At 52.1% G+C, this 115343-nt stretch carries 102 protein-coding genes, 1 pseudogene and 1 riboswitch (1 of these 104 running past the window's edge); of the genes and pseudogenes, 52 read left to right on the top strand and 51 right to left on the bottom strand.

The genetic code is table 11. The features are described from left to right. Positions 1-1565, bottom strand: partial view of an ATP-dependent helicase HrpB gene (hrpB, locus tag K0778_RS05210; protein ID WP_001619115.1) — the 5' portion only. The gene continues 865 nt to the left of window position 1, outside the view; the window shows 1565 of its 2430 coding nt (coding positions 1-1565); its start codon is at positions 1563-1565; the stop codon falls past the left edge of the window. Between the two features lie 73 nt (positions 1566-1638). Between hrpB and thpR the strand changes: the two genes are divergently transcribed. The 15 genes from thpR (at position 1639) to panC (ending at position 15733) form a co-directional block, all read left to right on the top strand. Then, positions 1639-2169: an RNA 2',3'-cyclic phosphodiesterase gene (thpR, locus tag K0778_RS05205; RefSeq protein WP_001294674.1), complete on the top strand. Its 531-nt coding sequence runs from the start codon at positions 1639-1641 to the stop codon at positions 2167-2169. Positions 2170-2183: 14 nt separating this feature from the next. Further along, positions 2184-2888, top strand: coding sequence for a DNA/RNA nuclease SfsA (gene sfsA, locus K0778_RS05200; protein ID WP_000396036.1), 705 nt, complete (start codon positions 2184-2186; stop codon positions 2886-2888). A 177-nt stretch (positions 2889-3065) separates the two neighbouring features. Further along, positions 3066-3521 (top strand): RNA polymerase-binding protein DksA, encoded by a 456-nt coding sequence (gene dksA / locus K0778_RS05195; protein WP_001155227.1) that lies wholly within the window; start codon positions 3066-3068, stop codon positions 3519-3521. Positions 3522-3587: 66 nt separating this feature from the next. Next, entirely contained in the window at positions 3588-4484 is an 897-nt protein-coding gene (gene gluQRS / locus K0778_RS05190) for a tRNA glutamyl-Q(34) synthetase GluQRS (RefSeq protein ID WP_000132715.1), read from the top strand. 59 nt (positions 4485-4543) lie between these two features. After that, the gene (gene pcnB, locus K0778_RS05185) at positions 4544-5941 is read left to right on the top strand and encodes a polynucleotide adenylyltransferase PcnB (protein WP_203226324.1); all 1398 of its coding nucleotides are present in this window, start codon (positions 4544-4546) and stop codon (positions 5939-5941) included. Beyond that, complete coding sequence (folK, locus tag K0778_RS05180) at positions 5938-6417, top strand: 2-amino-4-hydroxy-6-hydroxymethyldihydropteridine diphosphokinase (protein ID WP_000215124.1); 480 nt, start codon at positions 5938-5940, stop codon at positions 6415-6417. Before pcnB ends, folK begins: the two co-directional genes overlap by 4 nt. Before the next feature lie 369 nt (positions 6418-6786). Beyond that, on the top strand, positions 6787-7371 hold the full coding sequence (locus K0778_RS05175) for a fimbrial protein (protein WP_000038438.1): 585 nt from the start codon (positions 6787-6789) through the stop codon (positions 7369-7371). Positions 7372-7475: 104 nt separating this feature from the next. Continuing rightward, entirely contained in the window at positions 7476-8216 is a 741-nt protein-coding gene (locus K0778_RS05170) for a fimbrial chaperone (protein ID WP_000465928.1), read from the top strand. Between the two features lie 34 nt (positions 8217-8250). After that, complete coding sequence (gene htrE / locus K0778_RS05165; protein ID WP_001619112.1) at positions 8251-10848, top strand: Yad fimbria usher protein HtrE; 2598 nt, start codon at positions 8251-8253, stop codon at positions 10846-10848. Between the two features lie 16 nt (positions 10849-10864). Further along, a complete protein-coding gene (locus tag K0778_RS05160) occupies positions 10865-11434 on the top strand; it encodes a fimbrial protein (RefSeq protein WP_072651206.1) in 570 nt (189 codons plus the stop codon). A gap of 11 nt (positions 11435-11445) precedes the next feature. Further along, complete coding sequence (gene yadL / locus K0778_RS05155; RefSeq protein WP_001310526.1) at positions 11446-12051, top strand: fimbrial-like protein YadL; 606 nt, start codon at positions 11446-11448, stop codon at positions 12049-12051. Positions 12052-12077: 26 nt separating this feature from the next. Continuing rightward, positions 12078-12674, top strand: a complete 597-nt coding sequence (locus K0778_RS05150) for a fimbrial-like protein (protein WP_000553749.1) — start codon at positions 12078-12080, stop codon at positions 12672-12674. 37 nt (positions 12675-12711) lie between these two features. Then, positions 12712-13962, top strand: coding sequence for a fimbrial tip-adhesin YadC (yadC, locus tag K0778_RS05145; protein WP_284737680.1), 1251 nt, complete (start codon positions 12712-12714; stop codon positions 13960-13962). Positions 13963-14075: 113 nt separating this feature from the next. Continuing rightward, positions 14076-14870 carry a 3-methyl-2-oxobutanoate hydroxymethyltransferase gene (gene panB / locus K0778_RS05140; protein ID WP_000805497.1) on the top strand — a complete coding sequence of 265 codons (795 nt, stop codon included), beginning with the start codon at positions 14076-14078 and terminating at the stop codon, positions 14868-14870. Positions 14871-14881: 11 nt separating this feature from the next. Continuing rightward, a complete protein-coding gene (gene panC / locus K0778_RS05135; RefSeq protein ID WP_000905383.1) occupies positions 14882-15733 on the top strand; it encodes a pantoate--beta-alanine ligase in 852 nt (283 codons plus the stop codon). Between the two features lie 73 nt (positions 15734-15806). On the opposite strand, the gene rpnC is transcribed toward panC, so the two are convergent. Beyond that, positions 15807-16709 (bottom strand): recombination-promoting nuclease RpnC, encoded by a 903-nt coding sequence (gene rpnC, locus K0778_RS05130; RefSeq protein WP_000339944.1) that lies wholly within the window; start codon positions 16707-16709, stop codon positions 15807-15809. A 273-nt stretch (positions 16710-16982) separates the two neighbouring features. On the opposite strand from rpnC, the gene panD reads away from it, so the two are divergent. Continuing rightward, the gene (gene panD / locus K0778_RS05125) at positions 16983-17363 is read left to right on the top strand and encodes an aspartate 1-decarboxylase (protein ID WP_000621515.1); all 381 of its coding nucleotides are present in this window, start codon (positions 16983-16985) and stop codon (positions 17361-17363) included. Between the two features lie 3 nt (positions 17364-17366). On the opposite strand, the gene K0778_RS05120 is transcribed toward panD, so the two are convergent. From K0778_RS05120 to K0778_RS05105, 4 genes are all read right to left on the bottom strand, one after another. After that, positions 17367-18596, bottom strand: coding sequence for a polysaccharide deacetylase family protein (locus K0778_RS05120; RefSeq protein WP_063084621.1), 1230 nt, complete (start codon positions 18594-18596; stop codon positions 17367-17369). Positions 18597-18659: 63 nt separating this feature from the next. After that, positions 18660-19100 carry a PTS sugar transporter subunit IIA gene (locus K0778_RS05115; RefSeq protein ID WP_000901989.1) on the bottom strand — a complete coding sequence of 147 codons (441 nt, stop codon included), beginning with the start codon at positions 19098-19100 and terminating at the stop codon, positions 18660-18662. Positions 19101-19204: 104 nt separating this feature from the next. Next, entirely contained in the window at positions 19205-19975 is a 771-nt protein-coding gene (locus K0778_RS05110) for an ABC transporter permease (RefSeq protein WP_000972203.1), read from the bottom strand. Further along, on the bottom strand, positions 19972-20898 hold the full coding sequence (locus K0778_RS05105) for an ABC transporter ATP-binding protein (protein ID WP_000150637.1): 927 nt from the start codon (positions 20896-20898) through the stop codon (positions 19972-19974). The genes K0778_RS05110 and K0778_RS05105 overlap by 4 nt, the downstream gene beginning before the upstream one ends. Positions 20899-21006: 108 nt before the next feature. On the opposite strand from K0778_RS05105, the gene can reads away from it, so the two are divergent. Beyond that, positions 21007-21669, top strand: coding sequence for a carbonate dehydratase (gene can, locus K0778_RS05100; RefSeq protein ID WP_000651599.1), 663 nt, complete (start codon positions 21007-21009; stop codon positions 21667-21669). Between the two features lie 40 nt (positions 21670-21709). Here the strand turns inward: can and hpt are convergent, their stop codons facing one another. Beyond that, positions 21710-22246 carry a hypoxanthine phosphoribosyltransferase gene (hpt, locus tag K0778_RS05095; RefSeq protein ID WP_000683335.1) on the bottom strand — a complete coding sequence of 179 codons (537 nt, stop codon included), beginning with the start codon at positions 22244-22246 and terminating at the stop codon, positions 21710-21712. A gap of 205 nt (positions 22247-22451) precedes the next feature. Between hpt and gcd the strand changes: the two genes are divergently transcribed. Beyond that, a complete protein-coding gene (gene gcd / locus K0778_RS05090; protein WP_001306211.1) occupies positions 22452-24842 on the top strand; it encodes a quinoprotein glucose dehydrogenase in 2391 nt (796 codons plus the stop codon). Positions 24843-25043: 201 nt separating this feature from the next. Here gcd and cueO read toward each other — a convergent pair whose 3' ends face one another. Next, complete coding sequence (gene cueO / locus K0778_RS05085; RefSeq protein WP_001189601.1) at positions 25044-26594, bottom strand: multicopper oxidase CueO; 1551 nt, start codon at positions 26592-26594, stop codon at positions 25044-25046. Positions 26595-26759: 165 nt separating this feature from the next. On the opposite strand from cueO, the gene K0778_RS05080 reads away from it, so the two are divergent. From K0778_RS05080 to speD, 3 genes are all read left to right on the top strand, one after another. Further along, positions 26760-27107, top strand: a complete 348-nt coding sequence (locus K0778_RS05080) for a YacC family pilotin-like protein (protein ID WP_001295568.1) — start codon at positions 26760-26762, stop codon at positions 27105-27107. A 105-nt stretch (positions 27108-27212) separates the two neighbouring features. Further along, entirely contained in the window at positions 27213-28079 is an 867-nt protein-coding gene (gene speE, locus K0778_RS05075; RefSeq protein ID WP_000818415.1) for a polyamine aminopropyltransferase, read from the top strand. 15 nt (positions 28080-28094) lie between these two features. Next, the gene (gene speD, locus K0778_RS05070; protein WP_000734287.1) at positions 28095-28889 is read left to right on the top strand and encodes an adenosylmethionine decarboxylase; all 795 of its coding nucleotides are present in this window, start codon (positions 28095-28097) and stop codon (positions 28887-28889) included. Between the two features lie 37 nt (positions 28890-28926). Here the strand turns inward: speD and yacL are convergent, their stop codons facing one another. Further along, on the bottom strand, positions 28927-29289 hold the full coding sequence (gene yacL / locus K0778_RS05065) for a protein YacL (RefSeq protein WP_000384306.1): 363 nt from the start codon (positions 29287-29289) through the stop codon (positions 28927-28929). Positions 29290-29463: 174 nt separating this feature from the next. Beyond that, entirely contained in the window at positions 29464-32061 is a 2598-nt protein-coding gene (acnB, locus tag K0778_RS05060; RefSeq protein WP_064186354.1) for a bifunctional aconitate hydratase 2/2-methylisocitrate dehydratase, read from the bottom strand. Between the two features lie 354 nt (positions 32062-32415). Between acnB and K0778_RS05055 the strand changes: the two genes are divergently transcribed. Then, positions 32416-34269: a DUF3300 domain-containing protein gene (locus K0778_RS05055; protein ID WP_021559211.1), complete on the top strand. Its 1854-nt coding sequence runs from the start codon at positions 32416-32418 to the stop codon at positions 34267-34269. Positions 34270-34339: 70 nt separating this feature from the next. Here the strand turns inward: K0778_RS05055 and lpdA are convergent, their stop codons facing one another. From lpdA to pdhR, 4 genes are all read right to left on the bottom strand, one after another. Further along, positions 34340-35764, bottom strand: a complete 1425-nt coding sequence (gene lpdA / locus K0778_RS05050) for a dihydrolipoyl dehydrogenase (RefSeq protein ID WP_000102485.1) — start codon at positions 35762-35764, stop codon at positions 34340-34342. 324 nt (positions 35765-36088) lie between these two features. Next, positions 36089-37981 (bottom strand): pyruvate dehydrogenase complex dihydrolipoyllysine-residue acetyltransferase, encoded by a 1893-nt coding sequence (aceF, locus tag K0778_RS05045; RefSeq protein ID WP_000963518.1) that lies wholly within the window; start codon positions 37979-37981, stop codon positions 36089-36091. Positions 37982-37995: 14 nt separating this feature from the next. Beyond that, a complete protein-coding gene (gene aceE / locus K0778_RS05040; RefSeq protein ID WP_000003820.1) occupies positions 37996-40659 on the bottom strand; it encodes a pyruvate dehydrogenase (acetyl-transferring), homodimeric type in 2664 nt (887 codons plus the stop codon). 160 nt (positions 40660-40819) lie between these two features. Next, the gene (gene pdhR, locus K0778_RS05035) at positions 40820-41584 is read right to left on the bottom strand and encodes a pyruvate dehydrogenase complex transcriptional repressor PdhR (RefSeq protein ID WP_000331776.1); all 765 of its coding nucleotides are present in this window, start codon (positions 41582-41584) and stop codon (positions 40820-40822) included. A 540-nt stretch (positions 41585-42124) separates the two neighbouring features. On the opposite strand from pdhR, the gene aroP reads away from it, so the two are divergent. Continuing rightward, positions 42125-43498 (top strand): aromatic amino acid transporter AroP, encoded by a 1374-nt coding sequence (gene aroP, locus K0778_RS05030; protein WP_000969912.1) that lies wholly within the window; start codon positions 42125-42127, stop codon positions 43496-43498. Between the two features lie 42 nt (positions 43499-43540). On the opposite strand, the gene ampE is transcribed toward aroP, so the two are convergent. Beyond that, the gene (ampE, locus tag K0778_RS05025) at positions 43541-44395 is read right to left on the bottom strand and encodes a beta-lactamase regulator AmpE (RefSeq protein ID WP_000172014.1); all 855 of its coding nucleotides are present in this window, start codon (positions 44393-44395) and stop codon (positions 43541-43543) included. Then, a complete protein-coding gene (gene ampD, locus K0778_RS05020) occupies positions 44392-44943 on the bottom strand; it encodes a 1,6-anhydro-N-acetylmuramyl-L-alanine amidase AmpD (protein WP_000923722.1) in 552 nt (183 codons plus the stop codon). The genes ampE and ampD overlap by 4 nt, the downstream gene beginning before the upstream one ends. An 87-nt stretch (positions 44944-45030) precedes the next feature. Here ampD and nadC point away from each other — a divergent pair, with 87 nt between their 5' ends. The 4 genes and pseudogenes from nadC to hofC all read left to right on the top strand — a co-directional run bounded on the left by nadC (position 45031) and on the right by hofC (position 49153). Further along, entirely contained in the window at positions 45031-45924 is an 894-nt protein-coding gene (gene nadC, locus K0778_RS05015; protein ID WP_001135176.1) for a carboxylating nicotinate-nucleotide diphosphorylase, read from the top strand. A 202-nt stretch (positions 45925-46126) separates the two neighbouring features. Beyond that, positions 46127-46567, top strand: a complete 441-nt coding sequence (ppdD, locus tag K0778_RS05010) for a prepilin peptidase-dependent pilin (RefSeq protein WP_000360904.1) — start codon at positions 46127-46129, stop codon at positions 46565-46567. Between the two features lie 9 nt (positions 46568-46576). Beyond that, entirely contained in the window at positions 46577-47962 is a 1386-nt protein-coding gene (gene gspE, locus K0778_RS05005) for a type II secretion system protein GspE (RefSeq protein WP_001025145.1), read from the top strand. After that, positions 47952-49153: pseudogene (hofC, locus tag K0778_RS05000) on the top strand (protein transport protein HofC). The gene gspE and the pseudogene hofC overlap by 11 nt, the downstream one beginning before the upstream one ends. A 34-nt stretch (positions 49154-49187) precedes the next feature. Here the strand turns inward: hofC and guaC are convergent. Both guaC and K0778_RS04990 read right to left on the bottom strand, forming a co-directional pair. After that, complete coding sequence (gene guaC, locus K0778_RS04995; protein ID WP_001217337.1) at positions 49188-50231, bottom strand: GMP reductase; 1044 nt, start codon at positions 50229-50231, stop codon at positions 49188-49190. Positions 50232-50386: 155 nt separating this feature from the next. After that, entirely contained in the window at positions 50387-50431 is a 45-nt protein-coding gene (locus tag K0778_RS04990) for a protein YacM (RefSeq protein ID WP_120795372.1), read from the bottom strand. Between the two features lie 24 nt (positions 50432-50455). Between K0778_RS04990 and coaE the strand changes: the two genes are divergently transcribed. Genes coaE through yacG form a run of 3 tightly spaced genes read left to right on the top strand, consistent with a single transcriptional unit; the run spans position 50456 to position 52026 of the window. Then, entirely contained in the window at positions 50456-51076 is a 621-nt protein-coding gene (gene coaE / locus K0778_RS04985) for a dephospho-CoA kinase (protein WP_001269520.1), read from the top strand. After that, a complete protein-coding gene (gene zapD / locus K0778_RS04980; RefSeq protein WP_001194722.1) occupies positions 51076-51819 on the top strand; it encodes a cell division protein ZapD in 744 nt (247 codons plus the stop codon). Before coaE ends, zapD begins: the two co-directional genes overlap by 1 nt. A 9-nt stretch (positions 51820-51828) precedes the next feature. Beyond that, positions 51829-52026, top strand: a complete 198-nt coding sequence (gene yacG / locus K0778_RS04975) for a DNA gyrase inhibitor YacG (protein ID WP_000005042.1) — start codon at positions 51829-51831, stop codon at positions 52024-52026. 215 nt (positions 52027-52241) lie between these two features. Here yacG and mutT read toward each other — a convergent pair whose 3' ends face one another. From mutT to ilvI, 23 genes are all read right to left on the bottom strand, one after another. Beyond that, positions 52242-52631 carry an 8-oxo-dGTP diphosphatase MutT gene (gene mutT / locus K0778_RS04970; RefSeq protein WP_000736009.1) on the bottom strand — a complete coding sequence of 130 codons (390 nt, stop codon included), beginning with the start codon at positions 52629-52631 and terminating at the stop codon, positions 52242-52244. 59 nt (positions 52632-52690) lie between these two features. Beyond that, positions 52691-55396, bottom strand: a complete 2706-nt coding sequence (gene secA, locus K0778_RS04965) for a preprotein translocase subunit SecA (RefSeq protein WP_153449061.1) — start codon at positions 55394-55396, stop codon at positions 52691-52693. A 61-nt stretch (positions 55397-55457) separates the two neighbouring features. Further along, on the bottom strand, positions 55458-55970 hold the full coding sequence (gene secM / locus K0778_RS04960; RefSeq protein WP_000014320.1) for a secA translation cis-regulator SecM: 513 nt from the start codon (positions 55968-55970) through the stop codon (positions 55458-55460). 230 nt (positions 55971-56200) lie between these two features. Beyond that, a complete protein-coding gene (gene lpxC / locus K0778_RS04955; RefSeq protein WP_000595482.1) occupies positions 56201-57118 on the bottom strand; it encodes a UDP-3-O-acyl-N-acetylglucosamine deacetylase in 918 nt (305 codons plus the stop codon). Positions 57119-57218: 100 nt separating this feature from the next. Then, positions 57219-58370: a cell division protein FtsZ gene (ftsZ, locus tag K0778_RS04950; RefSeq protein ID WP_000462775.1), complete on the bottom strand. Its 1152-nt coding sequence runs from the start codon at positions 58368-58370 to the stop codon at positions 57219-57221. 60 nt (positions 58371-58430) lie between these two features. Further along, entirely contained in the window at positions 58431-59693 is a 1263-nt protein-coding gene (gene ftsA / locus K0778_RS04945) for a cell division protein FtsA (RefSeq protein WP_000588474.1), read from the bottom strand. After that, positions 59690-60520, bottom strand: a complete 831-nt coding sequence (gene ftsQ / locus K0778_RS04940; protein ID WP_000075748.1) for a cell division protein FtsQ — start codon at positions 60518-60520, stop codon at positions 59690-59692. Before ftsQ ends, ftsA begins: the two co-directional genes overlap by 4 nt. Position 60521: 1 nt before the next feature. Then, entirely contained in the window at positions 60522-61442 is a 921-nt protein-coding gene (gene ddlB, locus K0778_RS04935; RefSeq protein ID WP_000130056.1) for a D-alanine--D-alanine ligase, read from the bottom strand. Continuing rightward, positions 61435-62910, bottom strand: coding sequence for a UDP-N-acetylmuramate--L-alanine ligase (gene murC, locus K0778_RS04930; protein WP_001096049.1), 1476 nt, complete (start codon positions 62908-62910; stop codon positions 61435-61437). The genes ddlB and murC overlap by 8 nt, the downstream gene beginning before the upstream one ends. A gap of 53 nt (positions 62911-62963) precedes the next feature. Then, positions 62964-64031, bottom strand: a complete 1068-nt coding sequence (gene murG / locus K0778_RS04925) for an undecaprenyldiphospho-muramoylpentapeptide beta-N-acetylglucosaminyltransferase (RefSeq protein WP_000016560.1) — start codon at positions 64029-64031, stop codon at positions 62964-62966. Then, a complete protein-coding gene (ftsW, locus tag K0778_RS04920; protein WP_001295532.1) occupies positions 64028-65272 on the bottom strand; it encodes a cell division protein FtsW in 1245 nt (414 codons plus the stop codon). The genes murG and ftsW overlap by 4 nt, the downstream gene beginning before the upstream one ends. Further along, entirely contained in the window at positions 65272-66588 is a 1317-nt protein-coding gene (gene murD / locus K0778_RS04915) for a UDP-N-acetylmuramoyl-L-alanine--D-glutamate ligase (RefSeq protein WP_000796481.1), read from the bottom strand. The genes ftsW and murD overlap by 1 nt, the downstream gene beginning before the upstream one ends. 2 nt (positions 66589-66590) lie before the next feature. Next, a complete protein-coding gene (gene mraY / locus K0778_RS04910) occupies positions 66591-67673 on the bottom strand; it encodes a phospho-N-acetylmuramoyl-pentapeptide-transferase (protein WP_000964131.1) in 1083 nt (360 codons plus the stop codon). After that, positions 67667-69025, bottom strand: coding sequence for a UDP-N-acetylmuramoyl-tripeptide--D-alanyl-D-alanine ligase (gene murF, locus K0778_RS04905; RefSeq protein ID WP_000626699.1), 1359 nt, complete (start codon positions 69023-69025; stop codon positions 67667-67669). Before murF ends, mraY begins: the two co-directional genes overlap by 7 nt. Beyond that, positions 69022-70509: a UDP-N-acetylmuramoyl-L-alanyl-D-glutamate--2,6-diaminopimelate ligase gene (gene murE, locus K0778_RS04900; protein WP_000785124.1), complete on the bottom strand. Its 1488-nt coding sequence runs from the start codon at positions 70507-70509 to the stop codon at positions 69022-69024. Before murE ends, murF begins: the two co-directional genes overlap by 4 nt. Then, on the bottom strand, positions 70496-72262 hold the full coding sequence (gene ftsI, locus K0778_RS04895; RefSeq protein ID WP_063084625.1) for a peptidoglycan glycosyltransferase FtsI: 1767 nt from the start codon (positions 72260-72262) through the stop codon (positions 70496-70498). Before ftsI ends, murE begins: the two co-directional genes overlap by 14 nt. A gap of 15 nt (positions 72263-72277) precedes the next feature. Next, entirely contained in the window at positions 72278-72643 is a 366-nt protein-coding gene (ftsL, locus tag K0778_RS04890) for a cell division protein FtsL (protein ID WP_000625658.1), read from the bottom strand. Continuing rightward, positions 72640-73581 (bottom strand): 16S rRNA (cytosine(1402)-N(4))-methyltransferase RsmH, encoded by a 942-nt coding sequence (gene rsmH / locus K0778_RS04885; RefSeq protein WP_000970479.1) that lies wholly within the window; start codon positions 73579-73581, stop codon positions 72640-72642. Before rsmH ends, ftsL begins: the two co-directional genes overlap by 4 nt. Position 73582: 1 nt before the next feature. Then, positions 73583-74041, bottom strand: coding sequence for a division/cell wall cluster transcriptional repressor MraZ (gene mraZ / locus K0778_RS04880; RefSeq protein ID WP_001295770.1), 459 nt, complete (start codon positions 74039-74041; stop codon positions 73583-73585). Between the two features lie 601 nt (positions 74042-74642). Further along, on the bottom strand, positions 74643-75647 hold the full coding sequence (gene cra / locus K0778_RS04875) for a catabolite repressor/activator (RefSeq protein ID WP_000762401.1): 1005 nt from the start codon (positions 75645-75647) through the stop codon (positions 74643-74645). Between the two features lie 81 nt (positions 75648-75728). Next, on the bottom strand, positions 75729-75815 hold the full coding sequence (locus tag K0778_RS04870) for a fruR/shl operon leader peptide (protein ID WP_001303787.1): 87 nt from the start codon (positions 75813-75815) through the stop codon (positions 75729-75731). 11 nt (positions 75816-75826) lie between these two features. Continuing rightward, on the bottom strand, positions 75827-76318 hold the full coding sequence (gene ilvN / locus K0778_RS04865; protein ID WP_001300383.1) for an acetolactate synthase small subunit: 492 nt from the start codon (positions 76316-76318) through the stop codon (positions 75827-75829). A 2-nt stretch (positions 76319-76320) separates the two neighbouring features. After that, positions 76321-78045, bottom strand: a complete 1725-nt coding sequence (gene ilvI / locus K0778_RS04860; protein WP_153449060.1) for an acetolactate synthase 3 large subunit — start codon at positions 78043-78045, stop codon at positions 76321-76323. A gap of 118 nt (positions 78046-78163) precedes the next feature. Between ilvI and K0778_RS28500 the strand changes: the two genes are divergently transcribed. After that, positions 78164-78208, top strand: a complete 45-nt coding sequence (locus K0778_RS28500) for a protein YabR (protein WP_120795371.1) — start codon at positions 78164-78166, stop codon at positions 78206-78208. Positions 78209-78362: 154 nt separating this feature from the next. Here the strand turns inward: K0778_RS28500 and leuO are convergent, their stop codons facing one another. Next, positions 78363-79307 carry a transcriptional regulator LeuO gene (leuO, locus tag K0778_RS04850; protein WP_063084623.1) on the bottom strand — a complete coding sequence of 315 codons (945 nt, stop codon included), beginning with the start codon at positions 79305-79307 and terminating at the stop codon, positions 78363-78365. A 659-nt stretch (positions 79308-79966) separates the two neighbouring features. On the opposite strand from leuO, the gene leuL reads away from it, so the two are divergent. The 5 genes from leuL (at position 79967) to leuD (ending at position 84827) form a co-directional block, all read left to right on the top strand. Beyond that, a complete protein-coding gene (gene leuL, locus K0778_RS04845) occupies positions 79967-80053 on the top strand; it encodes a leu operon leader peptide (RefSeq protein WP_001300467.1) in 87 nt (28 codons plus the stop codon). 92 nt (positions 80054-80145) lie between these two features. Continuing rightward, positions 80146-81717 (top strand): 2-isopropylmalate synthase, encoded by a 1572-nt coding sequence (leuA, locus tag K0778_RS04840; protein WP_000082846.1) that lies wholly within the window; start codon positions 80146-80148, stop codon positions 81715-81717. Then, on the top strand, positions 81717-82808 hold the full coding sequence (gene leuB, locus K0778_RS04835; protein WP_000042353.1) for a 3-isopropylmalate dehydrogenase: 1092 nt from the start codon (positions 81717-81719) through the stop codon (positions 82806-82808). Before leuA ends, leuB begins: the two co-directional genes overlap by 1 nt. Positions 82809-82810: 2 nt before the next feature. Beyond that, complete coding sequence (gene leuC / locus K0778_RS04830) at positions 82811-84211, top strand: 3-isopropylmalate dehydratase large subunit (protein ID WP_001140652.1); 1401 nt, start codon at positions 82811-82813, stop codon at positions 84209-84211. A gap of 10 nt (positions 84212-84221) precedes the next feature. Next, on the top strand, positions 84222-84827 hold the full coding sequence (gene leuD / locus K0778_RS04825; RefSeq protein ID WP_000818228.1) for a 3-isopropylmalate dehydratase small subunit: 606 nt from the start codon (positions 84222-84224) through the stop codon (positions 84825-84827). A 48-nt stretch (positions 84828-84875) separates the two neighbouring features. On the opposite strand, the gene setA is transcribed toward leuD, so the two are convergent. Both setA and sgrT read right to left on the bottom strand, forming a co-directional pair. After that, positions 84876-86054 (bottom strand): sugar efflux transporter SetA, encoded by a 1179-nt coding sequence (gene setA, locus K0778_RS04820; RefSeq protein ID WP_000637862.1) that lies wholly within the window; start codon positions 86052-86054, stop codon positions 84876-84878. A 101-nt stretch (positions 86055-86155) separates the two neighbouring features. After that, on the bottom strand, positions 86156-86287 hold the full coding sequence (gene sgrT, locus K0778_RS04815; protein ID WP_001248770.1) for a glucose uptake inhibitor SgrT: 132 nt from the start codon (positions 86285-86287) through the stop codon (positions 86156-86158). 88 nt (positions 86288-86375) lie between these two features. Here sgrT and sgrR point away from each other — a divergent pair, with 88 nt between their 5' ends. The 4 genes from sgrR (at position 86376) to thiQ (ending at position 91446) form a co-directional block, all read left to right on the top strand. After that, positions 86376-88031, top strand: coding sequence for a DNA-binding transcriptional regulator SgrR (sgrR, locus tag K0778_RS04810; protein ID WP_001299833.1), 1656 nt, complete (start codon positions 86376-86378; stop codon positions 88029-88031). A gap of 33 nt (positions 88032-88064) precedes the next feature. Then, positions 88065-88164, top strand: a riboswitch (TPP riboswitch). Between the two features lie 30 nt (positions 88165-88194). Further along, on the top strand, positions 88195-89178 hold the full coding sequence (thiB, locus tag K0778_RS04805) for a thiamine ABC transporter substrate binding subunit (RefSeq protein ID WP_001565456.1): 984 nt from the start codon (positions 88195-88197) through the stop codon (positions 89176-89178). Further along, positions 89154-90764 (top strand): thiamine/thiamine pyrophosphate ABC transporter permease ThiP, encoded by a 1611-nt coding sequence (thiP, locus tag K0778_RS04800; protein WP_000235717.1) that lies wholly within the window; start codon positions 89154-89156, stop codon positions 90762-90764. Before thiB ends, thiP begins: the two co-directional genes overlap by 25 nt. Next, positions 90748-91446 carry a thiamine ABC transporter ATP-binding protein ThiQ gene (gene thiQ / locus K0778_RS04795; protein WP_000916325.1) on the top strand — a complete coding sequence of 233 codons (699 nt, stop codon included), beginning with the start codon at positions 90748-90750 and terminating at the stop codon, positions 91444-91446. The genes thiP and thiQ overlap by 17 nt, the downstream gene beginning before the upstream one ends. A 113-nt stretch (positions 91447-91559) precedes the next feature. On the opposite strand, the gene K0778_RS04790 is transcribed toward thiQ, so the two are convergent. Continuing rightward, positions 91560-92324, bottom strand: a complete 765-nt coding sequence (locus K0778_RS04790; protein WP_001148403.1) for a DedA family protein — start codon at positions 92322-92324, stop codon at positions 91560-91562. 85 nt (positions 92325-92409) lie between these two features. Next, on the bottom strand, positions 92410-93288 hold the full coding sequence (gene araC, locus K0778_RS04785) for an arabinose operon transcriptional regulator AraC (RefSeq protein ID WP_001300811.1): 879 nt from the start codon (positions 93286-93288) through the stop codon (positions 92410-92412). A gap of 338 nt (positions 93289-93626) precedes the next feature. Here araC and araB point away from each other — a divergent pair, with 338 nt between their 5' ends. The 6 genes from araB (at position 93627) to rluA (ending at position 103988) form a co-directional block, all read left to right on the top strand. Beyond that, positions 93627-95327 carry a ribulokinase gene (gene araB / locus K0778_RS04780; protein ID WP_000951777.1) on the top strand — a complete coding sequence of 567 codons (1701 nt, stop codon included), beginning with the start codon at positions 93627-93629 and terminating at the stop codon, positions 95325-95327. Between the two features lie 10 nt (positions 95328-95337). Continuing rightward, positions 95338-96840 carry an L-arabinose isomerase gene (gene araA / locus K0778_RS04775; protein ID WP_000151734.1) on the top strand — a complete coding sequence of 501 codons (1503 nt, stop codon included), beginning with the start codon at positions 95338-95340 and terminating at the stop codon, positions 96838-96840. 284 nt (positions 96841-97124) lie between these two features. Continuing rightward, the gene (araD, locus tag K0778_RS04770) at positions 97125-97820 is read left to right on the top strand and encodes an L-ribulose-5-phosphate 4-epimerase (protein ID WP_000888666.1); all 696 of its coding nucleotides are present in this window, start codon (positions 97125-97127) and stop codon (positions 97818-97820) included. 74 nt (positions 97821-97894) lie between these two features. After that, a complete protein-coding gene (gene polB, locus K0778_RS04765) occupies positions 97895-100246 on the top strand; it encodes a DNA polymerase II (RefSeq protein ID WP_000035670.1) in 2352 nt (783 codons plus the stop codon). A gap of 164 nt (positions 100247-100410) precedes the next feature. Further along, positions 100411-103317, top strand: coding sequence for an RNA polymerase-associated protein RapA (gene rapA / locus K0778_RS04760; protein ID WP_001117011.1), 2907 nt, complete (start codon positions 100411-100413; stop codon positions 103315-103317). Positions 103318-103328: 11 nt separating this feature from the next. Next, positions 103329-103988, top strand: coding sequence for a bifunctional tRNA pseudouridine(32) synthase/23S rRNA pseudouridine(746) synthase RluA (gene rluA / locus K0778_RS04755; protein WP_000525176.1), 660 nt, complete (start codon positions 103329-103331; stop codon positions 103986-103988). 116 nt (positions 103989-104104) lie between these two features. On the opposite strand, the gene djlA is transcribed toward rluA, so the two are convergent. Then, positions 104105-104920 (bottom strand): co-chaperone DjlA, encoded by an 816-nt coding sequence (gene djlA / locus K0778_RS04750; protein WP_001200579.1) that lies wholly within the window; start codon positions 104918-104920, stop codon positions 104105-104107. Between the two features lie 254 nt (positions 104921-105174). Between djlA and lptD the strand changes: the two genes are divergently transcribed. From lptD to apaH, 6 genes are read left to right on the top strand one after another with little or no spacing between them, the layout of a single operon-like run. Next, entirely contained in the window at positions 105175-107529 is a 2355-nt protein-coding gene (gene lptD / locus K0778_RS04745) for an LPS assembly protein LptD (RefSeq protein WP_000746151.1), read from the top strand. A 52-nt stretch (positions 107530-107581) separates the two neighbouring features. Next, complete coding sequence (gene surA, locus K0778_RS04740; RefSeq protein ID WP_000800457.1) at positions 107582-108868, top strand: peptidylprolyl isomerase SurA; 1287 nt, start codon at positions 107582-107584, stop codon at positions 108866-108868. Beyond that, a complete protein-coding gene (pdxA, locus tag K0778_RS04735; RefSeq protein ID WP_001619102.1) occupies positions 108868-109857 on the top strand; it encodes a 4-hydroxythreonine-4-phosphate dehydrogenase PdxA in 990 nt (329 codons plus the stop codon). The genes surA and pdxA overlap by 1 nt, the downstream gene beginning before the upstream one ends. Next, positions 109854-110675 (top strand): 16S rRNA (adenine(1518)-N(6)/adenine(1519)-N(6))-dimethyltransferase RsmA, encoded by an 822-nt coding sequence (gene rsmA, locus K0778_RS04730; RefSeq protein WP_001065381.1) that lies wholly within the window; start codon positions 109854-109856, stop codon positions 110673-110675. The genes pdxA and rsmA overlap by 4 nt, the downstream gene beginning before the upstream one ends. Positions 110676-110677: 2 nt before the next feature. Further along, on the top strand, positions 110678-111055 hold the full coding sequence (gene apaG / locus K0778_RS04725) for a Co2+/Mg2+ efflux protein ApaG (protein ID WP_000610901.1): 378 nt from the start codon (positions 110678-110680) through the stop codon (positions 111053-111055). A gap of 6 nt (positions 111056-111061) precedes the next feature. Further along, on the top strand, positions 111062-111904 hold the full coding sequence (apaH, locus tag K0778_RS04720) for a bis(5'-nucleosyl)-tetraphosphatase (symmetrical) ApaH (protein ID WP_000257194.1): 843 nt from the start codon (positions 111062-111064) through the stop codon (positions 111902-111904). A gap of 77 nt (positions 111905-111981) precedes the next feature. Here the strand turns inward: apaH and folA are convergent, their stop codons facing one another. From folA to K0778_RS04700, 4 genes are all read right to left on the bottom strand, one after another. Beyond that, entirely contained in the window at positions 111982-112461 is a 480-nt protein-coding gene (gene folA / locus K0778_RS04715) for a type 3 dihydrofolate reductase (RefSeq protein ID WP_000624375.1), read from the bottom strand. Between the two features lie 191 nt (positions 112462-112652). Next, the gene (kefC, locus tag K0778_RS04710) at positions 112653-114515 is read right to left on the bottom strand and encodes a glutathione-regulated potassium-efflux system protein KefC (RefSeq protein ID WP_001619101.1); all 1863 of its coding nucleotides are present in this window, start codon (positions 114513-114515) and stop codon (positions 112653-112655) included. Then, on the bottom strand, positions 114508-115038 hold the full coding sequence (gene kefF, locus K0778_RS04705) for a glutathione-regulated potassium-efflux system oxidoreductase KefF (RefSeq protein WP_000600725.1): 531 nt from the start codon (positions 115036-115038) through the stop codon (positions 114508-114510). The genes kefC and kefF overlap by 8 nt, the downstream gene beginning before the upstream one ends. Positions 115039-115118: 80 nt before the next feature. Continuing rightward, on the bottom strand, positions 115119-115343 hold a 225-nt coding region (locus K0778_RS04700), incomplete at its 5' end, for an IS1 family transposase (protein WP_024169623.1).

The following is a 115343-nucleotide window of genomic DNA, read 5'->3' as shown; positions in this document are numbered from 1 at the left end:
GCATCGAGCATCGCTCCCATGCCGTTTGCCAGTTGATAGCGTCCATCTTGCCCACGGCGACGAGCAATGCGATCGGCAAACGCCCCGGCAAGTAGCGGCGCGATAAGCGAACTGTCTGCCTCACCGCCACGTACGTTTAAGCGTTTTAACAGTTGCTGACTACGTTGCTGCCAGGCTGGTTGATTGCGCGAAAACGCCACGCCCAGGTCACTATTGCCCATCCGTGGCGGCTCTTCGAGAATGGCGGCAATTTTTGCCGCGGTAGCAGCTTCGTCGTCGTTCTTCGCGCTAACCAGCATTGCCGCTAAACGCGGATCGTTACCCAGCGCTGCCATTTTTTGCCCCTGCGCACTAAGCCGTTCACCCTCCAGCGCCCCCAGCATTTGTAACAGGCGTTTCGCGGCCAGTAGATTCACCGTTGGCGGTTGATCCAGCCAGCTCATCTGCGCCGGATCGCTGCATCCCCATTGCAGTAATTCCATCAGCAAACCGGAAAGATCGCTTTGTAAGATTTCCGGTTCACTTTGCGCGGCAGCGCGTTCTGCTTGTTCCTTGGCGATTAAATGCAGGCAGATACCCGGCTCCAGACGCCCGGCGCGCCCGGCACGCTGCGTCATGGATGCCTGGCTAACGCGTTGAGTAATCAGTCGCGTAAGCCCCGTGCGCGGATCAAAACGCGCCACACGCTCCTGGGCACAATCCACCACCAGACGAATACCTTCAATGGTTAAACTGGTTTCAGCAATATTGGTCGCCAGCACCACTTTGCGCATCCCTTGCGGTGCCGGGAGGATCGCTTTTCGCTGATCGTTCAGCGACAACGCGCCATACAGCGGGCAGAGCAATACATCACTGCCGATGCGCGAAGCCAGTTGTTCCTGCACACGCTGAATTTCTCCGACGCCAGGTAAAAATAACAGTAATGATCCGCTTTCCTGACGCACCATTTCAGCGGTGGCTACCGCAACGGCATCGTCAAAACGCTGATGCGCGGGCAGCGGTAAATAACGGCGTTCAACCGGAAACGAGCGCCCTTCTGAGATGACGACGGGCGCTTCTGGCAGCATTTGCTGCAAGCGGTCGTTGTCCAGCGTAGCCGACATAATTAGCAGTTTAAGGTCATCACGCAGACCTTGTTGCACATCGAGTAACAGCGCCAACGCCAAATCCGCCTGCAAGCTACGCTCATGAAATTCATCAAGGATCACCAATCCAACACCGCTCAACTCCGGGTCACGCTGGATCATCCGCGTCAGCACGCCTTCGGTAACTACTTCCAGGCGGGTATTCGGCCCGACGCAGTTTTGCGCACGCATCCGGTAGCCAACGGTATCGCCTGGCTTTTCGTTAAGCAGCTCCGCCAGCCGTTGCGCGACGTTACGCGCCGCCAGACGACGCGGCTCCAGCAGGATAATTTTCCCGTTAATGCCGGGATGCGCCAGCAGTTGCAGCGGCAGCCAGGTTGATTTCCCGGCTCCGGTCGGCGCACTTAATAATATCTGCGGCGCACAATCGAGAGCGGTAAGTAATTCAGGTAAGACGGCAGCAACGGGCAACGACGACACAAAACGCTCCAGAGGGTTAACATTCTTCGCGGCACATTGTAGCATCGCGGTAATTCATAACCGAGTGCCTCACATGTCTGAACCGCAACGTCTGTTCTTTGCTATCGACTTACCTGCAGAAATCCGCGAACAGATTATCCACTGGCGCGCCAAACACTTCCCACCTGAGGCGGGACGTCCGGTCGCCGCCGATAATTTGCATCTGACTCTGGCATTTTTAGGCGAAGTGAGCGCCGAGAAAGAGAAGGCGCTTTCTCTTTTAGCCGGACGGATTCGTCAACCTGGTTTCACACTCACGCTTGATGACGCCGGACAATGGCTGCGTTCGCGTGTGGTGTGGTTAGGGATGCGTCAGCCTCCACGCGGCTTAATCCAGCTGGCGAATATGCTCCGTTCACAGGCTGCCCGCAGCGGTTGTTTTCAAAGCAATCGTCCGTTTCATCCACATATTACCTTATTGCGCGACGCCAGCGAGGCGGTGACAATCCCGCCGCCGGGTTTTAACTGGTCTTATGCGGTGACGGAGTTCACCCTTTACGCCTCCTCGTTTGCCCGTGGACGCACACGCTACACGCCGCTAAAACGCTGGGCGCTAACGCAATAACAAGGATTGTCGCAATGGAATTTTCTCCCCCTCTACAGCGCGCGACGCTAATTCAGCGTTACAAACGTTTTTTAGCCGATGTGATCACACCCGATGGTCGCGAATTAACGCTACACTGCCCGAATACGGGTGCGATGACCGGTTGTGCAACGCCTGGCGATACCGTCTGGTATTCGACTTCAGACAACACCAAACGGAAATACCCACACACCTGGGAATTAACTCAAAGCCAGAGCGGCGCATTTATTTGCGTCAACACGCTTTGGGCTAACAGGTTGACGAAAGAGGCTATCCTTAATGAATCAATTTCAGAACTGTCAGGCTATAGCTCGCTGAAAAGCGAAGTAAAATACGGCGCAGAACGCAGCCGTATTGACTTTATGTTGCAGGCGGATTCGCGTCCAGACTGCTATATTGAAGTGAAATCGGTTACGTTAGCGGAGAACGAACAGGGATATTTTCCCGATGCGGTCACTGAACGAGGTCAGAAACACCTTCGGGAGTTGATGAGCGTAGCGGCTGAAGGCCAGCGTGCGGTTATCTTTTTCGCCGTGCTGCATTCAGCCATTACACGGTTTTCACCCGCGCGCCACATCGATGAGAAATACGCGCAACTATTGTCAGAAGCTCAACAGAGGGGGGTAGAAATTCTGGCTTACAAAGCGGAAATTTCTGCTGAAGGCATGGCTCTTAAAAAATCACTGCCGGTTACATTGTAGTAAAGTAAGTAACTGGTTAATTTACATTCTGGTCGCGTGCGCAAATACGCTTTTCCTCACACAGTTGTCAAGTGTTACGTTTAGATAATTGCTATCCGGAAAAGCATCTGCTATTTATAGCGGCCTCATTTTTCCCCCGAACATGGGGATCGATAGTGCGTGTTAAGGAGAAGCAACATGCAAGAAGGGCAAAACCGTAAAACATCGTCCCTGAGTATTCTCGCCATCGCTGGGGTGGAACCATATCAGGAGAAGCCGGGCGAAGAGTATATGAATGAAGCCCAGCTGGCGCACTTCCGTCGTATTCTGGAAGCATGGCGTAATCAACTCAGGGATGAAGTCGATCGCACCGTTACACATATGCAGGATGAAGCAGCCAACTTCCCGGACCCGGTAGACCGTGCAGCCCAGGAAGAAGAGTTCAGCCTCGAACTGCGTAACCGCGATCGCGAGCGTAAGCTGATCAAAAAGATCGAGAAGACGCTGAAAAAAGTGGAAGACGAAGATTTCGGCTACTGCGAATCCTGCGGTGTTGAAATTGGTATTCGCCGTCTGGAAGCGCGCCCGACAGCCGATCTGTGCATCGACTGCAAAACGCTGGCTGAAATTCGCGAAAAACAGATGGCTGGCTAATTACAGCCGTTCCATCACGTTTACCACAGGCGGGAAATGCTCCCGCCTTATTTTTTGTTCAAAGAGATGACAGACACACAGTATATTGGCCGCTTCGCCCCCTCTCCTTCCGGCGAGCTTCATTTTGGCTCTCTGATCGCCGCGCTCGGCAGCTATTTGCAGGCTCGCGCCCGGCAAGGTCGCTGGCTGGTACGCATAGAAGATATCGACCCGCCTCGTGAAGTTCCCGGTGCCGCAGAAACTATCCTGCGCCAGCTGGAACATTACGGTCTGCACTGGGACGGCGATGTTCTCTGGCAATCGCAACGTCACGACGCCTATCGTGAAGCACTCGCCTGGTTACATGAACAAGGACTAAGTTATTACTGCACCTGTACGCGTGCGCGTATTCAAAGCATTGGCGGTATTTACGACGGTCATTGCCGGGTGTTGCATCATGGACCAGACAACGCCGCAGTGCGTATCCGCCAGCAGCATCCGGTCACGCAATTTACTGACCAGCTGCGCGGCATTATTCACGCCGACGAAAAACTGGCACGGGAAGATTTTATCATTCATCGCCGTGATGGGTTGTTCGCCTACAACCTGGCTGTTGTGGTTGATGATCATTTCCAGGGCGTTACAGAAATAGTGCGTGGGGCTGATCTGATTGAACCAACAGTAAGGCAAATCTCGCTGTACCAGCTTTTTGGCTGGAAAGTGCCAGATTACATTCATCTGCCGCTGGCGCTTAATCCACAAGGCGCTAAACTTTCCAAGCAGAATCATGCGCCTGCGTTGCCGAAAGGCGATCCACGCCCGGTACTAATCGCGGCACTTCAATTTCTGGGGCAGCAGGCAGAAGCACACTGGCAGGATTTCAGCGTCGAGCAAATCCTTCAGTCAGCCGTCAAAAACTGGCGGCTTACCGCCGTGCCCGAGTCGGCAATTGTAAATTCAACATTCTCAAATGCGTCATGCTGAGCTATGATTAGCCGCTATTTTTTTGTCCTGAATGATGTTTGACACTACCGAGGTGTACTATTTTTACCCGAGTCGCTAATTTTTGCCGCAAGGTGCTAAGCCGCGAGGAAAGCGAGGCTGAACAGGCAGTCGCCCGTCCACAGGTGACGGTGATCCCGCGTGAGCAGCATGCTATTTCCCGCAAAGATATCAGTGAAAATGCCCTGAAGGTAATGTACAGGCTCAATAAAGCGGGATACGAAGCCTGGCTGGTTGGCGGCGGCGTGCGCGACCTGTTACTTGGCAAAAAGCCGAAAGATTTTGACGTAACCACTAACGCCACGCCTGAGCAGGTGCGCAAACTGTTCCGTAACTGCCGCCTGGTGGGTCGCCGTTTCCGTCTGGCTCATGTAATGTTTGGCCCGGAGATTATCGAAGTTGCGACCTTCCGTGGACACCACGAAGGTAACGTCAGCGACCGCACGACCTCCCAACGCGGGCAAAACGGCATGTTGCTGCGCGACAACATTTTCGGCTCCATCGAAGAAGACGCCCAGCGCCGCGATTTCACTATCAACAGCCTCTATTACAGCGTAGCGGATTTTACCGTCCGTGATTACGTTGGCGGTATGAAGGATCTGAAGGACGGCGTTATCCGTCTGATTGGTAACCCGGAAACGCGCTACCGTGAAGATCCGGTACGTATGCTGCGCGCGGTACGTTTTGCCGCCAAATTGGGTATGCGCATCAGCCCGGAAACCGCAGAACCGATCCCTCGCCTCGCTACCCTGTTGAACGATATCCCACCGGCACGCCTGTTTGAAGAATCGCTTAAACTGCTACAAGCGGGCTACGGTTACGATACCTATAAGCTGTTGTGTGAATATCATCTGTTCCAGCCGCTGTTCCCGACCATTACCCGCTACTTCACGGAAAATGGCGACAGCCCGATGGAGCGGATCATTGAACAGGTGCTGAAGAATACCGATACGCGTATCCATAACGATATGCGCGTGAACCCGGCGTTCCTGTTTGCCGCCATGTTCTGGTACCCACTGCTGGAGACGGCACAGAAGATTGCCCAGGAAAGCGGCCTGACCTATCACGACGCTTTCGCGCTGGCGATGAACGACGTGCTGGACGAAGCCTGCCGTTCACTGGCAATCCCGAAACGTCTGACGACGTTAACCCGCGATATCTGGCAGTTGCAGTTGCGTATGTCCCGTCGTCAGGGTAAACGCGCATGGAAACTGCTGGAGCATCCTAAGTTCCGTGCGGCTTATGACCTGTTGGCCTTGCGAGCTGAAGTTGAACGTAACGCTGAACTGCAGCGTCTGGTGAAATGGTGGGGTGAGTTCCAGGTTTCCGCGCCACCAGATCAAAAAGGGATGCTTAACGAGTTGGATGAAGAGCCGTCACCGCGTCGCCGTACTCGTCGTCCACGCAAACGCGCACCGCGTCGTGAGGGTACCGCATGACAGTGGCGTATATTGCCATAGGCAGCAATCTGGCCTCTCCGCTGGAGCAGGTCAATGCTGCCCTGAAAGCATTAGGCGATATCCCTGAAAGCCACATTCTTGCCGTTTCTTCGTTTTACCGCACCCCACCGCTGGGGCCGCAAGATCAACCCGATTACCTCAACGCCGCCGTGGCGCTTGAAACTTCGCTCGCCCCGGAAGAGTTACTCAACCATACACAGCGCATAGAACTGCAACAGGGTCGTGTTCGTAAAGCTGAACGCTGGGGACCACGCACGCTGGATCTCGATATCATGCTGTTTGGTAATGAAGTGATAAATACCGAACGCCTGACCGTTCCGCACTACGATATGAAGAATCGTGGATTTATGCTGTGGCCGCTGTTTGAGATTGCACCGGAGCTGGCGTTTCCTGATGGGGAGACGTTGCGTGAAGTCTTACATACAAGAGCATTTGACAAATTAAGCAAATGGTAATTTATTTATATTACGAATATAAATATTTTCTGAAAATCATACATCCTCTCTTTCCTTAATAAAAATTTTAGTTTAAACATTTTTGCAGAAACATAATATAATTTCCCGCAGATAAATGTCAATCCCATCGCCATACCCTAACCAATTGCACTTGTGAATTTATTTTTGCTTAATTTTGAATTAAGAAAATTTAATTTGTTCAAAAGCCCTTAAAGTGCACAATAGGCGTCCTAATGAACAATGGTTGTAAATTTTGGTAACAAATATCATTGCTCATTAATATCTAGCATCTGCTTATAACATTTGTGTCATGAATAGTCATTCTTCAAACCAGTAGTCTGACTAATGGAATTTTATTCAAGGATTTTTATGTCTAAAAAATTAGGTTTTGCCCTGTCTGGTCTTATGCTGGCAATGGTTGCAGGTACTGCTTCTGCTGATATGGATGGTGGTCAGTTAAATATCAGTGGTCTGGTTGTTGATAACACCTGTGAAACCCGCGTTGACGGCGGTAATAAAGATGGTCTGATCCTGCTGCAAACTGCCACTGTTGGTGAAATCGATGCTGGCGTACTGAATGACACCGTTGGCGCTAAAGCTAAACCTTTCAGCATCACCGTTGACTGCAGCAAAGCAAATCCGAATCCAGGTAGCACGGCTAAAATGACCTTCGGTTCTGTTTTCTTTGGTAACAGCAAAGGGACTTTGAACAACGACATGTCTATTAACAACCCATCTGACGGCGTTAATATCGCTCTGCACAATATTGATGGTTCCACTATCAAACAGGTTCAAATTAACAACCCTGGCGATGTGTATACTAAAGCCCTGGATGCAACGACAAAATCTGCTGTTTATGATTTTAAAGCGTCTTACGTTCGTGCCGTCGCAGACCAAACAGCAACTGCTGGTTATGTAAAAACTAACACTGCATACACCATTACTTATCAGTAAGTATTCACCAATTAAATTGATTGAATGAATATACAGGGAATAGTATTAATAATTTCTATTTTTATATTATTCCCTGTTTTAATTAACTCTGTCAGGGATGGTTTATGTTTTTTAACACCAAACATACAACAGCTTTATGCTTCGTAACCTGTATGGCTTTTAGTTCATCGTCTATTGCGGACATTGTCATTTCGGGTACTCGCGTAATATATAAAAGCGATCAAAAAAGTGTCAACGTACGTCTGGAAAATAAAGGGAATAACCCGTTGCTTGTCCAGAGTTGGTTAGATACTGGCGATGACAACGCTGAGCCTGGCAGTATTACAGTCCCTTTTACTGCCACGCCGCCAGTATCGCGTATTGATGCCAAACGTGGGCAAACAATCAAATTAATGTACACAGCCAGCACCTCACTGCCTAAAGACAGAGAGAGCGTGTTCTGGTTTAACGTACTGGAAGTTCCACCAAAACCAGATGCAGAAAAGGTCGCGAATCAAAGCCTGCTGCAACTGGCATTTCGCACACGTATAAAACTTTTCTATCGCCCGGATGGATTGAAGGGAAATCCCTCTGAAGCCCCGTTAGCCCTGAAGTGGTTCTGGTCAGGTTCAGAAGGTAAGGCGTCATTACGAGTGACCAATCCAACCCCTTACTACGTCTCTTTTAGCAGTGGTGATTTAGAAGCCAGCGGTAAACGCTATCCGATTGATGTGAAAATGATTGCACCATTTAGTGATGAGGTCATGAAAGTCAATGGCCTTAATGGCAAAGCGAATTCTGCAAAAGTGCATTTTTACGCCATTAATGACTTTGGTGGCGCAATTGAAGGTAATGCCAGGCTGTAATCAGGCAAGGATATAATTCCGCAGGAAGCATAGCGTGACTATAGAATATACTAAAAATTATCATCATCTGACCCGTATCGCCACGTTTTGCGCGCTGCTGTATTGCAATAGTGCTTTCAGTGCTGAACTCGTTGAATATGACCATACCTTCCTGATGGGGCAGAATGCATCTAATATTGATCTCAGCCGGTACAGTGAAGGTAACCCCGCTATACCGGGTGTTTACGACGTCAGTGTTTATGTCAACGACCAACCAATCATTAACCAAAGTATTACATTTGTCGCAGTTGAAGGAAAAAAGAACGCCCAGGCTTGTATCACATTAAAGAATTTATTGCAGTTTCATATTAATTCTCCCGATATAAATAACGAAAAAGCCGTTCTGCTTGCCCGGGATGAAACGCTCGGCAATTGCCTCAATTTGACGGAAATTATCCCTCAGGCTTCCGTTCGTTATGACGTCAACGATCAACGTCTGGATATAGACGTTCCTCAAGCCTGGGTAATGAAAAATTACCAAAACTATGTTGATCCCTCGTTATGGGAAAATGGCATTAATGCGGCCATGTTGTCATACAACCTCAATGGATATCATAGTGAAACCCCTGGTCGAAGAAATGACAGCATTTATGCTGCTTTTAACGGTGGGATGAATTTAGGTGCATGGCGACTGCGTGCTTCAGGCAACTACAACTGGATGACCGATTCTGGCAGTAATTATGATTTTAAGAATCGGTATGTTCAGCGTGATATCGCCTCGCTGCGTTCTCAACTCATTCTTGGTGAGTCTTATACGACGGGCGAAACCTTTGATTCCGTCAGTATCCGAGGCATTCGCTTATACAGTGACAGCCGCATGTTGCCTCCGACATTAGCCAGTTTTGCGCCTATCATTCATGGCGTTGCTAATACCAACGCTAAAGTCACTATTACGCAAGGTGGCTATAAGATTTATGAAACGACGGTGCCACCAGGCGCTTTCGTCATTGATGATCTGAGTCCGTCAGGGTACGGCAGCGATCTTATTGTTACTGTCGAAGAATCCGATGGCTCAAAGCGGACATTCTCGCAACCTTTTTCATCGGTCGTTCAAATGTTACGCCCAGGCGTTGGACGTTGGGATATTAGCGGTGGTCAGATTTTAAAAGATGATATTCAGGATGAGCCTAATTTATTTCAGGCCAGCTACTACTATGGTTTGAATAACTACCTGACGGGTTATACCGGTATTCAGCTTACTGATAATAATTATACTGCCGGGTTGTTAGGTCTTGGTCTGAATACTTCAGTCGGTGCATTTTCTTTCGATGTGACTCACTCAAATGTTCGTATACCGGATGATAAAACATATCAGGGACAAAGTTATCGTGTTTCCTGGAACAAGTTATTCGAAGAAACAAGTACTTCACTGAATATCGCAGCCTATCGCTATTCGACACAGAATTACCTTGGTCTTAATGATGCACTAACTCTAATTGATGAAGTGAAACATCCCGAACAAGATCTTGAACCGAAATCCATGCGTAATTACTCGCGCATGAAAAACCAGGTTACGGTCAGTATTAACCAACCGTTGAAATTTGAGAAAAAAGATTACGGTTCATTTTATCTTTCCGGAAGTTGGTCCGATTACTGGGCTTCCGGACAAAATCGTAGCAATTACTCTATTGGCTACAGTAACAGTGCATCCTGGGGCAGCTACAGTGTCAGTGCACAGCGTTCATGGAATGAAGACGGCGACACTGACGATAGCGTTTATCTCAGTTTCACCATTCCTATTGAAAAATTACTTGGCACTGAACAACGTAATTCAGGTTTCCAGAGTATTGACACGCAACTAAGCAGTGACTTTAAGGGTAATAACCAACTCAACGTCAGTAGCAGTGGCTATAGCGATAACGCTCGCGTCAGTTATAGCGTGAATACTGGCTATACGATGAATAAAGCCAGCAAAGATTTGAGTTATGTTGGGGGTTATGCCAGCTATGAGTCACCGTGGGGAACGCTGGCAGGTTCAATTTCTGCAAATAGCGATAACAGCCGTCAAGTTTCTCTCAGCACCGACGGTGGTTTTGTATTGCATAGCGGCGGCCTGACCTTCAGCAATGACAGTTTTAGCGACTCCGATACACTGGCGATAGTTCAGGCACCAGGTGCTCAAGGGGCGCGAATAAATTACGGCAACAGTACTATCGATCGATGGGGTTATGGTGTCACCAGTGCTCTTTCTCCTTATCATGAAAACCGTATCGCGCTGGATATCAACGATCTTGAGAACGATGTTGAATTAAAAAGTACCAGTGCTGTTGCTGTGCCGCGTCAGGGTTCAGTCGTCTTTGCTGATTTTGAAACCGTGCAAGGGCAATCAGCCATTATGAACATCACACGAAGTGATGGTAAAAATATTCCATTTGCTGCAGATATTTATGATGAGCAAGGCAATGTCATTGGTAATGTTGGACAGGGTGGACAAGCATTTGTTCGTGGTATTGAGCAGCAGGGAAATATCAGCATTAAATGGCTCGAAGAAAGTAAACCAGTAAGTTGTCTTGCGCATTATCAACAAAGCCCAGAAGCAGAAAAAATAGCACAATCTATTATTCTGAATGGAATTCGGTGTCAGATTCAGTAACTACAAGGGACGTCAAATGATAAAAACAACGCCACATAAAATAGTGATACTGATGGGAATATTATTATCACCCTCAGTATTTGCAACGGATATTAATGTAGAGTTTACAGCCACTGTCAAAGCGACAACCTGTAACATCACACTTACTGGTAATAACGTCACGAATGATGGCAATAATAACTACACATTGAGAATCCCTAAGATGGGTCTGGATAAGATCGCGAATAAAACGACAGAATCTCAGGCTGATTTTAAACTGGTTGCCAGTGGGTGCAGCAGTGGCATCAGTTGGATTGATACCACTCTGACCGAAAATGCATCATCAAGCTCACCTAAGCTTATTATACCGCAGTCTGGTGATTCATCTTCGACGACAAGTAATATCGGTATGGGTTTCAAAAAACGGACTACTGATGATGCCACTTTCCTTAAACCTAACAGTGCGGAAAAGATACGCTGGAGCACAGACGAGATGCAGCCCGATAAGGGTCTTGAAATGACCGTTGCGCTACGTGAAACAGATGCAGGGCAAGGCGTACCGGGGAATTTTCGTGCACTGGCGACGTTTAATTTCATCTATCAATAAGAAGGATAATTATGATGACATTTAAAAATTTACGTTATGGATTATCCAGCAGTGTCGTTTTGGCTGCCTCATTGTTCAGCGTACTCTCTTATGCGGCAACAGACAGTATTGGACTGACCGTTATTACTACTGTAGAAATGGGTACTTGTACCGCTACATTAGTAAATGACTCTGATCAGGACATTTCTGTTGTTGATTTTGGTGATGTATATATTTCTGAAATCAATGCCAAGACCAAAGTAAAAACATTCAAACTCAAATTCAAAGACTGTGCGGGTATCCCCAATAAAAAAGCGCAAATAAAATTAACCAAGCGAGCCACATGCGAGGGAACTGCTAATGACGGTGCGGGGTTTGCAAATGGTTCCACAGCCGCAGATAAAGCAAGTGCTGTCGCCGTTGAAGTCTGGAGCACTGTAACTCCGGCAACAGGGAGTGCAACACAATTTAGTTGTGTAACACCAGCATCACAAGAGGTAACAATCTCCACTGCAGCCAATGCGGTCGTTTATTATCCGATGAGTGCACGCCTGGTCGTGGAAAAAAATAAAACCGTAAACAATGTCACTGCGGGTAAGTTTTCTGCACCAGCCACATTTACAGTAACCTATAACTAACAGACTTACAGATTCAGGAACTATATATGCATCCCACTCAACGTAAGCTGATGAAGAGAATAATTCTGTTTCTGTCATTACTGTTTTGCATCGCCTGTCCAGCCATCGCTGGACAGGATATTGACCTTGTTGCCAATGTAAAAAACAGCACCTGCAAAAGCGGAATCAGTAACCAGGGTAATATTGATCTTGGCGTCGTTGGGGTGGGATATTTTTCAGGTAATGTTACTCCTGAAAGTTATCAACCAGGTGGAAAAGAGTTCACTATCACTGTATCCGACTGTGCATTACAGGGAACTGGCGATGTGCTAAATCAGTTACATATTGATTTTAGAGCCCTTAGCGGTGTCATGGCTGCTGGCTCCAGGCAAATATTTGCTAATGAAATTTCGTCAGGAGCAAGTAATGTAGGAGTAGTTATATTTTCTACTCAGGATTCGGCGAATACATTCAATGTTCTTAATGCTTCAGGCGGATCTCGTTCCGTTTATCCAGTAATGTCGGATGACATGAATGGTTCATCCTGGAAATTTAGCACCCGAATGCAAAAAATCGATCCTGCATTGAGTGTTACATCTGGTCAACTTATGAGCCATGTGTTAGTGGATATTTACTACGAATAACAAACAAAAACAGCGCAAACCATAACAATAAAGAAACATTGGAGTAAAAATGAAGACTATCTTCAGGTACATTCTTTTTTTAGCACTGTATTCTTGTTGTAATACAGTCAGTGCATATACAAGTTTTATTGTGGGAAATAATGCAGGAGTTGATAACTATCGAGGCCCCTCCACTGCCGCACAGATGACCTTTAATTACACATCAACAGCAAGCAACTTGGTTTTTTATAAACCCACGCAGCTCGGCCCGACTGGGGTAAAAATGTACTGGTCATACCTGGATACAGGTACCGGTGGTGGTATTCTTTACTGCAATACATCTGGCAGAGCGAATCCTGGTCCAATAACTATTGAAAATGCCATGGTCTATTCAGGTAAAGATTATGGCGGACATAAACTATTTAATACATCTGTTCCTGGTCTGTATTACACCATGTTAATATCAAGGGTCTGGTCTGCATACGATACAATAACTGACATTCAATCGCCAGGAATCTATATCGGAGATCCTTCCAACCAAGAATTTTTCTTTTCCGTCACAGACAGCGATCTACAAACTAAGGGTTGCAACAAAGCAGACGACTACGATAAGTTTTGGGCTATTGGTGGTATAGTACACAACATAACTGTTGAATTTTATACAGATACTAATTTCGATCCTACACTTAATCAGCAAGTCCAGTTATCCAGTTCATCAAATTACCTTTATTCGTTTAAGGCCTACAGTCCTGGTACAAAAGTTGTAGATCACAGCAACCACATTTATGTCAATTTCACACTGAATAATGTCAAATTAACCTTACCAACATGTTTTACCTCCATACTTACCGGGCCATCAGTCAGTGGTTCAACGGTTAGAATGGGAGAATATAGCTCTGGGACAATTAAAAATGGCGCTTCACCTGTTCCCTTTGATATCTCGCTTCAGAATTGTATTCGTGTGCGTAATATTGAAACAAAACTCGTCACTGGAAAAGTAGGTACTCAAAACACACAACTGCTTGGTAATACGCTTACTGGAAGCACTGCCGCCAAAGGCGTTGGCGTACTCATTGAAGGTTTAGCAACCAGTAAAAATCCGCTAATGACATTAAAACCTAATGATACGAATTCTGTTTATATAGATTATGAAACCGAAGATGACACCTCCGATGGGGTTTACCCTAATCAAGGTAACGGCACATCACAGCCTCTTCATTTCCAGGCAACATTAAAGCAAGACGGGAATATTGCTATCGAACCCGGCGAATTTAAAGCCACCAGTACTTTCCAGGTAACCTATCCCTGATAACGTAGCAGCACTGTCACCTTCTGGCAGTGCTGCTACGGATAAATCATTGCCCCCACCAATGTGACTGATAAAATGCCAGACAGCACAACATCAATTTATCAGGATACGTTATGAAACCGACCACCATCTCCTTACTGCAGAAGTACAAACAGGAAAAAAAACGTTTCGCAACCATCACCGCTTACGACTACAGCTTCGCGAAACTGTTTGCTGATGAAGGACTTAACGTCATGCTGGTAGGCGATTCGCTGGGCATGACGGTTCAGGGGCACGACTCCACCCTGCCAGTTACCGTTGCCGATATCGCCTACCACACTGCCGCCGTACGTCGCGGCGCACCAAACTGCCTGCTGTTGGCTGACCTGCCGTTTATGGCGTATGCCACACCGGAACAAGCCTTTGAAAACGCCGCAACGGTCATGCGTGCCGGTGCCAACATGGTCAAAATTGAAGGCGGTGAATGGCTGGTAGAAACCGTACAAATGCTGACCGAACGTGCCGTTCCTGTATGTGGTCACTTAGGTTTAACCCCACAGTCAGTGAATATTTTCGGTGGCTACAAAGTTCAGGGGCGCGGCGATGAAGCGGGCGATCAACTGCTCAGCGATGCATTAGCCTTAGAAGCCGCTGGGGCACAGCTGCTGGTGCTGGAATGCGTGCCGGTTGAACTGGCAAAACGTATTACCGAAGCACTGGCGATCCCGGTTATTGGCATTGGCGCAGGCAACGTCACTGACGGGCAGATCCTCGTGATGCACGACGCCTTTGGTATTACCGGCGGTCACATTCCTAAATTCGCTAAAAATTTCCTCGCCGAAACGGGCGACATCCGCGCGGCTGTGCGGCAGTATATGGCTGAAGTGGAGTCCGGCGTTTATCCGGGCGAAGAACACAGTTTCCATTAAGGAGTCACGTTGTGTTAATTATCGAAACCCTGCCGCTGCTGCGTCAGCAAATTCGCCGCCTGCGTATGGAAGGCAAGCGCGTGGCGCTGGTGCCTACCATGGGTAACCTGCACGATGGCCATATGAAGCTGGTCGACGAAGCCAAAGCCCGCGCCGATGTGGTCGTCGTCAGTATTTTCGTTAACCCGATGCAGTTCGACCGCCCGGAAGATCTGGCTCGTTATCCACGGACCTTGCAGGAGGACTGCGAGAAGCTAAACAAACGTAAAGTCGATTTGGTTTTCGCCCCTTCGGTAAAAGAGATCTACCCGAACGGTACTGAAACCCACACTTACGTTGACGTTCCTGGCCTTTCGACCATGCTGGAAGGTGCCAGCCGTCCGGGACATTTTCGCGGCGTTTCGACTATTGTCAGCAAGCTGTTCAACCTGGTCCAGCCGGACATCGCCTGCTTCGGTGAAAAGGACTTTCAGCAACTGGCGCTAATCCGCAAAATGGTTGCCGATATGGGCTTCGATATTGAAATTGTCGGCGTCCCGATTATGCGCGCCAAAGATGGCCTTGCGCTCAGTTCCCGTAATGGTTATCTGACGGCGGAACAACGCAAAATTGCGCCCGGTCTGTACAAAGTTTTAAGTTCAATTGCCGACAAATTGCAGGCTGGGGAACGGGATCTCGATGAAATTATTACCATTGCGGGGCAAGAACTGAATGAAAAAGGCTTCCGCGCCGATGATATTCAGATTCGCGATGCCGACACATTGCTGGAAGTTTCTGAAACCAGCAAACGGGCAGTAATTCTGGTAGCCGCCTGGCTTGGCGATGCTCGCCTGATCGACAACAAAATGGTCGAGCTGGCGTAATACTTAACTGGCGCTACGGCTGATGGCGCCAGTTATTAATTTACCCCACGTCATCTGTCATAACACAGGTAACTTAAATAAGGTTAATTACCTTATCAATCTCAGCAAGAGGTAAATTTGCCATCTCTGCAACGTCTTCCCGAGACATTCCTTTACTTAGAAGACGCAGGGCGAATTCTTGCCTTTCCTCCTGTCTTCCCTGCTGAATCCCCTTCTCAATCCCTTTCTCTTCAAACCACTGCGCCAGCGTCATCATAGACTCCCCTCCCGTTTCCCTGTCTCTCAGCACACCATAAAACAAATCCGCTTGTTCAGTATGACCGCGTTGCAGCATATAGTTTTGCATGGCAACTAACTGACTTCCGCTAGTGTACCCTTCGTCAATCAGCGTGACCAGTTGCTCCAGCAATAACATTAAGTCGCGCTGGCGAATATGTTTTTGCAGTAGTTCGAGAATCGCAATCCGCCGATGTTGCATGATTTCGTCATCCGGTGTGATGGTGATATCCACCAGCGGGAAAGGACTGTTATAGACGCGTCGTGCCAGCTCCGGCGAGTAAAATATATCAAACCAGCACATTGAGAGCGGATAAGGTGTGGCCTCGCCCTGATAAAACAGTATCGGCACCACCAGCGGCAGCTTATCGTGATCCGCCTCCAGATGCCGGTGCATGGCAGCAATAGAATAACGCATCATGCGAAAGGCCATTTTCTTATCCGGCTTGCTTTGGTGTTCAATCACAACATGCAGATAACCGGGATTGCCCTGCATTTGCACGGAATAGAGCACGTCCGTGCTGTGTCCTTTCAGGCTCTCTTCAATGAAACTCCCCGACTCTAAATGAAGCGTGTTGAGGTCACAAAGTTCTCGTAATTCCACTGGCAAATGTATCTCCAGAAAGTCGCGAGCCGTCTCCGCGTGCATTAAAAATTGTTTAAACACTGCATCATGCGGTGTGGTACTCGGTGCATCCATCTTCCCTGCCTTCCGTGTTGTCTTGCGTGAAGGCAGTATCCAGTCAAGGCGTGCCATCGTCAGCCACCTCTTTAGTGTTTACCGAGCAGCGTTCAGAGAAATTTCAATTGGTTACAGCCGTTACATGGCACGCTTCGGCACGGTACGCAAACTGCTGATGTAAATGCCGTCAGATGAGTAGACACTAAACAAAAATCGGGCAATACTGCGTGAGAATTTCCTCAAAGCAGGCATCGCCTGCTTCGTTAACGACAGGGTAGAAAGGTAGAAGTTATGATTCGCACGATGCTGCAGGGCAAACTCCACCGCGTGAAAGTGACTCATGCGGACCTGCACTATGAAGGTTCTTGCGCCATTGACCAGGATTTCCTTGACGCAGCCGGTATTCTCGAAAACGAAGCCATTGATATCTGGAATGTCACCAACGGCAAGCGTTTCTCCACTTATGCCATCGCGGCAGAACGCGGTTCGAGAATTATTTCTGTTAACGGTGCGGCGGCCCACTGCGCCAGTGTCGGCGATATTGTCATCATCGCCAGCTTCGTTACCATGCCAGATGAAGAAGCTCGCACCTGGCGACCCAACGTCGCCTATTTTGAAGGCGACAATGAAATGAAACGTACCGCGAAAGCGATTCCGGTACAGGTTGCTTGATTGTTATCCCTGCGGCTGGTTACTCACCAGCCGCGACATCGTCTCCAGCGAATCCGTTCTTAAGATATAAAGTCGTTTTAGTAACAACGGATTATCCCCCGGTTTTACTTTGCCTTTCATGGTTGTCACCGCCAGGTGAAATCCGGCATCGTTTGCTGCCTTCACGGCTTTGTCATTAAATCCGCCAAACGGATACGAAAGATACCAGACATGCGGATTAAATTGCGCCAGAGCGCGGCGTGAACGTGCAAAATCAAACAGAATATTGTGTTCACTACGGCTCAGTAATATGGGGCAGCGATAACCATCCACCCGATGCAAAAAATGGGTATGTGACTGGAAATCAAAAACATCGCGAATTTCGTTAAGTTCAGAAACGCTCATAAATTGCAGCGATTTTGGGTCCCACTTCTGCGGGTGACGTTTGATGCGCGAGGTAACAATAAACGCCGTCGCCTTCATGCCATATTGTTTCAACACGGGATACGCATAGCAGCTCACCGATTTGAGGCCATCATCAAAGGTAATCACCACCGCTCGCGCAGGGAGATTGATCTTATTCTTCACGTAACCTTCCAGCTGCACCATGCTCAGTGTCGCGTATCCCCTGTCGCGCAGCCAGGCCATCTGGTTATTGAAAGCGCGTACTGAGGTGGTCGTCGAAGTATGGCGAAAACGGGTGTTTTCTTCATCGCGCAGAATATGGTGATAGGTTAGCACCGGCAGGCCATTATCGGGTTGGGCATCCAGCGCGCTGATATAGGCCAGTCGATCGCCAATACGGATCTGATACCAGGTTTGATTTAACCTGTCTTTCAGTTTATGCAAAATCGGGTAGCGCAAATTGTCCGCCAGTACCCCAAATGGCGCACTGCCCGCACTCGGCGCGTTATAGACCGGCGTATCTTTCCAGGTAATTAAGTTCTGATTACTCAGCGGCTTGTTGAGGTCACCCAAACCGTCTTCAACTTTTTGTCGCCCCTGAACTGGCTCGAGATGCCCTTTATCGATAAACCCTTTACCAAAGCCAAAATTAAATGCGTAATAACTTGCGGCAGTGGGCTCCACGGCAATGATTTGCCCGGCCCGAATATTCCCCACGGTCACCATCTTGTCGCCAATTTGCGCCCAGATCGCAGCATTTTCGATGGTTTGCATATAACGGGCAGGTAACGCGGCACTGACACTTGCGGTAAACAGCATCAGCAGGAGAATAACAGCTTGTTTGTACATGAAAAAATAACCGAGGGTGAAACAACGCTTTTATTGTAGCAAAAGCGCTATAAGAATCGTGGGTTAATACTCATACAAATTATGTTTGAGGACGAAAGGCGGATTTTTTTGTTGTTGGTGCCAAAGACTACTCACCTCCGGCCCACCCAGTTCGACAATACGCTCGCGAAACTCTGAACTGGTCATGGTTTCACGGCAAGCCATCATCTGTTCAATTAACGGTAACGTGACACCAGAAATCACTTCGCAACGGGAGTGTTTGTGGCTTAATAATGAAGCCACGCGGTACGGTGGCGCTCCGGCTATATCGGTTAAGAAGATGACACCCTCACCAGAGTCCGCTTCATGCAGAGCATCGCACATCATGCGGCTGAGCATATTAGAGCTTAACCCACGCCAGAAATTCACGGCCCGGCACTGAAGAAGCGCCCCATGTTTTTTCTCCAGCGCATCCAGTATCTCTTGCGCCCGGTCATCGTGACAGGTAATTACCCAACCTAACATCGCCTTCCTCCTTAGCCGAAAATCAGTCTACCCTGACCATTGTTGATAAAGGGTGATAGCCGTCAAAACTCCTCTCCCCCAAATCCAGAGGAGAGGAAATAGCCTTAGCTACGCAAACCACGTCCACGTTGGATCAGCGACCAACAGATCAAATAAAACGCCACAATAAAGACCACCAGTACGCCAAAGGTAGTGACCAGCGGAACATCATTGATACCGAGGAAGCCGTAGCGGAAACCACTGATCATATAAACGATTGGGTTCAGGTGCGACAGCCCTTGCCAGAACGGCGGCAACAAAGTCAGTGAGTAAAAGACCCCACCCAAATACGTGAGTGGCGTTAACACAAAGGTTGGCACCAGGCTGATGTCATCGAACGTTTTGGCAAACACACCGTTCAGCAAACCCGCAAGGGAGAACAACACCGCCGTGAGCACCAGGGTTAAGGCAACGAATACCCACGAATGCACCTGAAACGGCACAAAAAACAGTGAAATTGCCGTCACCAGAATGCCAACAAACAGACCACGCGCCACGCCACCGCCGACATATCCGGCAATAATGACGTGAGTCGGAACCGGCGCTACCAGCAGCTCTTCAATATTACGCTGGAACTTGGCACCAAAAAATGATGACGCAACGTTGGCGTAGGCATTGGTGATCACCGACATCATGATCAGCCCCGGTACGATGAACTGCATATAGCTGAAGCCATGCATATCGCCAATACGCGAACCAATCAGGTTACCGAAGATAATAAAGTAAAGGGTCATGGTGATGACTGGCGGCACCAGCGTCTGCACCCAGATACGCATAAAGCGATGGATCTCTTTCGCCCAGATGCTTTTTAGCGCCACCCAGTAAAGATGCATCATGCGCGATCTCCTTGTTTTTCATTAACCAGTGAAACAAACAGCTCTTCCAGACGGTTAGCTTTGTTACGCATACTTAATACCTGAATGCCCTGCTCACTTAACTGCGTAAATACGCTGTTGATCCCCTGCTCACGCAGCACTTCAACTTCCAGCGTCGCGGTATCGACCAGTCGATACTGATAGCCATCGAGCTTCGGTAACGGGCTTTTCGGTGCGAGATCGAGAATAAAGGTTTCCGATTTCAGCTTCGCCAGCAGCGCCTTCATCGAGGTATTTTCCACCAGCTCACCGTGTTGAATAATGCCGATATTGCGGCACAGCATTTCTGCTTCTTCCAGGTAGTGTGTGGTGAGAATGATGGTGGTGCCTTTGTCGTTTAAATCCTTCAAAAAGCCCCACATTGAGCGGCGAAGTTCAATATCCACGCCTGCGGTCGGTTCGTCGAGAATCAGTAGTTTAGGTTCATGCATTAACGCACGGGCAATCATTAAACGGCGCTTCATCCCGCCAGATAACATACGCGCACGTTCGTTGCGTTTTCCCCATAGATCGAGTTGTTTAAGATACTTTTCGCTGCGGATGTACGCTTCTTTGCGCTCCACGCCGTAGTACCCTGCCTGATTCACCACAATTTGCTGCACGGTTTCAAACGGGTTGAAGTTAAATTCCTGCGGCACCAGTCCCAACTGACGTTTAGCGTTCACGACATCCTTCTCGAGATCGTAACCAAATACGCTGACCCGCCCGGAGGTTTTATTTACCAGAGAGCTGATAATACCGATAGTGGTCGATTTCCCGGCCCCGTTCGGCCCGAGAAGCGCATAAAAATCACCCGCTTCGACCTGCAAATCTATCCCACGAAGCGCCTGAACGCCGCCTGGATAGGTTTTTTTAAGCTGTTGAAGTTCCAGTGCAATGGTCATAAATTTTTACTTACCTTACGTTCTTACACTTTATCTGTGGTTTAAATCGTCCCGGAGTTGCCCTATATTAGCCAAACGTAATTATTTGGTTACAGGTCGTTAACCTCCATGAAAGACATAGATACACTCATCAGCAACAATGCACTATGGTCAAAAATGCTGGTGGAAGAGGATCCCGGGTTTTTTGAGAAACTGGCACAAGCGCAAAAACCGCGCTTTCTATGGATTGGATGTTCCGACAGTCGCGTTCCTGCAGAACGTTTAACCGGTCTTGAGCCGGGCGAACTCTTTGTTCACCGTAATGTTGCTAACCTGGTCATTCACACTGACCTGAACTGCCTTTCCGTGGTTCAGTATGCAGTGGATGTACTCGAAGTTGAACACATTATTATCTGTGGCCACTACGGTTGCGGCGGCGTACAAGCCGCAGTTGAAAACCCGGAACTGGGGCTTATCAACAACTGGCTGCTGCATATCCGCGATATCTGGTTCAAACATAGCTCATTGCTCGGCGAAATGCCGCAAGAGCGCCGTCTGGATACCTTGTGTGAACTGAACGTCATGGAACAGGTGTATAACCTGGGCCACTCCACCATTATGCAATCAGCGTGGAAACGCGGGCAGAAAGTTACCATTCACGGCTGGGCCTACGGCATTCACGACGGCTTGCTGCGTGATCTGGATGTTACCGCCACCAACCGCGAAACCCTTGAGCAACGTTACCGTCACGGGATTTCCAACCTCAAGCTGAAACACGCCAACCACAAATAAAAATGCCATGCCGGATGCAACACATCCGGCAACTTCACACTTACTCGTCCAGCAGAATCACTTTGCCGATATACGGCAGATGACGGTAACGCTGTGCGTAATCAATGCCGTAACCCACCACAAACTCATCCGGGATCGAGAAACCGATAAATTCTACCGGGACGTTCACTTCACGACGGGACGGTTTATCCAGCAGCGTACAAATCGCCAGCGACTTCGGTTCGCGCAGGCTTAAGATCTCACGCACTTTCGACAGTGTATTCCCCGAGTCGATGATATCTTCAACAATCAGCACGTCCTTGCCACGGATATCTTCATCCAGATCTTTGAGGATTTTCACATCACGGGTGGTGGACATGCCGCTACCGTAGCTGGAGGCGGTCATAAAGTCGACTTCATGAGATACCTGAACTTCACGGCACAGGTCCGCCATAAACATAAATGAGCCACGCAGCAGACCCACCAGCACCATATCGCTGCCGCTGTCTTTGTAACGCTCAGTAATCTGACGACCCAGTTCGGCGATACGCGCTTTAATCTCCGCTTCGGGGATCATTACTTCTACAGTATGTTTCATATCTCTAACCATATGATTTAAAAACAAATCACTTCGCACGGGCAGGTTTTGGCACCGCAACAAAGCGCAAGACACGCAGTATACCAGTAAAACTATTCATTCGCGGAATCTGTTAATAAAGCTCGAATTGTGATGACGATCACACATGTTAAAACCTATAATTAATTGCTACTAAAATATTAATGAATTGAAATGGTGTCTCTTTATGGCAATTAACAATACAGGCTCGCGACGATTACTCGTCACGCTAACAGCCCTTTTTGCAGCGCTTTGCGGGCTGTATCTACTCATTGGCGGAGGCTGGCTGGTCGCGATTGGCGGCTCCTGGTACTACCCTATCGCTGGCCTTGTGATGCTCGGCGTCGCCTGGATGCTGTGGCGCAGTAAACGCGCCGCGCTTTGGCTATACGCAGCCCTGCTGCTCGGCACCATGATTTGGGGCGTCTGGGAAGTTGGTTTCGACTTCTGGGCGCTGACTCCGCGCAGCGACATTCTGGTCTTCTTCGGCATCTGGCTGATCCTGCCGTTTGTCTGGCGTCGCCTGGTCATTCCTGCCAGCGGCGCAGTTGCCGCACTGGTGGTCGCACTGCTGATTAGCGGTGGTATCCTGACCTGGGCCGGATTTAACGATCCGCAGGAGATCAACGGCACCTTAAGCGCCGATGCCACACCTGCTGAAGCTATCTCCCCCGTAGCCGATCAGGACTGGCCTGCCTATGGTCGTAATCAGGAAGGTCAACGCTTTTCGCCTCTGAAACAAATTAACGCCGATAACGTCCATAATCTGAAAGAAGCCTGGGTGTTCCGTACTGGCGATGTGAAGCAGCCGAACGATCCGGGTGAAATCACCAATGAAGTGACGCCGATTAAAGTGGGCGACACCCTTTACCTGTGTACCGCTCACCAGCGCCTGTTTGCGCTTGATGCCGCCAGCGGCAAAGAGAAATGGCATTACGATCCTGAGCTGAAAACCAACGAGTCTTTCCAGCACGTAACCTGCCGTGGTGTCTCTTATCATGAAGCCAAAGCAGAAACCGCTTCGCCGGAAGTGATGGCGGATTGCCCGCGTCGTATCATTCTTCCGGTCAATGATGGTCGACTGATTGCGATTAACGCTGAAAACGGCAAACTGTGCGAAACCTTCGCCAATAAAGGCGTGCTCAATCTGCAAAGCAATATGCCAGACACCAAACCGGGTCTGTATGAACCGACTTCGCCACCGATTATCACCGATAAAACCATCGTGATGGCCGGTTCAGTTACCGATAACTTCTCAACCCGCGAAACGTCTGGCGTGATCCGTGGTTTTGATGTCAACACCGGGGAGCTGCTGTGGGCTTTTGATCCCGGCGCGAAAGATCCGAACGCAATCCCGTCTGACGAACACACCTTTACCTTTAACTCGCCAAACTCCTGGGCACCAGCGGCCTATGACGCGAAGCTGGATCTGGTCTATCTGCCGATGGGCGTGACCACGCCGGATATCTGGGGCGGTAACCGCACACCGGAACAGGAACGTTATGCCAGCTCGATTCTGGCGCTGAATGCCACTACCGGGAAACTGGCGTGGAGCTACCAGACCGTTCACCACGACCTGTGGGACATGGATCTTCCGGCACAGCCGACGCTGGCGGACATCACCGTTAATGGTCAGAAAGTGCCAGTTATTTACGCTCCGGCGAAAACCGGCAACATTTTTGTGCTCGATCGTCGTAATGGCGAACTGGTGGTTCCGGCACCGGAAAAACCGGTTCCCCAAGGTGCAGCGAAAGGCGATTACGTAACCCCAACTCAACCGTTTTCTGAACTGAGCTTCCGTCCGACGAAAGATTTGAGCGGTGCGGATATGTGGGGAGCCACCATGTTTGACCAGCTGGTGTGCCGCGTGATGTTCCACCAGATGCGCTATGAAGGCATTTTCACCCCGCCATCTGAACAGGGTACGCTGGTCTTCCCGGGTAACCTGGGGATGTTCGAATGGGGCGGGATTTCCGTTGATCCAAATCGTGAAGTGGCAATTGCCAACCCAATGGCACTGCCGTTTGTTTCGAAACTGATCCCACGCGGTCCGGGTAACCCGATGGAGCAGCCGAAAGATGCCAAAGGCACGGGTACGGAATCCGGCATTCAGCCACAGTACGGTGTACCGTATGGTGTCACGCTCAACCCGTTCCTCTCACCGTTTGGTCTGCCGTGTAAACAGCCAGCATGGGGTTATATCTCGGCGCTGGATCTGAAAACCAATGAAGTGGTGTGGAAGAAACGTATTGGTACGCCGCAGGACAGTATGCCGTTCCCGATGCCGGTTCCGGTGCCGTTCAATATGGGTATGCCGATGCTGGGCGGGCCAATCTCCACGGCGGGTAACGTGCTGTTTATCGCCGCTACGGCAGATAACTACCTGCGCGCTTACAACATGAGCAACGGTGAAAAACTGTGGCAGGGTCGTTTACCGGCGGGTGGTCAGGCAACACCGATGACCTATGAAGTGAATGGCAAGCAGTACGTGGTGATCTCCGCAGGCGGTCACGGTTCATTTGGTACGAAGATGGGCGACTATATTGTGGCTTATGCGCTGCCGGATGATGTGAAGTAAGACTTGCTCAGATTGCTGACAACGTGCGCGTTGTTCATGCCGGATGCGGCGTGAACGCCTTATCCAGCCTACAAAATTGTGCAAAATCAATGGATTGCACAGGTAGCGTAGGCCTGATAAGCGTAGCGCATCAGGCAGATTTGCGTTTGTCATCAGTTTAATGCCCGGAGAGATCCGGGCATATTTCCGAATACGGTCTTTTTATACCGTAAACCCTAACATCATCCCCGTATCTTCATGCTCCAGCAGATGGCAGTGCGCCATATAAGCATGTTCTTTCGGTGCGTTGTGATTAAACTTCACAAGCACTTCACTGACATTGCCTTCTACCTTAACGGTATCTTTCCAGCCCGCGCGATGAGCCGCTGGCGGTTTGCCATTTTCTGACAAGATACGGAACTGGGTGCCGTGAATATGGAACGGATGCAGCATCATGTCGCCCACGCCAGAGATAACCCAACGTTCGTACTGCCCTTTCGCCGCCGCAAACATCGGCTTATTCATATCAAACGCCTGACCGTTGATTTTATTGGCATGGTGGAAATCGAACTTCCCGCCGTGGTTCATATGATTCATATTACCGTGCCCCATATGGCCCATCATCTGGCTGTGATCCATTCCGGCCATCGCCTGATCGCCATATTTCTCCATTAGCATCTGCATACCCATCATATCGAGCATCGGGTCCATAGAAAGTTGCAGCTTGCGTACCGTCAGCCCTTCCAGCGAAGGTAACGCAGGCAGGCTACTTAATGTGTCTGGCAAAGCACCGGAGGCACTAATAGCAATCGGCTGAATCCGCATTACCGGATGCGGCTTGTCAAACGGCGCAATCGCCATCCCCATCTGGCTGACCGGTAGCGTCACCAGGTCAAAGGGTTTGTTATCGTTAACCTCCACCAGCACTTCAAAACGCTCGCCCATCAGCACCGGCAGCTCGCTCACCTTCACCGGTTCAGGTAGCAGACCACCGTCGCTGGCAATCACATACAGCGGGCGATTGTCGCTGGTGGCGAAATTGAGCGAGCGGGCATTACAGCCATTGAGCAAACGCAGGCGCAGCCAACCACGCGGGGCAGCGTGTTGTGGGTAGATTGCACCGTTGGTCAGCAGCGTATCGCCAAACCAGCCCACGGCGGCGGTCATCACATCCAGTTGATAATCAATCTGCCCATCAGCGTTAAATTTTTTATCCTGAACAATCACCGGAACATCATCGATACCCCACTGTTTTGGCAGCATTAATTTCAGGATCTCGTCATCTTCAATTACCACCAGCCCAGCCAACCCCATCGCCACCTGTCGCCCGGTCTTGCCATGTTGATGTGGATGGAACCAGCAAGTAGCGGCAGGTTGATCAACGTTCAACGTCACCGAGCGCTTGCCACCTGGCAGAATAATTCCCTGCGGGCCGCCGTCGACTTCACCCGGTACTTCCAGCCCGTGCCAGTGCAACGTCGTCTCTTCCGTCAGTTGGTTATAGATATCAACCGTTACCGCTTTGCCGCGCTGTAATTTCACCGCCGGCCCCAGCAGATTGCCGTTATAGCCCCAGGTAGTTGCAGTTTTCTCGCCAAAGGTAGACTGACCTGCGCCAATAGTTAACTGAATGCGATTACGGGCATCGGTCGTGAGCAAATCAGGGATCGGTAACGTTGGGCGTTCCGCCGCAAAGACTGCGCGGCTCCACAGCGGCAAGGCTGAAGCCACACCCAGCGCGACGGAATATTTTAAGAAATCACGACGTTGCATAGTTATTTCCTTATTCTTAAGCAGGCGAAACGAAATCAAACGTTGAGCATAGTCCTTCCCCTTACGGGAAGGTCAAGCCGCAGACACAATTTAATCGACAATAATGGTCGTCGCCTCGCTCGCAGTGTGCTAACGTTTATCTTCTTTAAGCCCCTGGTAGAAGCAATGAAGACGTTTTTCAGAACAGTGTTATTCGGCAGCCTGATGGCCGTTTGCGCAAACAGTTACGCGCTCAGCGAGTCTGAAGCCGAAGATATGGCCGATTTAACGGCAGTTTTTGTCTTTCTGAAGAACGATTGTGGTTACCAGAACTTACCTAACGGGCAAATTCGTCGCGCACTGGTCTTTTTCGCCCAGCAAAACCAGTGGGATCTCAGTAATTACGACACCTTCGACATGAAAGCTCTCGGTGAAGACAGCTACCGCGATCTCAGCGGCATTGGCATTCCTGTCGCTAAAAAATGCAAAGCCCTGGCCCGCGATTCCTTAAGCCTGCTTGCCTACGTCAAATAATCCCTGATACCTTTTTGTAGAAATATTGACCGTGCATCCGCGGTCAATGTTAGCTATTATGTTGCGCCCTTTTTTTACGGGTGTTAACAAAGGAGGTATCAACCCATGGCCGAAAAAAAACAGTGGCATGAAACGCTACACGACCAGTTTGGGCAGTACTTTGCGGTAGATAACGTTCTGTATCATGAAAAGACCGATCACCAGGATCTGATCATTTTTGAGAACGCTGCATTTGGTCGCGTAATGGCGCTGGATGGCGTAGTACAAACCACCGAGCGCGACGAGTTTATCTATCATGAGATGATGACCCATGTTCCGCTACTGGCCCACGGTCACGCGAAACATGTGCTGATTATCGGCGGCGGCGACGGTGCCATGCTGCGTGAAGTAACCCGACATAAAAACGTTGAGTCAATCACGATGGTGGAAATCGATGCGGGTGTCGTATCGTTCTGCCGCCAGTATCTACCCAACCATAACGCCGGTAGCTACGACGATCCGCGCTTTAAGCTGGTGATCGACGATGGCGTCAATTTCGTTAATCAAACCAGCCAGACCTTTGATGTCATTATCTCCGACTGCACCGATCCTATCGGTCCCGGCGAAAGCCTTTTCACTTCGGCATTTTATGAAGGCTGCAAACGTTGCCTGAATCCTGGCGGTATCTTCGTCGCACAAAACGGCGTCTGCTTTTTACAGCAGGAAGAAGCCATCGACAGCCATCGCAAACTCAGCCATTACTTCAGCGACGTTGGCTTTTATCAGGCGGCGATCCCGACCTATTACGGCGGTATCATGACTTTTGCATGGGCGACAGATAACGACGCCTTACGCCATCTCTCAACCGAAATTATTCAGGCGCGTTTTCTCGCTTCTGGCCTGAAATGCCGTTATTACAATTCGGCAATCCATACGGCAGCTTTTGCCTTACCTCAGTATCTGCAAGACGCACTGGCTTCACAGCCGTCCTAAGGAGAAGATAAGAAATTGAAAAAACTGAAACTGCATGGCTTTAATAATCTGACCAAAAGTCTGAGTTTTTGTATTTACGATATCTGCTACGCCAAAACTGCCGAAGAGCGCGACGGTTATATTGCTTATATCGATGAACTCTATAATGCCAACCGTCTGACCGAAATCCTGTCAGAAACCTGTTCCATTATCGGGGCCAATATTCTTAACATCGCCCGCCAGGATTACGAACCACAGGGTGCCAGCGTCACTATTCTGGTGAGTGAAGAACCGGTTGACCCGAAACTCATCGACAAAACAGAACACCCCGGCCCACTGCCAGAAACGGTGGTTGCCCATCTCGATAAAAGTCATATTTGCGTACATACCTACCCGGAAAGTCATCCTGAAGGCGGTTTATGTACCTTCCGCGCCGATATTGAAGTCTCTACCTGCGGCGTGATTTCTCCGCTGAAGGCGCTGAATTACCTGATCCACCAGCTTGAGTCCGATATCGTAACCATTGATTATCGCGTGCGCGGTTTTACCCGCGACATTAACGGTATGAAGCACTTTATCGACCATGAGATTAATTCGATTCAGAACTTTATGTCTGACGATATGAAGGCGCTGTATGACATGGTGGATGTGAACGTCTATCAGGAAAATATCTTCCATACCAAGATGTTGCTTAAAGAGTTCGACCTTAAGCACTACATGTTCCACACCAAACCGGAAGATTTAACCGACAGCGAGCGCCAGGAAATTACCGCTGCGCTGTGGAAAGAAATGCGCGAGATTTATTACGGGCGCAATATGCCAGCTGTTTAACGGCTCTGGCGGAGCTCCCAGGCTCCGCCAGATTTATTTACTTCTGCTGCACGAAATTGCGGTAAGCCGCCACGACCTGCAGAAAATCCTCAACGCCGCATAGCGACAGGCTTTCTTCGTCGTAGTAGTTCATCCCCTCTTCCATTTCATCGCCAGCGAATTCCAGTTGATTGGCGCGAACCATCACCTCTTCACCGTCCATCCACAGGGTGTATTCGTGCCCTGCCCGTTGCCAGGACCGTTCGCTACCTTTCAGTGCGTGCGCTGCTTGTTCCACTTCATCAAGCAAGGCCAGGTTTTCTTTCACCTCTTCATTAAACCAGTGCCCGACCACTTCATGCCCCATGGACATACGCACCTTTACTACTCCGGTAATATCGCGCAGAAATTCGTAATCCATAGTGTGTACCTCTGCTCCCGGCAATGCGCCGAAATCGCATTGCGCCATTGATGTAATTATCGCAGCCTTACCGGAGAAAAACAGCGGAACGGCGATGGTCTAGAAATAAAAAATGCCCGGGAATCTCATTCACCGGGCATTGTGTCGTTTATGCGCAGCGCGTGCGCTGACTTTTTAAACTGCAGTCTGGAAAATCACACCATCGGCTTTTTCAGTGTACTGAGAAAGCTGGTTGAAGTTCAGGTAACGGTAAGTATCAACGGCAGTTTTATCCACCTGCGCCACGTAGGTCTGGTACTCTTCCGGCGTCGGTAGTTTGCCAATCAGCGCCGTAACAGCAGCCAGTTCCGCAGAAGCCAGGAAGACATTCGCGCCAGTCCCCAGACGGTTCGGGAAGTTACGGGTAGAGGTGGAAACCACCGTCGCACCGTCTGCTACACGCGCCTGGTTACCCATACACAGGGAACAGCCAGGGATCTCGATACGCGCACCGCTCTTACCGAAGACGCTATAGTAGCCTTCTTCGGTCAACTGCGCGGCATCCATACGGGTTGGCGGTGCCACCCACAGGCGCGTCGGCAACTGGCCTTTGTGCGCATCCAGCAGTTTACCCGCAGCACGGAAGTGACCGATGTTGGTCATGCAGGAACCGATAAACACTTCGTCGATCTTCTCGCCCTGTACCGCAGACAGCGGACGTGCGTCGTCCGGGTCGTTCGGTGCACAGAGGATTGGCTCTTTAATATCCGCCAGATCGATGTCGATCACTGCCGCGTATTCCGCATCTGCATCGGCTTCCAGCAGCTCAGGATTCGCCAGCCATTTTTCCATGCCCTGAATACGACGTTCCAGGGTACGACGATCGCCGTAACCTTCCGCGATCATCCACTTCAGCAGGACGATGTTAGAGTTCAGGTATTCGATGATCGGTTCTTTGTTCAGCTTGATGGTACAACCAGCGGCAGAACGCTCGGCGGACGCATCGGTTAGCTCAAAGGCCTGCTCAACTTTCAGATCCGGCAGACCTTCAATTTCCAGGATGCGGCCAGAGAAGATGTTTTTCTTGCCTTTCTTCTCAACGGTCAGCAGACCTTGTTTGATCGCATACAGCGGAATGGCGTGTACCAGATCGCGCAGGGTGATGCCCGGCTGCATTTTGCCTTTGAAGCGCACCAGAACGGATTCCGGCATATCCAGCGGCATTACGCCTGTTGCGGCTGCAAATGCCACCAGACCAGAACCCGCCGGGAAAGAAATGCCGATCGGGAAACGGGTATGGGAGTCACCGCCAGTACCGACGGTATCCGGCAGCAGCATACGGTTCAGCCAGGAGTGGATTACGCCATCACCCGGACGCAGCGACACACCACCACGGTTCATAATGAAGTCCGGCAGCGTGTGGTGCGTGTTCACGTCAACTGGCTTCGGATACGCCGCGGTGTGGCAGAAAGACTGCATCACCAGGTCAGCCGAGAAGCCCAGGCACGCCAGGTCTTTCAGTTCATCACGGGTCATTGGGCCGGTGGTGTCCTGGGAACCTACAGAAGTCATTTTCGGTTCGCAATACGCGCCCGGACGAATGCCTTTCACGCCGCAGGCACGACCTACCATTTTCTGCGCCAGCGAGAAGCCACGGTCACTTTCCGCCACATCTTTCGCCTGACGGAACACATCGCTCTGCGGCAGACCAAGTGCTTCACGCGCTTTTGTGGTCAGGCCACGACCGATAATCAGCGGAATACGACCGCCAGCACGCACTTCATCAATCAGCACGTCGGTTTTCAGTTCGAAGGTCGCCAGCAGTTCGCCGGTTTCGTGGTTACGCACTTCACCTTTGTACGGGTAAACGTCAATTACGTCGCCCATGTTCAGGTTAGAGACGTCGACTTCGATTGGCAGTGCACCCGCGTCTTCCATCGTGTTAAAGAAGATGGGTGCAATTTTACCGCCGAGGCACAAACCACCGCCGCGTTTGTTCGGCACATGTGGAATATCATCACCCATAAACCACAGTACGGAGTTCGTGGCGGATTTACGCGATGAACCCGTACCCACAACGTCACCGACGTACGCCAGCGGGAAACCTTTCTGTTGCAGAGCTTCGATTTGCTTGATCGGACCAACAACACCAGGCTGATCTGGCTCAATACCTTCACGGGCGTTTTTCAGCATCGCCAGCGCGTGCAGTGGGATATCCGGGCGTGACCACGCATCCGGTGCCGGAGAAAGATCATCGGTGTTGGTTTCGCCAGTGACTTTGAAGACGGTAACGGTCAGTTTTTCAGCCAGCGCCGGGCGATTCAGGAACCATTCGGCATCCGCCCAGGACTGCATTACCTGCTTCGCATATTCGTTGCCTGCTTTCGCTTTCTCTTCTACGTCATAGAAGTTATCGAACATCAGCAGTGTGTGAGAAAGTGCTTTGGCAGCGATCGGTGCCAGTTTGGCATCATCCAGCGCGTCGATCAGCGGATGAATGTTGTAACCACCCTGCATGGTGCCCAGCAGTTCGATGGCTTTTTCCGGAGTCAGCAGTGGGGATTTGGCTTCACCTTTCGCGACAGCAGCCAGGAAGCCTGCTTTGACATAGGCGGCTTCATCGACGCCAGGGGGAACACGGTTGGTTAATAGATCTAACAGGAATTCTTCTTCGCCCGCGGGCGGGTTTTTCAGCAGCTCTACAAGTGCGGCCATTTGGTTTGCATCCAGGGGTTTGGGCGCAATCCCCTCAGCGGCACGCTCAGCTACGTGCTTACGGTATTCTTCTAGCACGACGGTTCTCCTCGCTCTCATTGTCATAGTGCGGCAGGCGATTCTCTTCACGCTCCTGTGAGACAGCAGTTTGTAGGGTAAATGCCCAGTACCGCAACGGGCAGAATAGCAGGATTTTGACGATGTGTTAATCTGTTTACAAAAAAGCAACATAAAAAAGTGGCTGAATCGTTAAGGATGGTCTAGAGATTGTTTCCCTCCGTAAAAACTTCGTTAATTCGCATGGTGATAATCACCTTTCTCAACGAATCCCAAGATTAGTCAAAATTTAAACTACCGCCTCTTTATACTCGGATTCACAGCACCTGCGGGTGGCAGTTCGCCGACCATTGCGATTTCCTTGAGATCCGAATTATGAAAATGACTTTGCCGTTTAAACCCCATGTGCTGGCGCTAATTTGCAGTGCCGGGCTTTGTGCCGCCTCTACCGGGCTATATATAAAAAGCCGCACAGTGGAAGCGCCTGTAGAACCGCAATCGACACAACTGGCTGTGTCTGACGCTGCTGCGGTTACGCTTCCTGCAACGGTTTCCGCACCTCCCGTAATACCCGCAGTCGTCAAATCCGCATTCAGCACTGCACAAATAGATCAATGGGTCGCACCCGTCGCGCTGTATCCCGACGCCCTACTTTCGCAGGTGCTGATGGCATCAACCTATCCGACAAACGTTGCTCAAGCAGTGCAATGGTCGCACGATAATCCACTTAAACAAGGCGATGCTGCTATTCAGGCGGTATCTGACCAGCCGTGGGACGCCAGCGTTAAATCACTGGTGGCCTTTCCACAATTGATGGCATTGATGGGCGAAAACCCGCAATGGGTGCAAAACCTGGGCGATGCTTTTCTGGCGCAGCCGCAGGACGTGATGGACTCGGTACAGCGATTGCGGCAACTGGCGCAACAAACCGGCTCGCTGAAGTCATCAACCGAACAGAAAGTTATTACCACAACGAAGAAAGCTGTACCGGTAAAACAGACAGTCACGGCCCCCGTCATACCATCCAATACCGTTTTAACTGCCAACCCCGTCATTACAGAGCCGGCAACAACCGTCATTTCCATTGAGCCCGCCAATCCTGATGTGGTCTATATTCCCAACTACAACCCAACCGTGGTTTACGGGAACTGGGCCAATACTGCGTATCCGCCGGTTTATCTGCCACCACCAGCCGGAGAACCGTTTGTTGACAGCTTTGTACGCGGATTCGGATATAGCATGGGCGTTGCTACCACGTACGCACTATTCAGCAGCATCGACTGGGACGACGACGATCATGACCATCATCATCATGACGATGATGATTATCATCACCACGATGGCGGTCATCGTGACGGTAATGGCTGGCAACACAACGGCGACAACATCAATATCGACGTCAACAATTTCAACCGTATCACCGGTGAGCATCTTACTGATAAGAATATGGCATGGCGGCACAATCCAAACTACCGTAATGGTGTGCCCTATCATGATCAGGATATGGCAAAGCGTTTTCATCAAACCGATGTCAACGGCGGAATGAGTGCCACGCAGCTACCTGCTCCAACACGCGACAGCCAGCGTCAGGCGGCAGCAAGTCAGTTTCAGCAACGAACACACAGCGCACCAGTCATTACACGAGATACCCAACGTCAGGCAGCGGCACAGCGGTTTAATGAAGCTGAACACTATGGGAGCTATGACGACTTCCGCGACTTCAGCCGTCGCCAACCACTGACCCAGCAACAAAAGGACGCCGCTCGTCAGCGTTATCAGTCAGCTTCTCCTGAGCAGCGCCAGGCAGTTCACGAGAAAATGCAGACTAACCCGCAGAACCAGCAGCGAAGAGAGGCAGCGCGTGAGCGCATTCAGCCCGCCTCGCCTGAGCAGCGCCAGGCGGTTCGCGAGAAAATGCAGACTAACCCGCAGAACCAGCAGCGAAGAGAGGCAGCGCGTGAGCGTATTCAGTCTGCAACTCCCGAACAGCGCCAGGTGTTTAAGGAAAAAGTACAGCAGCGCCCACTGAACCAACAGCAACGTGATAACGCCCGCCAGCGTATACAATCGGCATCACCTGAACAACGTCAGGTTTTTCGGGAGAAAGTTCAGGAGAGCCGCCCACAACGTCTAAACGACAGTAACCATACTGTCAGGCTGAATAACGAGCAACGGTCAGCAGTACGCGAACGTCTCTCTGAGCGCGGAGCAAGGCGACTGGAAAGGTAAATTACAGACGTAAAAAAAGCGGCGTGGTTAGCCGCTTTTTTAATTGCCGGATGTTCCGGCAAACGAAAAATTACTTCTTCTTCGCTTTCGGGTTCGGCAGGTCGGTAATGCTACCTTCGAACACTTCTGCCGCCAGGCCCACAGACTCGTGCAGAGTCGGGTGCGCGTGGATGGTCAGTGCGATGTCTTCAGCATCACAACCCATTTCGATTGCCAGGCCGATTTCACCCAGCAGCTCGCCGCCGTTAGTACCGACAATCGCACCACCGATCACACGGTGAGATTCTTTGTCGAAAATCAGCTTGGTCATACCGTCTGCGCAGTCGGAAGCGATAGCACGACCAGAAGCAGCCCACGGGAAGGTGGCGGTTTCATAGCTGATGCCTTTCTCTTTCGCTTCTTTCTCAGTCAGACCTACCCATGCAACTTCTGGTTCGGTATAGGCGATGGACGGGATAACTTTCGGATCGAAGTAGTGTTTCTTACCGGCGATAACTTCAGCGGCAACGTGACCTTCGTGAACACCTTTGTGTGCCAGCATCGGCTGACCGACGATATCGCCGATAGCAAAGATGTGCGGTACGTTGGTACGCAGCTGTTTGTCAACGCGGATGAAACCACGGTCGTCAACTTCCACGCCAGCTTTGCCTGCGTCGAGGTTTTTACCGTTCGGCACACGACCAATCGCTACCAGCACGGCGTCGTAACGCTGCGGTTCAGCTGGTGCTTTTTTGCCTTCCATCGTCACATAAATACCGTCTTCTTTCGCTTCAACGGCGGTAACTTTGGTTTCCAGCATCAGGTTGAATTTCTTGCTGATACGCTTGGTGAAGACTTTAACGATGTCTTTGTCAGCTGCCGGGATAACCTGGTCGAACATTTCAACCACGTCAATCTGTGAACCCAGCGCGTGGTATACGGTGCCCATTTCCAGACCGATGATACCGCCACCCATTACCAGCAGGCGTTCTGGTACTTCTTTCAGTTCCAGCGCGTCAGTGGAGTCCCAGATACGCGGATCTTCATGCGGAATAAACGGTAGTTGGATCGGGCGAGAACCCGCTGCAATGATCGCGTTGTCGAAGTTGATCACGGTTTTGCCGTTCTCACCTTCAACTTCCAGGGTGTTAGCCCCGGTAAATTTACCCAGACCGTTGACCACTTTGACTTTGCGGCCTTTCGCCATACCAGCCAGACCACCGGTCAGCTGATTGATCACTTTCTCTTTCCAGGTACGAATCTTGTCAATATCGGTTTTCGGTTCGCCGAAGACGATACCGTGTTCAGCCAGCGCTTTGGCTTCTTCGATAACTTTTGCTACGTGCAGCAGTGCTTTAGAAGGGATACAGCCGACGTTCAGGCAAACACCGCCAAGGGTGTTGTAACGTTCTACGATTACGGTTTCCAGACCTAAATCAGCGCAACGGAAGGCAGCGGAGTAACCTGCGGGGCCTGCCCCAAGTACCACGACCTGAGTTTTGATTTCAGTACTCATCATGACCTCTATATATTTATCTCCGGCGGTCATACCCGTCGTCTTTCAGGCCGCAGCGGCGTTAGCTTCACGCCCTCACCCCAGTCACTTACTTATGTAAGCTCCTGGGGATTCTGGCGCTTGCTACCTTGCTGCACCCAGAAATCCATAGGGTATGTGAAGTAATACCCTAACCACCACCGGGTCGTTCTATCCGTCGGTATTTTACAAAATTGTTAACAATTTTTAAACAACAAACGGCAACCGATTTGTCTATTCGCTAATAACCTCAATACATTCATGAGATTACCAGAAAAAAGCCGGCCGTTGGGCCGGCTCTTTTACTTACATCACCAGACGGCGAATGTCAGACAGCGTGTTGTTAATGATGGTAATGAAACGGGCACCATCAGCACCGTCGATCACGCGGTGGTCGAAGGAGAGAGAAATCGGCAGCATCAGACGCGGCACGAACTCTTTACCATTCCACACCGGCTCCATCGCGGACTTGGAAACGCCGAGGATAGCCACTTCCGGCGCGTTCACAATCGGCGCGAAGTGGGTAGTACCCAGGCCGCCGATGCTGGAGATGGTGAAGCAACCGCCCTGCATTTCGCCCGCAGTCAGCTTACCGTCACGCGCTTTCTTAGAAATAGTCATCAGCTCGCGAGACAGCTCGATGATGCCTTTCTTGTTGACGTCTTTGAATACCGGAACAACCAGACCGTTCGGGGTATCCACCGCCACACCGATGTTGATGTATTTCTTCAGGGTCAGACGCTGACCGTCTTCCGACAGCGAACTGTTGAAGCGAGGCATCTGCTCAAGAGCTGCAGCAACGGCTTTCATGATGAAGACAACTGGGGTTATCTTCACATCCAGCTTACGTTTCGCCGCTTCTTCGTTCTGCTGTTTACGGAACGCTTCCAGCTCGGTGATATCGGTTTTGTCGAAGTGAGTAACATGCGGGATCATCACCCAGTTACGGCTCAGGTTCGCACCAGAGATTTTCTGGATGCGGCCCAGTTCCACTTCTTCGATTTCACCAAACTTGCTGAAGTCCACCTTCGGCCACGGCAGCATGCCAGGGATACCGCCGCCAGTCGCTGCCGGAGCCGCTTCTGCACGTTTGATAGCTTCTTTCACGTAAGCCTGAACATCTTCGCGCAGGATACGACCTTTACGGCCAGTGCCCTTCACTTTCGCCAGGTTAACGCCAAACTCGCGTGCCAGACGGCGGATCAGCGGAGTCGCGTGAACGTAAGCGTCGTTTTCAGCAAATTCAGATTTGCCTTCCGCTTTCGCAGCCGGTGCTGCTGCCGGGGCTTCAGCTTTTGCTGCCGGAGCCGGCGCTGCCGCTTCCTGTTTCGCAGGAGCTGCCGCAGGTGCTGCGCCTTCAACTTCGAAGATCATAATCAGCGAGCCAGTTTTCACTTTATCGCCAACGTTGACTTTCAGTTCCTTCACGACGCCTGCAAACGGAGCCGGAACTTCCATAGACGCTTTATCGCCTTCTACGGTGATCAGTGACTGTTCAGCGGCAACTTTGTCGCCCACTTTCACCATCACTTCGGTCACTTCAACTTCGTCACCGCCGATATCCGGAACGTTAACTTCTTTCACGCCAGCCGCTGGTGCAGGGGCCGCTGCCGGAGCCGCTTCCTGTTTAGCCGCCGGAGCTGCCGCGCCTGCTTCACCCGCGACTTCGAAGACCATAATCAGCGAGCCGGTAGACACTTTGTCACCCACGTTCACTTTGATCTCTTTCACGGTGCCAGCAAACGGAGCCGGAACTTCCATAGAAGCTTTATCGCCTTCTACGGTGATCAGCGACTGTTCAGCTTCAACTTTATCGCCAACTTTCACCAGGATTTCGGTCACTTCAACTTCGTCGCTGCCGATATCCGGAACGTTAACGTCTTTTGCCGCGGCAGCCGCTGGTGCTGCTGCCGGAGCTGCTTCTTTCTTCTCTTCTGCCTGAGCAGGTGCAGCGTCTGCTGCACCGTCGGCGGAATCGAAAATCATAATCAGTGCGCCGGTCTGGGTTTTATCGCCAACAGAGACTTTGATCTCTTTAACGATACCCGCCTGCGGAGATGGAACTTCCATAGAGGCTTTGTCGCCTTCTACGGTGATCAGCGACTGTTCGGCTTCAACTTTGTCGCCCACTTTGACCAGGATCTCGGTGATTTCAACTTCATCAGCCCCGATGTCCGGTACTTTGATTTCGATAGCCATTATTCTTTTACCTCTTACGCCAGACGCGGGTTAACTTTATCTGCATCGATGTTGAATTTGGCGATTGCGTCAGCAACCACTTTCTTATCGATTTCGCCACGTTTAGCCAGTTCGCCCAGCGCCGCTACAACCACGTAGGAAGCATCAACTTCGAAGTGGTGACGCAGGTTCTCACGGCTGTCGGAACGACCGAAGCCATCAGTACCCAGTACGCGGTAGTCGTCAGCCGGTACGTAAGTACGGACCTGCTCAGCGAACAGTTTCATATAGTCGGTAGATGCCACTGCCGGAGCGTCGTTCATCACCTGAGCGATATACGGAACGCGCGGAGTTTCCAGCGGGTGCAGCATGTTCCAGCGTTCACAATCCTGACCATCACGCGCCAGCTCGGTGAAGGAGGTCACGCTATAAACGTCAGAACCTACGCCGTAATCTTTCGCCAGGATCTCTGCCGCTTCACGGACGTGACGCAGGATGGAACCGGAGCCCAGCAGCTGAACTTTACCTTTGCTACCTTCAATGGTTTCGAGTTTGTAGATACCTTTACGGATACCTTCCTCAGCACCTTCCGGCATTGCCGGCATGTGGTAGTTTTCGTTCAGCGTAGTGATGTAGTAGTAAACGTTCTCTTGTTTTTCACCGTACATACGCTCCAGACCGTCATGCATGATGACAGCAACTTCGTAAGCGTAAGCCGGGTCGTAAGAGATACAGTTCGGGATAGTCAGCGACTGAATGTGGCTGTGACCATCTTCGTGCTGCAGACCTTCGCCGTTCAGGGTGGTACGACCGGAAGTACCGCCGATCAGGAAGCCACGCGCTTGCTGGTCGCCAGCCGCCCAGCACAGATCGCCGATACGCTGGAAGCCGAACATCGAGTAATAGATGTAGAACGGGATCATCGGCAGATTGTTGGTGCTGTAAGAGGTCGCCGCTGCCAGCCAGGAACACCCTGCGCCCAGCTCGTTGATCCCTTCCTGCAGAATCTGACCTTTCTCGTCTTCTTTATAGTAAGCAACCTGCTCGCGGTCCTGCGGGGTGTACTGCTGACCGTTCGGGCTGTAAATACCAATCTGACGGAACAGACCTTCCATACCGAAAGTACGCGCTTCGTCGGCGATGATCGGCACCAGACGATCTTTGATCGACTTGTTCTTCAGCATCACGTTCAGGGCACGAACGAAAGCGATAGTGGTAGAGATCTCTTTGCTCTGCTCTTCCAACAGCGCGCCGAAGTCTTGCAGGCTCGGCAGCTCAAGCTTCTCGGTGAAGTTCGGCTGACGGCTTGGCAGATAACCGTGCAGTTTCTGACGCTGAGCGTGCAGATAGGTATGCTCTTCAGAACCTTCCGGGAAGGTGATGTACGGCAGTTTTTCGATATCTGCATCAGACACCGGCACATTGAAACGGTCGCGGATGTGACGCACGCCGTCCATGTTCATTTTCTTAACCTGGTGCGCGATGTTTTTACCTTCAGCCGCGTCGCCCATGCCGTAACCTTTAATGGTATGAGCAAGGATTACTGTCGCTTTGCCTTTGGTTTCCTGCGCTTTCTTGAATGCAGCGTAGATTTTCTTCGGATCGTGACCACCACGGTTCAGTGCCCAGATCTGCTCGTCAGTCCAGTCTGCAACCAGTGCTGCGGTTTCAGGATATTTACCGAAGAAGTGTTCACGAACGTACGCACCATCTTTCGATTTGAAGGTCTGGTAGTCGCCGTCAACGGTTTCGTTCATCAGCTGGATCAGTTTACCGCTGGTATCTTTACGCAGCAGTTCATCCCAACGGCTACCCCACATCACTTTGATCACGTTCCAGCCAGCACCTTCGAAGATGCCTTCCAGTTCGTTGATGATCTTGCCGTTACCGGTGACCGGGCCGTCAAGACGCTGCAGGTTACAGTTGATAACGAAGACCAGGTTATCCAGTTTTTCACGGGTAGCGATGGTGATCGCACCTTTGGATTCCGGTTCGTCCATTTCACCGTCACCGAGGAACGCGTAAACGGTTTGTTTAGAGGTATCTTTCAGGCCACGGTGTTCCAGATATTTCAGGAATTTAGCCTGGTAAATAGCACCAATCGGACCCAGACCCATAGATACGGTCGGGAACTGCCAGAATTCCGGCATCAGTTTCGGGTGCGGATAGGAAGAGAGGCCATTGCCGTGAACTTCCTGACGGAAGTTATCCAGCTGCTCCTGAGTCAGACGACCTTCCAGGAAAGCACGAGCGTAAACGCCCGGGGAGATGTGGCCCTGGAAGTAAACCAGGTCGCCGCCATCCTGCTCGTTGCGTGCACGGAAGAAGTGGTTAAAGCACACATCATAAATGGTTGCGGAAGACTGGAAGGACGCCATATGGCCGCCCAGTTCGAGGTCTTTTTTCGACGCACGCAGAACCGTCATGATGGCGTTCCAGCGGATAGCTGAACGAATACGGCGTTCCAGTTCCAGATTACCCGGATACTCCGGTTGTTCTTCAACGGGGATGGTGTTGATGTAGTTGCTGATACCGGTGCCTGCGGCTACGTTTACACCGCCTTTGCGGGCTTCAGCAAGCAGTTGGTCGATCAGATACTGAGCACGCTCAACACCTTCTTCACGGATGACCGATTCGATCGCCTGGAGCCAGTCGCGAGTTTCGATCGGATCCACGTCATTTGGGAAACGTTCTGACATGGGTTATTCCTTATCTATCTAATAACGTTGAGTTTTCTGGAACCTGTCCCATTGAACTCTCGCCGGAAAGCTCAATAAGACAGGTTCTACGTTTAGTTGCCGCGCTTTTATATGCGCTTGATTTACAACATCTTCTGGATAATTTTTACCAGAAAAATCACTAATTCTTTCGTTGCTCCAGACGACGCAGAGAACGCTCACGGCGGCTTTCTTCACGGCTTCTGTCGAGCAAAATTTCTTCGATAAAGGCCAGATGGCGATGCGATGCTTCGCGCGCTTCTTCCGGCTTACCGGCCATAATCGCTTCAAATATGCGGGTGCGGTGACTACTCACCAGCGGCAGCATCTCGCGACGCGAATAGAGCAATTCGAAGTTCTGGCGGACATTCTGGGCCAACATCGGCTCCATACACCTTAGCAGATGAAGCAGAACCACATTGTGGGCCGCTTCGGTGACGGCAATCTGGTACTGGAGTACGGCGTTTGATTCCGCGTCCAGATCGCCAGACTGCTGCGCCAGCTCTATGGCGTGGTGGAGTTCACGGATGCGTTCCTTGTCTTCATCGGTACTACGCAGCGCGGCGTAATAAGCGGCGATACCTTCCAGGGCGTGTCGTGTTTCGAGCAAGTCATACTGTGATTCAGGATGGTCGGAGAGCAGCTCTACCAGCGGATCGCTGAAGCTTTGCCATAGGCTGCTCTGGACAAAAGTGCCGCCACCCTGGCGACGAAGCAACAAGCCCTTCGCTTCGAGACGTTGAATCGCCTCACGCAAGGAGGGACGGGAGACGTCAAACTGTTTTGCCAGTTCGCGTTCCGGTGGGAGTTTTTCGCCCGGGCGGAGAGTGCCTTCGAGGATCAAAAACTCCAGTTGCTGCTCAATCACATCGGAGAGTTTTGGTTGGCGGATTTTGCTGTAGGCCATGAGTTCCTGTCTTAAGCCACTTGCCGAAGTCAATTGGTCTTACCAATTTCATGTCTGTGACGCTAAAGTAACAAAGTATTCACCTTATGTCCATACAGGTTTTGATTGAAATCATGAAACTGTGCACATTTTAACAACTTGACATATATAGCGTTTCAAAGTTGTAACTATGCACAAATGTAGACTTTACGTATGAAAGGTTTTTTTTAACGATTATTAAACTATAAAAATCCGAATTGAACCGATTCACTTACCAATTTTGTGATTTTTAATTCAATAAAAACAAATTTAAATTCATTCTATATATTGAGAGGCGTTGAGGCTGAGCTTTACAAACGGTTCCTTTTTAAGCAACTCATCTTCAACCATGCATAAAGCGGGTGCATTCGCTGCCGCATACCATTATTCTTGATCTGACGGAAGTCTTTTTGTAACAATTCAAACTTCTTTGATGTAAACAAATTAATACAACAAACGGAATTGCAAACTTACACACGCATCACTGCGTAGATCAAAAAAACAACCACCGCACGAGGTTTCATGATGGAAGGTCAACAGCACGGCGAGCAGCTAAAGCGCGGCCTTAAAAACCGCCATATTCAGCTTATCGCGCTGGGTGGCGCGATAGGGACCGGGTTATTCCTGGGTAGCGCCTCCGTAATACAGTCCGCAGGGCCAGGGATTATCCTGGGTTACGCCATTGCTGGTTTTATCGCCTTTCTGATCATGCGTCAGCTGGGTGAAATGGTGGTCGAAGAACCTGTCGCAGGCTCCTTTAGCCACTTTGCTTATAAATACTGGGGCAGTTTTGCCGGTTTCGCCTCTGGCTGGAACTACTGGGTACTGTACGTTTTAGTTGCCATGGCAGAGCTGACTGCCGTGGGTAAATACATTCAGTTCTGGTATCCGGAAATCCCAACCTGGGTTTCTGCCGCCGTATTCTTTGTGGTGATTAACGCCATCAACCTGACCAACGTTAAAGTGTTTGGCGAGATGGAGTTCTGGTTTGCCATTATCAAAGTTATTGCGGTAGTAGCGATGATCATCTTCGGCGGCTGGCTGCTGTTCAGTGGCAACGGCGGCCCGCAGGCGAGCGTTAGCAACCTGTGGGATCAGGGTGGTTTCCTGCCGCACGGCTTCACCGGACTGGTGATGATGATGGCGATTATCATGTTCTCGTTCGGTGGTCTGGAACTGGTGGGGATCACCGCAGCAGAAGCTGATAACCCGGAGCAAAGTATACCGAAAGCAACTAACCAGGTTATCTACCGCATCCTGATTTTCTATATTGGTTCGTTAGCCGTTCTGCTCTCACTGATGCCGTGGACCCGCGTTACCGCCGATACCAGTCCGTTTGTGCTGATCTTCCACGAGTTAGGCGATACCTTTGTGGCGAATGCGCTGAACATCGTGGTACTGACTGCGGCGCTCTCCGTGTACAACAGCTGCGTATATTGCAACAGCCGTATGCTGTTTGGTCTGGCACAACAGGGTAATGCGCCAAAAGCGCTGGCGTCTGTCGATAAACGTGGTGTACCAGTAAATACCATTCTGGTGTCTGCACTGGTAACGGCGTTGTGCGTACTGATTAACTACCTTGCCCCAGAGTCCGCTTTCGGACTGTTAATGGCGCTGGTGGTATCTGCACTGGTAATCAACTGGGCGATGATTAGCCTGGCGCATATGAAATTCCGTCGCGCCAAGCAGGAACAAGGCGTGGTAACTCGCTTCCCTGCTCTGCTTTATCCGCTGGGTAACTGGATCTGCCTGCTGTTTATGGCGGCGGTACTGGTGATTATGCTGATGACCCCAGGAATGGCGATTTCGGTATACCTGATCCCGGTATGGCTGATCGTGTTAGGTATCGGCTATCTGTTTAAAGAGAAAACCGCCAAAGCCGTAAAAGCGCATTAATCTCTCTACGCCCTCACCCGTACAGGGTGAGGGCAATAATCTTTACACCAACGCCCCGTAAATCGTCAGTAGTGCAATCACCACCACGACCACGAACGAGGTTTTCTTCGCCATTGAAACCGCTGCCTTCGGCGTCTCCACCTTATCGACATGCGGTTCACGCGCCAGAGAGAACTGCGCCAGACGCGTTAACACCTGATACTGCGAAGTATGGAAATCACCCAGCGAAGCAAACCAGGCCGGTAACGCTTTCTCACCATGACCGATCAAGGCATATACCACACCCGCAAGACGAACCGGCACCCAATCCAGTACATGAAGCACGGCATCAATGCCGGACTGTAAACGATGATGCGGCGTCTGATATCGCGCCAGCCAGTATTGCCATGCACGCAAAAACGCATACCCCATCAGCGTAACGGGTCCCCAGGTTCCCCCCACAATCAGCCAGAACAGCGGTGCAAGATAAAAACGAAAGTTAATCCACAGCAATGCATTTTGCAGCTCACGCAAATACTCACGTTCGTCGCAGCCTGCCGGGACGCCGTGAATCATGGTGAGTTCGCCAACCATCGTGGCACGGGCATGGCTATCATTACGTGAAGCAGCTGTCAGATAAGCATGATAATGAAGACGAACTTTACCTGCGCCAATACACAGCAAACCAATCAGCAGCCACACCAGTAGCGTGGGAACGTTGAACAATACTCCCTGCAATGCGCGTAACAGTAAAAAAGTCACGCCCATCGCAATAATGGTCATGCCTAACGTGCGCCCGAGAGAAAAATGTTTCACCCGCCGAAAGAACGCTTCAAGACGATGATCAAGCTGCCAGTGCTCGCCCAACTTAAACAGGCGCTCGAAAATTAACACCAGTAAGGTTGTAAATAGCGTCATGTTGTCTCCTTGCTGACCAGCGCACGAAACCGTGCCCAATCAAATGCAGGACCGGGATCGGTTTTCCGATCCGGCGCAATATCACAATGGCCCGTCATGTTATTAGCGATATCCGGATAGCAATCAATCAGTGCCCGCGTAACCGCCGCAAGCTGTTGATACTGCGCATCGGTATACGCCAGCGTATCGGTGCCTTCAAGCTCAATCCCAATAGAAAAATCATTGCAGCGTTCGCGCCCCTGATACTGAGAGACTCCCGCATGCCATGCACGTTTATCGAAAGGAACATACTGGACTATTTCACCATCACGGCGAATCAAACAGTGAGCGGAGACGCGCAAATGGGCGATCTCAGCAAAGAAAGGATGTGCCTGCGGATCAATAGTTCCAGTGAATAATGCGTCGATCCACGGACCGCCAAACTCGCCTGGCGGCAGGCTAATATTGTGCACCACCAGCAGGGTGGGTGTTTCGTCATCCGGGCGGCAATCGTAATGTGGTGAGGGAACGCGGCGCGCGCCAACCAGCCACCCCTGTTCTAACAACATGCAGGATCTCCTTATATGTGGTGCTAATACCCGGTTCAGAGTAGCATGTTTCTACCTTATGATTCGTTAGCTATCTGGAGTTTTAACATGCCGCCTCGCCGCTACAACCCTGACACCCGACGTGACGAGCTGCTGGAACGCATTAATCTCGATATCCCCGGCGCGGTGGCCCAGGCGCTGCGGGAAGATTTAGGCGGAACAGTCGATGCCAACAATGATATTACGGCAAAACTTTTACCGGAAAATTCTCGCTCTCATGCCACGGTGATCACCCGCGAGAATGGCGTCTTTTGCGGCAAACGCTGGGTTGAAGAGGTGTTTATTCAACTGGCAGGCGACGATGTCACCATAATCTGGCATGTGGATGACGGCGATGTCATCAATACCAATCAATCCTTGTTCGAACTTGAAGGCCCATCCCGCGTGCTGTTAACGGGCGAACGCACTGCGCTTAATTTTGTGCAAACCCTTTCAGGAGTTGCCAGTAAGGTACGCCACTATGTCGAATTGCTGGAAGGCACCAACACGCAGTTGTTGGATACGCGCAAAACCTTACCCGGCCTGCGTTCAGCTCTGAAATACGCGGTACTTTGCGGCGGCGGAGCGAATCACCGTCTGGGGCTTTCTGATGCCTTCCTGATCAAAGAAAATCATATTATTGCCTCCGGCTCAGTGCGCCAGGCCGTCGAAAAAGCGTCCTGGCTGCACCCGGATGCGCCAGTAGAAGTCGAAGTAGAGAATCTGGAAGAACTTGATGAAGCCCTGAAAGCAGGAGCCGATATCATCATGCTGGATAACTTCGAAACAGAACAGATGCGCGAAGCCGTCAAACGCACCAACGGCAAGGCGCTACTGGAAGTGTCTGGCAACGTCACTGACAAAACACTGCGTGAATTTGCCGAAACGGGCGTGGACTTTATCTCCGTCGGTGCGCTAACTAAACACGTACAAGCACTCGACCTTTCAATGCGTTTTCGCTAATAGTTGACAGATTTATCCGCTCCATCGCGGGCGGATAATCTCCCCTTCCCCAACTTTCTTCGTAACGCCTCGCAAATTTCTTGTCTTTCGCTGCAACGAAATAAAAAACCTCGGAATCTGCTTTCCCGTTTCGTTTTTTGCCCCTCGCCTGTGCTGATGGCGTTTGCCAAAGTAGCGCCAACCAAATCAAGGAGCGAAACAGATGGACAAGCAACGCGGTTTTACACTTATCGAACTGATGGTGGTTATTGGCATCATTGCCATTTTAAGCGCCATTGGTATTCCCGCTTATCAAAACTACCTGCGCAAAGCCGCACTCACCGACATGCTACAAACCTTTGTGCCTTACCGTACCGCCGTAGAGTTGTGCGCGCTGGAACATGGTGGATTAGATACCTGCGACGGTGGCAGCAATGGCATTCCCTCGCCTACCACCACCCGCTATGTTTCAGCCATGAGTGTGGCAAAGGGCGTGGTGTCGCTGACCGGGCAAGAAAGTCTCAATGGGCTAAGCGTCGTCATGACACCGGGTTGGGATAACGCAAACGGCGTCACCGGCTGGACGCGCAACTGCAATATTCAAAGTGACAGCGCATTGCAGCAAGCCTGCGAAGATGTCTTCCGCTTTGATGACGCCAACTAAGGAGCGGCAATGAATATTCCACAGCTCACTGCCCTGTGTCTGCGTTATCATGGAGTCTTGCTGGATGCCAGCGAAGAGGTGGTTCATGTTGCGGTAGTCGATGCACCTTCGCATGAGCTACTGGACGCATTGCATTTCGCTACCACCAAACGTATTGAGATCACCTGCTGGACACGCCAACAAATGGAAGGTCACGCCAGTCGCACACAACAGACATTGCCCGTAGCTGTTCAGGAGAAGCATCAGCCCAAAGCAGAGTTGCTAACTCGAACGTTACAATCTGCGCTGGAACAACGCGCGTCTGATATTCATATCGAACCAGCGGACAATGCCTACCGCATCCGCTTGCGTATCGACGGCGTATTGCATCCTTTACCGGATGTTTCACCGGATGCCGGAGTCGCATTAACCGCCAGATTAAAAGTGCTGGGAAACCTGGATATTGCGGAACATCGCCTGCCGCAGGACGGGCAATTCACTGTCGAACTGGCAGGAAACGCCGTCTCATTTCGTATTGCGACCTTACCATGTCGGGGTGGTGAAAAGGTGGTATTAAGGTTGTTACAGCAGGTGGGTCAGGCACTGGATGTCAACACGCTTGGAATGCAGCCGTTACAACTGGCGGACTTTGCTCATGCCTTGCAACAACCACAGGGACTGGTGCTGGTAACTGGCCCTACCGGCAGCGGCAAAACGGTCACGCTTTATAGTGCCCTGCAAAAGCTGAATACCGCTGACATTAATATTTGTAGCGTCGAAGATCCAGTTGAGATCCCCATAGCCGGACTAAACCAGACGCAAATCCATCCGCGTGCCGGACTCACCTTTCAGGGCGTTTTGCGTGCGTTATTGCGCCAGGATCCTGACGTCATCATGATCGGAGAGATCCGCGATGGCGAAACAGCAGAGATCGCTATTAAAGCGGCGCAAACTGGTCACCTGGTGTTGTCTACCCTACACACTAATTCCACCTGCGAAACGCTGGTACGTTTACAGCAAATGGGGGTCGCCCGCTGGATGCTATCATCGGCGCTTACGCTGGTAATAGCCCAGCGTCTGGTACGCAAACTTTGCCCACATTGTCGCCGGCAGCAAGGGGAGCCCATCCACATTCCAGACAATGTATGGCCATCGCCGCTGCCCCACTGGCAGGCACCCGGTTGTGTACATTGCTACCACGGTTTTTATGGTCGTACGGCCTTATTTGAAGTTCTGCCCATAACGCCGGTCATTCGTCAGCTTATTTCCGCTAATACCGACGTTGAATCGCTGGAAACGCACGCACGACAGGCGGGTATGCGTACGCTTTTTGAAAACGGCTGCCTGGCCGTAGAGCAAGGCTTAACCACCTTTGAAGAGTTAATCCGCGTACTGGGGATGCCGCATGGCGAGTAAGCAACTCTGGCGCTGGCATGGCATAACCGGCGACGGCAATGCGCAAGATGGGATGCTATGGGCAGAGAGCCGTACTTTACTGCTTATGGCACTACAGCAACAGATGGTTACCCCACTAAGCCTGAAGCGAATCGCCATCAATTCTGCGCAGTGGCGAGGAGATAAAAGCGCGGAAGTCATTCATCAACTGGCGACGCTACTCAAAGCAGGGTTAACGCTTTCTGAAGGGCTGGCTCTGCTGGCGGAACAGCATCCCAGTAAGCAATGGCAAGCGTTGCTGCAATCGCTGGCGCACGATCTCGAACAGGGCATTGCTTTTTCCAATGCCTTATTACCCTGGTCAGAGGTATTTCCGCCGCTCTATCAGGCGATGATCCGCACGGGTGAACTGACCGGTAAGCTGGATGAATGCTGCTTTGAACTGGCGCGTCAGCAAAAGCCCAGCGTCAGTTGACCGACAAAGTGAAATCAGCGTTACGTTATCCCATCATCATTTTAGCGATGGCAATCATGGTGGTTGTGGCAATGCTGCATTTTGTTCTGCCGGAGTTTGCCGCTATCTATAAGACCTTCAACACCCCACTACCGGCACTAACGCAGGGGATCATGACGCTGGCAGACTTTAGTGGCGAATGGGGCTGGCTGCTGGTGTTGTTCGGCTTTCTGCTGGCGATAGCCAATAAGTTGCTGATGCGCCGACCGACCAGGCTTATAGTGCGGCAGAAATTGCTGTTACGCATCCCGATTATGGGTTCACTGATGAGGGGACAAAAACTCACGCAGATCTTTACGATTCTGGCGCTGACACAAAGTGCAGGCATTACTTTTTTACAGGGCGTAGAGAGCGTCAGAGAAACAATGCGCTGCCCATACTGGGTGCAACTTCTAACACAAATCCAGCACGATATCAGTAACGGTCAACCCATCTGGCTGGCGCTAAAAAATACCGGTGAGTTTAGCCCGCTCTGTTTGCAATTAGTGAGAACAGGAGAGGCCTCCGGCTCGCTGGATCTCATGTTAGACAACCTCGCCCATCATCATCGGGATAACACAATGGCGCTGGCGGATAACCTCGCAGCCTTACTGGAACCGGCGTTGCTGATCATAACGGGAGGAATTATCGGTACGCTGGTGGTGGCAATGTATCTGCCAATTTTCCATTTAGGCGATGCGATGAGTGGGATGGGATAACGCTGGCGTGTTGCTCCACGCCAGCGTTGGGAGATTACAGGTTGTTGAAGATGCGGTTTTCTTGTTCCAGCACACGAATAAACGTGGTGCGCTTGGTCAGCTCTTTCAGGCGTGAAGCCCCAACGTATGTACAAGCTGAACGCAGGCCGCCCAAAATATCACGCGCGGTATTTTCAACCGGGCCTCGCAGCGGCAGCTTAACGGTTTTACCTTCTGCTGCGCGATATTCCGCAACGCCGCCAACGTGACGTTTCATCGCAGACTCGGAGCTCATGCCGTAGAACAGCATAAATTTCTCGCCGTTCTCCTCAACGATGCGACCGCCGCTCTCTTCGTGGCCCGCCAGCATGCCGCCAAGCATGACGAAATCGGCACCGCCGCCAAAAGCTTTCGCGACATCGCCCGGCGTGGTGCAGCCACCATCGCTGACGATCATTCCGCCCAGACCGTGCGCAGCATCGGCACATTCGATTACCGCAGAAAGTTGCGGATAACCGACGCCTGTTTTGACACGAGTTGTACAAACAGAACCTGGGCCAATGCCAACTTTAACGATATCGGCACCGGAGAGGATAAGCTCCTCACACATTTCACCAGTTACTACGTTGCCAGCACAAATGGTTTTGGTCGGCCACGCTTCACGCGCTTTCGCAACGAACTGCACGAAGTGTTCGGAATAACCATTCGCCACATCAATACAAACGAAGTTTAATGCCGGGTTCAGGTCGAGAATCTGTTTAGTTTTTTCGAAATCCGCATCAGACGTACCGGTAGAAACCATCACATGTTTCAGCACATCAGCGGAAGAATTGTTGATAAACGCTTGCCACTCTTCGACAGAATAGTGTTTATGCACAGCAGTCAAAATATCAAAAGAAGCCAGCGCAGAGGCCATAGAAAATGTGCCTACGGTGTCCATATTTGCAGCGATAATCGGCACGCCGGACCAGCTCTGACCTGAATGTTTGAAGGTGAATTGACGTTCCAGTTCAACATCGGAACGGCTTTTAAGAGTGGAGCGTTTAGGGCGGATGAGAACGTCTTTAAAACCTAACTTCAGATCTTCTTCAATACGCATGTGCGGATTCCTGGGGTTAATGGCTATAAGGGTAAGAGCGCAACTCCAGTGACGCTATCATACGCACTAATCAATGCGGCGCAAGACTGCGAAATTGTCTTTTTTTACGCTACAATCCCATAAATTTACCTGGTAAATAGTGAGCGAACGTTTCATCAATTTCGCTTTCGTGCGCTCATTTTTAACGTTTTGATAATCATGATGAATTCCCGGGAATATAAATTATGAGGTATATAGTTGCCTTAACGGGAGGCATTGGCAGTGGCAAGAGTACCGTTGCCAATGCGTTTGCTGATCTCGGAATTAACGTCATTGATGCCGATATTATCGCGCGTCAGGTGGTTGAACCAGGTGCACCTGCGCTACATGCCATTGCTGATCACTTTGGCGCTAACATGATTGCTGCGGATGGAACATTGCAGCGCCGGGCCTTGCGCGAGCGGATCTTCGCCAACCCGGAAGAGAAAAACTGGCTTAACGCCCTGCTGCATCCGCTGATTCAGCAAGAGACGCAACACCAGATCCAGCAAGCTACTTCCCCCTATGTACTGTGGGTTGTGCCATTGCTGGTAGAAAACTCACTGTATAAAAAAGCGAATCGAGTGCTTGTGGTGGATGTCAGCCCAGAAACGCAACTTAAGCGCACCATGCAGCGCGATGATGTAACTCGCGAGCATGTCGAACAAATCCTTGCTGCTCAGGCAACGCGCGAAGCCCGCCTTGCCGTGGCAGATGACGTCATTGATAATAACGGCGCACCGGATGCTATCGCATCGGATGTTGCCCGCCTGCACGCACACTATTTGCAGCTTGCGTCGCAGTTTGTCTCACAGGAAAAACCGTAATGCAGACCCAGGTCCTTTTTGAACATCCACTAAATGAAAAAATGCGTACATGGCTGCGCATTGAGTTTTTGATTCAGCAACTCACCGTTAATTTACCCATCGCTGACCACGCTGGCGCGCTGCATTTCTTCCGTAATGTCAGTGAATTACTGGATGTTTTCGAGCGCGGCGAAGTCCGCACTGAGCTGTTGAAAGAACTTGACCGGCAGCAACGTAAACTCCAGACCTGGATTGGCGTGCCTGGCGTGGACCAGAGCCGTATTGAAGCATTAATTCAGCAGTTAAAGGCGGCGGGGAGCGTATTAATTTCCGCGCCGCGTATCGGGCAATTTCTGCGTGAAGATCGTTTGATTGCTCTGGTGCGTCAGCGACTGAGCATCCCAGGCGGCTGTTGCAGCTTTGATTTACCAACATTGCACATTTGGCTGCATCTACCCCAGGCGCAGCGCGACAGCCAGGTAGAAACCTGGATTGCCAGCCTGAACCCGCTCACCCAGGCACTTACCATGGTGCTGGATTTAATTCGCCAGTCGGCCCCCTTCCGTAAACAAACCAGCCTGAATGGTTTTTATCAGGATAACGGTGGCGATGCCGACTTGCTGCGCCTGAATCTGTCGCTCGATTCACAGCTTTATCCGCAAATTTCCGGACATAAGAGCCGTTTTGCCATTCGTTTTATGCCGCTGGACACTGAAAACGGACAGGTACCGGAACGTCTGGATTTCGAACTGGCCTGTTGCTAAGGAGTAAAAATGTCAGAAACTATTACGGTGAATTGCCCAACCTGCGGGAAAACGGTGGTGTGGGGTGAAATCAGCCCGTTTCGGCCATTTTGCTCCAAACGTTGTCAGCTGATCGACCTCGGAGAATGGGCTGCTGAAGAAAAACGAATCCCCAGCAGTGGCGATCTTTCCGAAAGCGATGACTGGAGCGAAGAACCAAAGCAGTGACATTTGTCTGATGCCGCACGTAGGCCTGATAAGACGCGGACAGCGTCGCATCAGGCATCTTGTGCAAATGTCGGATGCGGCGTGAACGCCTTATCCGACCTACAAAAACAAATTTATCAATGAGTTAGAAATCCCTGTAGGCCTGATAAGACGCGCCAGCGTCGCATCAGGCATCGTGTGCGAATGTCGGATGCGGCGAAAACGCCTTATCTGACCTACAGACGTTTAAGCTTCGCAATTACCGGTTCATTGGCTGGCGGAAAATCATCGGCATTAAGATCGACCAGCGCCATCCACTCACCGGGTTGCCCTTCTTTACCCCACGGCTTCCCTTCCCAGCGTTCGACCAGCCAGAACCACAGTGTTATATGCCTGTCCGGGAATTCATATTCCAGTTTTTCAAATAGCGAAAAATGTTGTGGGGTAATCCCGACTTCTTCCTGAAGTTCACGCACCACCGCCTGTTCCGGCGTTTCACCCATTTCAATTTTACCGCCGGGAAACTCCAGTTTATTCGCCATGTGCGCATCTGCTGCGCGACGCGTTATAAAGATTTCATTGTTCTCGTTGCGAATAATACCTACCGCAATTTGCAGCTTTTTCATTGTCTTAAACCTATAAAAAAGGCGCAGAATCCTGCGCCTTTTACTTCAACTGTTAGCTTTTATTGCAGGCGACCATGGCACTGCTTGTATTTTTTACCAGAACCGCACGGGCAAGGATCGTTACGTCCTACTTTGCGTTCACCGGTTTGCGCCGCCAGTGCAGCTGCGGCTGCAGAGTCGTCATCCTGATGGCTAAGCTGCTGCATTTGCGCTAAACGCTCGGCTTCCATACGACGCTGTTGTTCCAGCTCCTCAACCTCTTCAGGCATACGTACCTGAACTTTGCTCAGCGTACTGATAACTTCATATTTCAACGACTCCAGCATCGCTGCAAACATGGAGAACGATTCACGTTTGTATTCCTGCTTCGGATCTTTCTGTGCATAGCCTCGCAGGTGGATACCCTGACGCAGATAGTCCATCGCTGCCAGGTGCTCTTTCCACAGGGAGTCAAGCGTTTGCAGCATGACGCCTTTCTCGAAGTGACGCATCATCTCTGCACCAACCACTTCTTCTTTACGCTGATACACTTCGATGGACTGCGCCAGAATGCGCTCACGCAGCGTCTCTTCATGCAGTTCGGGTTCTTTATCCAGCCACTCAGCAATTGGTAAATCGAGGTCGAAATCGTTCTTCAGACGTTCCTGCAGCCCCGGAATATCCCACATTTCTTCCAGCGACTGCGGCGGAATGTAGGCATCAATGGTGGCTTTGAACACATCTTCACGAATGCTGTTGATGGTTTCGCTCACATCGCTGACATCCAGCAGTTCGTTACGCTGGGAGTAAATGGCGCGACGCTGATCGTTAGCCACGTCATCATATTCCAGCAGTTGCTTACGAATGTCGAAGTTACGACTTTCAACTTTACGCTGGGCGTTGGCAATCGCTTTGGTCACCCACGGGTGTTCAATGGCTTCGCCTGGCTTCATACCCAGTTTACGCATCATGCCGGATACTCGGTCGGAAGCAAAAATACGCATCAGCGCATCTTCCATCGACAGGTAGAAACGGGAAGAACCAGCATCCCCCTGACGACCAGAACGACCGCGCAACTGGTTATCGATACGACGGGATTCGTGACGCTCGGTACCGATGATATGCAGGCCACCTGCTGCCAGTACCGCATCGTGACGTACCTGCCAGTCGGCTTTAATTTTTTCAATTTGCTCTGCGGTCGGATTTTCCAGCGCGGCAACTTCTGCCTGCCAGCTACCACCGAGCACAATATCTGTACCACGACCCGCCATGTTGGTCGCGATAGTCACCGCAGCCGGATAACCTGCCTGAGCAACAATCGCCGCTTCGTTGGCGTGGAATTTGGCGTTCAGGACATTGTGCTTAATACCGGCTTTGGTCAGTTCGTTTGACACCAGCTCCGATTTTTCGATGGAGATAGTACCCACCAGCACCGGCTGGCCTTTCGCAGTACGTTCTTTGATATCTTCAATGATCGCCTGAATTTTTTCCGCTTCAGTCATGTAGACCAGGTCCGGCAGATCTTTACGAATCATTGGACGGTTGGTCGGAACAACGACGGTATCCAGTTTGTAGATGGAGCTAAATTCGAAAGCTTCGGTATCAGCAGTACCGGTCATCCCCGCCAGTTTTTCATACAGACGGAAGTAGTTCTGGAAGGTGATCGAAGCCAGCGTTTGGTTTTCGTTCTGGATCTGCACACCTTCTTTCGCTTCCACAGCCTGGTGCAGACCATCGGACCAGCGACGGCCCTGCATGGTACGACCGGTGTGTTCGTCAACGATGATAACTTCACCATCTTTAACGATGTAGTCGACGTCACGGGTAAACAGCGCATGAGCGCGCAGCGCCGCCGTTACGTGGTGCATCAGCATGATGTTGGCCGGAGAGTACAGAGACTCCCCTTCATCCATGATGCCCTCTTTCACCAGCAGTTCTTCAATCAGCACCAGACCACGTTCGGTCAGGTTCACCTGGCGAGATTTTTCGTCCACCGAGAAGTGGCCTTCGCCCTGGAAGGTTTCGGAGTCTTCTTTTTCCTGACGGATCAGGTGCGGAATAATTTTATTCACGCGTTTATACATTTCCGAGCTGTCTTCTGCCGGGCCGGAAATGATCAGCGGTGTACGCGCTTCATCGATCAGGATGGAGTCCACTTCGTCCACCAGCGCATAGTGCAGTTTACGCTGTACACGTTCTTCAGGGCTGAACGCCATGTTGTCGCGCAGGTAGTCAAAGCCGTATTCGTTGTTCGTACCGTAAGTGATGTCAGCTGCGTAAGCTTCGCGCTTTGCCGGTGCTGGCATGCCCGGCAGGTTGATACCGACAGTCAGGCCAAGGAATTCAAACAGCGGACGGTTGTTTTCGGCGTCACGTTGCGCCAGGTAGTCGTTGACGGTAACTACGTGCACGCCTTTACCGATTAGTGCGTTCAGGTAAGCAGGCAGCGTTGCGGTCAGGGTTTTACCTTCACCGGTACGCATTTCGGCGATGCAGCGTTCGTTAAGAACCATACCGCCGAGTAACTGAACGTCGAAGTGACGCATACCAAAGACGCGCTTACTTGCCTCACGTACCACGGCGAAAGCTTCCGGGATCAGATTTTCCAGCACTTCGCCTTTTTCCAGACGTGCACGAAACTCTGCGGTTTTCCCTTTCAGTTCTTCGTCGGAGAGTTTTTCCATCTCCGGTTCCATGGCATTGATGATGTTGACCACTTTGCGCATCCGGCGCAGGGTGCGATCGTTACGACTACCGAAAACTTTAGTTAATAATTTGATTAGCATAATAAAATCTCAAACGCCCCGCGTTGCGGAGTTAATAAAATGAAGTAAAGGTTTATTGTTGTTAGCTGAGGCGTTGAGGGCCAGCACGGATGCCTTGCGCCTGGCTTATCCAGACGGGCGTGCTGAATTTTGCTTGTGGGGTAAAATGCGCATAATCAATGCGATAACCCTTTTCAGACGGCGTGCCTTCCTGGGTCAGCAGCGCGCTGAGCGTATCCAGTAATGCAAGATGTTGCGCCTGAAGAGGCAAGGATTCTTCAGCAACGGGCAGCGTTTGCGGTGCCATTGCGAAGGAAAGATGACGGATTACCGTGCGAATGGCATGTTGATGCCAGTAATCAACGGAATAGTTCGAATTCGGGCGGCGCGTGTTCGCTTCCAGCAAGGCCAATTGACCAAAGTTAACTTTGGCTGAAGGCTCGTGGTTGCGGGTTGTCGCTTTTGCGGGCGCGTTTGGTTCGGCGGCGTTGCTGAGCGCAGGCAAACCTAAACTCGCCGCAACCATCCCTAATAAGAGATGCGGCCAGAAGTAGCGTTTACCAAACTGTCGCCAGCGCGTCAGTATTCCACTCACGTTATTGCCATCCCGATCGTATTCAAACGTATTTAGCGCACAAATCTTATCATTAAAGCCTGAAGTCCACAGCACGAATGAAGATAAGTTGTCCGTAAAAGTGCTTAAGAAAACAGCGTTCGCACCGTTTTTTATAGCTCTTATAAAATTCAAAAAAAAACGACTGGTTCACCTGGCCGGAGAGAGTGCCAGATTTGCCAGTCGAATTTTATACGACAGTATAAATGTCGTTATGCCAGTACAGCTGAAGGCGCTTTGAAGGCCAACGGCAGTTCTGCGTCGTCCTGGAAGGTCACATATTCCCAGGCTTCCTGTTTCGCCAGGACAGCCTGCAGCAGTTTGTTATTCAGTGCATGACCGGATTTATAAGCGGTAAATGCACCAATAATATTGTGACCACACATGAACAAGTCACCGATCGCATCGAGCATTTTGTGACGCACAAATTCGTCTTCAAAACGCAGGCCGTCTTCGTTCAGTACGCGATAATCGTCAACAACGATGGCACAATCGAAGCTGCCGCCCAGGCACAAACCACGGGACTGCAGATATTCGATATCACGCATGAAACCGAACGTACGCGCACGGCTGATCTGGCGCATAAACGCATCAGCGGAGAAGTTCATCGCATAGCGCTGGTTGCTGGAATCAATAGCCGGATGGTTAAAATCGATGGTGAAATCCAGCGAAAAACCATTGTACGGCTTAAATTCAGCCCACTTATCGCCATCTTCGACACGAACAGTCTCTTTGATGCGAACAAATTTTTTGGCGCAGTTCAACTCGTCGATACCGGCGTCAAGCAGCAGGTATACAAACGGAGCGGCGCTGCCGTCCATGATCGGGATTTCCGGCGCGTTAACTTCGATAACAATGTTATCGATGCCCAGGCCCGCGAGAGCAGCATTGAGGTGCTCTACGGTTGAAATCCGTACATCATGCTCGTTGACCAGACACGTACAGAGCATGGTATCACGCACAGATTTGGCATCGGCCGGGAAATCTACCGGTGGATTCAAGTCGGTGCGACGATAGATGACCCCGGTGTTGGCCGGCGCAGGGCGTAACGTCAGGGTGACTTTCTTGCCGGTATGTAAACCGACACCCGTCGCCTGAACGATACGTTTAAGTGTCCTTTGTTTGATCATCGTATTATCTCGCCAAATTACCTATCCAACCGAAGTGTACTATACATTCGGCGGGCCAGTTTAGCACAAAGAGCCTCGAAACCCAAATTCCAGTCAATTCTTAATCAGCTTGCTTACGCAGGAATGCTGGAATATCCAGATAATCCGGCTCTTTCGCAGTTTGCGGCGCATTGTCATTCACGACTTTAGCAATCGGCTTCTGCTCCTGGGTCAGCGGAGCCATCCCGTGCTGCTGGTAGCGATCCATCACTGGCTGCTGAACCTGCTTATTGGTCACCAGAGTGATTTCAGGACGTTTGTCCATGCCGATACCTGTCGCAACAACAGTTACGCGCAGCTCGTCATTCATATCCGGGTCAAGAGAAGTACCGATAACCACGGTCGCGTTGTCGGAAGCAAATGCACGGATGGTGTTACCTACCGTTTCGAACTCATCCAGACGCAGGTCGAAGCCCGCTGTGATGTTAACCAGCACGCCGCGTGCGCCAGACAGGTCGATATCTTCCAGCAGCGGAGAAGAGATAGCCATTTCAGCAGCTTCTTCCGCACGGTCTTCACCGCTCGCCACGCCAGAACCCATCATTGCGTAGCCCATTTCAGACATTACGGTGCGTACGTCTGCAAAGTCCACGTTCATCAAACCCGGACGAGTAATCAGTTCAGCGATACCTTGCACAGCGCCTTTCAGTACATCGTTCGCTGCGCCAAACGCATCCAGCAGGGAGATACCGCGGCCCAGAACTTTCAGCAGTTTGTCGTTCGGGATAGTGATCAGAGAGTCCACATGCTTGGACAGTTCAGTGATCCCCTGCTCCGCGAATGCCATACGCTTCTTGCCTTCAAAGTTGAAAGGCTTAGTGACGACAGCAACGGTCAGGATACCCAAATCTTTTGCCACTTCAGCGACGACTGGTGCTGCACCTGTACCGGTACCACCACCCATACCCGCAGCAATAAAGACCATGTCTGCACCTTCCAGCGCCGCACGCAATGCATCGCGATCCTCATCAGCCGCATTGCGGCCAACTTCTGGATTAGCGCCAGCGCCCAGTCCTTTGGTGATACCGCTACCGATTTGAATCGTCTGTCCAACCGCTGTTTTACGCAGCGCTTGTGCATCGGTATTTACCGCGAAGAATTCAACACCTTCAATGCGCTCACGCACCATGTGTTCAACAGCATTACCGCCGCCGCCGCCGACGCCGATGACTTTAATCACCGCGTCATTGGTAAGTTCCATTGGTTCAAACATAGTTTCTCTCCGATTTGTGCCTGTCGCCTGAGGCCGTAATCATCGTCGGCCTCATAAAAATTAAAACTCTTTTCGCAGCCAACTATTGAGTCGCTTGATCCACGAGCCAACTGATGCTGTAACACGTTTTTCTACTTCAGCTTCACCGTTAAGATGTGACTCTTTCCCATAGTGAAGCAATCCCACCGCCGTCGAATAATACGGCTCCTGAGCATAATCCGTTAAACCGGTAATGTTCAGCGGCGCGCCGATACGCACTTGCGTATGAAACACGCGCTGAGCACAGGCTGCAAGACCTTCGATCTGCGCTGCGCCACCGGTTAATACAATGCCTGCCGCCAGGTGATGTTTAACCCCTTGTTGGCGAAGCTTTTCCTGCAACTGCAATATCTCTTCGTTGACCAGGTTGAGCAGCTCGGTATAGCGCGGCTCGATCACCTCTGCCAGGGTCTGACGTTGCAGACTCCGCGGCGGACGACCACCTACGCTCGGCACTTCCACGCTCTCATCTTTTCCAACGATGGAACCCAGCGCACAACCGTGGCGAACTTTAATCGCTTCGGCGTCGCTTGGCGGCGTGCCAAAGGCGTAAGCGATATCACTGGTCACGACATTGCCAGCATAAGGAATTACCTTAGTGTGGCGCAATGCCCCACCGGTATAAACGGCGATATCCATTGTACCACCACCGATATCGACGACGCAGACACCCAGTTCACGTTCATCTTCCGTCAATACCGAATAACTTGATGCCAGTCCGGCAAATATCAGTTGGTCAACTTTCAGCCCACAACGTTCAACCGCTTTGACGATGTTTTTCGCCATATCGTTGTGACATGTGATCAGGTGCACTTTTGCCTGCATCCGCACGCCCGAAAGTCCTACCGGATTCTTGATCCCTTCCTGATAGTCAATCGCATACTCTTGCGGGATCACATGCAGCACACGATGCTCATCGCGCACACGCACCGATTTCGCGGTATGGACGACGTTTTCCACATCTTCTTGCGTCACTTCTTCTTCAGAAATAGGCACCATACCAATTTCATTCTGGCAGCTGATGTGCTTACCAGAAAGCGCCAGATATACCGAAGAGATCTGACAATCTGCCATCAATTCTGCCTGGTCAATGGCGCGTTGTACGCACTTGACCACGGATTCGAGGTCGTTCACCCCGCCTTTATCCATACCACGCGACGGGCAGCTGCCCACGCCAATGATATTGACCATACCGTCGGGCAGAACTTCCCCTACTAAAGCGGCAACCTTCGCGGTACCAATCTCCAGTCCTACTACCAGTTTTCTGTCCGTCGCCTTGATCATTGTTGTTCTGCCTGTGCCTGATTTTGTTGCTGAGTAGATTCCTCTGGCGGCAAGGGCGCCCAGCCTACTGCCGCTCCAGAGTCATAACGCAAATCAACGTAGCTAATCCGTTTGCCATCGGTTTGCGCCTGCTGCTGTAAAACCGGATAAAGTTCTACAAAGCGAGCCAAACGTTTCATCGTATCGCCCCGGCCAAGATTGAGCTTAATATCGTTATTCAGCGTCAACTGCCAGGAACGCCGCGCGGTCATCGCCGCTTCCTTCAGAGTAAATCTGTCCTTTGCCAGCATCTGCCCCATTTCGCGATAGCCCTGCAACACTTCATTGGCGCTGCCTTCCGGGCCATACAGCATTGGAAGCACCTGCTTGCTGGTGCGTTCTGGCGGCACGCTGAAGGTATTTCCTTCCGCGTCTACCATATGTTGATCATTCCACCGCGCAATCGGCACATATTCAACCAGATGAATCTTCAATTCATCAGGCCACTGCTTTCTGACGCTCACCTGCTTAATCCACGGCAGGCGTTGTTCTATTTGCGTCTGGATGATGTTGACATCCTGGGTCATAAAGGTACCCGGCTCACCCAATGCCAGGATCGACTGCCGGATATCGTCATTACGTGTGTAATGGCGTTCACCGGTCAACACCAGCTTTGAGAGCGGCAGGCGTTGCGCATCTTCCATCCAGCCCAACACGACCCAGCCGCTCACCAACACTGTCGTTAAAACGGTCAGCAGGAAAAGGATCCCCGCCAGACGCGTTCCATTATTGCGGCGAGAAGAAACCTCTTCTTCGCTGTTTCGCGTGTTCAGAGCAGCCTGCGACATATTAGTCCGCCAGTTCCAGAATTCGTACTACCAACTGCGAGAAGCTCATACCTGCCTGACGTGCCGCCATCGGCACCAGGCTGTGGCTGGTCATACCCGGTGAGGTATTGGCTTCCAGCAGATAAAACTGTCCATCGCTGTCCAGCATAACGTCAATACGTCCCCATCCTTTGCAACCTAACGTCGTCCATGCTTTCAGCACTAATGCCTGCAAATTGGCCTCTTGTGACGCTTCCAGACCTGCGGGGCAGAAATACTGTGTCTCATCAGAGAGATACTTCGCCTCATAATCATAGAAGGTTCCGGACGGTTGAATACGTATTGACGGTAAAATTTCTTCACCGAGTATCGCAACCGTGAACTCCGGCCCACTTAGCCATTTTTCAATCAATACTTCTTCATCGTGCTGAAATGCCAATCTTAATGCATCTTGTAGAGCATTTTCTGCTACTACTTTTGACATTCCCACACTGGAACCTTCGCGGCTCGGCTTAACGATAACCGGCAAACCCAGAGCAGAAATTTCTGCTAACTGCTTATCGCTCAGGCCTTTTTCAAACTCTGCGCGGGTTAACGCTACCCACGGCGCGACCGGTAAACCGGCACCTTGCCATAGAAGTTTGCTGCGTAGTTTATCCATTGAAAGCGCAGATGCCATCACTCCGCTTCCGGTATAAGGCAAGCCCATCAGCTCGAGCATCCCCTGCAGCGTACCATCTTCACCGCCGCGACCGTGTAGCGCGATAAACACTTTCTGAAAGCCCATCGACTTCAGTTGCGTCACGTCGACTTCTTTCGGGTCGACAGGATACGCGTCAATACCGCCTTCACGCAGTCCGGCTAACACCGCTGCGCCAGAATTCAGAGAAACTTCCCGCTCAGCGGAGGTCCCACCCAACAGGACCGCGATTTTATCAGTCATGTTGTTCTTCCTCCGGAGTTTGCGGCTTCAGTTTGATTTCAGCTAAAGAACGAGCAATTTTTCCAATATTACCAGCCCCCTGAACGAGAATCAGGTCGTTACCGGTTAATACCGGTGCCAGCATCTCGGCTACCCGCGCCGGATCCGGCACCAGAATGGGATCAATTTTCCCACGTCCACGAATTGTGCGACACAGCGAACGGCTGTCCGCTCCCGGAATTGGCGCTTCGCCAGCCGGATACACTTCCAGCATCAACAGGGTATCAACCTGCGTCAGCACATTGGCGAAATCATCATACAGGTCGCGCGTACGGGTAAAACGGTGCGGCTGAAACAGCATTACCAGGTTTTTATCCGGCCAGCCTGCGCGCGCCGCTTTAATGGTGGCGTCCACTTCAGTCGGGTGGTGGCCGTAGTCATCGACCAGCATTGCCGTACCGCTTTTACCATTCACTGGCTCCAGCGGGAATTCACCGAGGAAATCAAAACGGCGACCAGTCCCCTGGAAGCTTTCAAGCGCCCGCAAAATAGCCTCGTCGTCAATGCCCTCTTCCGTAGCAACCGCAACCGCAGCTGCGGCGTTCAGCGCGTTATGACGACCTGGCGCATTCAGGGTGACGCGCATCGGCTCTTTGTCCTGGCGCAGCAGCGTAAAGTGCCCCTGCGGGCCAATCTGCTGATAATCTTCTACACGCACGTCGGCATCTTCGCTGAAGCCGTAAGTCGTGGTCTGACGCCCCACTCGCGGTAACAATTCGCGGATCACCGGATCATCAACACACATCACCGCACGACCGTAAAACGGCAGGTTGTGCAGAAAATTAATAAAAGTCTGTTTTAAATTCTCAAAGTCGCCCTGGTAGGTATCCATGTGGTCGGCTTCGATATTGGTGACAATCGCCACCATCGGTTGCAGATGCAGGAACGATGCATCACTCTCATCTGCTTCGGCAATCAGGTACCGACCATGCCCCAAACGCGCATGAACCCCCGCCGCTTTTACCAGCCCGCCGTTAACGAAGGTTGGGTCGAGCCCCGCTTCTGCGTAGATGCTGGAAACCATCGCGGTGGTTGTCGTTTTGCCGTGCGTTCCGGCAATGGCGATGCCATGACGAAAACGCATTAACTCAGCCAGCATTTCGGCACGACGGATCACCGGAATACGCGCTTCATGAGCGGCGACAATTTCCGGGTTATCGGCAGAAATCGCGCTGGAAACAACGACCACGCTGGCATCACGTACGTTTTCCGGGCGATGGTTGAAATAAATCGTCGCACCCAGATTCATTAACTGCTGCGTGACCGGATTTGGCGCTAAATCGGAACCACTGATCTGATAACCTTCATTGGCCAGAACTTCGGCAATACCGCCCATACCGGCACCACCAATGCCGACAAAATGTATGTGCCGAACGCGACGCATTTCGGGCACGATGGAACGCAGTTTTGCCAATTGTTGTGTATTCATTCTTTACGCCATTAACTTCTTAAATTCATACGATGCAAAAGGCATCGCTACAATTACGCCCGGGCAACCCGGCTCACTTCATTTGCCACTCGCTCGGTGGCATCCGGAATGGATGCAGCGCGGGCGCGTTCTGCCATGGTTAATAAGGTTTCTCGCGACCACCCGGCCAGGGTGTTGGCGACAGCATCCACGCTAAGCTGTGGCTGCTCGATAATTTTGGCTGCGCCCGCTTTTTCCAGCGGTAGCGCATTCCAGTATTGCTGGCGGTCTTTATGTTGAAACGGCACAAACAACGCCGGTAGTCCTGCCGCGGCGATTTCACTCACCGTTAACGCACCGGAGCGGCAAACGACGACATCCGCCCACGCATACGCCGCCGCCATATCATCAATAAATTCCGTCACTTTATGCTGCGGTTGCCCCGCTTCGGCATACGCCTGTTCAACGGATTGTTGCGAACCTTTGCCGCTCTGATGCCAGATAGTGACTGAATCACCCAGTTTCGCAGCAACCTGCGGCATTGTCTGGTTAAGAATGCGTGCGCCCTGAGAACCACCCACTACCAGCACACGAACCGGACCTTCACGTCCAGCCAAACGTTGCTGCGGCAACGGCAGCGCCAACACATCGGTACGCACCGGGTTACCCACTACTTCCGCATTAGGGAAAGCACCTGGAAACGCCTGCATCACTTTGGTGGCAATCTTCGCCAGCCATTTATTGGTTAAGCCCGCAATACCGTTTTGTTCATGAAGTACAACCGGAATGCCTAACGACCACGCGGCCAGACCACCTGGACCTGACACGTAGCCTCCCATACCGAGCACCACGTCAGGTTTGTACGCTTTCATAATCGCCCGCGCCTGACGCCAGGCGTTGAAGATACGCAGCGGGGCAGCTATCAGTGCTTTTATACCTTTTCCACGCAGACCAGAGATACGAATGAAATCAATTTCGATGCCATGTTTTGGCACTAAGTCCGCTTCCATACGGTCGGCAGTCCCCAGCCAGCGAACTTGCCAACCCTGAGCCATTAGATGGTGCGCAACCGCCAGTCCCGGGAATACATGTCCACCGGTTCCGCCTGCCATCACCATTAATCGCTTTCCTTGACCACTCATCGTGAACCTCGTACAAACGCCTGCGCTTTCTCCAGACGCGTTTCATAATCAATACGCAACAGCATCATGATGGCTGTCGACATAATCAGTAAGCTCGAACCACCGTAACTGATCAGCGGCAATGTCAGACCTTTGGTCGGTAACATCCCCGCCGCCGCGCCTACGTTAACCAGCGCCTGGAAGCTAAACCAGATGCCAATAGAACAGGCGAGAAAACCGGAAAAACGGTGGTCAATTTCTAATGCTTTGCGGCCAATCGACATCGCGCGAAAAGCGACGAAGAATACCATTAAAAGTGCCAGCACCACACCGACATACCCCAGTTCTTCGCCGATAATGGCGAAAATAAAGTCAGTGTGCGCTTCCGGCAGATACTCCAGTTTTTGTACCGAGTTACCTAAACCTTGCCCCCAAAGTTCGCCGCGACCAAACGCCATCAGCGATTGCGTTAACTGATAGCCGCTGCCAAAGGGATCTTCCCACGGGTTCCAGAATGCGGTAACACGGCGGATACGGTACGGTTCGGCGAGTATCAGCAACACAACCGCTGAAATGCCCATACCGATAATGGCAATGAACTGCCACAATTTCGCTCCCGCCAGGAACAACATCGCCAGCGTAGTCACAAACAACACCACCACCGTACCAAGGTCTGGCTGTGCCAGCAGTAACACTGCCAACACCAGAATCACGCCCATCGGTTTCAGGAAGCCGCGCAGGTTATTACGTACTTCGTCGCCTTTACGCACCAGATAGTTGGCGATATAGCAAAACAGCGACAGTTTTGTCAGCTCCGCAGGCTGGATACGCAGCAAACCGAGATCGATCCAACGCGATGCCCCTTTAACCGAGCTACCCACTACCAGGACGATCATCAGCAGGATGATAGATCCGAGCAGCATCGTGGCACTGTAGCGTTGCCAGAACTCCATCGGCAGACGCAGCGTAATGATCGCCAGAATAAACGCCAAAATCAGATAGACACCATCACGCTTTGCGAAGAAGAACGGATCGTTGGTTAAGCGTTGCCCTATGGGCATTGACGCCGAGGTCACCATGATAAAGCCAATCGCCGCGAGGCCGAAGGTCAGCCACAGTAAGGTGCGATCGTACATGATCAGGCTGTCGGTATCTTTTTCCCGCGAGCCCATCACCCAGCCCTTTAGCGCCGTGGAGATCCAGACCAGGATACTGAATCCTGGCAGGCGCGGCATTTTCAGGCGAGGGAGAGATAAACGCATCAACCTAACTCCTTCGCCAGACGGGCAAACTCATTGCCTCGTTGTTCAAAGTTCTTGAACTGATCAAGGCTGGCACAGGCTGGGGAGAGCAGAACCATATCGCCCGGCTGAACACGCGGAGCCAGCAAGCGCATCGCCTGTTCCATAGTTTCGGTTTGTTCTGCCACTTCCGGGCGTAGCGCCGCCAGCTGCGCGCCGTCACGACCGAAACAATACAGACGTACGTTATCGCCATTCAGGTAACGCGCCAGTGGGCTAAAGTCCGCCGATTTACCATCGCCACCCAGCAACAAATGCAGTGTGCCGTCTACGTGCAGGCCATTCAGCGCCGCTTCCGTACTGCCGACGTTGGTCGCTTTCGAATCGTTAATCCAACGTACGCCGTTATGCTCCAGCACAACTTCAAAGCGATGCGGCAGACCAGTGAATGTGGTTAACGCTTTCAGGCTGCTGGCACGCGGTAACCCTGCAGCATCTGCCAGCGCCAGCGCCGCCAGCGCATTGGTGTAGTTATGCTGCCCGGAAAGTTTCATCTCTTTCACATTCAGCACTTTCTCGCCTTTAACCCGCAGCCAGGTTTCGCCCTGCTGATGATTCAGGTGATAGTCACCCATGTTGACGCCAAAGCTGACGCAGCGTTCATCCGCACCGCGAATCGGCATTGTTAAGGCATCATCAGCATTAACCACGCAAACTTTCGCGTTTTCGTAAATGCGCAGTTTTGCTGCACGATACTGTTGTAAACCAAACGGATAGCGATCCATATGATCTTCAGTCACGTTCAGAATGGTCGCTGCTACCGCCTGTAAGCTGGAGGTGGTTTCCAGCTGGAAGCTCGACAGTTCCAGCACGTACAGTTCACACTCATCATCCAGTAGCATCAACGCAGGCAGGCCAATATTGCCACCCACACCAACGTTAACCCCCGCCGCTTTCGCCATTTCACCCACTAGCGTGGTGACCGTGCTTTTGCCGTTAGAACCGGTAATCGCCACAATCGGTGCTTGTGCTTCGCGACAGAACAGCTCGATATCGCCAACGATTTCGATTCCGGCATCAGCGGCAGCGCTTAAGGATGGATGCGCCAGTGCAATACCGGGACTGGCGACAATCAGATCTGCCGCCATCAGCCATTCATCATTCAGACTGCCCGTGTGGCGTTCTACGGCTTCGGGTAATTTATCCAGGCCAGGCGGTGTCATACGCGTATCCATAACGCGCGGCGTCACACCGCGAGCGAGGAAAAAGTCCACGCAGGAAAGCCCGGTGAGGCCCAGGCCGATAATGACGACATTTTTACCCTGATAATCAGCCATGATTAACGTACCTTCAGCGTTGCCAGACCAATCAGAACCAGCATCAGCGAAATAATCCAGAAACGCACAATGACGCGCGGTTCCGGCCAGCCTTTCAGTTCATAGTGGTGATGAATCGGTGCCATGCGGAAAATACGTTGTCCGCGCAGTTTAAAGGAGCCGACCTGCAGGATGACAGAAAGCGTTTCTACCACGAACACGCCCCCCATAATCACCAGCAGGAATTCCTGACGTAGCAGTACGGCGATAATGCCTAACGCACCACCTAACGCCAGCGAACCTACATCGCCCATAAAGACCTGCGCCGGATAGGTGTTAAACCACAGGAAGCCCAGTCCTGCCCCGACTATCGCGGTACAGACAATAACCAGTTCCCCGGCGTGTCGCAGATACGGTATATGCAAGTAGCTGGCAAAGTTCATATTGCCGGTCGCCCACGCCACCAGCGCAAAACCACCGGCGACAAATACGGTCGGCATAATTGCCAGGCCGTCGAGACCATCGGTCAGGTTTACCGCGTTGCCAGTACCCACAATGACGAAGTAAGCCAGCAGAATGTAGAACAGCCCCAGCTGCGGCATCACATCTTTAAAGAATGGGACCACCAGCTGCGTTGCGGGCGTGTCTTTGCCGGCAAGGTACAGGGCGAAGGCGACACCCAGCGCAATGACCGACATCCAGAAATACTTCCAACGAGCGATCAACCCTTTGGTGTCTTTACGCACCACTTTGCGATAATCATCAACAAAGCCAATAACACCGTAACCTACCAGCACCACCAACACGCACCAGACGTACGGATTGGACGGGTAAGCCCACAGCAGTACGGAGATCACAATCGCCGTCAGGATCATAATCCCGCCCATGGTCGGCGTACCGCGCTTGCTGAAGTGTGATTCAGGACCGTCGTTACGCACCACCTGACCAAAGGAAAGTTTTTGCAAATGAGCAATCATACGCGGGCCCATCCACAATGAGATGAACAGCGCGGTCAGCAGGCTGACGATGGCGCGAAACGTCAGATAGGAAAAGACGTTAAAGCCGGAATAATATTTGACCAAATGTTCGGCCAGCCAAACTAACATGTCCCATTCTCCTGTAAAGCGCGTACTACCTCTTCCATGGCGGCACTACGTGAACCCTTAACTAAAATCGTAATTACCTGTTGCTCAGCAATCAGTGATTTAAGACGCGTAATTAACGCAGTTTTATCAGCAAAATGTTCGCCAACGCCGCTGGCGGTGCTGATAGCATGGCTTTGTTTACCCACGCTTAACACGCGGTCAATACCAGCAGCTTTTGCCGCCTCGCCCACCTGTACATGGCAGGCTTCGCTTTCAGCGCCCAGTTCCGCCATATCGCCCACCACCAGCACGCGGTAGCCCGGCATTTCAGCCAGTACCTGGACTGCTGCAGTCATTGAACCGACATTGGCGTTGTAGGAGTCGTCGAGCAGCAACTGGTTTTCTGCCAGTTGGATGGGGAACAGACGGCCTGGAACAGCTTTCAGATTTGCCAGCCCCGCTTTGATAGCATCAAGCGTTGCGCCCACGGACATGGAGAGCGCAGCGGCTGCCAGCGCATTCGCAATATTGTGACGCCCCGGCAACGGCAGCAGAACATCGACGCTACCGGTTGGGGTTTGTAGGGTAAATTCCGTACCGTGCGAGGTCACATGGATATTGGTGGCGGTGAAATCGCTGTTGGCGGCATTGGGTGAGAAACGCCACACTTTGCGTGAGCCAATTACGCTCTGCCAGTTCAGCCAGTCGTTGTTGTCGGCGTTCATAATGGCGATACCGTTTTTCGGCAGGCCGCTAAAGATTTCACCTTTCGCTTTCGCGACACCCGCAAGCGAGCCAAAACCTTCCAGATGCGCCGCTGCCAGGTTGTTGACCAGCGCAGCTTCCGGGCGAGTCAGACTCACAGTCCAGGCTATTTCGCCCTGATGGTTCGCGCCAAGTTCAATAACTGCGTAATCGTATTCCGGCGTTAAGCGCAACAGCGTCATCGGTACACCGATGTCGTTGTTGAGATTGCCTGCCGTATAAAGCGTGTTGCCGCACTGGCTTAAAATCGCCGCCGTCATCTCTTTAACGGAGGTTTTGCCGGAGGACCCCGTCAGAGCAACCACGCGCGCCGGAACTTGCTGGCGAACCCATGCAGCCAGTTCACCAAACGCCAGACGCGTATCCTTGACGATTAACTGCGGCAGGTCGATGTCCAGCGGACGGCTAACCAGTAGTGCGCCTGCGCCGCCAGCTTTCGCCTGGTCGGCAAAATCGTGGGCATCAAAACGTTCGCCTTTCAGGGCAACAAACAGGCAGCCCGGCGTCAGTTTTCGGGTATCAGTGGTTACAGCATCAAGGGTGATATCTGCACCTTGCAGTTCACCGTTGAGAATGTCGGTAAGTTGGCTAAGGGTTACGCTAATCATGCAATCACCCCCAGCAGACGCGCCACCGTGACGCGATCGGAGTAGTCCAGACGCTGATTGCCAACAATCTGGTAATCTTCATGGCCTTTGCCCGCGACCAGTACCACATCATTCTCTTTAGCCTGCATAACGGCGCAAGTCACCGCTTCAGCACGGCCTTCCATCACTTTGGCATGTCCGGCATCTAACATTCCCGCCAGAATATCGTTGATGATGGCACGCGGTTCTTCGGTACGCGGGTTATCGTCCGTCACCACCGCCACGTCAGCAAACTCTTCGGCAATTGCGCCCATCAGTGGACGCTTACCTTTATCGCGATCGCCACCACAGCCAAAGACACACCACAGCTTGCCCGCACAGTGCAGACGCGCCGCCTGTAAGGCTTTTTCCAGTGCATCCGGCGTATGCGCGTAATCCACCACCACCGTCGGTTTGCCTGGCGCAGTGAACACTTCCATACGTCCGCAAACCGGTTGCAGACGCGCGGCGGTTTTCAGCAGATCAGCCAGTGGATAGCCGAGTGCCAACAGTGTCGCCAGCGCGAGCAGCAGGTTGCTGACGTTAAAAGCGCCCATCAGATGGCTTTCAATTTCGCCATCGCCCCAACTTGAGCTAAAGCGAATCGTCGCACCGCTGTCGTGATAGTTCACTTCGGTCGCTTTCAACCAGCGTCCGTGACAGTTCGGATTAATATGATCTTCCATTGATACCGCAACCGCGTCCGGCAGTTTTGCCAGCCAGCGGCGGCCCACTTCATCGTCGGCGTTAATAATCGCCTGACCGCAATGATGCTCAGAATAAAGCAGCCATTTCGCGGCTTCGTAGTGTTCCATATCACCATGATAATCAAGGTGATCGCGGCTTAAGTTGGTAAAGACCGACGCCGCAAATTTCAATGCCGCCACACGGTGCTGTACCAGCCCGTGGGAGGAAACTTCCATTGCGCAAAACGTCGCGCCCTGATCCACCAGCCCCGCCAGCTCATGCTGAACATCGACTGCCGAACCGGTTGTATTTTCTGTCGGGATCACTTTCCCCAGCAGGCCGTTACCAACGGTGCCCATTACCGCGCTGGTTTCGCCAAGCAGTTGGCTCCACTGCGCCAACAGCTGGGTAGTCGTGGTTTTGCCGTTGGTGCCCGTTACGCCCACGAGACGTAAATTGTCAGAGGGTTCATGGTAAAAGCGGCCCGCCAGTGCAGATAAACGCTCGTTGAGCTGGCTGAGATAGATGACCGGTACGCCGTGCATTTCACGGATTTCACCATCGGTCGCCTCATCTTTCGCCTCTGCAATAATGGCAGCCACACCTTGCGCTATCGCCTGCGGGATATATCGACGCCCGTCCGCCTGATGACCTACTACAGCTACAAAGAGATCGCCCGCCGCAGCCACACGGCTGTCGAGTGTCATCTCTCGCAGTGCTCGCGAAGGTGCGTCTGGCACCCACGGAGCAAGAAGGTCGCGCAAATTACGATCTGCCACCTGTCCCCTCGCCTTGATTAATCACAAATTCATTTTTATCGCCCGTTGTCAGCGCATCCGGCTCGATGTTCATGGTACGCAATACGCCGCCCATGATGGCACCAAAGACCGGCGCGGAAACGGCGCCGCCGTAGTATTTACCCGCCTGCGGATCGTTGATAACAACAACCAGCGCGAAGCGCGGCTGACTCGCAGGCGCAACGCCTGCGGTATAAGCAATATATTTATTGATGTAGCGACCGTCCGGCCCGACCTTTTTCGCGGTACCGGTTTTAATGGCGATACGATAGCCTTTAATCGCCGCCTTCACGCCGCCGCCGCCTGGTAGCGCCACGCTTTCCATCATATGCACCACAGTGCGGACAATGGATTCCGGGAAGACACGTTCACCGGGAACCGGGGGGTCAACTTTGGTAATCGACAGTGGGCGATAAATGCCGTAGCTGCCGATAGTTGCGTAGACTCGCGCTAACTGTAACGGTGTTACCATTAGCCCGTAGCCGAAAGAGAAGGTGGCCCTCTCTATGTCAGACCACCGTTGTTTTTGAGGATATAAGCCACTGCGTTCTCCGACCAACCCCAAATTGGTCGCTTTTCCCAGTCCAAAACGTGAGTAAGTATCTACTAACGCTGAGGACGGCATCGCTAACGCCAGCTTGGAAACACCGACGTTACTCGACTTCTGTAATACCCCGGTCAGGGTTAATTCGCTGTAGCGTGCCACGTCTTTGATTTCGTGGCCGTTAATTCGATAAGGAATGGTATTGAGTACCGAGTTTTCCCGCACCACGCCACGTTGCAACGCGGTCATTACCACCATCGGTTTAACCGTTGAGCCCGGTTCAAACACGTCGGTGATGGTACGGTTACGCATCGCCTCTTTCGGCGTGCCGCTCAGATTGTTAGGGTTGTATGACGGGCTGTTAGCCATCGCCAGCACTTCACCGGTGTTGACATCCACCAGCACGGCGCTACCAGATTCAGCCTTGTTAAAGGCCACCGCGTTGTTCAGTTCGCGATAAACCAGCGCCTGCAGGCGTTCATCAATACTCAGCGCCAGGTTGTGCGCTGCCTGGCTGTCAGTAGAAGAAATATCTTCAATTACGCGACCATAGCGGTCTTTACGCACAATGCGCTCACCCGGCTGCCCGGTAAGCCATTTATCGAAACTCTTCTCAACGCCCTCAATCCCTTGACTATCGACGTTAGTAAAGCCGATGAGGTGAGCAGTCACTTCGCCGGACGGATAGTAACGGCGAGACTCTTCACGCAGATGAATCCCCGGCAGTTTCAGTTTTTTGATGTAGTCCGCCATGTCAGGGTTCACCTGACGCGCCAGATAAATAAAGCGCCCTTTCGGGTTGGCGTTAATGCGGGCTGAAAGCTGATCCAGCGGAATATTGAGCGCGTTAGCCAGCGCCTTCCAGCGGTCACCGACGCGGATACCGCCAGCGTCATGCACTTCTTTCGGGTCAGCCCAAATCGCTTTTACCGGCACGCTCACCGCTAACGGGCGACCAGAACGGTCAGTAATCATGCCGCGGGAGGTGGAAACTTGCTGAACGCGAAGAGAACGCATGTCGCCCTCTTTCACCAGCATATCCGGGGAGATAACTTGTAACCACGCTACGCGTCCGAGCAGAAAAGCCAGCGCCAGGAGAATACAGCCGCATAACAACGCAAAACGCCAACTGATAAAGTTGGCATGTTCTTCCTGACGTTTTGGTTTCTGCGTTTTCGCCGCTGCTTTCATGCGTCGCGTTTATCCTTATTTTTGCACTACGATATTTTCTTGTGACGGATCAACATGCTGCATTTGCAGCTTTTCCGTGGCGATCCTTTCCACCCGGCTATGGTCGCCGAGCGCATTCTCTTCAAGGATCAGGTTGCGCCATTCAATGTCTAAAGCATCTCGCTCCAGCACCAGTTGTTCGCGCTGAGCGGTCAGTAAACGGGTATGGTGCGCCGTGGTTACCACAGTCACCGCCGTCAAAATAATGCAAATGAACAGGCAGAGTGGCAGCTTCCCAAATCGCAAAAGATCGTCACCGATAACACCAGGCAATGCATGGCGCTCGTGGCTTCCCATCGATCCTTTAACTTTGCTTAGAGCTTCTGTCACTCTGCTGATCATGCATTCGTCCTCTCTGCAATACGCAGAACTGAACTACGGGCACGAGGGTTCTCAGCCACCTCTTCTTCGCCCGGCATTAACTTGCCTAGTGCTCGCAGCTGACGGCCACCCAGTTTTTTGAGCTGCTCTTCAGTCATCGGTAACCCTGCCGGAACTTGCGGACCGCGGCTGTTTTCACGCATAAAACGTTTCACAATACGGTCTTCCAGCGAGTGGAAGCTGATGATCGAAAGCCGCCCACCCGGGGCCAGCACGTTGAGCGAGCTTTTTAGCGCCTGCTCTATCTCCTCCAGTTCACTGTTTACCCAAATGCGCACCGCCTGGAAGGTACGGGTCGCGGGATGTTTAAACTTATCTTTCACCGGCGTTGCAGCAGCCACGACTTCCGCCAGTTCTTTGGTGCGGGTCATCGGCTGTTCGCGGTTACGCTCGACAATGGCGCGGGCAATGCGTTTGGCAAAACGCTCTTCACCATAGGTTTTCAATACCCAGGCGATATCGGCTTCTTCTGCGGTTTGTAGCCATTCAGCGGCTGACTGCCCACGGGTTGGGTCCATACGCATGTCCAGCGGACCATCGCGCATAAAGGAAAAGCCGCGCTCAGCATCATCAAGTTGCGGTGAAGAGACGCCAAGATCGAGGAGAATGCCGTCGATCTTGCCGATAAGATCGCGCTCGGCAACGTATTCGCCCAGCGCGGAAAAAGGTCCGTGGATGATGGAGAAGCGCGGATCATCAATAGTCTTCGCAACGGCGATAGCCTGCGGGTCGCGATCGATCGCCAGCAAACGCCCCTCTTCGCCAAGCTGCGAGAGGATCAGACGTGAGTGACCACCGCGACCAAAAGTCCCATCAATGTAGATGCCATCAGGACGGATATTGAGGCCATTAACGGCTTCATCCAACAGCACCGTAGTATGTTTATAGTTTTCCATCATTTTATAGAGACAAGTCCTGCAGTCGCTCCGATAAGTCTCCGGTAGCCAACTGCTCTGCGTCGATATCTTCCTTGACCTGTTGATGCCAGGTTGTTTCATCCCACAGCTCAAACTTGTTGAACTGTCCAACCAGCATCACTTCTTTTGTCAGCCCGGCATGTTGCCGCAGTACTGGCGCGATTAACAATCGACCTGCGCCATCCATCTGACATTCGCTGGCATGACCTAACAGTAGGCGCTGCACACGGCGCTCAACCGGGTTCATGCTCGACAGACGCGATAATTTTTGCTCGATAATTTCCCATTCAGGCAGGGGGTAAAGCAGCAGGCACGGGTGATGAATGTCAATGGTGCAAACCATTTGACCGGCAGCGTTCTCAAGCAGCTGTTCCCGGTAACGGGTAGGCACTGATAAGCGCCCTTTGCTGTCGAGATTGACTAACGTTGCTCCCCGGAACATGCCAGCCTCACCCCTTATTCCCACTTTGCCCCACAATTTCCCACTGAAAGGAGTTTACGGAGCGGAGGAAAAGCTTGTCAAGCCAGTCACAAGGCATACCGAGGTAAAAAACCCGATGTTTACGGCTAATATCAGCGTTGTTTATTTTACGTCCAACGTGCGCAGCAAATTAACGTTATGAATAGCTGTAAGAAAAAATCCCTCATCGTCATCACCGTTTTAAAATGACTCACTATTTTCCACAGCAAATATAAAGTGTCAGTTTGCGACGCGAGCGGCATTTTAGGACATATCTTCCCCGGTTAACAGTCCCTGTTGCGTCTGTGTGGCGCTTGATGCCAGCGGGTTTGCGCAAAAGCAAAGAAAAGTGCTTGTTAAATCGGCAATTCATCTCTGCATGTAACAAAATAATGCAAAAACGCGCTGTCGATATCACTTAATTATTGTGAATTTCAGCTGGTGAGTTAATTAACGGGCGGGTTTAAAAGAACTTATCAATAATAGTCAGGAATAGTCTTATTTACTTTAAGGATATTGATGTCCATTCCCGTACTCTACGCGCCAGAGGGAAATTCACCTGGCGCGTATTTTTGTTCGCGGCTTAGCTACGGCTGAGCACGCCGCGGCGATAGAGATTACGTTTAATGCGCGTTAAACCAGGTTTTGGCTTACGCGGTTCGTCCAGGCTTGCCAGGACAATCTCCAGCACACGCTCTGCGACATCGCGGTGACGTTGAGCCACTGCCAGCACCGGACACTGTAAGAAGTCGAGCAGTTCGTTATCACCAAAGGTGGCAATTGCCAGGTCAGAAGGCAGTTTGCCGTCGCGACGCAGCGTGACATCCATCACTCCTTGCAACAACGCAAACGACGTTGTGAACAGCGCCTGCGGCATCGGATGCGTTTCCAGCCATTTTTCGAATAACTGGGCAGCCGCCTCCCGCTCATAGCTGTTGGCATACAGGAAATGCACTTCGCGCGGATCATCTTTCCAGGCAGTACGGAAACCTTGTTCACGCAGGAAGCTGACAGAAAGCTCCGGTAGCGCACCAAGATAAAGCACCGTCTCGGCGGGAAACTTACGTAACTCTTCCGCCAGCATTTCGGCATCATCCTGATCGGCACCAACCACGCTGGTGAAGTGTTCACGATCGAGGGCGCGGTCCAGCGCGACAATCGGGAACGGGTCGTTAGCCCAGCGTTGATAAAAAGGATGCTCAGGAGGCAACGACGTCGAAACAATAATGGCATCAACCTGACGCTGTAAAAGGTGCTCAATGCACCGCATTTCGTTGTCTGGCTGATCTTCTGAGCAGGCAATCAGCAGTTGATAACCCCGTTGCCGCGCCTGGCGTTCAAGATAGTTAGCAATGCGGGTATAGCTGGTGTTCTCCAGATCGGGGATCACAAGACCAATAGAACGTGTGCGTCCAGCACGAAGCCCAGCTGCCACGGCGTTCGGGTGGTAATTGTGCTCACGCACCACAGCCATGACTTTTTCAACGGTTTTGTCGCTCACACGGTATTGCTTCGCTTTGCCGTTAATAACATAGCTTGCAGTGGTCCGCGACACTCCCGCCAGCCGAGCGATTTCATCCAGTTTCACAATTGCCCCTTGCGTAAAATGTAAAAACCATAGCCATTGTACTGGTATGGGTTAAATTCATTAACATCTAAGCGCAGAAAATTAACTGCGGCAACTGCTTTTATTCCAGGTTCCCACTGATTTCGCAAAAAAAGCCCAACGTGACATGTTGGGCTGTAAATTGCGCATTGAGATCATTCTCAACGCATTATTTTATCGCCGCGCGAAAGTCCGACCACACCAGAGCGAGCAACCTCCACAATTTTCGCCACATCGCGAATCGATGCTAAAAATGCATCAAGCTTACCGCTGGTGCCTGCTAATTGAACGGTATAAAGCGAGGGTGTGACATCGATAATTTGCCCACGGAATATTTCCGTATTACGTTTCACTTCGTCACGCCCGTAACCGCTGGCCTGAATTTTCACCAGCATGATTTCCCGCTCAACATGCGCGCCCTGCCCCAACTCACTCACGCGCAAGACATCGACCAGTTTGTGTAATTGCTTTTCGATCTGCTCAAGTACTTTTTCATCGCCCACGGTCTGGATGGTCATACGCGATAATGTCGGATCGTCGGTTGGCGCAACGGTCAGGCTTTCAATGTTGTAGCCACGCTGGGAAAAAAGGCCAATCACGCGGGATAACGCGCCTGATTCATTTTCGAGTAAGACTGATAATATCCGGCGCATAATCAGGTTCTCTCCGTTTTGCTTAACCACATTTCATCCATTCCGCCCCCGCGAATCTGCATCGGGTAGACGTGCTCGCTGCCATCGACGGTAACATCAACAAACACCAGGCGATTATTGCGCACCTGTTCCAGCGCCTCGCTAAGTTTGCTTTCCAGCTCATGCGGATGAGAAATCTGGATCCCGACATGCCCATAGGCTTCCGCCAGACGGACGAAATCGGGTAGCGATTGCATATAAGATTGTGAATGACGGCCGGAATAGATCATGTCCTGCCACTGCTTCACCATCCCCAGATAGCGGTTATTGAGATTCACCACCAGTACGGGCAACTCGTATTGCAACGCGGTAGACAGTTCCTGGATGTTCATCTGAATACTGCCGTCGCCAGTGACGCAAACCACGGTTTCTTCTGGCAACGCCATTTTGACGCCCAGTGCCGCAGGTAAACCAAAACCCATCGTGCCGAGGCCACCGGAATTGATCCAGCGACGCGGTTTGTCGAATGGATAATAAAGTGCAGCAAACATCTGGTGCTGCCCGACATCGGACGTCACGTAAGCGTCTCCCTTCGTCAACCGCCAAAGAGTCTCGATCACCGCCTGCGGTTTAATCTTTTCACTGTGAGTGTCATATTTCAGGCACTGACGAGCGCGCCACTGTTCAATTTGCTGCCACCAGTCGCGGATCTCATCCAGTGGTTGATGGGCGGATTCTTGCGACAAGAGTTCAAGCATTTGTTCGAGGACCTGGCGAGCATCCCCCACAATCGGGATATCCGCAGTCACGGTTTTAGAAATGGAAGTAGGATCAATATCGATATGCAGAACAGTGGCATTTGGGCAGTACTTTGCCAGATTGTTCGTCGTTCGGTCATCAAATCGTACCCCGACGGCGAAAATCACATCCGCGTTATGCATCGTCATATTGGCTTCGTAGGTACCGTGCATTCCCAGCATGCCCAGTGCCTGACGATGCGTTGCCGGAAACGCCCCCAGCCCCATCAATGAGCAAACAACGGGCAGATTCAACGCCTCCACCGTTTCTTTCAACTGCTGATGGCAGCCCGCCGTGATTGCCCCACCGCCTACGTAGACAACCGGTTTTTTTGCCGCTACCAGCGTTTGCAGAGCACGCTTAATTTGCCCTTTATGTCCGGTAGTAGTGGGATTGTAAGAACGCATACTGACCGACTCCGGCCAGACATAGGGTAATTTGTTCGCCGGATTAAGAATATCTTTCGGTAAATCAACGACTACTGGTCCTGGGCGACCACTTGCCGCCAGCCAGAAAGCCTTTTTCAGCACCTGCGGAATGTCTTCCGTTTGCTTAACCAGAAAACTGTGTTTAACCACCGGTCGCGAAATCCCCACCATGTCGCACTCCTGAAAGGCATCGTAACCTATCAACGAGGTCGCTACCTGCCCGGAAAGGACAACTAATGGAATGGAATCCATATAAGCGGTGGCGATGCCAGTAATCGCATTGGTCGCCCCTGGACCCGACGTTACCAGCACGACGCCGACTTCCCCGGTCGCGCGCGCCAGGCCATCGGCCATATGCACCGCCGCCTGCTCATAACGAACTAATACATGATCAATACCACCCACGGTATGCAATGCATCATAAATATCAAGGACTGCGCCTCCGGGATAACCGAATACTTGTTTAACGCCCTGATCGATAAGCGATCGGACGACCATCTCGGCTCCAGACAACATCTCCATGGCCTGCCTCACTGTTTGACGGAAAAAATGTGTAAAACACATTAACCGTCCGATCTTGCTTAAGCAATTGGCAGCCAGAGACATAAACACGGGGTAATAAGAATAAACAGGAGGAAAGGTGAAAAGAAACGATAAAATCCTCCATTACAGAGGATTAAATTGATAATAAATCGGATGAATCCCACAACTTACAGCAATTTCTCTATTTTTTTAATTAATCCTAAAATAGCGAGCCCACACATTCAGAATAAAATTCTACATTCAATAAAAAATGCAGAATAAACCAGACATTCATGTCTGACCTATTCTGCAATCAGTTAGCGTTTGCAAATTGAGACTAATTGCTCTTCCATCCACTGATGGCCTTTATCGCGCCCGGCAGCTTCATGCCAGGAGAGATAACAGGTTCTGCTGTTTTGTTTTAACGGCAGCGGTAATACCTGTAATTCTAAGGATTCAGCGAACTCTTCAGCCAGCCAACGCGGCGCAATAGCGACCAAATGCGTTTGCGACACCACGCTAAGTACGCTCATCATTGCCATGCCCTGATACGCGATACTGGCTTGCTTATCTACTGTGTCATACCAAGATTGACTAAATGACGCGAAACGATCGAGCGAAACCGCCGCATGTTGTTCGTTATAAACATCATGTTTCAGTAACGGGCCCTTAATTGTTGGATGATTTTTGCTGGCTACCAGCACCATTTCATCTTTAAATAATGGCACGCTGGTAAATTCAGGACGATGGAAGTCTTCATAACTAATCACAAACTCCGTTTCCTGATAACGCAGCTGATGTTCAGTGTTCTGATTTAATGAAGACTTGAACATAACATGTATATTTGGCGCAATCTGCTCAATGTGATTATAAATCTGCGAGGTCAGAATGCTGTCTAACGGGCTGCAAACACAAAGATGAAATACACGTTCACTGCTCGCGGGTTCAAAACCTGAACCAGGCAATTCATTTTGTACTAGTTGCAATGCCTGACGAACTGAGCCAAAAAGTTGAAATGCGCGAGCAGTCGGTTGAATACCACGGCCATAACGAACAAAAAGCTCGTCATTAAACATCACCTTCAGGCGTGCAACAGCGTTACTGACCGCAGGTTGCGACATACCCAGAACATGAGCGGCACGGGTAATGTTTTGCTCCTGCATCACGGCATCGAAAACGGTTAATAAGTTGAGATCGACCATGCGTAGCTGTGGCTTGCTTAACTCCGCCGTCTCTGAATGATCTGTTTGTACCTCTGGCATACTTAACTCCACTGTCACACTTAACTCCCTTTCCCTTATTGGAATGCAGAGAAATAATCCTGAAGAATATGATTTATCATGCATATAAAATAAGAAAAAGCAAAATGAGTAAAATTCGGAAAACATAAAGATACGGGTTCTGATAAAAACAGAATCCATTGCCGTGGAATGAGTCATTTACCACAGCATAATAATCCATAATGTTTTTGTTGCGAAAACAATCTAATCATAACTACCACGAATACTCAATCATCTACAAAATGGATTAAATGTGCTTATTTAATAATTAATTTATATATTTAATGCATTAATTCTTAACATTAATTGATCAATAATATTCACCAAATCAATATCAAAAAAAATCGCAAAACATATAATTCAATACAAATCATCAGGATAGGTTTTGCAACGCGTGCATTTTGTCCCCTTTTTCCTCGTTGATTAGATGCAAAAATTTATGCTGAAATATGTCAACCGATGAAAAGCGTCGGTAGTTAAGCAGAAATTAATATCGCTTACTTTAACCACCGCAGCACAATTAGCTAATTTTACGGATGCAGAACTCACGCTGGCGGGACGTTTTTATTGCGTCAGGGTTGACATCCGTTTTTGTATCCAGTAACTCTAAAAGCATATCGCATTCATCTGGAGCTGATTTAATGACTCACATCGTTCGCTTTATCGGTCTACTACTACTAAACGCATCTTCTTTGCGCGGTAGACGAGTGAGCGGCATCCAGCATTAAGCCAGCACGCAGTCAAACAAAAAACCCGCGCCATTGCGCGGGTTTTTTTATGCCCGAAGCGAGGCGCTCTAAAAGAGACAAGGACCCAAACCATGAGCCAGCAAGTCATTATTTTCGATACCACATTGCGCGACGGTGAACAGGCGTTACAGGCAAGCTTGAGTGTGAAAGAAAAACTGCAAATTGCGCTGGCCCTTGAGCGTATGGGTGTTGACGTGATGGAAGTCGGTTTCCCCGTCTCTTCGCCGGGTGATTTTGAATCAGTGCAAACCATCGCCCGCCAGGTTAAAAACAGCCGCGTATGCGCGTTAGCTCGCTGCGTGGAGAAAGATATCGACGTGGCGGCCGAATCCCTGAAAGTCGCCGAAGCCTTCCGTATTCATACCTTTATTGCCACTTCGCCAATGCACATCGCCACCAAGCTGCGCAGCACGCTGGATGAAGTGATCGAACGCGCTATCTATATGGTGAAACGCGCCCGTAATTACACCGATGATGTTGAATTTTCTTGCGAAGATGCCGGGCGTACACCCATTGCCGATCTGGCGCGAGTGGTCGAAGCGGCGATTAATGCCGGTGCCACCACCATCAACATTCCGGACACCGTGGGCTACACCATGCCGTTTGAGTTCGCCGGAATCATCAGCGGCCTGTATGAACGCGTACCTAACATCGACAAAGCCATTATTTCCGTACATACCCACGACGATTTAGGCCTGGCGGTCGGCAACTCACTGGCGGCGGTACATGCCGGTGCACGCCAGGTGGAAGGTGCAATGAACGGGATCGGCGAGCGTGCCGGTAACTGTTCGCTGGAAGAAGTCATCATGGCGATTAAAGTTCGTAAGGATATTCTCAACGTCCACACCGCCATTAATCACCAGGAGATATGGCGCACCAGCCAGTTAGTTAGCCAGATTTGTAATATGCCGATCCCGGCAAACAAAGCCATTGTTGGCAGCGGCGCATTCGCACACTCCTCCGGTATCCACCAGGATGGCGTGCTGAAAAACCGCGAAAACTACGAAATCATGACACCAGAATCTATTGGTCTGAACCAAATCCAGCTGAATCTGACCTCTCGTTCGGGGCGTGCGGCGGTGAAACATCGCATGGATGAGATGGGGTATAAAGAAAGTGAATATAATTTAGACAATTTGTACGACGCTTTCCTGAAGCTGGCGGACAAAAAAGGTCAGGTGTTTGATTACGATCTGGAGGCGCTGGCCTTCATCGGTAAGCAGCAAGAAGAGCCGGAGCATTTCCGTCTGGATTACTTCAGCGTGCAGTCTGGCTCTAACGATATCGCCACCGCCGCCGTCAAACTGGCCTGCGGCGAAGAAGTCAAAGCAGAAGCCGCCAACGGTAACGGTCCGGTCGATGCCGTCTATCAGGCGATAAACCGCATCACTGACTATAACGTCGAACTGGTGAAATACAGCCTGACTGCTAAAGGTCACGGTAAAGATGCTCTGGGTCAGGTGGATATTGTCGCCAACTACAACGGTCGCCGCTTCCACGGCGTCGGCCTGGCCACCGATATTGTCGAGTCCTCCGCCAAAGCCATGGTGCACGTACTGAACAATATCTGGCGCGCCGCAGAAGTCGAAAAAGAGTTGCAACGCAAAGCTCAACACAACGAAAACAACAAGGAAACCGTGTGATGTCGAAGAATTACCATATTGCCGTATTGCCGGGGGACGGTATTGGTCCGGAAGTGATGACCCAGGCGCTGAAAGTGCTGGATGCCGTGCGCAACCGCTTTGCGATGCGCATCACCACCAGCCATTACGATGTAGGCGGCGCAGCCATTGATAACCACGGGCAGCCGCTGCCGCCTGCGACGGTTGAAGGTTGTGAGCAAGCCGATGCCGTGCTGTTTGGCTCGGTAGGCGGCCCGAAGTGGGAACATTTACCACCAGACCAGCAACCAGAACGCGGCGCGCTGCTGCCTCTGCGTAAGCACTTCAAATTATTCAGCAACCTGCGCCCGGCAAAACTGTATCAGGGGCTGGAAGCATTCTGTCCGCTGCGTGCAGACATTGCCGCAAACGGCTTCGACATCCTGTGTGTGCGCGAACTGACCGGCGGCATCTATTTCGGTCAGCCAAAAGGCCGCGAAGGTAGCGGACAATATGAAAAAGCCTTTGATACCGAGGTGTATCACCGTTTTGAGATCGAACGTATCGCCCGCATCGCGTTTGAATCTGCTCGCAAGCGTCGCCACAAAGTGACGTCGATCGATAAAGCCAACGTGCTGCAATCCTCTATTTTATGGCGGGAGATCGTTAACGAGATCGCCACGGAATACCCGGATGTCGAACTGGCGCATATGTACATCGACAACGCCACCATGCAGCTGATTAAAGATCCATCACAGTTTGACGTTCTGCTGTGCTCCAACCTGTTTGGCGACATTCTGTCTGACGAGTGCGCAATGATCACTGGCTCGATGGGGATGTTGCCTTCCGCCAGCCTGAACGAGCAAGGTTTTGGACTGTATGAACCGGCGGGCGGCTCGGCACCAGATATCGCAGGCAAAAACATCGCCAACCCGATTGCACAAATCCTTTCGCTGGCACTGCTGCTGCGTTACAGCCTGGATGCCGATGATGCGGCTTGCGCCATTGAACGCGCCATTAACCGCGCATTAGAAGAAGGCATTCGCACCGGGGATTTAGCCCGTGGCGCTGCCGCCGTTAGTACCGATGAAATGGGCGATATCATTGCCCGCTATGTAGCAGAAGGGGTGTAATCATGGCTAAGACGTTATACGAAAAATTGTTCGACGCTCACGTTGTGTACGAAGCCGAAAACGAAACCCCACTGTTATATATCGACCGCCACCTGGTGCATGAAGTGACCTCACCGCAGGCGTTCGATGGTCTGCGCGCCCACGGTCGCCCGGTACGTCAGCCGGGCAAAACCTTCGCTACCATGGATCACAACGTCTCTACCCAGACCAAAGACATTAATGCCTGCGGTGAAATGGCGCGTATCCAGATGCAGGAACTGATCAAAAACTGCAAAGAATTTGGCGTCGAACTGTATGACCTGAATCACCCGTATCAGGGGATCGTCCACGTAATGGGGCCGGAACAGGGCGTCACCTTGCCGGGGATGACCATTGTCTGCGGCGACTCGCATACCGCCACCCACGGCGCGTTTGGCGCACTGGCCTTTGGTATCGGCACTTCCGAAGTTGAACACGTACTGGCAACGCAAACCCTGAAACAGGGCCGCGCAAAAACCATGAAAATTGAAGTCCAGGGCAAAGCCGCGCCGGGCATTACCGCAAAAGATATCGTGCTGGCAATTATCGGTAAAACCGGTAGCGCAGGCGGCACCGGGCATGTGGTGGAGTTTTGCGGCGAAGCAATCCGTGATTTAAGCATGGAAGGTCGTATGACCCTGTGCAATATGGCAATCGAAATGGGCGCAAAAGCCGGTCTGGTTGCACCGGACGAAACCACCTTTAACTATGTCAAAGGCCGTCTGCATGCGCCGAAAGGCAAAGATTTCGACGACGCCGTTGCCTACTGGAAAACCCTGCAAACCGACGAAGGCGCAACTTTCGATACCGTTGTCACTCTGCAAGCAGAAGAAATTTCACCGCAGGTCACCTGGGGCACCAATCCCGGCCAGGTGATTTCCGTGAACGACAATATTCCCGATCCGGCTTCGTTTGCCGATCCGGTTGAACGCGCGTCGGCAGAAAAAGCGCTGGCCTATATGGGGCTGAAACCGGGTATTCCGCTGACCGAAGTGGCTATCGACAAAGTGTTTATCGGTTCCTGTACCAACTCGCGCATTGAAGATTTACGCGCGGCAGCGGAGATCGCCAAAGGGCGAAAAGTCGCGCCAGGCGTGCAGGCACTGGTGGTTCCCGGCTCTGGCCCGGTAAAAGCCCAGGCGGAAGCGGAAGGTCTGGATAAAATCTTTATTGAAGCCGGTTTTGAATGGCGCTTGCCTGGCTGCTCAATGTGTCTGGCGATGAACAACGACCGTCTGAATCCGGGCGAACGTTGTGCCTCCACCAGCAACCGTAACTTTGAAGGCCGCCAGGGGCGCGGCGGGCGCACGCATCTGGTCAGCCCGGCAATGGCTGCCGCTGCTGCTGTGACCGGACATTTCGCCGACATTCGCAACATTAAATAAGGAGCACACCATGGCAGAGAAATTTATCAAACACACAGGCCTGGTGGTTCCGCTGGATGCCGCCAATGTCGATACCGATGCAATCATCCCGAAACAGTTTTTGCAGAAAGTGACCCGTACGGGTTTTGGCGCGCATCTGTTTAACGACTGGCGTTTTCTGGATGAAAAAGGCCAACAGCCAAACCCGGACTTCGTGCTGAACTTCCCGCAGTATCAGGGCGCTTCCATTTTGCTGGCACGAGAAAACTTCGGCTGTGGCTCTTCGCGTGAGCACGCGCCCTGGGCATTGACCGACTACGGTTTTAAAGTGGTGATTGCGCCGAGTTTTGCTGACATCTTCTACGGCAATAGCTTTAACAACCAGCTGCTGCCGGTGAAATTAAGCGATGCAGAAGTGGACGAACTGTTTGCGCTGGTGAAAGCCAATCCGGGGATCCATTTCGACGTGGATCTGGAAGCGCAAGAGGTGAAAGCGGGAGAGAAAACCTATCGCTTTACCATCGATGCCTTCCGCCGCCACTGCATGATGAACGGTCTGGACAGTATTGGGCTTACCTTGCAGCACGACGACGCCATTGCCGCTTATGAAGCAAAACAACCTGCGTTTATGAATTAATCCCCTTGCCCGGTCAAATGACCGGGCTTTCCGCTATCGTCCACGTCATCAAACGTCTTTAACCTTTGCGGTTAAAAATAATGCGATAACAGAAATAACCGCAATTACCCAGTAGACAGCAAAGTGCCCCCAACTTTGTGCAATTGCTCCCTGAATAACGCCAGCCAGAATTACCCCGGTAGAAATACTGTTAGTAAATAAGGTGGTAGCTGCCCCCGCTCTTCCAGGCATTAAATCCTGAAACCATAGCATCCCAATACCCGCAACAATGCCGATAAATACAGCGTTAAAAAGTTGCAGCGTCATCAACGCCAGACGGCTATGAAATAAAATCAATCCGGTGTAAAACAGTACTCCTGCCGCCACTGCTATGACCATCATTCGCCGCTTACCATAACGTTTGACATAGTAGCCAGCCAGAATCATTGCTGGTATTTCCAGACCAGCTGCCGTCCCCATCAGGAAACCCGCCAGTTTGTCTGGCAATCCTAACTCGCTACTGATCCACAACGGCATATCAATAATGTACATGGTGTTGCAGGTCCACATTAACGTCGAGGCGACAAATAACATCCGTACGTTACTATCCTGCCAGCCACCTTGCATTGATAAAGCATTTTCCGACGGCAGTTCTACCCGCGCCACAGACGGAAGCATAAATGCAATCAATACCAGACTGAGTGTGAATATCCCGGCGGCAATCGAAAACATCACCGTAAAGCCGTAATTCAACGCCAGCATAAAGGCCAACGGTGGACCGATAACCCATGCCAGAGAAAGCTGCGCACGCATCACCGAGCTAAACATCACCACTTCTCGCGCCGAGTTATCCGCATATTCCCGCGCCAGAGCAAATAACTGTGGCATTGCCGTATTGGCCAGAGATGCCAGAAGCACACCACAGGTGATAAGCGTCAGATAATGACGATTAAATGCAAACAATAGCGCATTGCCGATAGCCATCAAACAGCAAAATATAATCAGTTTTCGCCGATCGCCCTGACTGTCAGAACGTTTTGCCAACCAGAGGCTTACGCCGATCCCAGCAATAGCATTCACCGTATAAAAGAGTCCGATCCAGAAAGGTTGCGCGCCAACCTCACGACTCAGAAATAAGCTCAATGTAGGAGCCTGTAGCGCCCCGGCCACCCCCATCATAAAAGCGACCAGCATAAATGCCGCGTAAACACCGTTCATACTGCGAGCCATCGTCATTATCCAGATCATACGTTCCCTTTTTAGCGCGGCGAGAATAAAAAAAACCAGCAGGTATAATCTGCTGGCGGGTGATTTTACACCAATACTCAGTCACACATGATGCAGGCAAGTCAACTTTCAGAATTGCGGTCATCCCACTGCATCAGTCCTTCAAGCATGGTTAATCGTTGTGGGACGCTTAACCAACGCAACCAGCACAACTTCGCTGTCGCGGTAAAATAGTGCTGATAAAACTGACGCATGGGGCACCTCCTTGCTTCATCGTTAGGAATTATTGACTTAATATAGGGAAAATAAAATTGCTGTCTTTTGCGCAGGAGTTCCCCTTTTATGCCATCTGCTCGTCTGCAACAACAGTTCATCCGCCTGTGGCAATGCTGCGAGGGTAAATCGCAGGACACAACGCTCAACGAACTGGCAGCGTTATTGAGCTGCTCGCGTCGTCATATGCGCACCCTGCTCAACACCATGCAGGATCGCGGCTGGCTGACGTGGGAAGCGGAAGTCGGGCGTGGTAAACGCTCGCGTCTGACATTCCTCTATACCGGGCTGGCGCTTCAGCAACAGCGGGCGGAAGACCTGCTGGAGCAGGATCGTATCGACCAACTAGTGCAGTTAGTTGGCGACAAAGCGACTGTGCGGCAAATGCTGGTTTCTCATCTGGGCCGCAGCTTCCGCCAGGGGCGGCACATCCTGCGCGTGCTCTACTATCGTCCGTTGCGTAATCTGCTACCTGGCAGCGCATTGCGCCGTTCCGAAACCCATATTGCCCGGCAAATCTTCAGTTCGCTAACGCGCATAAATGAGGAAAATGGGGAACTGGAAGCAGACATCGCCCACCACTGGCAGCAAATATCACCGCTTCACTGGCGTTTCTTTTTGCGTCCAGGAGTCCATTTTCATCATGGTCGTGAACTGGAAATGGACGACGTGATCGCCTCTTTAAAACGAATCAATACGCTGCCGCTCTATTCGCATATTGCGGACATTGTGTCGCCGACGCCCTGGACGCTGGATATCCATCTCACGCAACCGGACCGCTGGTTACCGTTACTGCTGGGGCAAGTTCCGGCGATGATCCTGCCGCGCGAATGGGAAACCCTCAGTAACTTTGCCAGCCATCCCATCGGCACCGGTCCGTATGCGGTGATCCGCAACACCACCAATCAACTGAAAATTCAGGCATTCGATGACTTCTTCGGTTACCGGGCATTAATCGATGAAGTTAACGTCTGGGTTCTGCCGGAAATTGCCGACGAGCCAGCTGGAGGTCTGATGCTAAAAGGTCCACAGGGCGAGGAAAAAGAGATTGAAAGCCGCCTGGAGGAAGGTTGCTACTATTTACTATTCGACAGCCGCACCCATCGCGGGGCGAATCAGCAAGTCAGGGACTGGGTAAGCTATGTGCTTTCTCCAACTAATCTGGTCTATTTCGCTGAGGAACAGTACCAGCAACTGTGGTTCCCGGCTTATGGACTGCTCCCCCGTTGGCACCATGCCCGCACCATAAAGAGCGAAAAACCGGCTGGTCTGGAAAGCCTCACCCTGACCTTTTATCAGGATCACAGTGAGCATCGGGTGATTGCCGGGATCATGCAGCAGATTCTGGCAAGCCACCAGGTCACGCTGGAAATCAAAGAGATCGACTACGATCAGTGGCATGAAGGAGAGATCGAGAGCGATATCTGGCTTAATAGCGCCAACTTTACGCTGCCGCTGGATTTTTCGCTGTTCGCGCACTTGTGCGAGGTGCCGCTGCTCCAACACTGTATTCCGATCGACTGGCAAGCCGACGCCGCCCGCTGGCGCAATGGCGAAATGAACCTGGCGAACTGGTGCCAGCAACTGGTCGCCAGTAAAGCAATGGTGCCGCTTATCCACCACTGGCTGATCATTCAGGGACAACGCAGTATGCGCGGCCTGCGTATGAATACCCTCGGCTGGTTCGATTTTAAATCAGCGTGGTTTGCGCCGCCGGATCCATGATTGCTGGTAGATAACAAAATCACTACACTAACGCCGTTCTCAACGGGGTGCCACGCAAACGCGTGCGCTGAGAAAATACCCGTCGAACCTGATCCGGATAACGCCGGCGAAGGGATTTGAGGCTCCTTCTCAAGTCCTTTGCCACTCTTTTTTGAGGTGCAAAGTGTTAAAAAAATGTCTTCCCCTGCTGTTGCTGTGCACAGCGCCCGTTTTCGCTAAACCCGTTCTGACTGTTTATACCTACGATTCCTTCGCCGCCGACTGGGGGCCTGGTCCAAAGATCAAAAAAGCTTTTGAAGCCGACTGTAACTGCGAACTGAAACTGGTGGCGCTGGAAGATGGCGTTTCGCTTCTCAACCGTCTACGGATGGAAGGCAAAAATAGTAAAGCCGATGTGCTGCTGGGGCTGGATAACAATCTGTTAGACGCCGCCAGTAAAACCGGACTATTTGCCAAAAGCGGTGTGGCAGCGGATGCCGTTAACGTTCCCGGCGGCTGGAATAATGACACTTTCGTACCGTTTGATTACGGCTACTTCGCCTTCGTCTATGACAAGAACAAACTAAAAAACCCGCCACAAAGCCTGAAGGAGCTGGTTGAGAGCGATCAAAACTGGCGGGTGATTTATCAGGATCCGCGCACCAGTACGCCGGGGCTGGGTCTGTTGCTATGGATGCAAAAAGTCTATGGCGATAACGCCCCGCAAGCCTGGCAGAAACTGGCGAAGAAAACCGTCACCGTCACCAAAGGCTGGAGCGAAGCCTACGGCCTGTTTTTAAAAGGCGAAAGCGATCTGGTACTGAGTTACACCACCTCTCCGGCTTATCACATTCTCGAAGAGAAGAAAGATAACTACGCCGCTGCGAACTTCAGCGAAGGTCACTATCTGCAGGTGGAAGTCGCCGCCCGCACCGCTGCCAGCAAGCAGCCGGAGCTGGCGCAAAAATTCCTCCAGTTTATGGTTTCTCCGGCTTTTCAGAATGCGATCCCAACCGGTAACTGGATGTATCCGGTGGCAAATGTCACACTGCCTGCCGGGTTTGAACAATTGACCAAACCGGCCACCACGCTGGAGTTCACACCAGCTGAAGTGGCGGCACAACGTCAGGCATGGATTAGCGAATGGCAACGCGCCGTCAGCCGTTAATTCCCGGCTGGTTAATTCCAGGTGTAAGCGCCGCCACGCTGGTGGTAGCGGTTGCGCTGGCGGCGTTTCTCGCCCTGTGGTGGAACGCACCGCAGGGTAGCTGGGCGGCAATCTGGCAGGACAGCTACCTGTGGCATGTGGTGCGCTTCTCCTTCTGGCAGGCGTTTCTCTCGGCGCTGCTCTCTGTCGTACCCGCGATATTCCTCGCCCGCGCGCTCTATCGCAGGCGCTTTCCGGGTCGGCTGGCGCTGTTGCGTCTGTGCGCAATGACCTTAATCCTCCCGGTGCTGGTTGCTGTTTTCGGCATTCTTAGCGTCTATGGTCGCCAGGGCTGGCTGGCAACACTCTGCCAATCGCTCGGTCTGGAGTGGACCTTTTCGCCCTACGGCCTGCAAGGTATTTTGCTGGCCCACGTATTTTTTAATCTACCGATGGCGAGCCGCTTATTACTCCAGGCACTGGAAAACATTCCCGGCGAACAACGTCAGCTTGCCGCCCAGCTTGGGATGCGCGGCTGGCATTTTTTCCGCTTCGTCGAATGGCCGTGGTTACGGCGACAAATCCCGCCGGTTGCTGCACTTATCTTTATGCTCTGTTTCGCCAGCTTCGCCACCGTGCTATCGCTGGGCGGCGGTCCGCAGGCAACCACTATCGAGCTGGCAATCTATCAGGCGCTGAGTTACGACTACGATCCTGCCCGCGCGGCGATGCTGGCGCTGATCCAGATGGTGTGTTGCCTCGGGTTGGTGCTGCTGAGTCAGCGATTGAGTAAGGCCATTGCGCCAGGCACCACGCTGCTGCAAGGCTGGCGCGACCCGGACGATCGTCTGCATAGCCGCATTTGCGACACGGTGTTAATTGTGCTGGCGCTGCTGCTGTTGCTGCCACCGTTGCTGGCGGTGATCGTCGATGGGCTAAATCGCCAGTTGCCGGAAGTGCTGGCACAACCGGTGCTGTGGCAGGCGCTGTGGACCTCGTTGCGTATTGCGCTGGCGGCAGGTGTATTGTGCGTAGTGCTGACCATGATGCTGCTATGGAGCAGTCGCGAACTTCGGGCGCGGCAGAAAATGCTGGCGGGTCAGGCGCTGGAGATGAGCGGCATGTTGATCCTCGCCATGCCGGGGATTGTGCTGGCTACCGGCTTCTTTTTACTGCTCAACAACACCATTGGCCTGCCGCAATCTGCTGACGGCATTGTGATTTTCACCAATGCGTTAATGGCGATCCCTTATGCGCTGAAAGTACTGGAAAACCCGATGCGCGATATCACCGCCCGCTACAGTATGTTGTGTCAGTCGCTGGGCATTGAAGGCTGGTCGCGCTTAAAAGTGGTCGAGCTGCGCGCCCTGAAACGTCCACTGGCGCAGGCGCTGGCTTTTGCCTGCGTGCTGTCGATTGGTGATTTTGGCGTGGTGGCGTTGTTCGGTAACGATGATTTCCGCACCCTGCCGTTTTATCTCTACCAGCAAATTGGCTCCTATCGCAGCCAGGACGGCGCGGTCACCGCGTTAATTCTGCTGCTACTCTGTTTTCTGCTGTTTACCGTGATTGAAAAACTACCGGGGCGAGATGTTAAAACTGACTGATATCACCTGGCTTTACCAACATTTGCCGATGCGTTTTAGCTTAACGGTAGAACGCGGCGAGCAGGTGGCGATCCTCGGGCCAAGCGGCGCAGGTAAAAGTACCCTGCTGAACTTGATCGCCGGTTTTCTGACGCCAGCCAGCGGTTCGCTGACTATCGACGGCGTTGATCACACCACGACGCCGCCGTCACGCCGTCCGGTGTCGATGCTGTTTCAGGAAAACAACCTGTTCAGTCACCTGACGGTCGCGCAGAACATCGGGCTGGGGCTAAATCCGGGATTGAAACTGAACGCGGCACAGCAGGAGAAAATGCACGCTATCGCCCGCCAGATGGGGATTGATAATTTAATGGCGCGGTTACCTGGCGAGCTTTCCGGCGGTCAGCGACAGCGCGTGGCGTTAGCGCGTTGTCTGGTGCGCGAACAGCCGATTTTATTGCTCGATGAACCGTTCTCTGCGCTCGATCCGGCGTTACGTCAGGAGATGCTGACGCTGGTGAGCACGAGCTGCCAGCAGCAAAAAATGACGTTATTGATGGTGTCACACAGTGTGGAAGATGCCGCGCGGATCGCCACGCGCTCGGTGGTGGTCGCCGACGGGCGCATCGCCTGGCAGGGTAAGACCAATGAGTTGTTGAGCGGTAAGGCGAGTGCTTCAGCACTATTGGGGATTACGGGTTAGTATGCACTGTCAGATGCGGCGTGAACACCTTATCCGACCTACGGACAGTGCGTTTTGTAGGCCTGATAAGACGCGGTCAGCGTCGCATCAGGCAACCCGCACAAGACAATCCCCTAAACCCCAACCACTTTACGCAAAATATCGATATACACCGGCATCAACGGGTGGCGAATTAACACCACCAGCGCCACCACGCCGATGGCAGAAATCAACGGCGTCAGCCACAACAAACGGCCGCGCGACAAATAATGACTTAAACGATCGGTTGCTTTACCGCTGCGCCATAACCGCCAGCACAGCCAGCCACCAACCCACAAAAATACCGCCGTCGCCAGCAGCAACCATTTAAACTCGCCGCTCTGCATTCCGGCTGGAATATCGATCGCCGCGCCCGCCAGAATCCCAGGCAGGAAGTAAAACGGTGGCCACAGCAGGCAGCCGATAATATTCGGCGTAATGAATTTTGCCACCGGCAGATCCAGCATTCCCGCCACCATTGGCACCAGCGGACGCGTCGGGCCAACAAAGCGACCGACCAGAATGGTGAACATGCTGTGTTGATGCAACGCATGTTCAGTTTTATCGAGTAATGCTTTGTTTTTCTTCAGAAATGACCAGCGATGCAACGGCTTTTTAAAACGCCAGCCCAGCCAGAAGGAGATCCAGTCGCCCAGCAGACAACCGACAATCCCTGCCAGCCAGGCGTGCCAGAAACTTAACTCGCCGCTGCCAATCAGCGCTCCCAGCCCCGCCATCAGCACCGTACCGGGTAGAATCAAACCGACCAGCGCCAGCGACTCCAGAAAGGCCACCAACACCACCGCCATCAATGAATACACGGTAGATTGGGTAATAAAGTGTTCCAGCAATGCTTGCATAATGTGCCTGTCAAATGGACGAAGCAGGGATTCTGCAAACCCTATGCTACTCCGTCAAGCCGTCAATTGTCTGATTCGTTACCAATTATGACAACTTGACGGCTACATCATTCACTTTTTCTTCACAACCGGCACGGAACTCGCTCGGGCTGGCCCCGGTGCATTTTTTAAATACCCGCGAGAAATAGAGTTGATCGTCAAAACCAACATTGCGACCGACGGTGGCGATAGGCATCCGGGTGGTGCTCAAAAGCAGCTTCGCCTGGCTGATACGTTGGTCCTCGCGCCAGCTTAAGACGCTAATCCCTAACTGCTGGCGGAAAAGATGTGACAGACGCGACGGCGACAAGCAAACATGCTGTGCGACGCTGGCGATATCAAAATTGCTGTCTGCCAGGTGATCGCTGATGTACTGACAAGCCTCGCGTACCCGATTATCCATCGGTGGATGGAGCGACTCGTTAATCGCTTCCATGCGCCGCAGTAACAATTGCTCAAGCAGATTTATCGCCAGCAGCTCCGAATAGCGCCCTTCCCCTTGCCCGGCGTTAATGATTTGCCCAAACAGGTCGCTGAAATGCGGCTGGTGCGCTTCATCCGGGCGAAAGAACCCCGTATTGGCAAATATTGACGGCCAGTTAAGCCATTCATGCCAGTAGGCGCGCGGACGAAAGTAAACCCACTGGTGATACCATTCGCGAGCCTCCGGATGACGACCGTAGTGATGAATCTCTCCTGGCGGGAACAGCAAAATATCACCCGGTCGGCAAACAAATTCTCGTCCCTGATTTTTCACCACCCCCTGACCGCGAATGGTGAGATTGAGAATATAACCTTTCATTCCCAGCGGTCGGTCGATAAAAAAATCGAGATAACCGTTGGCCTCAATCGGCGTTAAACCCGCCACCAGATGGGCATTAAACGAGTATCCCGGCAGCAGGGGATCATTTTGCGCTTCAGCCATACTTTTCATACTCCCGCCATTCAGAGAAGAAACCAATTGTCCATATTGCATCAGACATTGCCGTCACTGCGTCTTTTACTGGCTCTTCTCGCTAACCCAACCGGTAACCCCGCTTATTAAAAGCATTCTGTAACAAAGCGGGACCAAAGCCATGACAAAAACGCGTAACAAAAGTGTCTATAATCACGGCAGAAAAGTCCACATTGATTATTTGCACGGCGTCACACTTTGCTATGCTATAGCATTTTTATCCATAAGATTAGCGGATCCTACCTGACGCTTTTTATCGCAACTCTCTACTGTTTCTCCATACCCGTTTTTTTGGATGGAGTGAAACGATGGCGATTGCAATTGGCCTCGATTTTGGCAGTGATTCTGTGCGAGCTTTGGCGGTGGACTGCGCCAGCGGTGAAGAGATCGCCACCAGCGTAGAGTGGTATCCCCGTTGGCAAAAAGGGCAATTTTGTGATGCCCCGAATAACCAGTTCCGTCATCATCCGCGTGACTACATTGAGTCAATGGAAGCGGCACTGAAAACCGTGCTTGCAGAGCTTAGCGTCGAACAGCGCGCAGCTGTGGTCGGGATTGGCGTTGACAGTACCGGCTCGACGCCCGCACCGATTGATGCCGACGGTAACGTGCTGGCGCTGCGCCCGGAGTTTGCCGAAAACCCGAACGCGATGTTCGTATTGTGGAAAGACCACACTGCGGTTGAAGAAGCGGAAGAGATTACCCGTTTGTGCCACGCGCCGGGCAATGTTGACTACTCCCGCTATATTGGCGGTATTTATTCCAGCGAATGGTTCTGGGCAAAAATCCTGCATGTGACTCGCCAGGACAGCGCCGTGGCGCAATCTGCCGCATCGTGGATTGAGCTGTGCGACTGGGTGCCAGCTCTGCTTTCCGGTACCACTCGCCCGCAGGATATTCGTCGCGGACGTTGCAGCGCCGGGCATAAATCTCTGTGGCACGAAAGCTGGGGCGGCTTGCCGCCAGCCAGTTTCTTTGATGAGCTGGACCCGATCCTCAATCGCCATTTGCCTTCCCCGCTGTTCACTGACACCTGGACTGCCGATATTCCGGTGGGCACCTTATGCCCGGAATGGGCGCAGCGTCTCGGCCTGCCTGAAAGCGTGGTGATTTCCGGCGGCGCGTTTGACTGCCATATGGGCGCAGTTGGCGCAGGCGCACAGCCTAACGCACTGGTAAAAGTTATCGGTACTTCCACCTGCGACATTCTGATTGCCGACAAACAGAGCGTTGGCGAGCGGGCAGTTAAAGGTATTTGCGGTCAGGTTGATGGCAGCGTGGTGCCTGGATTTATCGGTCTGGAAGCAGGCCAATCGGCGTTTGGTGATATCTACGCCTGGTTCGGTCGCGTACTCAGCTGGCCGCTGGAACAGCTTGCCGCCCAGCATCCGGAACTGAAAGCGCAAATCAACGCCAGCCAGAAACAACTGCTTCCGGCGCTGACCGAAGCATGGGCCAAAAATCCGTCTCTGGATCACCTGCCGGTGGTGCTCGACTGGTTTAACGGTCGTCGCTCGCCAAACGCTAACCAACGCCTGAAAGGGGTGATTACCGATCTTAACCTCGCTACCGACGCTCCGCTGCTGTTCGGTGGTTTGATTGCTGCCACCGCCTTTGGCGCACGCGCAATCATGGAGTGCTTTACCGATCAGGGGATCGCCGTCAATAACGTGATGGCGCTGGGCGGCATCGCGCGGAAAAACCAGGTCATTATGCAGGCCTGCTGCGACGTGCTGAATCGCCCGCTGCAAATTGTTGCCTCTGACCAGTGCTGTGCGCTCGGTGCGGCGATTTTTGCTGCCGTCGCCGCGAAAGTGCACGCAGACATCCCATCAGCCCAGCAAAAAATGGCCAGTGCGGTAGAGAAAACCCTGCAACCGCGCAGCGAACAGGCACAACGCTTTGAACAGCTTTATCGCCGCTATCAGCAATGGGCGATGAGCGCCGAACAACACTATCTTCCAACTTCCGCCCCGGCACAGGCTGCCCAGGCCGTTGCGACTCTATAAGGACACGATAATGACGATTTTTGATAATTATGAAGTGTGGTTTGTCATTGGCAGCCAGCATCTGTATGGCCCGGAAACCCTGCGTCAGGTCACCCAACATGCCGAGCACGTTGTTAATGCGCTGAATACGGAAGCGAAACTGCCCTGCAAACTGGTGTTGAAACCGCTGGGCACCACGCCGGATGAAATCACCGCTATTTGCCGCGACGCGAATTACGACGATCGTTGCGCTGGTCTGGTGGTGTGGCTGCACACCTTCTCCCCGGCCAAAATGTGGATCAACGGCCTGACCATGCTCAACAAACCGTTGCTGCAATTCCACACCCAGTTCAACGCGGCGCTGCCGTGGGACAGTATCGATATGGACTTTATGAACCTGAACCAGACTGCACATGGCGGTCGCGAGTTCGGCTTCATTGGCGCGCGTATGCGTCAGCAACATGCCGTCGTTACCGGTCACTGGCAGGATAAACAAGCCCATGAGCGTATCGGCTCCTGGATGCGTCAGGCGGTTTCTAAACAGGATACCCGTCATCTGAAAGTCTGCCGTTTTGGCGATAACATGCGTGAAGTGGCGGTCACCGATGGTGATAAAGTTGCCGCACAGATCAAGTTCGGTTTCTCCGTCAATACCTGGGCGGTTGGCGATCTGGTGCAGGTGGTGAACTCCATCAGCGACGGCGATGTTAACGCGCTGGTCGATGAGTACGAAAGCTGCTACACCATGACGCCTGCAACACAAATCCACGGCGAAAAACGACAGAACGTGCTGGAAGCGGCGCGTATTGAGCTGGGGATGAAGCGTTTCCTGGAACAAGGTGGCTTCCACGCGTTCACCACCACCTTTGAAGATTTGCACGGTCTGAAACAGCTTCCAGGTCTGGCCGTACAGCGTCTGATGCAGCAGGGTTACGGCTTTGCGGGCGAAGGCGACTGGAAAACCGCCGCCCTGCTTCGCATCATGAAGGTGATGTCAACCGGTCTGCAGGGCGGCACCTCCTTTATGGAGGACTACACCTATCACTTCGAGAAAGGTAATGACCTGGTGCTCGGCTCCCATATGCTGGAAGTCTGCCCGTCGATTGCCGTAGAAGAGAAACCGATCCTCGACGTTCAGCATCTCGGTATTGGTGGTAAGGACGATCCTGCCCGACTGATCTTCAATACCCAAACCGGTCCAGCGATTGTCGCCAGCCTGATTGATCTCGGCGATCGTTACCGTCTGCTGGTTAACTGTATCGACACGGTGAAAACACCGCACTCCCTGCCGAAACTGCCGGTGGCGAATGCGCTGTGGAAAGCGCAACCGGATCTGCCAACTGCTTCCGAAGCGTGGATCCTCGCTGGTGGCGCGCACCATACCGTCTTCAGCCATGCGCTGAACCTCAACGATATGCGCCAGTTCGCCGAGATGCACGACATTGAAATCACGGTGATTGATAACGACACCCGCCTGCCAGCGTTTAAAGACGCACTGCGCTGGAACGAAGTGTATTACGGATTTCGTCGCTAAGTAGCCGCATCAGGTATGTAACGCCTGATGCGATGCTGGCGCGTCTTATCAGGCCTACACGTTGCGATTTTGTAGGCCGGATAAGCAAACCGCATCCGGCATTCAACGCCTGATGCGACGCTGGCGCGTCTTATCAGGCCTACGCGTTCCGATTTTGTAGGCCGGATAAGCAAAGCGCATCCGGCATTCAACGCCTGATGCGACGCTGGCGCGTCTTATCAGGCCTACACGCTGCGATTTTGTAGGCCGGATAAGCAAAGCGCATCCGGCACGAAGGAGTCAACATGTTAGAAGATCTCAAACGCCAGGTATTAGAAGCCAACCTGGCGCTGCCAAAACACAACCTGGTCACGCTCACATGGGGCAACGTCAGCGCCGTTGATCGCGAGCGCGGCGTCTTTGTGATCAAACCTTCCGGCGTCGATTACAGCGTCATGACCGCTGACGATATGGTCGTGGTTAGCATCGAAACCGGTGAAGTGGTTGAAGGTACGAAAAAGCCCTCCTCCGACACGCCAACTCACCGGCTGCTCTATCAGGCATTCCCCTCCATTGGCGGCATTGTGCATACGCACTCGCGCCACGCCACCATCTGGGCGCAGGCGGGTCAGTCGATTCCAGCAACCGGCACCACCCACGCCGACTATTTCTACGGCACCATTCCCTGCACCCGCAAAATGACCGACGCAGAAATCAACGGCGAATATGAGTGGGAAACCGGTAACGTCATCGTAGAAACCTTTGAAAAACAGGGTATCGATGCAGCGCAAATGCCCGGCGTTCTGGTCCATTCCCACGGCCCGTTTGCATGGGGCAAAAATGCCGAAGATGCGGTGCATAACGCCATCGTGCTGGAAGAGGTCGCTTATATGGGGATATTCTGCCGTCAGTTAGCGCCGCAGTTACCGGATATGCAGCAAACGCTGCTGGATAAACACTATCTGCGTAAGCATGGCGCGAAGGCATATTACGGGCAGTAATGACTGTATAAAACCACAGCCAATCAAACGAAACCAGGCTATACTCAAGCCTGGTTTTTTGATGGATTTTCAGCGTGGCGCAGGCAGGTTTTATCTTAACCCGACACTGGCGGGACACCCCGCAAGGGACAGAAGTCTCCTTCTGGCTGGCGACGGACAACGGGCCGTTGCAGGTTACGCTTGCACCGCAAGAGTCCGTGGCGTTTATTCCCGCCGATCAGGTTCCCCGCGCTCAGCATATTTTGCAAGGTGAACAAGGCTTTCGCCTGACACCGCTGGCGTTAAAGGATTTTCACCGCCAGCCGGTGTATGGCCTTTACTGTCGCGCCCATCGCCAATTGATGAATTACGAAAAGCGCCTGCGTGAAGGTGGCGTTACCGTCTACGAGGCCGATGTGCGTCCGCCAGAACGCTATCTGATGGAGCGGTTTATCACCTCACCGGTGTGGGTCGAGGGTGATATGCACAATGGCACTATCGTTAATGCCCGTCTGAAACCGCATCCCGACTATCGTCCGCCGCTCAAGTGGGTTTCTATAGATATTGAAACCACCCGCCACGGTGAGCTGTACTGCATCGGCCTGGAAGGCTGCGGGCAGCGCATCGTTTATATGCTGGGGCCGGAGAATGGCGACGCCTCCTCGCTTGATTTCGAACTGGAATACGTCGCCAGCCGCCCGCAGTTGCTGGAAAAACTCAACGCCTGGTTTGCCAACTACGATCCTGATGTGATCATCGGTTGGAACGTGGTGCAGTTCGATCTGCGAATGCTGCAAAAACATGCCGAGCGTTACCGTCTTCCGCTGCGTCTTGGGCGCGATAATAGCGAGCTGGAGTGGCGCGAGCACGGCTTTAAAAACGGCGTCTTTTTTGCCCAGGCTAAAGGTCGGCTAATTATCGACGGTATCGAGGCGCTGAAATCCGCGTTCTGGAATTTCTCTTCATTCTCGCTGGAAACTGTCGCTCAGGAGCTATTAGGCGAAGGAAAATCTATCGATAACCCGTGGGATCGAATGGACGAAATTGACCGCCGTTTCGCCGAAGATAAACCTGCGCTGGCAACTTATAACCTGAAAGATTGCGAGCTGGTGACGCAGATCTTCCACAAAACTGAAATCATGCCATTTTTACTCGAACGGGCAACGGTGAACGGCCTGCCGGTGGACCGACACGGCGGTTCGGTGGCGGCATTTGGTCATCTCTATTTTCCGCGAATGCATCGCGCTGGTTATGTCGCGCCTAATCTCGGCGAAGTGCCGCCGCACGCCAGCCCTGGCGGCTACGTGATGGATTCACGGCCAGGGCTTTATGATTCAGTGCTGGTGCTGGACTATAAAAGCCTGTACCCGTCGATCATCCGCACCTTTCTGATTGATCCCGTCGGGCTGGTGGAAGGCATGGCGCAGCCTGATCCAGAGCACAGTACCGAAGGTTTTCTCGATGCCTGGTTCTCGCGAGAAAAACATTGCCTGCCGGAGATTGTGACTAACATCTGGCACGGGCGCGATGAAGCCAAACGCCAGGGTAACAAACCGCTGTCGCAGGCGCTGAAAATCATCATGAATGCCTTTTATGGCGTGCTCGGCACCACCGCCTGCCGCTTCTTCGATCCGCGGCTGGCATCGTCGATCACCATGCGTGGTCATCAGATCATGCGGCAAACCAAAGCGTTGATTGAAGCACAGGGCTACGACGTTATCTACGGCGATACCGACTCAACGTTTGTCTGGCTGAAAGGCGCACATTCGGAAGAAGAAGCGGCGAAAATCGGTCGTGCACTGGTGCAGCACGTTAACGCCTGGTGGGCGGAAACGCTGCAAAAACAACGGCTGACCAGCGCATTAGAACTGGAGTATGAAACCCATTTCTGCCGTTTTCTGATGCCAACCATTCGCGGAGCCGATACCGGCAGTAAAAAGCGTTATGCCGGACTGATTCAGGAGGGCGACAAGCAGCGGATGGTGTTTAAAGGGCTGGAAACCGTGCGCACCGACTGGACGCCGCTGGCCCAGCAGTTTCAGCAGGAGCTATACCTGCGCATCTTCCGCAACGAGCCATATCAGGAATATGTACGCGAAACCATCGACAAACTGATGGCGGGTGAACTGGATGCGCGACTGGTTTACCGTAAACGCCTTCGCCGTCCGCTGAGCGAGTATCAGCGTAATGTGCCGCCTCATGTACGCGCCGCTCGCCTTGCCGATGAAGAAAACCAAAAGCGTGGTCGCCCCTTGCAATATCAGAATCGCGGCACCATTAAGTACGTATGGACCACCAACGGCCCGGAGCCGCTGGACTACCAACGTTCACCACTGGATTACGAACACTATCTGACCCGCCAGCTACAACCCGTGGCGGAGGGAATACTCCCTTTTATTGAGGATAATTTTGCTACACTTATGACCGGGCAACTTGGGCTATTTTGAGCAAAAAAAAGAGTTCGCCAGATACCATTTTGATGCGTGACGAATGCTTTGCCATCCAGTACCATAGCGCCCTTTCCATTCCTGGACCTGAATAACACCACTACCTCATAAGCACGGTAGCGGGTGGTTATTGCCTGCAATTAAAGATATAGAGCCGAACACATATGCCTTTTACACTTGGTCAACGCTGGATCAGCGATACAGAAAGCGAATTGGGACTTGGAACCGTTGTCGCGGTGGATGCGCGAACTGTCACTTTACTTTTCCCATCTACTGGTGAAAACCGTCTGTACGCACGCAGTGATTCCCCCGTGACCCGCGTGATGTTCAACCCTGGTGATACCATTACCAGCCATGACGGCTGGCAGATGCAAGTCGAAGAAGTAAAAGAAGAAAATGGCTTGCTGACCTATATCGGTACTCGCCTGGATACTGAAGAGTCCGGCGTAGCCCTGCGTGAAGTTTTCCTTGATAGCAAACTGGTGTTCAGCAAACCGCAGGACCGTCTGTTTGCCGGGCAGATTGACCGTATGGACCGCTTTGCGCTGCGTTATCGCGCGCGTAAATATTCCAGCGAACAGTTCCGTATGCCGTACAGCGGCCTGCGCGGTCAGCGTACCAGCCTGATCCCGCATCAGCTCAACATCGCTCATGATGTTGGTCGCCGCCACGCGCCGCGCGTCCTGCTGGCTGACGAAGTGGGTTTAGGGAAAACCATTGAAGCCGGGATGATCCTGCATCAGCAACTGCTCTCTGGCGCTGCTGAACGTGTGCTAATTATCGTCCCGGAAACCTTACAGCATCAGTGGCTGGTAGAAATGCTGCGCCGTTTCAACCTGCGCTTTGCGCTATTTGATGATGAGCGTTATGCCGAAGCTCAGCACGATGCTTACAACCCGTTTGACACCGAACAGCTGGTGATTTGCTCGCTGGATTTTGCCCGTCGTAGCAAACAGCGCCTGGAACATCTCTGTGAAGCCGAATGGGACCTGCTGGTGGTCGATGAAGCGCATCACCTGGTGTGGAGCGAAGATGCGCCAAGCCGTGAATATCAGGCCATTGAACAACTGGCAGAGCACGTGCCGGGCGTTCTGCTGCTGACCGCGACCCCGGAACAGCTGGGGATGGAAAGCCACTTCGCCCGTCTGCGTCTGCTGGACCCGAACCGTTTCCACGATTTTGCGCAGTTCGTTGAAGAGCAGAAAAATTATCGTCCGGTTGCGGACGCCGTTGCCATGCTGCTGGCAGGTAACAAACTGAGCAATGACGAACTGAACATGCTCGGCGAGATGATCGGCGAGCAGGATATCGAGCCGCTGTTGCAGGCAGCAAACAGCGACAGCGAAGATGCCCAGAGCGCCCGTCAGGAGCTGGTTTCGATGCTGATGGATCGCCACGGCACCAGCCGCGTGCTGTTCCGTAACACGCGTAACGGTGTGAAAGGATTCCCGAAACGCGAGCTGCACACCATTAAGCTGCCGCTACCGACGCAGTATCAGACGGCTATTAAAGTCTCCGGCATTATGGGCGCACGTAAAAGTGCGGAAGATCGTGCTCGCGATATGCTCTACCCGGAGCGTATTTATCAGGAATTTGAAGGTGATAACGCCACCTGGTGGAACTTCGATCCGCGCGTTGAGTGGCTGATGGGCTACCTGACCAGCCATCGCTCTCAGAAAGTGCTGGTGATCTGCGCCAAAGCTGCCACTGCGCTGCAACTGGAGCAGGTACTGCGCGAACGTGAAGGTATTCGCGCTGCGGTGTTCCACGAAGGTATGTCGATTATCGAACGTGACCGCGCTGCCGCCTGGTTTGCCGAAGAAGACACCGGCGCACAGGTACTGCTGTGCTCAGAAATCGGTTCTGAAGGACGTAACTTCCAGTTCGCCAGCCACATGGTGATGTTTGACCTGCCATTCAACCCGGATCTACTGGAGCAGCGTATTGGTCGTCTGGATCGTATCGGCCAGGCGCACGATATTCAGATCCATGTGCCTTATCTGGAGAAAACCGCTCAGTCGGTGCTGGTGCGCTGGTATCACGAAGGTCTGGATGCATTTGAGCACACCTGCCCGACCGGACGCACTATTTACGATAGCGTATACAACGATCTGATTAACTATCTGGCTTCACCGGATCAAACCGAAGGCTTTGACGATCTGATCAAAAACTGCCGCGAGCAACATGAAGCGCTGAAAGCACAGCTGGAACAGGGTCGTGACCGCCTGCTGGAAATCCACTCCAACGGTGGCGAAAAAGCCCAGGCACTGGCAGAAAGCATTGAAGAGCAGGATGACGATACCAACCTGATCGCCTTCGCCATGAACCTGTTCGATATTATCGGTATCAATCAGGACGATCGCGGCGACAACATGATCGTGCTGACGCCGTCCGATCATATGCTGGTGCCGGACTTCCCTGGCCTGTCGGAAGATGGCATCACCATCACCTTTGATCGTGAAGTGGCGCTGGCGCGTGAAGATGCACAGTTTATTACCTGGGAGCATCCGCTGATCCGCAACGGTCTGGATCTGATCCTTTCTGGCGATACCGGTAGCAGCACGATTTCACTGTTAAAAAACAAAGCGTTGCCGGTAGGTACGCTGTTGGTGGAACTGATTTATGTGGTTGAAGCCCAGGCTCCGAAGCAGTTGCAGCTCAACCGCTTCCTGCCACCGACGCCGGTACGTATGCTGCTGGATAAAAACGGCAACAACCTGGCGGCGCAGGTAGAGTTTGAAACCTTTAACCGCCAGCTTAACGCGGTTAACCGTCACACCGGCAGCAAACTGGTTAACGCCGTGCAGCAGGATGTTCACGCTATCCTTCAACTGGGTGAAGCGCAGATCGAGAAATCTGCCCGTGCATTGATTGATGCAGCGCGTAACGAAGCCGACGAAAAACTGTCTGCCGAGCTGTCTCGTCTGGAAGCTCTGCGTGCAGTGAACCCGAACATTCGTGACGACGAACTGACCGCCATTGAGAGCAACCGTCAGCAGGTAATGGAAAGCCTGGATCAGGCAGGTTGGCGTCTGGATGCCCTGCGTTTGATCGTTGTAACGCATCAGTAACGGAGCCGAAAATGGGGATGGAAAACTACAATCCACCGCAGGAACCCTGGTTGGTTATCCTGTATCAGGATGACCATATTATGGTGGTCAACAAGCCGAGCGGTTTGTTGTCAGTGCCGGGTCGTCTGGAAGAGCACAAAGACAGCGTGATGACGCGCATTCAGCGTGATTATCCGCAGGCAGAATCGGTGCATCGTCTGGATATGGCTACCAGCGGCGTGATTGTAGTGGCGCTGACCAAAGCCGCGGAGCGGGAGTTAAAACGCCAGTTCCGCGAGCGCGAGCCGAAAAAGCAGTATGTGGCCCGCGTCTGGGGGCATCCATCCCCCGCAGAAGGTCTGGTGGATCTGCCGCTGATTTGCGACTGGCCAAACCGCCCGAAACAGAAAGTCTGTTACGAAACGGGTAAACCTGCGCAGACGGAATATGAAGTGGTGGAGTATGCGGCGGATAACACGGCAAGAGTGGTGTTAAAACCGATTACCGGGCGTTCGCATCAATTGCGTGTGCATATGCTGGCGCTGGGTCATCCGATTCTCGGCGATCGTTTTTATGCATCACCAGAAGCGAGAGCGATGGCACCGCGTTTGTTGCTACATGCAGAGATGTTGACGATTACCCATCCGGCGTATGGCAATAGTATGACGTTTAAAGCGCCAGCGGATTTTTAATCGTCACGCTGGCGCAGTTCGGTAGGCGGATAAGGCGTTCACGCCGCATCCGGCAATTGTGCGCCGATTGCCTGATGCGACGCGGGCCGCGTCTTATCAGGCCTACAGTTTAAAACTTATTTAAACCCTTTCTGCTGCTTTATCAGCTCATATGCCTGCTGAATTTCCTGCGCTTTCTGCTTCGCCATCTCCATCATCTCAGGCGGCAAACCTTTCGCCACCAGCTTATCGGGATGGTGTTCACTCATCAGCTTACGGTAGGCACGTTTGATGGTGGTCGCATCATCCGTCGGCTTCACGCCCAGCACATTACAGGCATCTTCCAGCGTTGGGCCACGCTGCGCTTGCTGCCAGTTACCACCGCCAGTTTGCTGCTGATAACCGCCGCCAAACTGTGCACCGCCCTGCATCATGCGCAAAAACTGGTCAAACTGAGCGCGGGAGATCCCTAATTCTTCTGCAATGACATACAGCACCGCCCGTTCATTCGGGTGCAGTGAACCATCAGCAAACGCCGCCTGAATCTGGATCTCCAGAAACATACGAATTAAGTCAAAACGACCAAAGCAGACACTGCGAAACTGGCGCATCTTTTCGCGCAGCGGGTAATTGTCTGATTTTCCCACCCGGAACGCATTTTGCGCCGCAGTACGGGAAGCGCCATGAAGATTCATTCGGTCCATCAACTGGCTGGCGATATGAATATCAGCCTCCGTGACGCGACCTTTGGATTTGGTTAAATGCCCCATCACTTCAAAAGTGGTGGCAAAAAACAGCGCCTGACGCTCACGCTGGTTGGCGAACCACGCCATTTTACGGCTACGGGCTTTATCAAACATATGGCCAATTAACAGGCCTAACACTACGCCCCAAAAGCCGCCGCCCATCAGTAAGGCCACGGCCACGCCAATGATTTTTCCCCAATACTGCATATATTCCCCAAATCGACACACGGATATCAGGGCTATCTCCCACAATATAAAGGTGCTTTTACCGTTTTCCGGCTGCGGTCAATTGTGGGACATCGCCTATAATTTGCATTATCATACCTGTCATTCAATGCCGTGCCTAACACCACTGACGCTATTCGGACAGGATTAACACTAGCGTAGAGATGACGAGTACGTTAGTCTCTGACCGTTTGTCACGCGCAACGTTACCGATGATGGAACAATAAAATCAACGTATGAAAAAACGTATCCCCACTCTCCTGGCCACCATGATTGCCACCGCCCTTTATAGTCAACAGGGACTGGCAGCCGACCTCGCCTCACAGTGCATGTTGGGCGTGCCAAGCTATGACCGTCCTCTGGTACAGGGCGATACCAATGACTTACCCGTGACTATCAATGCTGACCACGCGAAAGGGGACTACCCGGATGACGCCGTGTTTACTGGCAGCGTGGATATCATGCAGGGTAACAGCCGTCTGCAGGCCGACGAAGTGCAGCTCCATCAAAAAGAGGCACCAGGACAACCGGAGCCGGTACGTACCGTTGATGCGCTCGGTAATGTCCATTACGACGATAACCAGGTGATCCTCAAAGGGCCGAAAGGCTGGGCGAATCTGAACACCAAAGATACCAACGTCTGGGAAGGTGATTACCAGATGGTGGGTCGCCAGGGTCGCGGTAAAGCGGACCTGATGAAACAACGTGGCGAAAACCGCTATACCATTCTGGATAACGGTAGCTTTACCTCCTGTCTGCCGGGTTCTGACACCTGGAGCGTGGTAGGTAGCGAAATTATTCATGACCGCGAAGAACAAGTTGCGGAGATCTGGAACGCCCGCTTTAAGGTGGGTCCGGTACCGATCTTTTATAGCCCCTATTTGCAGTTGCCGGTGGGTGACAAACGTCGTTCTGGTTTCTTGATCCCGAACGCCAAGTACACCACCACCAACTACTTCGAGTTCTACCTGCCATATTACTGGAACATCGCGCCAAATATGGATGCCACCATCACGCCGCATTATATGCATCGTCGTGGCAACATCATGTGGGAGAACGAATTCCGCTACCTCTCCCAGGCGGGCGCTGGCTTGATGGAACTGGACTATCTGCCTTCAGATAAAGTCTATGAAGATGAACACCCGAACGATGATAGTTCACGTCGTTGGTTATTCTACTGGAACCACTCCGGGGTCATGGATCAAGTGTGGCGTTTCAACGTCGACTACACCAAGGTCAGCGATCCTAGCTACTTCAATGATTTCGATAACAAGTACGGTTCCAGTACTGACGGCTACGCAACGCAAAAATTCAGCGTTGGCTATGCGGTGCAAAACTTCAATGCCACCGTTTCAACCAAGCAGTTCCAGGTCTTCAGCGAGCAGAATACCAGTAGCTACTCGGCAGAGCCGCAGTTAGACGTTAACTACTACCAGAATGATGTTGGTCCGTTTGATACGCGTATTTACGGCCAGGCAGTGCACTTTGTTAACACCAGAGACGACATGCCTGAAGCAACCCGTGTTCACCTGGAACCGACCATCAATTTGCCGCTCTCTAATAACTGGGGCAGCATCAATACCGAAGCGAAGTTGCTGGCAACCCATTATCAGCAAACTAATCTTGACTGGTATAACTCCAGAAACACGACCAAGCTGGACGAATCCGTTAACCGCGTAATGCCGCAATTCAAAGTTGACGGCAAAATGGTCTTTGAACGCGATATGGAAATGCTGGCTCCGGGTTATACCCAAACGCTGGAACCGCGCGCGCAGTATTTGTACGTGCCGTATCGCGATCAGAGCGACATCTATAACTACGACTCGTCTCTACTGCAATCTGACTACTCTGGCCTGTTCCGGGACCGGACTTACGGCGGTCTTGACCGTATTGCCTCCGCTAACCAGGTGACGACCGGTGTCACATCTCGCATATATGATGATGCTGCCGTTGAACGTTTTAATATTTCCGTTGGTCAAATCTACTATTTCACGGAGTCTCGCACTGGCGATGACAACATAACATGGGAGAATGACGACAAAACGGGCTCACTGGTGTGGGCAGGCGATACTTACTGGCGTATCTCCGAGCGTTGGGGATTGCGTGGCGGGATTCAGTACGATACACGTCTGGATAACGTAGCGACCAGTAACTCCAGCATTGAATACCGTCGGGATGAAGACCGTCTGGTACAGCTGAATTACCGTTACGCCAGCCCGGAATATATTCAGGCTACGCTGCCTAAGTACTATTCCACTGCTGAGCAATATAAGAATGGTATTTCGCAGGTAGGTGCTGTCGCCAGCTGGCCAATTGCCGATCGTTGGTCCATTGTTGGGGCCTACTACTACGACACCAATGCGAACAAGCAAGCCGACTCTATGTTAGGTGTGCAATACAGCTCCTGCTGCTATGCAATTCGCGTCGGTTACGAGCGGAAGCTGAACGGTTGGGATAACGATAAACAACATGCGGTATATGACAACGCAATCGGCTTTAACATCGAACTTCGCGGCCTGAGCTCCAACTACGGTCTGGGTACGCAAGAGATGCTGCGTTCGAACATTCTGCCGTATCAAAACACTTTGTGATTTGTTGATTTACCACGTAATCCGCAGTGCGGTTAATTGAAATGGAAAAAGTATGAAGAACTGGAAAACGCTGCTTCTCGGTATCGCCATGATCGCGAATACCAGTTTCGCTGCCCCCCAGGTAGTCGATAAAGTCGCAGCCGTCGTCAATAACGGCGTCGTGCTGGAAAGCGACGTTGATGGATTAATGCAGTCGGTAAAACTGAACGCTGCTCAGGCAAGGCAGCAGCTTCCTGATGACGCGACGCTGCGCCACCAAATCATGGAACGTTTGATCATGGATCAAATCATCCTGCAGATGGGGCAGAAAATGGGAGTGAAAATCTCCGATGAGCAGCTGGATCAGGCGATTGCTAACATCGCGAAACAGAACAACATGACGCTGGATCAGATGCGCAGCCGTCTGGCTTACGATGGTCTGAACTACAACACCTATCGTAACCAGATCCGCAAAGAGATGATTATCTCTGAAGTGCGTAACAACGAGGTGCGTCGTCGCATCACCATCCTGCCGCAGGAAGTCGAATCCCTGGCGCAGCAGGTGGGTAACCAAAACGACGCCAGCACTGAGCTGAACCTGAGCCACATCCTGATCCCGCTGCCGGAAAACCCGACCTCTGATCAAGTGAACGAAGCGGAAAGCCAGGCGCGCGCCATTGTCGATCAGGCGCGTAACGGCGCTGATTTCGGTAAGCTGGCGATTGCTCATTCTGCCGACCAGCAGGCGCTGAACGGCGGCCAGATGGGCTGGGGCCGTATTCAGGAGTTGCCGGGGATCTTCGCCCAGGCATTAAGCACCGCGAAGAAAGGCGACATTGTTGGCCCGATTCGTTCCGGCGTTGGCTTCCATATTCTGAAAGTTAACGACCTGCGCGGCGAAAGCAAAAATATCTCGGTGACCGAAGTTCATGCTCGCCATATTCTGCTGAAACCGTCGCCGATCATGACTGACGAACAGGCCCGTGTGAAACTGGAACAGATTGCTGCTGATATCAAGAGTGGTAAAACGACTTTTGCTGCCGCAGCGAAAGAGTTCTCTCAGGATCCAGGTTCTGCTAACCAGGGCGGCGATCTCGGCTGGGCTACACCAGATATTTTCGATCCGGCTTTCCGTGACGCCCTGACCCGCCTGAACAAAGGTCAAATGAGTGCACCGGTTCACTCTTCATTCGGCTGGCATTTAATCGAACTGCTGGATACCCGTAATGTCGATAAAACCGACGCTGCGCAGAAAGATCGTGCATACCGCATGCTGATGAACCGTAAGTTCTCGGAAGAAGCAGCAAGCTGGATGCAGGAACAACGTGCCAGCGCCTACGTAAAAATCCTGAGCAACTAATGGTTAAAACCCAACGTGTTGTGATCACTCCCGGCGAGCCCGCCGGGATTGGCCCGGACTTAGTTGTCCAGCTTGCACAGCGTGAGTGGCCGGTCGAACTGGTTGTTTGTGCCGATGCCACTCTCCTTACCGACCGGGCAGCGATGCTCGGTTTGCCGCTCACCCTCCGCCCTTATTCCCCCAACTCCCCTGCACAACCGCAAACTGCGGGCACATTAACGCTACTTCCTGTTGCGCTACGCGAATCTGTCACTGCGGGGCAGTTAGCGATTGAAAATGGGCATTACGTGGTGGAAACGCTGGCGAGAGCGTGTGATGGCTGTCTGAACGGTGAATTTGCTGCGCTGATCACAGGCCCCGTGCATAAAGGCGTCATTAACGACGCTGGCATTCCGTTTACCGGTCATACCGAGTTTTTCGAAGAGCGTTCGCAGGCGAAAAAAGTGGTGATGATGCTGGCGACCGAAGAACTTCGCGTGGCGCTGGCAACGACGCATTTACCGCTGCGCGATATCGCAGACGCTATCACCCCTGCACTTTTGCACGAAGTTATTGCTATTTTGCATCACGATTTACGGACCAAATTTGGTATTGCCGAACCGCGCATTCTGGTCTGCGGGCTGAATCCGCACGCGGGCGAAGGCGGTCATATGGGTACGGAAGAGATAGACACCATTATTCCGGTGCTCAATGAGCTGCGGGCGCAGGGGATGAAACTCAACGGCCCGCTGCCTGCCGATACCCTGTTTCAGCCGAAATATCTCGATAACGCCGATGCCGTGCTGGCGATGTACCACGATCAGGGTCTTCCCGTGCTAAAATACCAGGGCTTCGGGCGCGGTGTGAACATTACGCTGGGCCTACCCTTTATTCGCACATCAGTGGACCACGGCACCGCGCTTGAACTGGCGGGACGTGGTAAAGCCGATGTCGGCAGTTTTATTACGGCGCTTAATCTCGCCATCAAAATGATTGTTAACACCCAATGAATAATCGAGTCCACCAGGGCCACTTAGCCCGTAAACGCTTCGGGCAAAACTTTCTCAACGATCAGTTCGTGATCGACAGCATTGTTTCTGCCATTAACCCGCAAAAGGGCCAGGCGATGGTCGAAATCGGCCCCGGTCTGGCGGCATTGACCGAACCGGTCGGCGAACGTCTGGACCAGCTGACGGTCATCGAACTTGACCGCGATCTGGCGGCACGTCTGCAAACGCATCCTTTCTTAGGCCCGAAACTGACGATTTATCAGCAGGATGCGATGACCTTTAACTTTGGCGAACTGGCCGAGAAAATGGGTCAGCCGCTGCGTGTTTTCGGCAACCTGCCTTATAACATCTCCACGCCGTTGATGTTCCATCTGTTTAGCTATACTGATGCCATTGCCGACATGCACTTTATGTTGCAAAAAGAGGTGGTGAATCGTCTGGTTGCAGGACCGAACAGCAAAGCGTATGGTCGATTAAGCGTCATGGCGCAATACTATTGCAATGTGATCCCGGTACTGGAAGTACCGCCGTCAGCCTTTACACCACCACCCAAAGTGGATTCCGCCGTCGTGCGCCTGGTTCCTCATGCAACGATGCCTCACCCGGTTAAAGATGTTCGTGTGTTGAGCCGCATCACCACCGAAGCCTTTAACCAGCGTCGTAAAACCATTCGTAACAGCCTCGGCAACCTGTTTAGCGTCGAGGTGTTAACGGGAATGGGGATCGACCCGGCGATGCGAGCGGAAAATATCTCTGTCGCGCAATATTGCCAGATGGCGAACTATCTGGCGGAGAACGCGCCTTTGCAGGAGAGTTAACGATGATCAATTCGCCCCGAGTGTGTATTCAGGTTCAAAGCGTCTACATTGAGGCACAATCTTCACCTGATAATGAACGTTACGTTTTTGCTTATACCGTAACCATACGCAATCTGGGGCGAGCGCCAGTGCAGTTGTTGGGGCGTTACTGGCTGATCACCAATGGCAATGGCCGTGAAACCGAAGTCCAGGGCGAAGGAGTGGTTGGCGTCCAGCCACTTATCGCGCCTGGCGAAGAGTACCAGTACACCAGCGGTGCAATCATTGAAACCCCGCTGGGCACCATGCAGGGTCACTACGAAATGATCGATGAAAATGGCGTCCCTTTCAGCATCGACATTCCCGTATTCCGACTCGCCGTTCCCACACTCATTCATTAAAAGAATATGGCGACATACCTTATTGGCGACGTTCATGGTTGTTACGATGAACTGATCGCATTGCTGCATAAAGTAGAATTTACCCCTGGGAAAGATACCCTCTGGCTGACGGGCGATCTGGTCGCGCGCGGCCCGGGTTCGCTGGATGTTCTGCGCTATGTGAAATCCTTAGGCGACAGCGTACGTCTGGTGCTGGGCAATCACGATCTGCATCTGCTGGCGGTATTTGCCGGGATCAGCCGCAATAAACCGAAAGATCGCCTGACACCGCTGCTGGAAGCGCCGGATGCCGACGAGCTGCTTAACTGGCTGCGTCGCCAGCCTCTGCTGCAAATCGACGAAGAGAAAAAGTTGGTGATGGCCCACGCCGGGATAACGCCACAGTGGGATCTACAGACCGCCAAAGAGTGCGCGCGCGATGTAGAAGCGGTGCTGTCGAGCGACTCCTATCCCTTCTTCCTTGATGCCATGTACGGCGATATGCCAAATAACTGGTCACCGGAATTGCGGGGGCTGGGAAGACTGCGTTTTATCACCAACGCCTTTACCCGTATGCGTTTTTGCTTCCCGAACGGTCAACTGGATATGTACAGCAAAGAATCGCCGGAAGAGGCCCCTGCCCCACTGAAACCGTGGTTTGCCATTCCTGGCCCTGTCGCTGAAGAATACAGCATCGCCTTTGGTCACTGGGCATCGCTGGAGGGCAAAGGTACGCCGGAAGGTATTTACGCGCTGGATACCGGCTGCTGCTGGGGTGGTACATTAACCTGCCTGCGCTGGGAAGATAAACAGTATTTTGTCCAGCCGTCGAACCGGCATAAGGATATGGGCGAAGCGGCGGCGTCTTAAACACAGCCTGATACAGGAAGGCCGGATAAGACGCGACCGGCGTCGCATCCGGCACTATCCGTAAATTCTATACAAAATTACCGCCGCTCCAGAATCTCAAAGCAATAGCTGTGAGAGTTCTGCGCATCGGCGTCGTGGAATTCGCTGAATACCGATTCCCAGTCATCCGGCTCGTAATCCGGGAAATGGGTGTCGCCTTCCACTTCTGCGTCGATATGCGTCAGATACAGTTTTTGCGCTTTTGGCAGGAACTGCTCATAAACGCGACCGCCGCCAATCACCATGATTTCTGGTACGTCACCACACGCCGCGATGGCTTCATCAACCGATTTCACCCACGTTACGCGATCGTCCGTACCCGGTTGACTGCTGAGGATAATATTTTTGCGTCCTGGCAGCGGACGACCTATGGATTCCCAGGTATGGCGGCCCATAATCACGGGTTTATTTAAGGTGTTGCGTTTAAACCAGGCGAGATCGGCAGGCAGGTTCCACGGCATGGCGTTTTCCATGCCGATAACGCGATCTACCGCTAACGCCGCAATCAGACTGATCATTGAGATTTCCCGATAAAAAAAATTGTCGCCACTATACGTAAAGCGTAAACCGTCGTCGACTGGTGCGAGGATGATGTTGAGGAAAATTTTATATTCTGCTGGCGAGTCCACGCTCTCTCCCTGGACTCGCCACATTACAATGAAACAAAAACAAACAGTTAGCTGTAAAGTGTGATTTACGTCACTCTTTATTAGGATGAGGGTTTCGTTTCCGGTTCATCCGCCATGTTGCCGGTATGTTTACCTTCTTCTGTTCCCTGCCAGCCATGTCGTTGAATTAATGACAGATGTTCGCGGTCCTCGGTAATGATCTCACTTAACATCGCGCTGGTGCGTTTATAGACCGCCGCGCGGGCTTTGGTGTCGTTCTCAACCATTGCCATCTCTTCCACCATCTGAATATTAAAGCGGCGGAACACATCGGCACGTTCTCGCGCTTCATACGGCCCCAGACCTAAACTTTCCAGTGCCAGACGCCCGGTTTTCAGCGCACCTTCGAAGGTTTCACGCTCCGGCTTTTCAACGCCTGCCTGACGCAAACGAATGTAGTGGTCGACATCGCGGGCGCGGGCAATAATCTGCAAATGCGGGAAATGTTCTTTCACCATCTCTGTCAGTTGCAGGTTGGTTTGCGGATCGTCGATGGCGTTAATCAGCACTTCCGCTTTCGCCGCTCCGGCTGATTCCAGTAAATCCATCCGCGTGGCATCGCCATAAAACACTTTCATACCAAATTTACGCAAGGTTTCGATATGGTCCGGATCGTGATCGAGCACCACCATTTTCACCCCGCTGGAGAGCAGTAAACGTCCGGTGATCTGCCCAAAACGACCGAATCCGGCAATGATTACCCGCGGCTGTTCTTCATCGATCTCATCGGCTTCACGCGCTTCCTCAGTAGAAGATTGCTCAAGGCGATTGAGGATCACCAGCAGAGTCGGCGTTGCTGCCATCGACAGCGCCACCGCCAGGGTCAGCGATTTCGCCCACTCCGGCTCCAGCACATTCGCCATCTGCGCCGCACCAAACACCACAAAGGCAAACTCACTACCCTGCCCTAACAACACCGCAAACCAGCGACGCTGTTTATTTGGCACCTGCAACGGTCGGGCAATCAGCCACAGCATGGCGATTTTGATGATGAGGAAACCGAGCAGCAAAATGACAATGCGCAATGGGTTTTCAATCAGCGTGCCAAAGTCTATCGACATGCCAACACCGATGAAAAACAGCCCCAACAGCAAACCTTTAAACGGTTCGATATCGCTCTCCAGCGCATGACGGTATTCCGAGCTTGCCAGCAGTACGCCCGCCAGAAACGCGCCCATCGCCATCGACAAGCCGACCTCTTCCAGCAGCAAACCAAAGCCAAACACAAGGAATAACGCCACGGCACTAAACACTTCCCGCAAGCCAGAGCGGGCAACAAAACGCAGCGCCGGACGCGTAACATAGCGCCCCAGCAATACCACCAGTACCAGCGCACCCGCCACTTTTAACGCCGAGAGAGCAAATGCGCCCATCGTCGTCGAGGCACTGCTCGCCGCCAGTAGCGGAATCATCGCCACCAGCGGGATCGCCGCGATATCCTGGAACAGCAGCACCGCAAAGGCACTGCGGCCCATTTGCGTCACCATCAGATTGCGTTCATTCATCGCCTGCATGGCAATCGCCGTTGATGAGAGCGCCAGCGTCATGCCGATCAATTCCGCGACCTGCCAGCGCAGCCCAAGTAACATGCAGAACAGCCCCAGCAGGCCGCCGCAAATCACCATCTGTAATGCACCACCGCCGAACACTGCCGCACGCAGCTTCCACAGCCTTTGTGGATCGAGTTCGAGGCCGATAATAAACAGCATCAGCACCACGCCAATCTCGGCAAAGTGCAGGATAGATTCGGCATCGGTCACCAGTCGCAGCCCCCACGGGCCAATAATGCAGCCGGCGATCAGGTAGCCAAGTACCGATCCCAGACCAAGACGTACCGCAATGGGTACAATCAGCGCTGCCGAACCGAGATAAATCAGCGCCTGAATCAGCGTATGGCTATCCATGATGTGCCTCCTGCCATTCCAGCAGACGTTGCTTATAGTGACGCGCCTGCCCTTCGAGGGTTTCGTCGTCACAAATAAAGGTGCAGTGCATGGCAAACGGTGGCAGCCAGTTCAGCCCGCAGTAGATTGCCGTCGCCTGTAGCGGCTGCGACAGCACATCAAAACCCGGATGCGCACCAATTTCAAAATGGCTTTCCCCGCCGCCGGTCGTCACCGCCCACAGCAAATGTTTGCCATGCAGCGCCGTGCCGCCGTGACCGTAAGCCCAGCCGTGCGAGAAAACTTTATCGATCCAAAGTTTAAGGAGCGGAGGAATGCTGTACCACTGCATCGGGTGCTGCCAGACGATCAGATCGGCGCGAGACAGCGCCTCCTGCTCGGCGGCAATATCGATATTGAAGTCAGGATAGAGTTGATAAAGAGAGCGAATTTCGACGCCTTCCAGCGTCCTTGCCTGTTCAAGCATCCGTTTATTCGCATGGGAATGATGCGGATACGGATGCGCATAAATTATGAGGATCATAGTTATTAGCCCGCGTGTTTACGCCTTTGTTTTCCCACAAAGTGTAGTCATATATTCACGCGGCTGGTAATGACTCCAACTTATTGATAGTGTTTTATGTTCAGATAATGCCCGATGACTTTGTCATGCAGCTCCACCGATTTTGAGAACGACAGTGACTTCCGTCCCAGCCTTGCCAGATGTTGTCTCAGATTCAGGTTATGCCGCTCAATTCGCTGAGTGTAACGCTTGCTGATTACGTGCAGCTTTCCCTTCAGGCGGGATTCATACAGCGGCCAGCCATCCGTCATCCATACCACGACCTC

The sequence above is a fragment of the Escherichia sp. XD33 genome (genome assembly GCF_019375075.1).
In the GTDB taxonomy this organism is placed as follows: Bacteria; Pseudomonadota; Gammaproteobacteria; order Enterobacterales; family Enterobacteriaceae; genus Enterobacter; species Enterobacter flexneri_A.
This window is presented reverse-complemented; position numbering and strand designations above follow the sequence as displayed.

What these genes read in the sequence shown, in the direction of transcription:
- hpt (WP_000683335.1), bottom strand. Translation starts at nt 22,246, where the DNA reads ATGAAACATACTGTAGAAGTAATGATCCCCGAAGCGGAGATTAAAGCG.
- gcd (WP_001306211.1), top strand. Translation starts at nt 22,452, where the DNA reads ATGGCAATTAACAATACAGGCTCGCGACGATTACTCGTCACGCTAACA.
- murF (WP_000626699.1), bottom strand. Translation starts at nt 69,025, where the DNA reads ATGATTAGCGTAACCCTTAGCCAACTTACCGACATTCTCAACGGTGAA.
- murC (WP_001096049.1), bottom strand. Translation starts at nt 62,910, where the DNA reads ATGAATACACAACAATTGGCAAAACTGCGTTCCATCGTGCCCGAAATG.
- mutT (WP_000736009.1), bottom strand. Translation starts at nt 52,631, where the DNA reads ATGAAAAAGCTGCAAATTGCGGTAGGTATTATTCGCAACGAGAACAAT.
- K0778_RS05080 (WP_001295568.1), top strand. Translation starts at nt 26,760, where the DNA reads ATGAAGACGTTTTTCAGAACAGTGTTATTCGGCAGCCTGATGGCCGTT.
- dksA (WP_001155227.1), top strand. Translation starts at nt 3,066, where the DNA reads ATGCAAGAAGGGCAAAACCGTAAAACATCGTCCCTGAGTATTCTCGCC.
- panD (WP_000621515.1), top strand. Translation starts at nt 16,983, where the DNA reads ATGATTCGCACGATGCTGCAGGGCAAACTCCACCGCGTGAAAGTGACT.
- surA (WP_000800457.1), top strand. Translation starts at nt 107,582, where the DNA reads ATGAAGAACTGGAAAACGCTGCTTCTCGGTATCGCCATGATCGCGAAT.
- K0778_RS05105 (WP_000150637.1), bottom strand. Translation starts at nt 20,898, where the DNA reads ATGACCATTGCACTGGAACTTCAACAGCTTAAAAAAACCTATCCAGGC.
- ilvI (WP_153449060.1), bottom strand. Translation starts at nt 78,045, where the DNA reads ATGGAGATGTTGTCTGGAGCCGAGATGGTCGTCCGATCGCTTATCGAT.
- K0778_RS05160 (WP_072651206.1), top strand. Translation starts at nt 10,865, where the DNA reads ATGATAAAAACAACGCCACATAAAATAGTGATACTGATGGGAATATTA.
- yacL (WP_000384306.1), bottom strand. Translation starts at nt 29,289, where the DNA reads ATGGATTACGAATTTCTGCGCGATATTACCGGAGTAGTAAAGGTGCGT.
- rsmH (WP_000970479.1), bottom strand. Translation starts at nt 73,581, where the DNA reads ATGATGGAAAACTATAAACATACTACGGTGCTGTTGGATGAAGCCGTT.
- araA (WP_000151734.1), top strand. Translation starts at nt 95,338, where the DNA reads ATGACGATTTTTGATAATTATGAAGTGTGGTTTGTCATTGGCAGCCAG.
- ftsW (WP_001295532.1), bottom strand. Translation starts at nt 65,272, where the DNA reads ATGCGTTTATCTCTCCCTCGCCTGAAAATGCCGCGCCTGCCAGGATTC.
- ampE (WP_000172014.1), bottom strand. Translation starts at nt 44,395, where the DNA reads ATGACGCTATTTACAACCTTACTGGTGTTAATTTTCGAGCGCCTGTTT.
- rpnC (WP_000339944.1), bottom strand. Translation starts at nt 16,709, where the DNA reads ATGGATGCACCGAGTACCACACCGCATGATGCAGTGTTTAAACAATTT.
- ftsA (WP_000588474.1), bottom strand. Translation starts at nt 59,693, where the DNA reads ATGATCAAGGCGACGGACAGAAAACTGGTAGTAGGACTGGAGATTGGT.
- K0778_RS04870 (WP_001303787.1), bottom strand. Translation starts at nt 75,815, where the DNA reads ATGCGCAATTTACAGCCCAACATGTCACGTTGGGCTTTTTTTGCGAAA.
- ampD (WP_000923722.1), bottom strand. Translation starts at nt 44,943, where the DNA reads ATGTTGTTAGAACAGGGGTGGCTGGTTGGCGCGCGCCGCGTTCCCTCA.
- yadL (WP_001310526.1), top strand. Translation starts at nt 11,446, where the DNA reads ATGATGACATTTAAAAATTTACGTTATGGATTATCCAGCAGTGTCGTT.
- ftsZ (WP_000462775.1), bottom strand. Translation starts at nt 58,370, where the DNA reads ATGTTTGAACCAATGGAACTTACCAATGACGCGGTGATTAAAGTCATC.
- aceF (WP_000963518.1), bottom strand. Translation starts at nt 37,981, where the DNA reads ATGGCTATCGAAATCAAAGTACCGGACATCGGGGCTGATGAAGTTGAA.
- murG (WP_000016560.1), bottom strand. Translation starts at nt 64,031, where the DNA reads ATGAGTGGTCAAGGAAAGCGATTAATGGTGATGGCAGGCGGAACCGGT.
- rluA (WP_000525176.1), top strand. Translation starts at nt 103,329, where the DNA reads ATGGGGATGGAAAACTACAATCCACCGCAGGAACCCTGGTTGGTTATC.
- gluQRS (WP_000132715.1), top strand. Translation starts at nt 3,588, where the DNA reads ATGACAGACACACAGTATATTGGCCGCTTCGCCCCCTCTCCTTCCGGC.
- folK (WP_000215124.1), top strand. Translation starts at nt 5,938, where the DNA reads ATGACAGTGGCGTATATTGCCATAGGCAGCAATCTGGCCTCTCCGCTG.
- gspE (WP_001025145.1), top strand. Translation starts at nt 46,577, where the DNA reads ATGAATATTCCACAGCTCACTGCCCTGTGTCTGCGTTATCATGGAGTC.
- ftsL (WP_000625658.1), bottom strand. Translation starts at nt 72,643, where the DNA reads ATGATCAGCAGAGTGACAGAAGCTCTAAGCAAAGTTAAAGGATCGATG.
- ddlB (WP_000130056.1), bottom strand. Translation starts at nt 61,442, where the DNA reads ATGACTGATAAAATCGCGGTCCTGTTGGGTGGGACCTCCGCTGAGCGG.
- K0778_RS05115 (WP_000901989.1), bottom strand. Translation starts at nt 19,100, where the DNA reads ATGTTAGGTTGGGTAATTACCTGTCACGATGACCGGGCGCAAGAGATA.
- thpR (WP_001294674.1), top strand. Translation starts at nt 1,639, where the DNA reads ATGTCTGAACCGCAACGTCTGTTCTTTGCTATCGACTTACCTGCAGAA.
- leuA (WP_000082846.1), top strand. Translation starts at nt 80,146, where the DNA reads ATGAGCCAGCAAGTCATTATTTTCGATACCACATTGCGCGACGGTGAA.
- leuB (WP_000042353.1), top strand. Translation starts at nt 81,717, where the DNA reads ATGTCGAAGAATTACCATATTGCCGTATTGCCGGGGGACGGTATTGGT.
- rapA (WP_001117011.1), top strand. Translation starts at nt 100,411, where the DNA reads ATGCCTTTTACACTTGGTCAACGCTGGATCAGCGATACAGAAAGCGAA.
- araC (WP_001300811.1), bottom strand. Translation starts at nt 93,288, where the DNA reads ATGGCTGAAGCGCAAAATGATCCCCTGCTGCCGGGATACTCGTTTAAT.
- rsmA (WP_001065381.1), top strand. Translation starts at nt 109,854, where the DNA reads ATGAATAATCGAGTCCACCAGGGCCACTTAGCCCGTAAACGCTTCGGG.
- leuC (WP_001140652.1), top strand. Translation starts at nt 82,811, where the DNA reads ATGGCTAAGACGTTATACGAAAAATTGTTCGACGCTCACGTTGTGTAC.
- leuL (WP_001300467.1), top strand. Translation starts at nt 79,967, where the DNA reads ATGACTCACATCGTTCGCTTTATCGGTCTACTACTACTAAACGCATCT.
- K0778_RS05110 (WP_000972203.1), bottom strand. Translation starts at nt 19,975, where the DNA reads ATGATGCATCTTTACTGGGTGGCGCTAAAAAGCATCTGGGCGAAAGAG.
- yacG (WP_000005042.1), top strand. Translation starts at nt 51,829, where the DNA reads ATGTCAGAAACTATTACGGTGAATTGCCCAACCTGCGGGAAAACGGTG.
- leuO (WP_063084623.1), bottom strand. Translation starts at nt 79,307, where the DNA reads ATGCCAGAGGTACAAACAGATCATTCAGAGACGGCGGAGTTAAGCAAG.
- ilvN (WP_001300383.1), bottom strand. Translation starts at nt 76,318, where the DNA reads ATGCGCCGGATATTATCAGTCTTACTCGAAAATGAATCAGGCGCGTTA.
- aroP (WP_000969912.1), top strand. Translation starts at nt 42,125, where the DNA reads ATGATGGAAGGTCAACAGCACGGCGAGCAGCTAAAGCGCGGCCTTAAA.
- leuD (WP_000818228.1), top strand. Translation starts at nt 84,222, where the DNA reads ATGGCAGAGAAATTTATCAAACACACAGGCCTGGTGGTTCCGCTGGAT.
- apaH (WP_000257194.1), top strand. Translation starts at nt 111,062, where the DNA reads ATGGCGACATACCTTATTGGCGACGTTCATGGTTGTTACGATGAACTG.
- K0778_RS05170 (WP_000465928.1), top strand. Translation starts at nt 7,476, where the DNA reads ATGTTTTTTAACACCAAACATACAACAGCTTTATGCTTCGTAACCTGT.
- kefC (WP_001619101.1), bottom strand. Translation starts at nt 114,515, where the DNA reads ATGGATAGCCATACGCTGATTCAGGCGCTGATTTATCTCGGTTCGGCA.
- zapD (WP_001194722.1), top strand. Translation starts at nt 51,076, where the DNA reads ATGCAGACCCAGGTCCTTTTTGAACATCCACTAAATGAAAAAATGCGT.
- ppdD (WP_000360904.1), top strand. Translation starts at nt 46,127, where the DNA reads ATGGACAAGCAACGCGGTTTTACACTTATCGAACTGATGGTGGTTATT.
- coaE (WP_001269520.1), top strand. Translation starts at nt 50,456, where the DNA reads ATGAGGTATATAGTTGCCTTAACGGGAGGCATTGGCAGTGGCAAGAGT.
- pdxA (WP_001619102.1), top strand. Translation starts at nt 108,868, where the DNA reads ATGGTTAAAACCCAACGTGTTGTGATCACTCCCGGCGAGCCCGCCGGG.
- djlA (WP_001200579.1), bottom strand. Translation starts at nt 104,920, where the DNA reads ATGCAGTATTGGGGAAAAATCATTGGCGTGGCCGTGGCCTTACTGATG.
- sfsA (WP_000396036.1), top strand. Translation starts at nt 2,184, where the DNA reads ATGGAATTTTCTCCCCCTCTACAGCGCGCGACGCTAATTCAGCGTTAC.
- sgrR (WP_001299833.1), top strand. Translation starts at nt 86,376, where the DNA reads ATGCCATCTGCTCGTCTGCAACAACAGTTCATCCGCCTGTGGCAATGC.
- thiP (WP_000235717.1), top strand. Translation starts at nt 89,154, where the DNA reads ATGGCAACGCGCCGTCAGCCGTTAATTCCCGGCTGGTTAATTCCAGGT.
- secA (WP_153449061.1), bottom strand. Translation starts at nt 55,396, where the DNA reads ATGCTAATCAAATTATTAACTAAAGTTTTCGGTAGTCGTAACGATCGC.
- sgrT (WP_001248770.1), bottom strand. Translation starts at nt 86,287, where the DNA reads ATGCGTCAGTTTTATCAGCACTATTTTACCGCGACAGCGAAGTTGTGC.
- nadC (WP_001135176.1), top strand. Translation starts at nt 45,031, where the DNA reads ATGCCGCCTCGCCGCTACAACCCTGACACCCGACGTGACGAGCTGCTG.
- folA (WP_000624375.1), bottom strand. Translation starts at nt 112,461, where the DNA reads ATGATCAGTCTGATTGCGGCGTTAGCGGTAGATCGCGTTATCGGCATG.
- aceE (WP_000003820.1), bottom strand. Translation starts at nt 40,659, where the DNA reads ATGTCAGAACGTTTCCCAAATGACGTGGATCCGATCGAAACTCGCGAC.
- speE (WP_000818415.1), top strand. Translation starts at nt 27,213, where the DNA reads ATGGCCGAAAAAAAACAGTGGCATGAAACGCTACACGACCAGTTTGGG.
- ftsI (WP_063084625.1), bottom strand. Translation starts at nt 72,262, where the DNA reads ATGAAAGCAGCGGCGAAAACGCAGAAACCAAAACGTCAGGAAGAACAT.
- araB (WP_000951777.1), top strand. Translation starts at nt 93,627, where the DNA reads ATGGCGATTGCAATTGGCCTCGATTTTGGCAGTGATTCTGTGCGAGCT.
- setA (WP_000637862.1), bottom strand. Translation starts at nt 86,054, where the DNA reads ATGATCTGGATAATGACGATGGCTCGCAGTATGAACGGTGTTTACGCG.
- mraY (WP_000964131.1), bottom strand. Translation starts at nt 67,673, where the DNA reads ATGTTAGTTTGGCTGGCCGAACATTTGGTCAAATATTATTCCGGCTTT.
- pdhR (WP_000331776.1), bottom strand. Translation starts at nt 41,584, where the DNA reads ATGGCCTACAGCAAAATCCGCCAACCAAAACTCTCCGATGTGATTGAG.
- lptD (WP_000746151.1), top strand. Translation starts at nt 105,175, where the DNA reads ATGAAAAAACGTATCCCCACTCTCCTGGCCACCATGATTGCCACCGCC.
- thiQ (WP_000916325.1), top strand. Translation starts at nt 90,748, where the DNA reads ATGTTAAAACTGACTGATATCACCTGGCTTTACCAACATTTGCCGATG.
- can (WP_000651599.1), top strand. Translation starts at nt 21,007, where the DNA reads ATGAAAGACATAGATACACTCATCAGCAACAATGCACTATGGTCAAAA.
- ftsQ (WP_000075748.1), bottom strand. Translation starts at nt 60,520, where the DNA reads ATGTCGCAGGCTGCTCTGAACACGCGAAACAGCGAAGAAGAGGTTTCT.
- panB (WP_000805497.1), top strand. Translation starts at nt 14,076, where the DNA reads ATGAAACCGACCACCATCTCCTTACTGCAGAAGTACAAACAGGAAAAA.
- K0778_RS05055 (WP_021559211.1), top strand. Translation starts at nt 32,416, where the DNA reads ATGAAAATGACTTTGCCGTTTAAACCCCATGTGCTGGCGCTAATTTGC.
- lpxC (WP_000595482.1), bottom strand. Translation starts at nt 57,118, where the DNA reads ATGATCAAACAAAGGACACTTAAACGTATCGTTCAGGCGACGGGTGTC.
- araD (WP_000888666.1), top strand. Translation starts at nt 97,125, where the DNA reads ATGTTAGAAGATCTCAAACGCCAGGTATTAGAAGCCAACCTGGCGCTG.
- K0778_RS05150 (WP_000553749.1), top strand. Translation starts at nt 12,078, where the DNA reads ATGCATCCCACTCAACGTAAGCTGATGAAGAGAATAATTCTGTTTCTG.
- murD (WP_000796481.1), bottom strand. Translation starts at nt 66,588, where the DNA reads ATGGCTGATTATCAGGGTAAAAATGTCGTCATTATCGGCCTGGGCCTC.
- apaG (WP_000610901.1), top strand. Translation starts at nt 110,678, where the DNA reads ATGATCAATTCGCCCCGAGTGTGTATTCAGGTTCAAAGCGTCTACATT.
- K0778_RS05175 (WP_000038438.1), top strand. Translation starts at nt 6,787, where the DNA reads ATGTCTAAAAAATTAGGTTTTGCCCTGTCTGGTCTTATGCTGGCAATG.
- K0778_RS04790 (WP_001148403.1), bottom strand. Translation starts at nt 92,324, where the DNA reads ATGCAAGCATTGCTGGAACACTTTATTACCCAATCTACCGTGTATTCA.
- mraZ (WP_001295770.1), bottom strand. Translation starts at nt 74,041, where the DNA reads ATGTTCCGGGGAGCAACGTTAGTCAATCTCGACAGCAAAGGGCGCTTA.
- cueO (WP_001189601.1), bottom strand. Translation starts at nt 26,594, where the DNA reads ATGCAACGTCGTGATTTCTTAAAATATTCCGTCGCGCTGGGTGTGGCT.
- lpdA (WP_000102485.1), bottom strand. Translation starts at nt 35,764, where the DNA reads ATGAGTACTGAAATCAAAACTCAGGTCGTGGTACTTGGGGCAGGCCCC.
- guaC (WP_001217337.1), bottom strand. Translation starts at nt 50,231, where the DNA reads ATGCGTATTGAAGAAGATCTGAAGTTAGGTTTTAAAGACGTTCTCATC.
- K0778_RS05120 (WP_063084621.1), bottom strand. Translation starts at nt 18,596, where the DNA reads ATGTACAAACAAGCTGTTATTCTCCTGCTGATGCTGTTTACCGCAAGT.
- kefF (WP_000600725.1), bottom strand. Translation starts at nt 115,038, where the DNA reads ATGATCCTCATAATTTATGCGCATCCGTATCCGCATCATTCCCATGCG.